The 115,343-nt window shown below is 53.4% G+C and carries 101 protein-coding genes, 4 tRNA genes and 1 rRNA gene (1 of these 106 running past the window's edge); 57 read left to right on the forward strand and 49 right to left on the reverse strand.

Translation table 11 applies throughout. The annotated features are described in order from the left end of the window. Window positions 1–94: ribosomal RNA gene (rrf, locus tag A6U95_RS07485) — 5S ribosomal RNA — on the forward strand; the annotation flags it as partial. Between the two features lie 407 nt (window positions 95–501). Here rrf and actP read toward each other — a convergent pair. The 3 genes from actP to acs all read right to left on the reverse strand — a co-directional run bounded on the left by actP (window position 502) and on the right by acs (window position 4,612). After that, the gene (gene actP / locus A6U95_RS07490; protein ID WP_065684049.1) at window positions 502–2,154 is read right to left on the reverse strand and encodes a cation/acetate symporter ActP; all 1,653 of its coding nucleotides are present in this window, start codon (window positions 2,152–2,154) and stop codon (window positions 502–504) included. Then, window positions 2,151–2,462, reverse strand: coding sequence for a DUF485 domain-containing protein (locus A6U95_RS07495; protein ID WP_021182245.1), 312 nt, complete (start codon window positions 2,460–2,462; stop codon window positions 2,151–2,153). The genes actP and A6U95_RS07495 overlap by 4 nt, the downstream gene beginning before the upstream one ends. Before the next feature lie 191 nt (window positions 2,463–2,653). Continuing rightward, complete coding sequence (acs, locus tag A6U95_RS07500) at window positions 2,654–4,612, reverse strand: acetate--CoA ligase (RefSeq protein WP_024484748.1); 1,959 nt, start codon at window positions 4,610–4,612, stop codon at window positions 2,654–2,656. Between the two features lie 889 nt (window positions 4,613–5,501). On the opposite strand from acs, the gene gltP reads away from it, so the two are divergent. Beyond that, window positions 5,502–6,818 (forward strand): glutamate/aspartate:proton symporter GltP, encoded by a 1,317-nt coding sequence (gltP, locus tag A6U95_RS07505; RefSeq protein WP_024531058.1) that lies wholly within the window; start codon window positions 5,502–5,504, stop codon window positions 6,816–6,818. A 117-nt stretch (window positions 6,819–6,935) separates the two neighbouring features. Continuing rightward, window positions 6,936–8,210 (forward strand): hypothetical protein, encoded by a 1,275-nt coding sequence (locus A6U95_RS07510; RefSeq protein ID WP_065684050.1) that lies wholly within the window; start codon window positions 6,936–6,938, stop codon window positions 8,208–8,210. 25 nt (window positions 8,211–8,235) lie between these two features. On the opposite strand, the gene A6U95_RS07515 is transcribed toward A6U95_RS07510, so the two are convergent. Both A6U95_RS07515 and A6U95_RS07520 read right to left on the reverse strand, forming a co-directional pair. Then, window positions 8,236–8,769: a metal-dependent hydrolase gene (locus A6U95_RS07515; RefSeq protein ID WP_065684051.1), complete on the reverse strand. Its 534-nt coding sequence runs from the start codon at window positions 8,767–8,769 to the stop codon at window positions 8,236–8,238. A 36-nt stretch (window positions 8,770–8,805) separates the two neighbouring features. Next, window positions 8,806–9,420 carry a TetR/AcrR family transcriptional regulator gene (locus tag A6U95_RS07520; RefSeq protein WP_065684111.1) on the reverse strand — a complete coding sequence of 205 codons (615 nt, stop codon included), beginning with the start codon at window positions 9,418–9,420 and terminating at the stop codon, window positions 8,806–8,808. Window positions 9,421–9,537: 117 nt separating this feature from the next. Here A6U95_RS07520 and A6U95_RS07525 point away from each other — a divergent pair, with 117 nt between their 5' ends. Beyond that, window positions 9,538–10,131: an NAD(P)H-dependent oxidoreductase gene (locus A6U95_RS07525; RefSeq protein WP_065684052.1), complete on the forward strand. Its 594-nt coding sequence runs from the start codon at window positions 9,538–9,540 to the stop codon at window positions 10,129–10,131. A 47-nt stretch (window positions 10,132–10,178) separates the two neighbouring features. Here A6U95_RS07525 and norR read toward each other — a convergent pair whose 3' ends face one another. Beyond that, the gene (norR, locus tag A6U95_RS07530; protein ID WP_065684053.1) at window positions 10,179–11,699 is read right to left on the reverse strand and encodes a nitric oxide reductase transcriptional regulator NorR; all 1,521 of its coding nucleotides are present in this window, start codon (window positions 11,697–11,699) and stop codon (window positions 10,179–10,181) included. A 162-nt stretch (window positions 11,700–11,861) separates the two neighbouring features. On the opposite strand from norR, the gene norV reads away from it, so the two are divergent. Next, window positions 11,862–13,322: an anaerobic nitric oxide reductase flavorubredoxin gene (gene norV / locus A6U95_RS07535; RefSeq protein WP_065684054.1), complete on the forward strand. Its 1,461-nt coding sequence runs from the start codon at window positions 11,862–11,864 to the stop codon at window positions 13,320–13,322. Then, a complete protein-coding gene (gene norW / locus A6U95_RS07540) occupies window positions 13,319–14,452 on the forward strand; it encodes an NADH:flavorubredoxin reductase NorW (RefSeq protein ID WP_065684055.1) in 1,134 nt (377 codons plus the stop codon). The genes norV and norW overlap by 4 nt, the downstream gene beginning before the upstream one ends. A gap of 199 nt (window positions 14,453–14,651) precedes the next feature. Here norW and A6U95_RS07545 read toward each other — a convergent pair whose 3' ends face one another. The 4 genes from A6U95_RS07545 to A6U95_RS07560 all read right to left on the reverse strand — a co-directional run bounded on the left by A6U95_RS07545 (window position 14,652) and on the right by A6U95_RS07560 (window position 19,801). Then, window positions 14,652–15,773 carry a fimbrial protein gene (locus A6U95_RS07545; RefSeq protein ID WP_083196330.1) on the reverse strand — a complete coding sequence of 374 codons (1,122 nt, stop codon included), beginning with the start codon at window positions 15,771–15,773 and terminating at the stop codon, window positions 14,652–14,654. A gap of 57 nt (window positions 15,774–15,830) precedes the next feature. Next, a complete protein-coding gene (locus tag A6U95_RS07550) occupies window positions 15,831–18,428 on the reverse strand; it encodes a fimbria/pilus outer membrane usher protein (protein WP_083196331.1) in 2,598 nt (865 codons plus the stop codon). A 79-nt stretch (window positions 18,429–18,507) separates the two neighbouring features. Continuing rightward, the gene (locus tag A6U95_RS07555; RefSeq protein ID WP_065684056.1) at window positions 18,508–19,209 is read right to left on the reverse strand and encodes a fimbria/pilus periplasmic chaperone; all 702 of its coding nucleotides are present in this window, start codon (window positions 19,207–19,209) and stop codon (window positions 18,508–18,510) included. A gap of 52 nt (window positions 19,210–19,261) precedes the next feature. Beyond that, window positions 19,262–19,801, reverse strand: a complete 540-nt coding sequence (locus A6U95_RS07560; protein ID WP_065684057.1) for a fimbrial protein — start codon at window positions 19,799–19,801, stop codon at window positions 19,262–19,264. A 648-nt stretch (window positions 19,802–20,449) separates the two neighbouring features. Between A6U95_RS07560 and A6U95_RS07565 the strand changes: the two genes are divergently transcribed. Next, the gene (locus tag A6U95_RS07565; protein WP_206744296.1) at window positions 20,450–21,112 is read left to right on the forward strand and encodes a LuxR C-terminal-related transcriptional regulator; all 663 of its coding nucleotides are present in this window, start codon (window positions 20,450–20,452) and stop codon (window positions 21,110–21,112) included. A 329-nt stretch (window positions 21,113–21,441) separates the two neighbouring features. Next, entirely contained in the window at window positions 21,442–22,371 is a 930-nt protein-coding gene (locus A6U95_RS07570) for a LysR substrate-binding domain-containing protein (protein WP_024531068.1), read from the forward strand. A gap of 147 nt (window positions 22,372–22,518) precedes the next feature. Here the strand turns inward: A6U95_RS07570 and A6U95_RS30620 are convergent, their stop codons facing one another. The 6 genes from A6U95_RS30620 to A6U95_RS07600 all read right to left on the reverse strand — a co-directional run bounded on the left by A6U95_RS30620 (window position 22,519) and on the right by A6U95_RS07600 (window position 28,663). After that, window positions 22,519–23,547, reverse strand: a complete 1,029-nt coding sequence (locus tag A6U95_RS30620; RefSeq protein ID WP_139102343.1) for a hypothetical protein — start codon at window positions 23,545–23,547, stop codon at window positions 22,519–22,521. Window positions 23,548–23,633: 86 nt separating this feature from the next. Continuing rightward, on the reverse strand, window positions 23,634–24,155 hold the full coding sequence (locus tag A6U95_RS07580; RefSeq protein ID WP_065684060.1) for a hypothetical protein: 522 nt from the start codon (window positions 24,153–24,155) through the stop codon (window positions 23,634–23,636). Between the two features lie 26 nt (window positions 24,156–24,181). Continuing rightward, window positions 24,182–24,853, reverse strand: coding sequence for a hypothetical protein (locus A6U95_RS07585; RefSeq protein ID WP_065684061.1), 672 nt, complete (start codon window positions 24,851–24,853; stop codon window positions 24,182–24,184). Next, window positions 24,822–25,502 carry a pilus assembly protein gene (locus A6U95_RS07590; protein WP_083196334.1) on the reverse strand — a complete coding sequence of 227 codons (681 nt, stop codon included), beginning with the start codon at window positions 25,500–25,502 and terminating at the stop codon, window positions 24,822–24,824. Before A6U95_RS07590 ends, A6U95_RS07585 begins: the two co-directional genes overlap by 32 nt. A 71-nt stretch (window positions 25,503–25,573) precedes the next feature. After that, a complete protein-coding gene (locus A6U95_RS07595) occupies window positions 25,574–27,694 on the reverse strand; it encodes a TcfC E-set like domain-containing protein (protein WP_158006202.1) in 2,121 nt (706 codons plus the stop codon). Window positions 27,695–28,165: 471 nt separating this feature from the next. Beyond that, on the reverse strand, window positions 28,166–28,663 hold the full coding sequence (locus tag A6U95_RS07600) for a CS1 type fimbrial major subunit (RefSeq protein WP_024531074.1): 498 nt from the start codon (window positions 28,661–28,663) through the stop codon (window positions 28,166–28,168). 944 nt (window positions 28,664–29,607) lie between these two features. On the opposite strand from A6U95_RS07600, the gene A6U95_RS07605 reads away from it, so the two are divergent. Both A6U95_RS07605 and A6U95_RS07610 read left to right on the forward strand, forming a co-directional pair. Continuing rightward, on the forward strand, window positions 29,608–36,138 hold the full coding sequence (locus tag A6U95_RS07605; protein ID WP_158006203.1) for an Ig-like domain-containing protein: 6,531 nt from the start codon (window positions 29,608–29,610) through the stop codon (window positions 36,136–36,138). A gap of 404 nt (window positions 36,139–36,542) precedes the next feature. Continuing rightward, entirely contained in the window at window positions 36,543–37,463 is a 921-nt protein-coding gene (locus A6U95_RS07610; protein ID WP_065684064.1) for a LysR substrate-binding domain-containing protein, read from the forward strand. Between the two features lie 85 nt (window positions 37,464–37,548). On the opposite strand, the gene A6U95_RS07615 is transcribed toward A6U95_RS07610, so the two are convergent. The 7 genes from A6U95_RS07615 to aspA all read right to left on the reverse strand — a co-directional run bounded on the left by A6U95_RS07615 (window position 37,549) and on the right by aspA (window position 45,000). Then, on the reverse strand, window positions 37,549–38,652 hold the full coding sequence (locus tag A6U95_RS07615) for a hypothetical protein (protein ID WP_065684065.1): 1,104 nt from the start codon (window positions 38,650–38,652) through the stop codon (window positions 37,549–37,551). A gap of 512 nt (window positions 38,653–39,164) precedes the next feature. Continuing rightward, window positions 39,165–39,240: transfer RNA gene (locus tag A6U95_RS07620), tRNA-Phe, on the reverse strand. A 142-nt stretch (window positions 39,241–39,382) separates the two neighbouring features. Further along, a complete protein-coding gene (locus tag A6U95_RS07625) occupies window positions 39,383–39,958 on the reverse strand; it encodes a transcriptional regulator (RefSeq protein ID WP_021807590.1) in 576 nt (191 codons plus the stop codon). A 40-nt stretch (window positions 39,959–39,998) separates the two neighbouring features. Then, on the reverse strand, window positions 39,999–41,714 hold the full coding sequence (locus A6U95_RS07630; RefSeq protein ID WP_065684066.1) for a protein-disulfide reductase DsbD: 1,716 nt from the start codon (window positions 41,712–41,714) through the stop codon (window positions 39,999–40,001). After that, a complete protein-coding gene (cutA, locus tag A6U95_RS07635; RefSeq protein ID WP_065684067.1) occupies window positions 41,690–42,013 on the reverse strand; it encodes a divalent cation tolerance protein CutA in 324 nt (107 codons plus the stop codon). Before cutA ends, A6U95_RS07630 begins: the two co-directional genes overlap by 25 nt. Window positions 42,014–42,139: 126 nt before the next feature. Next, on the reverse strand, window positions 42,140–43,441 hold the full coding sequence (locus tag A6U95_RS07640) for an anaerobic C4-dicarboxylate transporter (protein ID WP_024484767.1): 1,302 nt from the start codon (window positions 43,439–43,441) through the stop codon (window positions 42,140–42,142). Window positions 43,442–43,563: 122 nt separating this feature from the next. Then, the gene (gene aspA / locus A6U95_RS07645) at window positions 43,564–45,000 is read right to left on the reverse strand and encodes an aspartate ammonia-lyase (RefSeq protein WP_021807586.1); all 1,437 of its coding nucleotides are present in this window, start codon (window positions 44,998–45,000) and stop codon (window positions 43,564–43,566) included. A gap of 351 nt (window positions 45,001–45,351) precedes the next feature. Between aspA and A6U95_RS07650 the strand changes: the two genes are divergently transcribed. The 4 genes from A6U95_RS07650 to A6U95_RS07665 all read left to right on the forward strand — a co-directional run bounded on the left by A6U95_RS07650 (window position 45,352) and on the right by A6U95_RS07665 (window position 48,676). After that, complete coding sequence (locus A6U95_RS07650) at window positions 45,352–45,843, forward strand: FxsA family protein (RefSeq protein ID WP_024484768.1); 492 nt, start codon at window positions 45,352–45,354, stop codon at window positions 45,841–45,843. A 196-nt stretch (window positions 45,844–46,039) separates the two neighbouring features. Further along, a complete protein-coding gene (locus A6U95_RS07655; protein ID WP_004952634.1) occupies window positions 46,040–46,333 on the forward strand; it encodes a co-chaperone GroES in 294 nt (97 codons plus the stop codon). 48 nt (window positions 46,334–46,381) lie between these two features. Next, window positions 46,382–48,028, forward strand: coding sequence for a chaperonin GroEL (gene groL / locus A6U95_RS07660; protein WP_024484769.1), 1,647 nt, complete (start codon window positions 46,382–46,384; stop codon window positions 48,026–48,028). Between the two features lie 303 nt (window positions 48,029–48,331). Beyond that, complete coding sequence (locus tag A6U95_RS07665) at window positions 48,332–48,676, forward strand: DUF4156 domain-containing protein (RefSeq protein WP_024484770.1); 345 nt, start codon at window positions 48,332–48,334, stop codon at window positions 48,674–48,676. A 74-nt stretch (window positions 48,677–48,750) separates the two neighbouring features. Here the strand turns inward: A6U95_RS07665 and epmB are convergent, their stop codons facing one another. Beyond that, window positions 48,751–49,779 carry an EF-P beta-lysylation protein EpmB gene (gene epmB, locus A6U95_RS07670; protein ID WP_024530203.1) on the reverse strand — a complete coding sequence of 343 codons (1,029 nt, stop codon included), beginning with the start codon at window positions 49,777–49,779 and terminating at the stop codon, window positions 48,751–48,753. A 42-nt stretch (window positions 49,780–49,821) separates the two neighbouring features. Here epmB and efp point away from each other — a divergent pair, with 42 nt between their 5' ends. The 4 genes from efp (at window position 49,822) to sugE (ending at window position 51,329) form a co-directional block, all read left to right on the forward strand. Continuing rightward, window positions 49,822–50,388, forward strand: coding sequence for an elongation factor P (gene efp, locus A6U95_RS07675; RefSeq protein WP_024484772.1), 567 nt, complete (start codon window positions 49,822–49,824; stop codon window positions 50,386–50,388). A 69-nt stretch (window positions 50,389–50,457) separates the two neighbouring features. Continuing rightward, window positions 50,458–50,589, forward strand: a complete 132-nt coding sequence (locus tag A6U95_RS07680; protein ID WP_021182099.1) for an entericidin A/B family lipoprotein — start codon at window positions 50,458–50,460, stop codon at window positions 50,587–50,589. A gap of 120 nt (window positions 50,590–50,709) precedes the next feature. Beyond that, window positions 50,710–50,841 carry an entericidin A/B family lipoprotein gene (locus A6U95_RS07685; RefSeq protein WP_021807577.1) on the forward strand — a complete coding sequence of 44 codons (132 nt, stop codon included), beginning with the start codon at window positions 50,710–50,712 and terminating at the stop codon, window positions 50,839–50,841. A 170-nt stretch (window positions 50,842–51,011) separates the two neighbouring features. Further along, window positions 51,012–51,329, forward strand: coding sequence for a quaternary ammonium compound efflux SMR transporter SugE (gene sugE / locus A6U95_RS07690; RefSeq protein WP_021182101.1), 318 nt, complete (start codon window positions 51,012–51,014; stop codon window positions 51,327–51,329). Here the strand turns inward: sugE and blc are convergent. The 5 genes from blc to frdA form a co-directional block, all read right to left on the reverse strand. After that, window positions 51,323–51,856 (reverse strand): outer membrane lipoprotein Blc, encoded by a 534-nt coding sequence (gene blc, locus A6U95_RS07695; RefSeq protein ID WP_065684068.1) that lies wholly within the window; start codon window positions 51,854–51,856, stop codon window positions 51,323–51,325. The genes sugE and blc overlap by 7 nt on opposite strands. Before the next feature lie 94 nt (window positions 51,857–51,950). Beyond that, entirely contained in the window at window positions 51,951–52,310 is a 360-nt protein-coding gene (frdD, locus tag A6U95_RS07700) for a fumarate reductase subunit FrdD (RefSeq protein ID WP_021182103.1), read from the reverse strand. Window positions 52,311–52,322: 12 nt separating this feature from the next. Beyond that, window positions 52,323–52,715 (reverse strand): fumarate reductase subunit FrdC, encoded by a 393-nt coding sequence (frdC, locus tag A6U95_RS07705; protein ID WP_065684069.1) that lies wholly within the window; start codon window positions 52,713–52,715, stop codon window positions 52,323–52,325. 16 nt (window positions 52,716–52,731) lie between these two features. Continuing rightward, a complete protein-coding gene (locus tag A6U95_RS07710; RefSeq protein ID WP_024484774.1) occupies window positions 52,732–53,466 on the reverse strand; it encodes a succinate dehydrogenase/fumarate reductase iron-sulfur subunit in 735 nt (244 codons plus the stop codon). Next, window positions 53,459–55,261 (reverse strand): fumarate reductase (quinol) flavoprotein subunit, encoded by a 1,803-nt coding sequence (gene frdA, locus A6U95_RS07715; RefSeq protein ID WP_024484775.1) that lies wholly within the window; start codon window positions 55,259–55,261, stop codon window positions 53,459–53,461. Before frdA ends, A6U95_RS07710 begins: the two co-directional genes overlap by 8 nt. 403 nt (window positions 55,262–55,664) lie before the next feature. On the opposite strand from frdA, the gene epmA reads away from it, so the two are divergent. After that, window positions 55,665–56,642, forward strand: coding sequence for an elongation factor P--(R)-beta-lysine ligase (gene epmA / locus A6U95_RS07720; RefSeq protein ID WP_065684070.1), 978 nt, complete (start codon window positions 55,665–55,667; stop codon window positions 56,640–56,642). A 50-nt stretch (window positions 56,643–56,692) separates the two neighbouring features. Here the strand turns inward: epmA and mscM are convergent, their stop codons facing one another. The 3 genes from mscM to rsgA form a co-directional block, all read right to left on the reverse strand. Beyond that, window positions 56,693–60,046 carry a miniconductance mechanosensitive channel MscM gene (gene mscM, locus A6U95_RS07725; RefSeq protein WP_065684071.1) on the reverse strand — a complete coding sequence of 1,118 codons (3,354 nt, stop codon included), beginning with the start codon at window positions 60,044–60,046 and terminating at the stop codon, window positions 56,693–56,695. 4 nt (window positions 60,047–60,050) lie between these two features. Beyond that, entirely contained in the window at window positions 60,051–60,944 is an 894-nt protein-coding gene (asd, locus tag A6U95_RS07730; protein ID WP_065684072.1) for an archaetidylserine decarboxylase, read from the reverse strand. A 64-nt stretch (window positions 60,945–61,008) separates the two neighbouring features. After that, window positions 61,009–62,058 carry a small ribosomal subunit biogenesis GTPase RsgA gene (gene rsgA, locus A6U95_RS07735; protein ID WP_065684073.1) on the reverse strand — a complete coding sequence of 350 codons (1,050 nt, stop codon included), beginning with the start codon at window positions 62,056–62,058 and terminating at the stop codon, window positions 61,009–61,011. 162 nt (window positions 62,059–62,220) lie between these two features. On the opposite strand from rsgA, the gene orn reads away from it, so the two are divergent. Further along, on the forward strand, window positions 62,221–62,766 hold the full coding sequence (gene orn, locus A6U95_RS07740) for an oligoribonuclease (RefSeq protein ID WP_065684074.1): 546 nt from the start codon (window positions 62,221–62,223) through the stop codon (window positions 62,764–62,766). A 64-nt stretch (window positions 62,767–62,830) separates the two neighbouring features. On the opposite strand, the gene A6U95_RS07745 is transcribed toward orn, so the two are convergent. After that, window positions 62,831–63,172, reverse strand: a complete 342-nt coding sequence (locus tag A6U95_RS07745) for a hypothetical protein (RefSeq protein ID WP_065684075.1) — start codon at window positions 63,170–63,172, stop codon at window positions 62,831–62,833. 136 nt (window positions 63,173–63,308) lie between these two features. Here A6U95_RS07745 and A6U95_RS07750 point away from each other — a divergent pair. The 3 genes from A6U95_RS07750 (at window position 63,309) to A6U95_RS07760 (ending at window position 63,655) form a co-directional block, all read left to right on the forward strand. Then, window positions 63,309–63,384: transfer RNA gene (locus A6U95_RS07750), tRNA-Gly, on the forward strand. Between the two features lie 64 nt (window positions 63,385–63,448). Beyond that, a tRNA-Gly gene (locus A6U95_RS07755) sits at window positions 63,449–63,524 on the forward strand. Between the two features lie 55 nt (window positions 63,525–63,579). Continuing rightward, a tRNA-Gly gene (locus tag A6U95_RS07760) sits at window positions 63,580–63,655 on the forward strand. Between the two features lie 287 nt (window positions 63,656–63,942). On the opposite strand, the gene queG is transcribed toward A6U95_RS07760, so the two are convergent. Beyond that, on the reverse strand, window positions 63,943–65,082 hold the full coding sequence (gene queG / locus A6U95_RS07765; RefSeq protein ID WP_059199518.1) for a tRNA epoxyqueuosine(34) reductase QueG: 1,140 nt from the start codon (window positions 65,080–65,082) through the stop codon (window positions 63,943–63,945). On the opposite strand from queG, the gene nnr reads away from it, so the two are divergent. The 16 genes from nnr to A6U95_RS07845 all read left to right on the forward strand — a co-directional run bounded on the left by nnr (window position 65,081) and on the right by A6U95_RS07845 (window position 86,213). Then, the gene (gene nnr, locus A6U95_RS07770) at window positions 65,081–66,595 is read left to right on the forward strand and encodes a bifunctional ADP-dependent NAD(P)H-hydrate dehydratase/NAD(P)H-hydrate epimerase (RefSeq protein WP_065684076.1); all 1,515 of its coding nucleotides are present in this window, start codon (window positions 65,081–65,083) and stop codon (window positions 66,593–66,595) included. The two genes, queG and nnr, sit on opposite strands and share 2 nt — an antisense overlap. Before the next feature lie 10 nt (window positions 66,596–66,605). Beyond that, window positions 66,606–67,076 carry a tRNA (adenosine(37)-N6)-threonylcarbamoyltransferase complex ATPase subunit type 1 TsaE gene (gene tsaE, locus A6U95_RS07775; protein WP_065684077.1) on the forward strand — a complete coding sequence of 157 codons (471 nt, stop codon included), beginning with the start codon at window positions 66,606–66,608 and terminating at the stop codon, window positions 67,074–67,076. 7 nt (window positions 67,077–67,083) lie between these two features. Further along, the gene (gene amiB / locus A6U95_RS07780; RefSeq protein ID WP_065684078.1) at window positions 67,084–68,826 is read left to right on the forward strand and encodes an N-acetylmuramoyl-L-alanine amidase AmiB; all 1,743 of its coding nucleotides are present in this window, start codon (window positions 67,084–67,086) and stop codon (window positions 68,824–68,826) included. A gap of 28 nt (window positions 68,827–68,854) precedes the next feature. Continuing rightward, window positions 68,855–70,717 (forward strand): DNA mismatch repair endonuclease MutL, encoded by a 1,863-nt coding sequence (gene mutL / locus A6U95_RS07785; protein WP_065684079.1) that lies wholly within the window; start codon window positions 68,855–68,857, stop codon window positions 70,715–70,717. Further along, window positions 70,710–71,651, forward strand: coding sequence for a tRNA (adenosine(37)-N6)-dimethylallyltransferase MiaA (gene miaA, locus A6U95_RS07790; RefSeq protein ID WP_065684080.1), 942 nt, complete (start codon window positions 70,710–70,712; stop codon window positions 71,649–71,651). The genes mutL and miaA overlap by 8 nt, the downstream gene beginning before the upstream one ends. A gap of 113 nt (window positions 71,652–71,764) precedes the next feature. After that, window positions 71,765–72,076, forward strand: a complete 312-nt coding sequence (gene hfq, locus A6U95_RS07795; RefSeq protein WP_021179001.1) for an RNA chaperone Hfq — start codon at window positions 71,765–71,767, stop codon at window positions 72,074–72,076. A 98-nt stretch (window positions 72,077–72,174) separates the two neighbouring features. Further along, window positions 72,175–73,455 carry a ribosome rescue GTPase HflX gene (gene hflX, locus A6U95_RS07800; protein WP_024483336.1) on the forward strand — a complete coding sequence of 427 codons (1,281 nt, stop codon included), beginning with the start codon at window positions 72,175–72,177 and terminating at the stop codon, window positions 73,453–73,455. Between the two features lie 92 nt (window positions 73,456–73,547). After that, window positions 73,548–74,816 carry an FtsH protease activity modulator HflK gene (gene hflK / locus A6U95_RS07805; protein WP_065684081.1) on the forward strand — a complete coding sequence of 423 codons (1,269 nt, stop codon included), beginning with the start codon at window positions 73,548–73,550 and terminating at the stop codon, window positions 74,814–74,816. A gap of 3 nt (window positions 74,817–74,819) precedes the next feature. Further along, window positions 74,820–75,830 carry a protease modulator HflC gene (hflC, locus tag A6U95_RS07810; RefSeq protein ID WP_021807553.1) on the forward strand — a complete coding sequence of 337 codons (1,011 nt, stop codon included), beginning with the start codon at window positions 74,820–74,822 and terminating at the stop codon, window positions 75,828–75,830. A 106-nt stretch (window positions 75,831–75,936) separates the two neighbouring features. Next, a complete protein-coding gene (locus tag A6U95_RS07815) occupies window positions 75,937–76,137 on the forward strand; it encodes a DUF2065 domain-containing protein (protein ID WP_065684082.1) in 201 nt (66 codons plus the stop codon). Window positions 76,138–76,234: 97 nt separating this feature from the next. After that, complete coding sequence (locus tag A6U95_RS07820; RefSeq protein ID WP_065684083.1) at window positions 76,235–77,533, forward strand: adenylosuccinate synthase; 1,299 nt, start codon at window positions 76,235–76,237, stop codon at window positions 77,531–77,533. A gap of 219 nt (window positions 77,534–77,752) precedes the next feature. After that, complete coding sequence (gene nsrR, locus A6U95_RS07825) at window positions 77,753–78,178, forward strand: nitric oxide-sensing transcriptional repressor NsrR (protein WP_024483339.1); 426 nt, start codon at window positions 77,753–77,755, stop codon at window positions 78,176–78,178. Window positions 78,179–78,237: 59 nt separating this feature from the next. Then, a complete protein-coding gene (rnr, locus tag A6U95_RS07830; RefSeq protein ID WP_065684084.1) occupies window positions 78,238–80,757 on the forward strand; it encodes a ribonuclease R in 2,520 nt (839 codons plus the stop codon). Window positions 80,758–80,816: 59 nt separating this feature from the next. Next, window positions 80,817–81,548, forward strand: a complete 732-nt coding sequence (rlmB, locus tag A6U95_RS07835) for a 23S rRNA (guanosine(2251)-2'-O)-methyltransferase RlmB (RefSeq protein WP_021179009.1) — start codon at window positions 80,817–80,819, stop codon at window positions 81,546–81,548. Between the two features lie 123 nt (window positions 81,549–81,671). Continuing rightward, window positions 81,672–83,300 (forward strand): isovaleryl-CoA dehydrogenase, encoded by a 1,629-nt coding sequence (locus A6U95_RS07840; RefSeq protein ID WP_065684085.1) that lies wholly within the window; start codon window positions 81,672–81,674, stop codon window positions 83,298–83,300. Between the two features lie 381 nt (window positions 83,301–83,681). Continuing rightward, window positions 83,682–86,213: a filamentous hemagglutinin N-terminal domain-containing protein gene (locus A6U95_RS07845; protein ID WP_083196333.1), complete on the forward strand. Its 2,532-nt coding sequence runs from the start codon at window positions 83,682–83,684 to the stop codon at window positions 86,211–86,213. A gap of 66 nt (window positions 86,214–86,279) precedes the next feature. Here A6U95_RS07845 and bsmA read toward each other — a convergent pair whose 3' ends face one another. After that, window positions 86,280–86,588: a biofilm peroxide resistance protein BsmA gene (bsmA, locus tag A6U95_RS07850; RefSeq protein WP_065684087.1), complete on the reverse strand. Its 309-nt coding sequence runs from the start codon at window positions 86,586–86,588 to the stop codon at window positions 86,280–86,282. Window positions 86,589–86,687: 99 nt separating this feature from the next. Here bsmA and yjfP point away from each other — a divergent pair, with 99 nt between their 5' ends. Next, window positions 86,688–87,440, forward strand: a complete 753-nt coding sequence (gene yjfP, locus A6U95_RS07855) for an esterase (RefSeq protein WP_065684088.1) — start codon at window positions 86,688–86,690, stop codon at window positions 87,438–87,440. An 88-nt stretch (window positions 87,441–87,528) separates the two neighbouring features. Here yjfP and A6U95_RS07860 read toward each other — a convergent pair whose 3' ends face one another. Further along, on the reverse strand, window positions 87,529–87,795 hold the full coding sequence (locus A6U95_RS07860) for a DUF1471 domain-containing protein (protein WP_065684089.1): 267 nt from the start codon (window positions 87,793–87,795) through the stop codon (window positions 87,529–87,531). Between the two features lie 471 nt (window positions 87,796–88,266). On the opposite strand from A6U95_RS07860, the gene rpsF reads away from it, so the two are divergent. The 5 genes from rpsF (at window position 88,267) to A6U95_RS07885 (ending at window position 90,185) form a co-directional block, all read left to right on the forward strand. After that, window positions 88,267–88,665 carry a 30S ribosomal protein S6 gene (gene rpsF / locus A6U95_RS07865; RefSeq protein ID WP_004933634.1) on the forward strand — a complete coding sequence of 133 codons (399 nt, stop codon included), beginning with the start codon at window positions 88,267–88,269 and terminating at the stop codon, window positions 88,663–88,665. Window positions 88,666–88,673: 8 nt separating this feature from the next. Next, window positions 88,674–88,991 carry a primosomal replication protein N gene (gene priB / locus A6U95_RS07870; protein WP_065684090.1) on the forward strand — a complete coding sequence of 106 codons (318 nt, stop codon included), beginning with the start codon at window positions 88,674–88,676 and terminating at the stop codon, window positions 88,989–88,991. A 4-nt stretch (window positions 88,992–88,995) separates the two neighbouring features. Further along, window positions 88,996–89,223 carry a 30S ribosomal protein S18 gene (gene rpsR / locus A6U95_RS07875; RefSeq protein ID WP_000135199.1) on the forward strand — a complete coding sequence of 76 codons (228 nt, stop codon included), beginning with the start codon at window positions 88,996–88,998 and terminating at the stop codon, window positions 89,221–89,223. A gap of 39 nt (window positions 89,224–89,262) precedes the next feature. Further along, window positions 89,263–89,715, forward strand: coding sequence for a 50S ribosomal protein L9 (gene rplI / locus A6U95_RS07880; protein WP_004933629.1), 453 nt, complete (start codon window positions 89,263–89,265; stop codon window positions 89,713–89,715). A 110-nt stretch (window positions 89,716–89,825) separates the two neighbouring features. Then, window positions 89,826–90,185: a DUF488 family protein gene (locus A6U95_RS07885; RefSeq protein WP_065684091.1), complete on the forward strand. Its 360-nt coding sequence runs from the start codon at window positions 89,826–89,828 to the stop codon at window positions 90,183–90,185. On the opposite strand, the gene A6U95_RS07890 is transcribed toward A6U95_RS07885, so the two are convergent. Further along, the gene (locus A6U95_RS07890; protein ID WP_065684092.1) at window positions 90,182–90,850 is read right to left on the reverse strand and encodes a LysM-like peptidoglycan-binding domain-containing protein; all 669 of its coding nucleotides are present in this window, start codon (window positions 90,848–90,850) and stop codon (window positions 90,182–90,184) included. The two genes, A6U95_RS07885 and A6U95_RS07890, sit on opposite strands and share 4 nt — an antisense overlap. Before the next feature lie 341 nt (window positions 90,851–91,191). Between A6U95_RS07890 and A6U95_RS07895 the strand changes: the two genes are divergently transcribed. Then, the gene (locus A6U95_RS07895) at window positions 91,192–91,812 is read left to right on the forward strand and encodes a peptidylprolyl isomerase (RefSeq protein ID WP_065684093.1); all 621 of its coding nucleotides are present in this window, start codon (window positions 91,192–91,194) and stop codon (window positions 91,810–91,812) included. Between the two features lie 45 nt (window positions 91,813–91,857). On the opposite strand, the gene ytfE is transcribed toward A6U95_RS07895, so the two are convergent. Both ytfE and A6U95_RS07905 read right to left on the reverse strand, forming a co-directional pair. Continuing rightward, a complete protein-coding gene (gene ytfE, locus A6U95_RS07900; protein ID WP_065684094.1) occupies window positions 91,858–92,523 on the reverse strand; it encodes an iron-sulfur cluster repair protein YtfE in 666 nt (221 codons plus the stop codon). Between the two features lie 120 nt (window positions 92,524–92,643). Then, the gene (locus A6U95_RS07905) at window positions 92,644–94,596 is read right to left on the reverse strand and encodes a bifunctional 2',3'-cyclic-nucleotide 2'-phosphodiesterase/3'-nucleotidase (RefSeq protein ID WP_065684095.1); all 1,953 of its coding nucleotides are present in this window, start codon (window positions 94,594–94,596) and stop codon (window positions 92,644–92,646) included. A 254-nt stretch (window positions 94,597–94,850) separates the two neighbouring features. Here A6U95_RS07905 and cysQ point away from each other — a divergent pair, with 254 nt between their 5' ends. Beyond that, window positions 94,851–95,591: a 3'(2'),5'-bisphosphate nucleotidase CysQ gene (gene cysQ / locus A6U95_RS07910; protein WP_065684096.1), complete on the forward strand. Its 741-nt coding sequence runs from the start codon at window positions 94,851–94,853 to the stop codon at window positions 95,589–95,591. 41 nt (window positions 95,592–95,632) lie between these two features. Here cysQ and A6U95_RS07915 read toward each other — a convergent pair whose 3' ends face one another. Next, the gene (locus A6U95_RS07915; RefSeq protein WP_065684097.1) at window positions 95,633–96,184 is read right to left on the reverse strand and encodes a YtfJ family protein; all 552 of its coding nucleotides are present in this window, start codon (window positions 96,182–96,184) and stop codon (window positions 95,633–95,635) included. A 330-nt stretch (window positions 96,185–96,514) separates the two neighbouring features. Here A6U95_RS07915 and A6U95_RS07920 point away from each other — a divergent pair, with 330 nt between their 5' ends. Further along, window positions 96,515–96,721, forward strand: coding sequence for a DUF1107 domain-containing protein (locus A6U95_RS07920; protein ID WP_021179022.1), 207 nt, complete (start codon window positions 96,515–96,517; stop codon window positions 96,719–96,721). Between the two features lie 80 nt (window positions 96,722–96,801). Here A6U95_RS07920 and A6U95_RS07925 read toward each other — a convergent pair whose 3' ends face one another. Continuing rightward, entirely contained in the window at window positions 96,802–98,133 is a 1,332-nt protein-coding gene (locus tag A6U95_RS07925; protein WP_065684098.1) for a hemolysin family protein, read from the reverse strand. Between the two features lie 175 nt (window positions 98,134–98,308). After that, on the reverse strand, window positions 98,309–98,950 hold the full coding sequence (gene msrA, locus A6U95_RS07930) for a peptide-methionine (S)-S-oxide reductase MsrA (RefSeq protein ID WP_065684099.1): 642 nt from the start codon (window positions 98,948–98,950) through the stop codon (window positions 98,309–98,311). A gap of 281 nt (window positions 98,951–99,231) precedes the next feature. Between msrA and A6U95_RS07935 the strand changes: the two genes are divergently transcribed. Genes A6U95_RS07935 through A6U95_RS07945 form a run of 3 tightly spaced genes read left to right on the forward strand, consistent with a single transcriptional unit; the run spans window position 99,232 to window position 105,142 of the window. Continuing rightward, window positions 99,232–100,968 carry an autotransporter assembly complex family protein gene (locus A6U95_RS07935; RefSeq protein WP_065684100.1) on the forward strand — a complete coding sequence of 579 codons (1,737 nt, stop codon included), beginning with the start codon at window positions 99,232–99,234 and terminating at the stop codon, window positions 100,966–100,968. Continuing rightward, window positions 100,965–104,789 carry a translocation/assembly module TamB domain-containing protein gene (locus A6U95_RS07940; RefSeq protein ID WP_065684101.1) on the forward strand — a complete coding sequence of 1,275 codons (3,825 nt, stop codon included), beginning with the start codon at window positions 100,965–100,967 and terminating at the stop codon, window positions 104,787–104,789. The genes A6U95_RS07935 and A6U95_RS07940 overlap by 4 nt, the downstream gene beginning before the upstream one ends. 2 nt (window positions 104,790–104,791) lie before the next feature. Beyond that, window positions 104,792–105,142: a gamma-glutamylcyclotransferase gene (locus A6U95_RS07945; protein ID WP_024483355.1), complete on the forward strand. Its 351-nt coding sequence runs from the start codon at window positions 104,792–104,794 to the stop codon at window positions 105,140–105,142. 51 nt (window positions 105,143–105,193) lie between these two features. On the opposite strand, the gene ppa is transcribed toward A6U95_RS07945, so the two are convergent. Next, window positions 105,194–105,721 (reverse strand): inorganic diphosphatase, encoded by a 528-nt coding sequence (gene ppa / locus A6U95_RS07950; protein WP_021179028.1) that lies wholly within the window; start codon window positions 105,719–105,721, stop codon window positions 105,194–105,196. A gap of 258 nt (window positions 105,722–105,979) precedes the next feature. On the opposite strand from ppa, the gene A6U95_RS07955 reads away from it, so the two are divergent. Further along, window positions 105,980–107,533: a methyl-accepting chemotaxis protein gene (locus A6U95_RS07955; RefSeq protein ID WP_065684102.1), complete on the forward strand. Its 1,554-nt coding sequence runs from the start codon at window positions 105,980–105,982 to the stop codon at window positions 107,531–107,533. Between the two features lie 34 nt (window positions 107,534–107,567). Here A6U95_RS07955 and fbp read toward each other — a convergent pair whose 3' ends face one another. After that, window positions 107,568–108,572: a class 1 fructose-bisphosphatase gene (fbp, locus tag A6U95_RS07960; RefSeq protein WP_029711176.1), complete on the reverse strand. Its 1,005-nt coding sequence runs from the start codon at window positions 108,570–108,572 to the stop codon at window positions 107,568–107,570. Between the two features lie 170 nt (window positions 108,573–108,742). Between fbp and mpl the strand changes: the two genes are divergently transcribed. Then, entirely contained in the window at window positions 108,743–110,122 is a 1,380-nt protein-coding gene (gene mpl, locus A6U95_RS07965) for a UDP-N-acetylmuramate:L-alanyl-gamma-D-glutamyl-meso-diaminopimelate ligase (RefSeq protein WP_024483358.1), read from the forward strand. Window positions 110,123–110,334: 212 nt separating this feature from the next. Here mpl and yhcN (A6U95_RS07970) read toward each other — a convergent pair whose 3' ends face one another. The 3 genes from yhcN (A6U95_RS07970) to argR form a co-directional block, all read right to left on the reverse strand. Then, window positions 110,335–110,598, reverse strand: a complete 264-nt coding sequence (gene yhcN, locus A6U95_RS07970) for a peroxide/acid stress response protein YhcN (RefSeq protein ID WP_021179031.1) — start codon at window positions 110,596–110,598, stop codon at window positions 110,335–110,337. 132 nt (window positions 110,599–110,730) lie between these two features. Then, complete coding sequence (gene yhcN / locus A6U95_RS07975; RefSeq protein WP_065684103.1) at window positions 110,731–110,994, reverse strand: peroxide/acid stress response protein YhcN; 264 nt, start codon at window positions 110,992–110,994, stop codon at window positions 110,731–110,733. A gap of 403 nt (window positions 110,995–111,397) precedes the next feature. Next, window positions 111,398–111,868: a transcriptional regulator ArgR gene (gene argR / locus A6U95_RS07980; RefSeq protein ID WP_021179033.1), complete on the reverse strand. Its 471-nt coding sequence runs from the start codon at window positions 111,866–111,868 to the stop codon at window positions 111,398–111,400. Window positions 111,869–111,957: 89 nt separating this feature from the next. On the opposite strand from argR, the gene A6U95_RS31685 reads away from it, so the two are divergent. Then, a complete protein-coding gene (locus tag A6U95_RS31685; RefSeq protein ID WP_256388584.1) occupies window positions 111,958–112,083 on the forward strand; it encodes a hypothetical protein in 126 nt (41 codons plus the stop codon). A gap of 250 nt (window positions 112,084–112,333) precedes the next feature. Continuing rightward, on the forward strand, window positions 112,334–113,272 hold the full coding sequence (mdh, locus tag A6U95_RS07985) for a malate dehydrogenase (RefSeq protein ID WP_021179035.1): 939 nt from the start codon (window positions 112,334–112,336) through the stop codon (window positions 113,270–113,272). Between the two features lie 62 nt (window positions 113,273–113,334). On the opposite strand, the gene A6U95_RS29645 is transcribed toward mdh, so the two are convergent. Next, window positions 113,335–113,595, reverse strand: a complete 261-nt coding sequence (locus A6U95_RS29645; protein WP_071783710.1) for a helix-turn-helix transcriptional regulator — start codon at window positions 113,593–113,595, stop codon at window positions 113,335–113,337. A 181-nt stretch (window positions 113,596–113,776) separates the two neighbouring features. Here A6U95_RS29645 and A6U95_RS07990 point away from each other — a divergent pair, with 181 nt between their 5' ends. Together A6U95_RS07990 and A6U95_RS07995 are read left to right on the forward strand one after the other, a co-directional pair. Next, window positions 113,777–114,133 carry a DNA-binding protein gene (locus A6U95_RS07990; RefSeq protein ID WP_024529083.1) on the forward strand — a complete coding sequence of 119 codons (357 nt, stop codon included), beginning with the start codon at window positions 113,777–113,779 and terminating at the stop codon, window positions 114,131–114,133. A 265-nt stretch (window positions 114,134–114,398) separates the two neighbouring features. Next, window positions 114,399–114,773 (forward strand): DNA-binding protein, encoded by a 375-nt coding sequence (locus A6U95_RS07995; RefSeq protein WP_065684104.1) that lies wholly within the window; start codon window positions 114,399–114,401, stop codon window positions 114,771–114,773. A gap of 44 nt (window positions 114,774–114,817) precedes the next feature. On the opposite strand, the gene ispB is transcribed toward A6U95_RS07995, so the two are convergent. Further along, window positions 114,818–115,343: the 3' portion of an octaprenyl diphosphate synthase gene (gene ispB / locus A6U95_RS08000; protein WP_021807527.1), read on the reverse strand. 446 nt of this gene lie beyond the right edge of the window; 526 of the gene's 972 nt are visible here — the last part of the coding sequence; its start codon lies beyond the right edge, outside the window — the gene reads right to left on this strand; its stop codon occupies window positions 114,818–114,820.

The following is a 115,343-nucleotide window of genomic DNA, read 5'->3' on the forward strand; positions in this document are numbered from 1 at the left end:
TCCCACCTGACCCCATGCCGAACTCAGAAGTGAAACGCCGTAGCGCCGATGGTAGTGTGGGGTCTCCCCATGCGAGAGTAGGACACTGCCAGGCATCAATTAAGTAGAAAGCCTCATGCGAAAGCATGGGGCTTTTTGCTATGGGTCAAAAACAGAAAATGGCAGTGAAAGCCCCTCACCCCAACCCTCTCCCAGAGTACCAACCGAGAACATCCTGAACACTGGTGAAGGGGGAGAGGGAGCCGTCCGGCATCGTGGATGAGCCCGTACTGCTTCGGGAAGTGGGGGATTTGAATGGAGCCGTTGATGAGCCTGTACCGCTTCGGTAGTGATGGGTAAGAAGAAAGATGGGGGAATGTCAGCGGGCTCGAGCTGTTCCCTCTCCTGGGGTAGAGGGTGAGGGGAAGGGTATGACTCGCTCTGACAAATTAACCTGCCGGAAGACCCAGCAGGCTAACTCTTTGCAGAAGGGCCGAGTCAACCTCAGCCCAAATCAACACCTTAGTGTGCACTCCCCTGCGAAATCCCCAGCCCGGTTTGTGAACGTACAAACTGGGAACGGAATTTCACGCGTTCTTGCTGCCCAACCAACGAATTGTCGGTCACAGAGAAGAACCAGGTACCGATAAAGGCGACCAACATAGAGAACAGCGCCGGATATTCGTAAGGGTAAATCGGTTTGGCATGGCCGAGGATCTGCACCCAAATAGTCGGGCCCAGGATCATCAGGATCACTGCGGTTAACAGACCAAGCCACCCGCCGATCATTGCCCCGCGCGTGGTCAGGCGTGACCAGTACATGGAAAGAATGATGATTGGGAAGTTACAGCTGGCCGCAATGGAGAATGCCAGCCCCACCATAAAGGCGATGTTCTGCTTCTCAAAAAGGATCCCCAGCGCGATAGCTACCACCCCGAGCAACACCACGGTGATTTTGGAAACTTTCAGCTCATCACGCTCGGTCGCCTTGCCATTCTTGATGACGCAGGCATAGAGATCGTGAGAAACCGCAGAAGCACCCGCCAAGGTTAGCCCGGCAACTACCGCCAGGATCGTGGCAAAGGCCACCGCAGAGATAAAGCCAAGGAAGAAGTTACCCCCCACCGCGTTAGCCAAATGCACCGCCGCCATGTTGTTACCACCCAGCAATGCCCCACTGGCATCCTTGAAGGCCGGATTGGCACTGACCAGCAGGATTGCACCGAAACCGATAATAAAGGTCAGGATATAGAAGTAACCGATAAAGCCGGTGGCATAGAACACGCTCTTACGCGCTTCTTTGGCATCGCTAACGGTGAAGAAACGCATCAGGATATGTGGCAAGCCAGCGGTACCGAACATCAATGCCAGACCCAGGGATAGGGCGGATATAGGGTCGGAGACCAGTCCGCCCGGGCTCATAATGGCAAGCCCTTTCGGATGCACCTTCACGGCTTCGGCAAACAGGGTATTGAAGTCAAAGTTGACGGATTTCATGACCATCAGCGCCATAAAGCTGGCACCAGCCAACAGCAGCACGGCCTTGATGATTTGCACCCAGGTGGTAGCCAGCATGCCACCGAACAGGACATACAGCACCATCAATATACCGACCAAGATAACGGCGACGTGATAATTGAGGCCGAATAGCAGCTGGATCAATTTGCCCGCGCCCACCATCTGGGCGATCAGATACAGCGCTACCACCACTAGGGAACCACAGGCTGAAAGTGAGCGGATCGGCTTCTGTTTCAGGCGGTAAGAGGCCACGTCGGCGAAGGTATATCGGCCAAGGTTACGTAGCCGCTCGGCAATCAGAAACAATATGATTGGCCAGCCAATCAGGAAGCCGATGGAATAAATCAACCCATCATAGCCGGATGTATAGACCAGCGCGGAGATACCGAGGAACGATGCTGCAGACATAAAGTCGCCAGCGATAGCCAGGCCGTTTTGCAACCCGGTGATGCGCCCGCCAGCGGTGTAGTAATCCTGACGAGAGCGGGTACGTTTGGAAGCCCAGTAGGTGATGTAAAGGGTGGCACCTACGAACAGCAGGAACATGATGATGGCCTGGATGTTCAGTGGTTGGCGCTGCACTGCGCCACCAATGGCATCGGCATAGCTTAGGCCTGGCAGGGCCAATAGTGTGGCAGCTGAAAGTAGGCGCTTCATTGCTTCACCTCGCGCAGGATTTCAGCATTCAGGCGATCAAATTCACCGTTGGCACGGTAAACGTAGATCCCGGTTAACACGAAAGAAATCACGATCAACCCCACACCAACCGGGATCCCACGGGTAATGGTTAATCCGGGGCCGAGTGGAGTCCCCAGCCACTGAGGATCGAAGGCGATCAGTAAGATAAAGCCGACGTACAGCGCGAGTGTGATCAGTGACAGGAGCCAGGCGAAACGGCTGCGCTTTTGCACCAGCTCCTGAAAGCGCGGGTTTTCTTCAATCCTTTGATAAATATCTTCATTCATCCGAGTTTCTCCAATAGGTATTGAACAAGTACGCCACGCGATACCCTTCCAGCTGGCAAATTGGCGCTCTGCGGGCCACCTTCACCCATCCCAGCCAAATGTCTGGGATCGGCTTTACTGCAGTTGAAAGCTTTCAGGTATACAGGCCGTTCAGCTGCGCATGGCAGACGAACGGCCGGAGGCAGCGCGGATTAGGATGGAACTTTCATTGATTGTTTCTCTTCCAACAGCTTTTCGACTACTGCCGGATCCGCCAGCGTTGAGGTATCCCCCAGGTTGCTGGTATCACCGGCGGCAATTTTGCGCAGAATACGCCGCATAATTTTGCCAGACCGCGTTTTTGGCAAAGAGTCGGTCCAATGGAGAATGTCAGGCGTGGCAATCGGCCCGATTTCCTTACGCACCCAGTTACGCACTTCGGCATACAGTTCCGGCGTTGGCTCTTCCCCATGATTCAGGGTGATATAGGCATAAATCGCCTGACCCTTGATGTTATGCGGAATACCCACCACCGCGGCCTCGGCAATTTTGGGGTGAGATACCAATGCGGATTCAATTTCGGCGGTGCCCAGACGGTGGCCGGAAACGTTCAGCACGTCATCGACACGCCCCGTGATCCAGTAATAGCCATCTTCGTCACGGCGTGCGCCGTCACCGCTGAAGTACATGCCTTTAAAGGTAGAGAAGTAGGTTTGCTCGAAGCGGTCATGGTCACCGTACAGAGTTCGAGCCTGGCCCGGCCAAGAATCGGTGATCACCAGGTTGCCTTCGCAGGCGCCTTCCTGCGGTGTGCCCATATTGTCGACCAATGCCGGTTGCACGCCAAAGAATGGGCGAGTGGCGGAGCCAGCCTTCAGCTCGGTAGCACCTGGTAGCGGGGTGATCATGAAGCCACCGGTTTCGGTTTGCCACCAGGTATCAACGATCGGGCATTTTGCGTTACCAATCTTGTTGTAATACCACTCCCAGGCCTCTGGGTTGATGGGCTCACCCACGGAACCCATAATGCGCAGCGAATCGCGTTTGGTGCCTTCGATTGCTTTGTCGCCTTCGGCCATCAGGGCGCGGATTGCCGTTGGTGCGGTATACAGGATATTGACCTGATGCTTATCCACTACCTGTGACAGACGGTTTACGCCTGGGTAGTTCGGCACGCCTTCAAACATCAGCGTAATGGCACCGCAGGCCAATGGGCCATATAACAGGTAGCTATGGCCGGTAACCCAGCCCACGTCGGCGGTGCACCAATAGACATCGCCATCGTGGTAATCAAAGACGTATTTGAAGGTCAGCGCGGCGTAAACCAGATAGCCCCCGGTGGTATGTACCACGCCTTTCGGTTTGCCGGTTGATCCGGAGGTATAGAGGATAAACAGCGGATCTTCCGCGTTCATCTCTTCCGGTGGGCAGTCGGCAGATACGCCTTCGGTCAGCTCATGCCACCAGAGGTCGCGCCCTTCTTGCCAGTAGCCCGGCTTACCGGTGCGTTGGAAGACCACTACGTTGTTGACGCTTTTCACCCCTGGGTTCTTCAGCGCATCATCGACGTTCTTTTTCAGCGGTACCGCGCGACCAGCACGCAGCCCTTCATCAGCGGTGATCACCAGTTTGGAGTTGGAGTCGATAATACGGCCCGCTACGGCTTCTGGGGAAAAGCCTCCAAAGATCACCGAGTGCACGGCGCCAATGCGCGCACAGGCCAGCATGGCGACGGCGGCTTCAGGCACCATTGGCATATAGATGGCCACCACATCGCCTTTTTTCACCCCGAGCTTTTTCAGCACGTTGGCGAACTGGCAGACATCGTGGTGCAGCTGTTTGTAAGTCACTTTGGCTGATTGGGTAGGATCGTCACCTTCCCAGATGATGGCGGTTTGGTCGCCGCGTTCGGCCAAGTGGCGGTCCAGGCAGTTCGCCGCCAGGTTAAGGGTACCGTCTTCAAACCAGCGGATGCTGATATGACCAGGATCGAAAGAAGTGTTCTTCACTGAGGTATAGGGCTTGATCCAATCGAGGATCTTGCCGTGCTCGCCCCAGAATGCCGCTGGGTCTTGTACAGATTGTTGATAATACTGCTGGTATTGCTCCGGATTGATCAGGGCACGATCTGCAATTGCAGAAGGAATGGCGTGTTTGTGCAGTTGGCTCATGGTTTTTCTCCTTAGAATTGTTAATGATATGTCAACTGATGGTTAAGTATAGTTTGCCATGACGGTTTGTTTCTTTTTTGGGCGGCAGATCACGCAACGAAGATGTTGATTTGTAATAGTTACTGTCGTAATTGTGTTGTGTAACTGTTTGGTTGACGGTGAAAAGACGGTAATGGGCGTATTTCTGTTAAAAAAGTTTTTAGATAACTAAAAATATTAAGCGTGAGGCATCGGCTTGAGGGGGCAGGAAACAATAAGGCCGAGGTGATATTTTACAGCGAATGGGATCTTATTAAGGGCTGCTATAAATACTCAGCGCAATTGTTAACCCCAACCTGTCGGAGGCTTATTTTTTCTGCCTTTATTATGTTGGTTTTTTTGAAAATACAAACAAGAGGTCTGGTGAATGATTTTGTGGTTATTTATTAGTTATGTGAATCATATCGAGAGTTGTCTTGGTCTATTAAAGGGTCTCAGATGATGACTTTATTTTCTTTTATAAAACCTTTCATTAACAATAAAGAAACATTTTTTTAGACTAAATATGCAAATGAAATGACAAATCACGCACTTTTATTTGGGTTAAAAATCATCCTATCCTATCGGCTATTGTTCCGCTCAAGCTAAAATTATGTTTTTTAGAACAAGTAATTATGTTTCGATACGTTTTTTGTTTGTTGGTTTTTTGCTGGTGAAACGGACAAAACAGAGATGAAACAAGGCTTGCAGAAGCCCGCCTTCAGATGGTACAGATTCATACTGCGTTACACCAAGGGCAGTTGGCGCAGAGGTTCACAAACATAAGCCTGCAATAAATGATTAAGTATTCCTTCCGGAGCCTAGGTGCTTTTTAACACGTTGGCACGGAGTCTTTGAGGACTTTTTGGGTATGAAAAATGTAAAAATCAGCCTGGCCTGGCAAATCCTGATCGCGTTGGTATTGGGTATTATCCTGGGCGCAGTGCTGCATAATCAAACAGAATCACGTGAGTGGATGGTCAGTAATATATTGAGCCCCGCCGGTGATATCTTTATTCGTTTGATCAAGATGATCGTGGTGCCTATTGTTATTTCCACGCTGATCGTCGGTATTGCCGGTATTGGCGATACCAAAAAGCTGGGCCGCATTGGATTGAAAACCATTATCTATTTTGAAGTGATCACCACCATCGCGATCGTCGTGGGTGTGACATTGGCTAATGTTTTTCAACCCGGGCACGGCATTGACATGTCGGCGCTGACCGCGGTCGACATCTCACAGTATGAAAAAACGACGGAACAGGTGCAAAGCGGCTCACATAGCCTGGTGGCCACCATCCTTTCGTTAATTCCTTCTAACGTGTTCTCGTCGATGGTCAAAGGCGACATGTTGCCGATCATCTTCTTCTCGGTGCTATTTGGGCTGGGGCTGTCTTCCTTGCCGAAAGAGACCAAAGAGCCGTTGCTGAAGGTGTTCAAAGCGGTGGCTGAGAGCATGTTCAAAGTGACCCACATGATCATGCGTTACGCCCCAGTCGGGGTATTTGGCCTGATCTCGGTCACGGTAGCCAACTTCGGTTTTGCTTCGCTCTTGCCGTTGGCCAAGCTGGTGGTGCTGGTTTACTTCGCCATCGCCTTTTTTGGTTTGGTGGTTCTGGGGGCCGTTGCGCGACTGTGTAACCTGCGTATCTGGACGTTGATCCGCATCTTGAAAGAAGAGCTGATCCTGGCTTACTCAACGGCCAGTTCGGAAACCGTGTTGCCGCGCATTATCGAAAAGATGGAGGCCTACGGAGCGCCAAAATCCATCACCAGTTTCGTGGTGCCTACCGGCTACTCTTTCAATCTGGATGGTTCTACGTTGTACCAGAGTATTGCCGCTATCTTTATTGCACAGCTATACGGTATTGAGCTGTCGCTGGGGCAAGAGATCATTCTGGTTCTGACGCTGATGGTGACCTCAAAAGGGATTGCCGGTGTGCCGGGTGTCTCCTTTGTGGTGCTGTTGGCGACCTTGGGCAGCGTGGGTATTCCGCTGGAAGGTTTGGCGTTTATCGCCGGCGTTGACCGTATCCTCGATATGGCGCGTACGGCTCTGAACGTGGTGGGCAATGCGCTGGCGGTCTTGGTGATTGCCAAATGGGAACACCAGTTCGATCGTAAAAAGTCGCTGGCTTATGAACAAGAGTTCCTGGCCAGTAAAGTGACTCCTGCCAATCAGGCTTAAGTCGCTCTATCTCTTGCTCTCAAAACCCGCCGTCGGCGGGTTTTTTTATTGAATGATGGCTAAATTCCTTCAATACTGGCGCTCTCTGTAAGGCCTGCTCAGGATGAGATTTGCCCCATGAAAAGATATGCGCTGTTGCTGGTGCTGTTATCCCCCTATGTTCAAGGGCAGACGCTGGATGCCAACGATCCGCTACGGCGTGTCATTCTGGATCAGATGCGTGCCAATATCGGTTATCCCACCGATATCCAGTTTGTGGTTAAACAGCTGAGCGTTTCCGGCTCGCAGGCCTATTTCTGTGCCACCGCTAAAACCAATGACGGCAGCGGTAGTGCCAAAATTAACGGCAAAACGGTGGTCTACGATCGTGAATTGCAGCAGTCAGCGGAAGGCTTCTGGACGACGGTGAGCAATTTTGACTCCTATGTCGACTCACCGGCGCAGGCCCAATGCCATAGCACTATTCAAGATGAACCCGCAGCGAACGGGTGCCAAAACGTCGGCCTTTATGATGCGGAGCGTAAACCGTTGCTGGACGCGGTCCGGCGCAGTTATCAAGGGGGGATTGCCCAACCCAGATTTGTGGTTTCTCACCTGTGCTCAACCGGCAAGATGGCGTATTTCTGCGGGCGACTGGAAGGGGAAGAGAGCCAGGATCGGCAAGGGATGAATTACTACGATGCTGTTATGGCCAAAGATGCCAAGGCAGAGTGGCAGGCGCTGATGGTTGAGAGCAAGACCGTGGAGAAGTGCAACTTCAGTGGGCCAGCCTCGGCGATCACCGAACAAAAGCTGTTGGATGCAGTGAAGCAGCCACTCCTCTCGGTGGCTCCTCAGGAGATCGATGACGACCTCAAGGTTGAGATGCTCACCCAGTTCCAGCTATTCCAACAGGCGTTCAAGACGGCCGATATGGCCTATTTAAAGGCGCATATTGTCTTCCCACTTGATAACGTCGCTGACACCTTCCTGGCAGGAACGCCTGATGAACATCAACAGAGCATTACCCCTGCGTTGTTTGACCACTATGCGCAGCAAATCAGGGATGGTCTGAAGGAAATACCGCTGCTGGGGGTCAACCTCACTAAAAAGCAGGTGACTGATTTCCGTGTGAATTCATTAACCCCGCTGGAGCAGGCCAGAAAATACTTCCCAGCAGAGGAGAACGGGCAGTTCTATTACAATGATGGGGCGAAGAAAGTGCTGGTTGAAGGCACCTGCGATTCGGTCGGCTCGGGTGATTTTGAGGACGGAACGCTTGCCGTATTTATCGGCACGGGTTCCAACCTGCTGATCCCTGGGTTGTCAGAAGCCTGTGAGGGAGGTATGCGTGTAGAGTTTACTCTGCAACAAGGCACGCTGATGCTGACCAGAATTGATTTTGTCGGTTAAGCCGCTTACCAACCTAATCAATCTCTCACTTGCGCTGCATGAACTTACGCAGCGCTATCATGCCGGTCATCAAGATGGCTCCTGGCAACCAAACCCACAGTAATTCCGACATGATCACCGCATGCCCAGCAGGAGTCAGGTATTTCTCGAGGCTAAACGGCGCTACGCGGATCACCTGCCAGGGCGCAAAGAAACGCTCGTCACTCCATGGCCACAGCCAGCCGACGCCTTTGCCTCCTGTTGTCACCGAATCCAGCAAACTATGGGATAACAGCGAGATAAACAGGAACAACCAGGTCTTGACGGGGTTAGCCTTGAACCAGCGGTAGAACAGCAGTGCCAAGCTAGGCATCAGGAATGCAAACAGCAGTGAATGCGTGAAACCGCGATGACCAAACTGATTGCCGTAAGCCACGCCGAATTTAAACGCTAATACGTCGGCATCCGGCAGCATAGAAAGAACCACGCCAGCGAGCAGCAAGCGGGGCGGTATGATTTTCTGGCCCAGCCCTAAACCAAGGCATAACGGCACTGCGGCGTGGGTAAAGATCGTCGGCATAACTCTCTTCCATGATGAGGGGTAACAATTTGCTTATTATGGCATAGCCATATCCGGCCGATCGCCACTTCGCTGCACCATCGAAATAATGATGCCGAATAACTCTTCCTTAGCCTGGGCTGCCGTAATCGCACCACAGCTGGTGGCGTAGGATAGCCCTTCCGCAGAGCCGAGCATACCCCATAGCGCGGCGTCCTGAAGCTGGTTATCGCAGCAGAAGGGGGCAAAGATCTGGCGGCATTTCTCGATGAACACCACGGCGTAATCATTCCTGATTTTCTCAAGCTCGGGAGTACCGGCTAGTGCAGCCATGACGCTAGGCATCTCACGGCCTTGTAGCAACACGCACTCAATGTAGGAAGTGGCAATGACCGAGGATAAGGCTTCTAGCTCCGGCTTGGTATTCTGGATAGCTTCATCCATCCGCGCAGTTTGACGACTATCAAACTCTTGATACAGCGCGGCAAACAGGCCCGAACGGTTGGTGAAGTGATCATACACTACCGGCTTGGTGACGCCCGAGCGTTCTGCCAGGTGGCCGAGCGTCAGCGCTTCGGTACCTTCTTCATTAATGATTTCCCATGCGGTTGTCAGCAACTGCTGATAACGCTCTTCTCTCGATAGCCGAACTCGTGAATGTGGTTTGGAGATCATGGCAATATTTACCCGTTGACAGCGCTATATACTAAAGGTAACTTACCGACGGTAACTTACTGTTGGTATATAGAGTACGTTTTATACCTTGCCCTGACAATAGGAGCCGCCCCAATGCACGCGCTAATCGTTGTGTCTCATCCTCTCGATACGTCATTAACTCATGGTGTTGCAGCAGCCATTGCCGAAGGGATAACGGCAGCCGAGCCCGCCCATACGTTTGAAATTGCCGATCTTACCCAGGAAGGTTTCAATCCGGTGTACGGTGCCGCTGATATCGCCGCATTTTTAAAAACGGCCACCGTTCCAGCGGATATTCTGGCAGAACAGGCACGAATTGATGGTGCGGATGCCCTGGTTCTGGTGTTCCCAATCTACTGGTGGAGTATGCCTGCCTTGCTTAAGGGGTGGGTAGACCGCGTGTTTTCCAATGGCTGGGCTTATGAAGAGACGGCAGATGGGGCAGTGGTCAAAAAACTGGGGCATTTACCGGTTCATCTGGTTGCCCTGGGGGCGGCAAGCAAAGGCGTCTATGACCGGCATGGTTTTACCGATGCCTTTAACGCGCAGATAACACACGGTATTTTTGATTATTGTGGCGCTTCGGTTAAGACATCTGAAATGCTCCTGCTGCCAGAACTGGGGGAGCCTAAGGCTTACCTCGATGCAGCGCGTAACATTGGCAACGGCATCTTCCGGTCAGCATAAAGGAACTAGCTGGCCCTCAAACCATTGAGGGCCAAACTTGGCAGCGATCATTTAATTCCCAGCCGTTTTGCCAGGCGGTGCAGATTCCCACTATCCAGACTAAGTTTACGCGCCGTGGCCGCCCAATTTCTATCGCAGCTTTCCAGCGTTTTCTGGATCACATCGCGTTGAAATTGTTGGGTCATCGTGGCCAGATCGGCTTCTGTTACTGGCTCGTAGATGTCGTTATTAATCCTTTCCGCCATGGGTTCCACGTTTACATTAAGGTGCGTAGGCAGCAGCTCCAGATCGGCGTGGTTTTGCGTCGCGCGCGCTACTATCGCGGCTCGGTAAATAGCGTGCTCCAGTTCGCGAACGTTACCTGGCCACGGATACTGCTCCAGCGTAGATAACGCCGCCGAGGTAAGAGTTAATTGCGACAGACCCAGCTTGATACGGCAACGCTCGCAGAAGAAACCAGCAAGCAGGGCTATATCACCAGTGCGCTCACGCAAGGGAGGCACGGCGATGGGGAATACGCTCAGCCGGTGGTACAAATCTATCCTGAACACCCCGTCAACCGCCGCTTGTTTAAGATCACGGTTGGTCGCGGCCAGAATGCGCACGTTGACGCGCTTCACCCGGTCATCGCCAACGCGTTGCAGGTCGCCATATTGGATCACCCGCAGCAACTTGGCTTGCAGAGAAAGAGAGAGCTCTCCAATCTCGTCGAGGAACAAGGTTCCCTCATCGGCCAACTCAAACTTACCGATACGATGTTGGATGGCTCCGGTAAACGCGCCTTTGACGTGGCCGAATAGCTCACTTTCTGCGACGTTTTCCGGCAGTGCGGCGCAGTTGAGATACACCATTGGCTTGGCGGCTCGCGATGATTTTCGATGAATGGCTTGCGCCACCAGTTCCTTCCCCACCCCGGTTTCACCTGTAATCAACACGTTGAGATCGGAGTTGGCCACGATACCGATTTCCTGTTTCAGTTGGCGGACGAGCGGTGAAAGCCCAATCATCTCATCGCTGTGCTTGGCACTGTTGATGTGTTGTTCTGCCAACGGTGACAGCGACTGTTTTTCCAACATCTCCACCAGCAGAGCGTTATTGAGTGCACCAGCGGCCAGTGCGCCAATCAACCGGAGCTCTTCGTCACTGAAGCGATCGAACTGCTGCGGGTTCATGCTATCGAAGGTTAAGGCACCGATTAAATCCTGCCCCGCGAACAGGGGTAATCCGATGCAGGCATGCACTTTCAATTGGCCATGGCCGGGGATCAAGCCGTCGTAGGGATCGGGTAAATCGCTGTCAGACGGGAAACGTACCAGGTTGCCAGCACGAGCGATGGCTTCCAGCCTAGGATGTGCGTCAAGAGCGAAACGGCGGCCCAATACATCTGGCGCCAGGCCATCAATGGCCAAGGGGCGGAACTGTTGCCCTTCAAAGCGTAGCAAAGCGGAGGCATCGCAACGTAACAGCGTTCTTAAGCTATTGATTAAAAATTGGAAGCGATCGCGCTGTGTGAGGCCATTTTGTAAGTCTATTGCGATGGTGGCGAGCGACTGGATCGAGAGAGGCATGATTGTCATTCCGACACTGGATTGTCATAAAGACAATTTTATCCTGATGTCAATTTGACATCAATTATTAAAAAATAGATATAAAACAATAAAATAAAAACTGGCATGCCCTTTGCTCAATACCACTATCTCAACGTAATGATTAATCGCAAGGTAACGAGCATGGCAATCCAGGTAAAAAACAACATCCAGTGGGTCGGGCAACGTGATTGGGAAGTACGTGATTTTCACGGCACGGAATATAAGACCCTGAAGGGCAGCAGTTATAACAGTTATCTGATCCGTGAGGAAAAAACGGTATTGATTGATACGGTGGATCACAAGTTCAGCCGCGAGTTTGTCCAAAATCTGTCGGCCGAGATCGATCTGCAAACGCTGGACTACATCATTATCAACCATGCGGAAGAAGACCATGCCGGTGCGCTCAGCGAACTTATGGCACAGATCCCCAATACGCCGATTTACTGTACCGCAAATGGCATTGACTCAATAAATGGCCATCACCACCATCCCGAGTGGAATTTCCAGGTGGTGCATACCGGTGACAGTCTGGATATCGGCAATGGCAAGCAGCTGATCTTTGTCGAAACCCCGATGTTGCATTGGCCAGACAGCATGATGACCTATATCACCGGTGATGCGGTGCTGTTCAGCAACGACGCTTTTGGCCAGCACTATTGCGATGAGCATCTGTTTAACGACGAGGTCGATCAGAATGAACTGTTCGAACAATGCCAACGTTATTACGCCAATATCCTGACTCCCTTCAGCCGCTTGGTCACGCCAAAAATCACCGAAATTCTCGGGTTTAATTTGCCGGTGGATATGATTGCCACTTCGCATGGCGTGGTGTGGCGCGATAACCCAACGCAAATTGTGCAACGCTATCTGGAGTGGGCAGCAGACTACCAAGAAGATCGCATCACCATTTTCTACGACACCATGTCGAATAATACGCGCATGATGGCGGATGCCATTGCGCAGGGGATCAATGAAATCGATCCCCGCGTGGCGGTAAAAATCTTCAACGTGGCGCGCCATGATAAAAACGAGATCCTGACTAACGTCTTTCGCTCCAAAGGGATCCTGGTTGGCTCATCGACCATGAATAACGTGATGATGCCAAAGGTTGCCGGGCTATTGGAAGAGCTTACAGGCCTGCGCTTTCGCAACAAAAAAGCCTCGGCTTTTGGCAGCTATGGTTGGAATGGTGGGGCCGTCGATCGTATCCAGACCCGGTTAATGGACGGTGGTTTTGAAACTACGCTGGCGTTAAAGGCCAAATGGCGGCCCGATGGTAATACGTTGGAAATTTGTCGTCAGCATGGCCGCGATATCGCCCGCCAATGGGCCATTTCTCCTCTGCCAACAGGGAAAACGGTTTCCACAGATACCCCCACAGTGGCATCAACCACTCCGGCCCCCCTAAGTACTGAAAGCGCCGATTTGGGGCCATGCATGCAGTGCAGCGTCTGCCTGTGGGTTTACGATCCGCAGCAAGGTGAGCCGATGCAGGATGTTGCTCCAGGAACGGCTTGGCAAAACGTGCCAGACGATTTTCTCTGCCCGGAATGTGCGATGGGTAAAGAGGTCTTTGACACATTGAAGCCGGAGGCCAAATGAATCACGGTATCCTGATCGTTGGCTCTGGATTTGCGGCCCGCCAGTTGGTTAAAAGCCTGCGCAAGCAAGACGCTAACGTGCCGATTAGCCTGATTGCTGCGGACAGCTGCGATGAGTACAACAAACCAGAGCTGAGCCACGTCGTCAGCCAGAATCAATCCGCGGAGGCATTGACGCGGCAAACGGCGGGCAGCTTTGCGGAACAGTACCGCGTTACGCTGCATCCGAACACCCGAATCACCGCGGTGGATACCCAGCAAAAAACGGTAAGTAGCGATGAGCAGTGCTGGCCATACGATAAGTTGGTGCTGGCCATGGGGGCCTCGGCCATCGTGCCGTCAGTGCCGGGCCATCAACATATGCTGACGTTGAACAGCCAGCAGGAATACCGCCGCGGTGAAAAGGCGTTGTTACAGGCGCAACAGGTGTTGATCCTGGGCGGTGGACTTATTGGCTGTGAACTGGCCATGGATATGTGCCGGGCGGGCAAGCGGGTGACGCTAGTCGACAGGGCCTGTAGTTTGATGTCGACGCTGATGCCGGTTGAGGCCAGCAGTGGCTTACAGCAGCGTTTGCAGCAGATGGGCGTAGAACTGGTATTCAACCAACAATTAACGGCTGTTGAGCCACGAGATAATGGCATGCGGGTCACGCTGAACCCTCGGCGCGAGTTGCTGGTGGATGCGGTGATCTCTGCTATTGGGTTACAGCCGAATATTGCCTTGGCACAGCAGGCTAATTTGCAGGTTAACCGGGGCATCCTGGTTGATCGGTACTTGCAGACGTCGGCAAAAGACGTTTATGCGCTCGGTGATTGCGCTGAAATCGATGGCCAGCTAATGCCTTTCCTGCTGCCCATCCAGTTCAGCGCCATGGCTCTGGCGAAAAATCTGTTGGGGATGGCCGAGCCAGTGAAATTCCCCGCCATGTTGGTCAAGGTAAAGACGCCCGATCTGCCTCTGCATCTGGCGGGTGAAACCCAGCGCCAGGATTTGAGTTGGTCAATCACCGTCGATCCTCAGGGCATGATTGCCAAAGGGAGGGATCAACAGCAACAACTACGAGCGTTTATCGTCAGTGAAGATCATATGAAGCAGGTGTTTGGACTGTTGAAAGCCCTGAATGCCTGAGTGCGTTTGGTTCAGGTGGGTAGGGATGCCCACCTGATGCAATGCCCCGGTATCGGGGCTTTCTTTAAAGATGACGGAGGATATGCAGAATGTCATATTTCTATGTTCATAAATATAATTGTTATTTTACAGTCTGTTAAGGTTTTCTCTGCAACGTAACACAGACTGCTGCTACGCAACCCAGGATCATCCGTACTGCTTAATAGTAATTAATCATGAAGGTCACTGCCGCATCCGCTTTCCCCGGCGTTATTTGATCGCCGGTCTGTATGTATCTAGCCACCAGTGGCAACGTCTGCGTGGTCGCATCATTATTGACCATGTTAAAGCTTCTGCTACCAGCAAAATTGACCAGGGCAGGGGATGCATCATTGACACTACCATAGGCCATTTGAATACCTACCCCCGTAGCACTTTCCGCTCCAGTCTTAATCCCTAAAATCCCTTTGGCATTATCAATAATAGCGGTATTGGGGGCCAATTTAAGCTCCAGTGAATTAGAGGTGGAGCTGCTTGTTGGATTCCCCACGCTGGTATAACTTCTTACCTGAAACTTGGTACCGTGGAATCGTGGGCAATTAGTCAAACGTATTGATGCATCCTTCCAGGTAGAGGCAGAAGCAGGCCCCTTAAAGTTCTGAGCGATATTGACGGTTCCCATCGCTACATTCACATCTGGCGTTTGGCAAGTTTGTGACACTATATTGATGCTACCTGAAAAATTGATCGCGTTTAAACTCAGTGGAGAGCCCCCCGTTGGGGTCGCTTGCACAGAGATGCTAGGTAAATCACTACCCCTGATCGTACCTGGTGACACCGGCCCAATCTTAATCAATGTCAGATCAAATTCTGTACCAACCGTTGCCGTAAAGGGCACATTACTGCCAACAGGGATGGTTTGTCTGTCAGTTGGAAATGCCCTTCCCCAATAAGACACGACAGCCCCTATACCAGGTACACCTGTTTCATAAACCTGTCCTGGATAGGGTGAACCATTCCAGGCTGATAGAGGTTTTGGCGTGCTGGTAGTCACGTATCTTGCCAGTACGCTGTAACTGGTTGGTGACGAAGTACAAGTAAACGTGGGCGAAAGTGCGTTTCCTGCTGTAGCGTTGCCACCGACATAATGTGAAAGCAGTACGGTTCCATTCGGCGTATCCGGCCCAACGGTAATATTCTGAGCTTGCAGAGGTACCGTAGCTACCAACCTATTATTCCCAGCAGCAAACGAACAGGTTGCTGCACTCGCGCTATGTGTATAGATTGCCGCCATACCCAGCAGCAGTGCTATCAGACTCATTTTATTGATTAATATACTCATTTCTCTACCTTACGAACCGCTATATAAAAGGGTTTTATCGCTGCTGTTATGGGGCAATTAGCCTGATACACGTTGTGCTGAGCTGGTTTGGCACACCGAGTTAAATTGCTGAATAGCGTTCTGTGCATTGCTCTTTGCCTGTGGTATTAATCGGTAACCCAGGCTGCATTGCATTTCACGCCCCTCACCCCATTTCACTGTCAACTGCCCTTTATCCTGCGCCACACGCGCATGTACTTGCCCGCCTTGCCCCACGGAACCGACGCTGTTGCCCTTGCTATCAAATACCTCAGCGCCAAAGATCAATGGTTCACCTAGATATGTGGCATCGATCAGAATAGGGGTCCCTTTCTTGGTCTCATATTTCACTTTGACTACCGCACCCGCATGAGGAACGACTCTCTGCCGGGTGTTATCCAGCTCGACATTGGCAGAAGAGCCTTTCGGATCGATGCTGACGTCATTCAACTGATAGGCATTCAGATACGGTACTAGCGCATAACCACGGGAATCGATGGTCACGTTCTGATAAGACGACACACCAGCCCCCTCCGCCCCTTTGGCTTCAACCAGGGCATAAGTCTCCGAGGTATAGGGGGTAAAGGTCACGCCGCCGGAATGCCCGATCACTGTCCCGCTCATACCTGCCGCCATGCTGCTATAACCTTTGCCTGTGCCGTAGCTTCCGTTTACCGCAGTTGCTGAGTTGTTATAGCTACCGCTGACCGAGCCACTGCTACCCATTCCCTGGTTGGCATTCATCGCCGTTACTGCATAACCCAATTGACTCTGCTCACCTGCCGTACCGGTAATACTGACCTGCTGGCCGTAACGGCCACTGCTGTCGTGGGAAAGATCCGTGCGCAACTGAGGAGTATGCATCCTGTCTTCACGACCCAGCGGCAAGCTAAAGCTGAGCAGATAATTATTCTGGTTATTTCCCAGGCTGGAATAGCTGCGGTTGGCACTGATGCTATAGCTCAAGCGCTGGTATTGGTTGCTGTAACCCACCTGAAATTGCTTCTCGCTACCTTCTCTATTCCAATAGTTCTGCATTGAACCACTTATATTCAACTGCCCCCAGCCTTCAGCCAGCCCCTGTCCTGCCGTGACGGTGAAACGATTTTTGGCACGTGATACCGATTCAGGAGAATCCCCCCTGGTTACCGCATCACGGCTTTCCATGGCGGTCATAAAATCCAGATAACCGTCTGAGGAGAAGCGTGACGCCGCCAGCGACAGGTTACTATTGGTTTCAGCAATCACTTTGCTGTAACTGAGGTGATAACTCTGCCCCTTAAAGGTTTTACCAAGTTGCTCATCTGCCTTATTTTCTACCTGAGCACTCGCCTGTGTGACGTCAAAAGCCACGGCTCCGATGGGGGTACCAACGGCAGCACCTACCTGCAATGCGGTATAGCCCTGGCTTGCCTGTAAACCGGTGTAACCGGTGATGGTATTGGTCAACCCACGCTGATAGGTCAACTGATAGAGCTCGGGGTTACTACGCAGATTGTCGCTGCGTAATCTGCCAGCGGTAACGGCGTAGTGTGATGAGCCTGGGCGCAACAGTTGCGCCGCAGATGCATAGGGTACCCGGAAGCGTTGCTCAGTGCCGTCCGCTTCACGCACCGTCACCTCCAGGTCGCCACCATACCCGGTTGGATACAGATCGTTGATCAGAAACTCACCGGGCGTGACCGTGGTTTCATAGAGCACCTGATCGTTCTGGCGTACCGTCACTCTGGCATTGGTACGCGCAATCCCTCTGATATCTGGCGCATAGCCGCGTTGTGAGCCTGGCAGCATACGTTCATCACTGGTCAGTTGCAGGCCGGTGAAAGGCAAGGTGTCAAACAACTGCCCGTGCGTATTGGCTTGTCCAACGACTGCGCGGCCCATGATTTGCGGAATATCCCGCTGAAAATAGGTGTTGCGGTTGCTATATTGCGCAGGCCCGTTCTCCATCCAGTTGTAAGCACCGTTATGCCGCAAATACCAGGCGTCAATATTCAACCCTGCGTTCACCCCGGCATACAGTGAGTTAAAGGTTTCGCCTCGTGACTCACTGGAATATCCATTCACGTTATAACCGAACATCAGGGCAGCAATACCGCTGTCCCACAATTCCGTGCTGACGCTGCCACGTGCTGATTTCAACATATAAATCTGAGGGATCAGTAAATCCAGACGCTGTTCGCTGCTGTCAAAATTAACTTGGGCGTCAGGTAATTTACGTTGCAGATCGACACATTGCACTGCTGTATCTGTAGTGTTTAAAACTTCCGCCGGTAATTTCTCATAATCAAAGGCGATGTTTTTTATTATTTCAGTGGTCAAACATGGATAAACCGATTTGTCTTCACGTGACTTAAATTCAATTTCTTTATTATCGACTAGCACATTGTTGACATATATCGCAGTGCGGTATATCCCTGGTAGTGCAGAGGCACCGTGGGTAAAACGGCTTAGGTCAACCGACGCCTCGTCATCAATTTTCAGGAAAAAAGCATCAAACTCAACACCCTGGGTATCTTCTTGAGGCGCTATGGCAACAGTATTAGCATTTGCACTACCAACAAAAAAAGTCGAGAAAATAACAAGGGCTAAAGGTGATAATTGACTCTTCAAGCCGTGGGGTAAAGCTTTTAACATGATAACTCTCTTGAAGATGGCTTACTGAATATTGATGGATGACTAGTTAAAGAAATTACGCGTATAACTTAAATCAAGGCTATTTAATTTCGGTGTTAAATGAATTAATGGCGCCGTAGTCGTTAACAAATTCACCGCTCACTGTATTCCCCTTATTAGCAGGTATTGCCAAGGTTAGGGCAGATCTTGGTGCTACCATCTCGCCTTCAATTTTTTTGCCATTTACCGTCAGGCTGACAAAAGACACATAATAGGGTGTTGGGTTGAACGCCTGCAGGCTACTGCCTTTTACGCTCCACGTGACTGCCTGAGCGGCATCATTTGCGTTACCCGCTAATCCTGCTGGGCGATAAAACACTTTAATGCGCGAGCGGAACGCCATTTGCAGGTAGTTTTCATCAGGTTTTGCCTGTTTTTTGGCGGGCACCTCTAGTACGTTGAGCCAAAATACCGACTCTTTATCCATGGGTAACGCCCCCCCTGAGTAACTAATCCGTAACGTCTGGCCTTTTCCTCCTTCTACTCGGTTTATTGGGGGGCTCAGTATAAAGGGAACCTTAATCGCTGCCGGTTTGGCATTAATATCACCCGTATCCAACCAGCTTTGGATCAACACGGGAGAATTACCCGTATTATCAAGTCTGACGCTGACCTCTTTTTGATCAGAAGGGTAAATAACTCGTGTCCCATTAATCACAATACTTGCCAAACTATGAGTACTGAAGAGGGCCACCACGGCCAAGCCAGCTACTCGTAAAATGTTTTGAAAGGGAAAACGCATAAAGTCTCCTGAAGTAGATTATTTGGGAGGGGGGAACCCCTCCCTCAAGGCATTACTTGTACTGAATAGAGTAAACAACACTGCTGACGACGGTGCCTGGAGTAGTTGCACCCTCAGCATAATACTCGACAAGATAGGGCAAATTAGTGCTACCAGACTCGACGTTTACAAACGAGTTGCCGTTGATCTGATCCGCGTTACCTGCTTTGATCACCGCTTGAGAAGCACTGGTGCCATCACGCAATTGCAGGCTGACGTTTTGTGCCGTACCGGTGTTTTTAAGGCGGCCGGTAAGCACATCTACCGCTGCGCCAGCTTCAAAGAAAGCGGAAGCGGTTTTCAAACTACCGCTGCAGTTGGCCAGTGCCAGGGTGAAACCGGTGAGCCCGGCCGTCTGTGCTGCACTTCCTAGCTGACCAATACTAACAATCGGCAGGGTAACCGTCGGGTTGCTAGCTTGGCCGTCGACAACGACCTCGCAGGTGTTATTACTTAACTGCCCCTGAAAATTGATGGTACCGCCAGAAGCAGCCTGAGCCAGACCAGAAGAGAGCATGACGCCTGCGATAGCAGACAGAATAAATTTGTTCATTTACATTCCTTAATTACAGTTAACAAAGCGCCGTGTTTATAAAAAGACGCTGTGAATAAGTACGTTAGTTGTTGAATAAGAGGAGATATCTCTTCCAAATAGAGTTATCTTTCACAGACTTATCAGTAATAAGAAGGTTGTGTTTAACCTTTCCTATATAAAGAAAGAGATGATGTTCTCTTTTAAGTAAAGTGCCTTTCAACGAGGTGTACTATAGGGATTAAATATAATCTCTGTAAATATAGTTTTTTCTATGGGTGATAAAAATAAGTTATTTAAAGAAATAAAACCCTTATAAAACAACGATGGCGTATGTATAATTATTTTTAATACCCCTTAAGTTTATTGTTATACGGTGAGTTTATTACTTTTAATTATCACCGATAGAAAATACTTCCTTCACAACGACCAAGTAAAATCCTATACTGGCTGAAAATAAAGGCAGAGTTGAATTTATTAATATCTGAGGTACCACCTTTAACTTAAAGCCATTAGCATTACAAAATATTCTGATGGCTTTCATTACAGGGAGGGGTAATCTCACCAGTAACTATCGTAGCTGCTAGAGTAATGATAGTAGCAGTGAGTATGGTATTTTAAGAAGAAAATCTTACCAAAAGCGTCATGTCCAAAAACTATGAGGAAGTAATGAGAAGGAAAAAAGTCGTTTTGCAATCCTCCTGTAATTTTATGCGGGCAGGGTTGGAAGCATTAATTAAAGATACAGATTTGTCGGTCTCTCTTGATATTGTAGAGAGTAGCGACAGTTTTTCAGAATGTGAGGGCGCTTTAAACGCCTTGCCGGTAGTGAATTTAGTCATCCTAACAGTCTGTAACCGTGATTATAACCTGACCTCACTATTGCAACTCGTTGGAGAGCGTTTGCCGAAAATGCATCCCAACAGCAAAGTGATACTGATAGGTGATATAGCCGATGTCAACCCACTAAAATGTTACTTTAGTGGGTTGAGAAACGTCAGTATCATACTGAATAAGGCAATAACGCTTGATGAGTTAAGCAGGGAGTTGCTGAGCACTAGTGCGAATAAAGAGCCCAGTTTCGGGAAAAGTTCTTCTATGCTCACACCGCGTGAATTAGAGATTTTGCGCATGCTGCTGGATGGTGACACCGCGAGAAAGATAGCTGACGACTTGAAGCTGGATTTCAGAACAGTAAGCCATCATAAACGTGCAGCCCTGGCTAAACTGGGGGTTCGTTCATTATGCCCCTTGGTAAATTTGATAGGTAAAAGAAAATACAACAAGAGCGCTTCAGCTTGGGAGAGGGCATTGGGTCAAATTAGTCTGTAAGCGATATAGCATATCGAGTAGTAAAGTAAGATAAATTCATGGATATAAAAGGGAAGGAAAGCAGCATAATGCTGGTGGTAGTTCGTTTTCTGATGCATTAAAGGCATATACCTTAATACATTACCCACCAATCTTGTGGGAAATTGCCACGGCAGCATCAGGATAAGACATCAATACCTCGCTTTATCTGGTCATTGCCTGTTTTTAACTAAGATAAAAACGAAATAATAGCAGCGTCGTTCCCTAACTGGTTTTATCTTCAGAGGGTTTTATGTCCCTATAATGGAATATAAAAATCAATAATATAGTGAGAAACAGATATCATCGTTATGAAAAATCTGCCAAAACCTAACCAGCTTAAAGTGTTCCAGTCGATTATCGAACACGGGAGTTTTCGGGCTGCAGCCAAAGCCCTGCATCAGACTCAGCCTGCATTGACACAATCAATGAATGAACTTGAGAAAATGTTAGGCACTCCGCTTCTGATGCGTGGACCGCGTGGCGTGGTACTGACCGAAGCAGGTAAACTTTTTGAGCCCCGAGTTCAATTGGTGCTGAAAGAGTTGGAACGCGCAGTCAATGAAGCAAAGCAGCTTAGCGCCACTTCTCAGGGAACCATTGAGCTGGGGAGTTCGTCGTTACCCTTTTTTACCATGTTGCCAGCAGCAATCCAGCGTTTTAATAAACGCTTTCCGCAGGTCAACATCAATCTTACGGAGGGGCAAATTTCTGAGCTATTACCTGCCCTGCGAGGGGGAGAATTAGACTTCGTCATCGGCGCAACGTCGCCGGAAACGATCCTGGCTAGCGAATTTATCGAAGAGCCATTCTTTACCACTCCTTTTGCTGTGGTGGCACACCGAGATCATCCCTTGGCCAAGAGTACCTCGCTGAGCCAGCTCAAACAGGCCAAATGGTATTTACCCACAGCGAAAATAGGTTACTTCGGTGAACTTGATGCACTGCTGTTCCCTGAAGGGGAAGAGAACACACAGACCATTATTCGCGGGGACACGGCGGCCATCACGTTGCAGATGGTGATGAATGCTGGTTTTTTGACCGTGGCTGCTAAAGAGATGCTTCGGGTACCTTATCTAAGCCAGCAGTTGTGCATAATACCGATCGAAGAGCAATTACCCGATGCGTCCTACAGTTTTATCTATTCTCATCGTTTACCGTTGACGATGCACGCCAGGACCATGATAGATAAACTGCAAAGGGAATGTAAGATCTATCCTTGGTCCAGTGAGGTTGAATAATCAATGGCTTTACCTGTCGTCCTTCAAGTTGCCGCGGTGGCGACTTGCCGCAACTTGAAGTGACATGAGCATAAATCGTTACGCTTCCCCAGCATATTGATAAACTCCTCAACTGGGGGTAATCATTAATAAAAAGTAAATGTTTAGTTATGCTTTGGGGCTGATGACAAAATTTACGCTACCCGTATGCATCCCTTCTTTAGTCGCCGCGCTTTTAAACAGGTTGATCTTTGGCGTCCAACACATCTGGCTACGGTTAGGGGTACTACTGGCAGTCTGCGTCAATGTGATGTATTTAGCGTTTGCAGTCGGGAAACTGAAGTCGTTTGCCGGCACCCCGTCGTTGCTGGCCAACTGCAGGTTATAAAACAACTGGCTAGCAGTGCCTTGTAGGGTAAATAAACTACGTCCACCCTGCGTGCTTGAGGTGGTTGTTACACTCAACGCATAGGTCTTGTTTTTTACCCCTGCCGTTACATAGTTGATACACAGATTATTGCTGGCGATATTACTAATCGATGCCGCATAACCGTTTCCACTTGCTGAAAGATCGGGTAAATTGCTTACATCAAGGGTATTCATCTGCCACACCGCCGAACTCATGCTGAATGCTGGCTCAGGTGTATCGACATCTTCAGGCTTTGGAATATTCGCCATAGAAAGCTGGCATCCATTAGCAGCAATGTAAATAACACTGGTCTGACTTCCGCCACTCTGCCCTGCGACGCTCATGTTTTCGGTTGTGAGGCGAGCACGCAAACCCGGATATGCCCCCGCAGTGTCAGTAGTAAAATCTATGGAAATAAACGAACTGAACATAATTACGTTAGCGTACGGAACACCGTAAAAACTCAATGCACGAGTGCCGATATTGTAACCTAAGTTAGAATTGGCAACCACATTACTAAAAGTGCTAGTAGAGCTGTTTTGTGGATGAACGATTAAATTTGAACCCAATGTGGTTGGCACTTCGACATAAAAGGTACTCAGAGTCGTCGTACTGGTTCCTGCCACTGGTGTCACCACGTAGGTGAATTTTGCTTGAAACTTATTAGTTCCTAATTTGGTAACAGAGCAACCAGTGATGTTTTGACTATATTGAGTTGCCATTACGTGTGTGCTTAATACCAGCAGAGAGCAAGCTATCAAGCGGGATAAGGTTACTATTATTTTCATATCTCTCTCGCGATTAGCGCGTAAGCTTCAAATTGGTTCTTTCAACTCACGCCATTGCTGTACTCGCAAGGGCGTTTTAGTTTTTCTTAAACTTTAACTTCAAACATCATTATCAGTTTACCGACGTAATTGCCCGATATCTTCCCCAGCACACCAGTAGGCTGGCGGGCAGAGACCGAAAGCAGATAGCTGCCCGTCGAGATGCCTCCTGCCTGTGTAGGATTGCTGAAATCTACCGGCGTAGTACCCAGTGGTTTTAACGTGGTTGCGTTGCTGCCAAACCCTACTTGTTCGGTGGTAAAAGCCAGCGCGGCGTCGGTTTCATGAGTCAGTATCAGCGGATTAACCAGTGAGACCCTAAAGTCTTGCCCATTGCGGATGCTGACCTGAACCGGTACCTGAGCCTGATAGCGCGTGATGTCACTGCCCACGCTATTGCTGAGCGTTAACGTGTCGTACCAACCACCACCCGGTTTCTCAACCGTGATCTGAACCAGATTGGTGAGGGTAATGCTGATGGGCACACTGCCCAGCGCGGTGTCAGCAGCATTTACCGTGCCCCCAGTCAGCAGTAACACTGCCATTATCGCCTGCTGCCATAACTTCATGCTGTTCATCCCTTTATTGTCTGCTCTCATTTATTGCATTGAAGGCTGAAGGGCTTGCTCTGCACATTACCACTCAATGTGCTCCCAGCCATTTGCCTTGGCGTGCCGGGGTAGACATTAAAATCATCCACGGTTTGGCCATTCAGCTTCAGTTCGCTGAATTCTACCCGCACCGTGCCGGTGGCCTGCAGCTGCAACCCGTTGGCCTCGCAGCGGTGCTGCCAGGTGGCAACCTGCTTGACTGGCAACTGGCGTATCAGGCCGTTAAACCCCAGGCTGACCAACATTACATTGTCTCGGGTACCGCTAATCTTGGCTTTTTGCTGGGGAATAACCGCCAAGCGATACACTCTTTCTCTTTCTGGCGGTTTTAGCGCCGTTAACTGCACCGGTTTCTGCTGGCGTGGCCCCAGCGAGAGTTTGAATGGTGCAGCATACAGATAAGGGTCTTTGCTCATCCCCAGAGGTATCAGTTGTTCCTCATCGATAGGCATGCCGGGATTGCCTATCTCAAACAGAGTGATGCCAACAAATTCCGGCGAATCGCCAGTGTTGCTGACCTGTACTACCGCCTGTTCACCTTGCATCTCAACAATTTTCGGGCTGATATCAATCAGCGCCTGCGCCGCCCCCAAAGGGAGGAAGCACAGCACTAGTCCTGTGACCTTACGGGCAACGGATGTCAAACGGCTGGCCATCGGCGTTTCCTTTCAGGGTTTTCACCAGGAACACTAGTGGTGTACCCGGGAACACTTTTTGTTCCTTTGCCATATTGCCTGCCGGGGTCGCTTGCAACTGCTTGAACAACGAGTGCACGCTACCATTGGACGTCAGTTGCAGGCCGCCTGCTGTGCATTGATGACTCCAGGCCTTGCTCTGTCCCCCTGAAGAAGGTAAGTGATGGACCAAAACGCCATAAGCCACACCGAAGGTCAGTGGGGCGCTGATTTTTTCTTTGTTTTCATCTCCTACCACCTTGATGCTGGACACCGGGACGATATACAGCCGGTAGAGCGTCTCTCTGGCTGGCGCTTTCAATGCGACCAGATTAATATCGCGTTTCTGACCCGGCCCCAGAGTCAGTTTGGCTGGGCTGGCCATCATCTCAGGCACGGTGATATCGCCAATGGCTGTCTTGCGCTCCGGAGTTTCACCAGGGTTCTCGACACGCATCAGATCCACCTTCAGGTAAAGTGGCTTATCGCCGAGGTTGCTGACCTGTACGGTTCGGGGTTGCTGCCCCTCAACGGTGCTGCGTGCCGGCATCACCATCAGTTGGCCATCAGCATGAGCCAGGCTGCTCAGAGCCAGAAGGCTGGCTACCACCGCATACTGCAATTGTTTAATCATGGTTTTCCTTATTCATTCTCATCAACTCTTCACTGTTCCAGCAGGTGACATCCTCATAGATATCCGTTTCAACCTGCTATACAGAGATAGCGTTTATCTTTTGGTTTTGTCATGTCACAGCGGTATCGCCCCTGCTTACTGGTCACGGTGATTTCTTTAATCAACGTCGTAGACGCCAGCGAGAACAGGCCATTCGGGTAGACCGTATCGCCAGTCTCGCTTACTGTGCCGCTCACCGGCCCCCCATGGTTGTTGACCAGGAAGCCGTTATACAGCAGGTTCATTTCCACCTCGGCTTGCACCGGATACACCTGCCCAGGATGGGCGCGTACCACGTTGGCGGGCAGACGGATATTCATGTCCATATCCGCATCTACCGACTGCGCCTGGGCAAAAGTCACGTCCTGATAGCTGGCCAATGGCACCGCATAGGTACTGCCACCACCAACCGGGTTGCCTTCCACCTTGAAGCCATATTTCGCGTCACCCAGTTTTGGGGTGCGAACCAGCATGGCGGCGCCACTCGGGCTGGTGCGCCCCAAGGCAAATCCATCCTGGCTTGCGGCAAACATGCCGTTGTAGTTGAAGCTGCCGCTGGTGATATGGTCGTCGACCCCAACGCGTAAAGAAGCATCCCCACGGGTGCCGTTGCGGCGGGCATTCAAGCCAACCGCGTTGGTGCGGCCAACGTCACTGAAGTCAATACCGGCGGTTGTGGTACCGGTACTGTCCTCAAATTCACGGGCGTAACTCCCACCGGTATAGAGTTTGCCATTGTTATAGGCGGCGTTCAGGGTGCCGGTATTGCGGTCCAGCATGATGGTGGTATTCAGGTACAGCCCGTAATTGTTGCTGTTGTTGTCATAGCCACCTTTCTGCACACCCATGGCTATCACCGCCCAAACTCCGTTGCCACGCCAGTTCCAGGTACTCTGCAACTGATGTCGTTCGCTGTTGCTATAGCGGCTGTAGTTGTAGCCCAGGCGGGTCGGGCCGAACTGGCGGCTATAGCCAAATGCAGTGCTGTTGTTAGCCGGGTAGAACTCGGACACCGCGGTATTCTGGTACTGCGAAGCGGTCAGGTAACCCAGCTGCTGGTTGCCAGCGCTCAGGCTGGCGTAGCCACCAACGCGTTTTTCCCCGGCCATCACGCCCACGGTCGGCGTCACTTCCATGTCCGCGACTTGCATTGGTCGGGTGAGGTTATGCTCCATTGCCCAACGGTTGCCGGTCCCTTTTAGCAGTGCGCTGCTGGCCGCAAACCAGTTGGTCTGGAAGCTGGCCCCTGCGCTGAGGAGGCTTTTTTCTGTATCAAGCTCTTTACCCAGCGTGACATACCAGCCAGTGCTGTTGCCGTAATTGATATTGGCAATCTGTTGATTTTCAGTGCTCACCACTTGGCCGCTGCGATTGACTAATCGGACCTCGACGCTATAGAAGCCACCGGGCAACTGGTTATAGTCAATCTCGTTACGGCCGATCACCGCGGGTAGACGGCGGATAAGACGGCCATCGCGATAGAACTCGTAGTCACCGTCAGCGGTAGCGAACAGCACCATCTTGCCTGCGGACTGGTTGTCGCGTTTCAGGTTGTCCTGGCTGCCCAAGGTGACAAATTGGTCAAAGCTCGGGTTGAGTGACGTGCTGATGCTACCAGCGGCGTTATCGCGGCTGTCCTGACGGCCACTGCGCAGATAGGTAGTGGCGAAGTTCTTCTGCAAATACCAGGTACTGACGCCCTGATCGGTGGTCCGAGTATCGAAATTTTTGCTGTCGTTGTAATACCAGCTCAGGTAGCCATAGCTTTGTGAAGGCAGACCAAGGTAGCCCTGACCGAAGGCGGAGACAGCACGGTACTCGTTAGAAGCGGTGCGTACATCCAGCGATTGGTTGTGGATGAAGCCCATCATGGTTTGGGGCTGCACGTAACGCTTGCTGCCATCGGTGATAGTCAGCGACTGCTTGACCTTGTCGAGCGAGACGGTTTGCCCCTTGATGGTATAGTCACAGCCGTTAGGGCAGACCGCATAAGGTATCTGTGCCAGGACCTTGTTCAGCAGCTCGATCTGCTCGGTTGAAATCCCATTTTGGCGATAAAGCGCCTCATCAAAAGTGAGCCGATTTTGCTGGGCAGACCAACTGACCGGGCCAGGTAGAGGGGTGCTGTCGAGGGTGGCGAGAAATTGCATGGAGGAATCCTGCTCGGCCTCAGAGAAACCTGCGGGCACCTGATATTCAATTTGAGCTCCCTCAGCATAAGTGGCTGCTGACGGAGTCAATAATAATAAACCTGTTGCCCATCCTGGGATACTTCTGCCCATCTTATATTCCATATATAGAGACTCAACAACACGGCCAGTAACCTATTATTAATTTTTTTGTTTTAATAATTAACAAGCCACACCCTATCTATTCTTTTGCACTAGATATACAGAAAACTTCTGTTATAAAAACAGAAGATGGCGTTCGGCGTATGCTATTAGGGTTATCCGGAGATAACCCTAGTTTTATTACGCAATTAAGCGTCATTTAACGCTTTACGGTATCGACTCTAAAATAATTCGAGTTGCATGAAGGTGACACAGGGTACCTCCCCCAAGAATGAGCGAGTAACAACCGTCAACACAGAGGCAACTAGACGTATGAAGAGGATAACGTTATTAAGCCTTTGGCTCGAACAACATGACCAGATCGCCCTGGTATGAACCATTGGTGCTACCGGTCGCATTGGTTGGCGCTTTGGCATCGATTTTCAGCGTATAGGTGTTGTCATATCCACCTGGAGCGGTAGTGGTTTGCATCACTTTCAGCGGGGTACCCTGAACGACGGTTTTACCCGCAAAATTGACCACTACGTTAGACAACTGGGCACCATCAGCACGGTTAATGGTCAGCGGCTGAACCAGGGATACGTTGACTTCATTGTCGGTGGTGTAAACACGCACTGGCAGATCGTTAGAAGCAAACTCAGTCTGGGTATAATCTTTGGCAAACAATTCTTCTTTGTCATACCAGGTGCTGCCGTCTGGCTTAGAAACAAAAATAGCATCGTTGATGTTAGCTACGATGGTAATTTCTTTTTTCACGCCATTGGCGGCATGCGCCATACCGGCCGACAGCAGAGCTGTAGCAACAACAGACAGAAGGATCTTTTTCATGGTACTTTCCTTATTATTAAAACTAACAGACGTCCTTGTCATCAAGGATCGCTTTTAATTGCCTGTTCAAACCAAACAGGGTGAAAAAAACCCTTATTAAAGGATTGTTTGCAGTCTGCTTAGCGAAATTTACCCTGGTCCCTATTAGAATCATGAAATAAATGAAAACTTACTACATGCTGCTGAGTTTTTAGAGGTACCTATCATGTGCGTGATGAATATAGTCCCACGCAACAACGATTACAAGCCAATAGATTTTTATCAGTGATAGGAGAAGTTAATACTCAATCTATAACTGAAATCGCTACCGATTGAAATTATGTTATCACCGATAAAAATTACTTTATTTACGTTCTTTAAGATACCCAATACAATGGTGAAAATTTGGTGGCAAGATGAACAGGGAAAAGTACAGCCATGAAGTTATCATAGTCAGAAGGCCAATGATTATCCCGCAGTGAACATTTCCCATGAAAACTGAAGCTGGACATTAACTTAATCACGGAAGGGCGAGGTTTTTGCTTGCGATGATTTCACCTATCAGCATTTGCAGTTAATTCTCGAAATCATGTTTTGCCGGGAGGATCTTAATCTTTTCATTGATGGTTATTATCTCATTGATTTAATTTATTAATTTTAATGCCAGGTCATTAATTCAGATATCCATTTTATTGATATAAGAGTCACACCTTCATTATCACTCAAGTCATAACTTAATGATTAGTATTGATTTTAATTAAGCTAAACATCCTTTAAATACTTGAAAACAGGTAAGGCTGAGGTATTGGGCCCCTCCTGCAAGTATGTCTTTTCAATTTATCTATAAGGTAGTTGCAGTGAAAAAGCACGATTTACCTTCACGCCGCAAGGCTGGAGAATTTAAAAAATCTCGGATAGCCACATTGTTAGCTTGGGCTAACATTGTGACCCAAGTGGTTTTCCCGATGAGTATTGCCTATACCCCGGCAGTCATGGCGGCGAAAAATACCCATACTGAGGATGAACAGGCGGTTGCGACGGCAGCAAGCCGTTTGGCGGGTGTGTTAGCCAGCGGTGACCCAACCAAACAGGCCGAATCTATCGCTCGTGGTGCTGCGACCAGTACCGCGAATGACGCCGTTGAAAACTGGCTTAATCAATTTGGTACTGCCAAAGTACAATTGAACCTGGATGACAAACTTAATCTGAAAGGCAGCCAATTAGACGTTCTGTTACCCCTGCAAGATACCCCAAGCCTGCTTACCTTCAGCCAACTGGGTACGCGCTATATTGACGATCGCCTCACGCTCAACGCTGGCATAGGGCAACGTCATTTTATCGATCAGCAAATGTTTGGCTATAACCTCTTCCTGGATCGTGATATCCAAGGCAGTCACTCACGCATTGGTATTGGTGCTGAATATGCACGTGATTACCTGCGTATTGCTACCAACGGCTATTTTGGTGTAAGTGGCTGGAAGAACTCGCGCGATTTGGACGGTTTTGATGAAAAAGCCGCTAATGGCTTTGATATCCGTACAGAAGCCTATCTGCCATCGATGCCACAATTGGGTGGCAAGCTGGTGTATGAGCAGTATTTTGGTGATGAAGTCGGTTTATTTGGTAAAGATAAGCGCCAGTCCGATCCTGCTGCCGTCACTTTCGGTGTGAATTATTCTCCTGTGCCATTGGTCAGCTTCGGTGTAGACCACAAGCAGGGAACCAGCGGTATGGAAGATACCCGTTTCAATCTTTCCCTCAATTATTCCTTTGGCACCGAACTGTCAAAACAGCTCGATCCGGCCAATTTGGCGGCAAAACGTACGCTGGCAGGCAGCCGCTACGATCTGGTAGACCGCAATAACCAAATTGTTCTGCAATATCGTGAGCAGCAGTTACTGAGCGTGGTGATGGATCCGTTGTTACAGGGGGATTCCGGCCAAACTATTGAGTTACCGATCACCGTCACCAGTAAGCATGGTGTTGCTTCATTCGAATGGAAAGCAGACTTGTTTACCGCCGCTGGCGGGAAAATCATCCCTAATGGTCAGGGGTGGCAGGCCGTGTTGCCATCTTATAACCTGTTGGGAAATAATAACTATCCTATCAGCGTGACCGTCATCGATAAATCGGGTAACCGTTCTGAGCCTGCTCAAGGGGAAGTCGTAGTTACCGGTTTTGGTATTGCAGCAACCTCTAATCTGATGATTAAGAATGCGCGTTTGCCAGCAGATGGCCGCTCAACAACGCAAGTAGAACTGTCTCTGAAAGATGGTAGCGGTCGCCCAATCAGTGGGATCGCCGGGCAGATTACGCTGAACAGCCAATTCCAGCCGCCATCAGCGGCAAGCAAAATCAGTCCTGCCTCTGCCACAGCACAACCCATTCCTCATGCCATAGGTGAGGTAAGCGAATCTAAAGATCGCCCTGGTGTCTATCTTGCCACTTTCACTGCTGGCAGCAGCGTGGGTGCAGTGAAGATCACGGCAAACGTATCCGGGTCAGCGATAGCAGTGAAAGAGGCTACCGTAACGTTATCGGCAGACAATGCCTCGGCGAAGATCGACGAGAACGGCCTGACCGGCAAGCCGGGTAACACCGTGGCCAACGGCACCGACATCAACACCGTGCAGTTGCCGGTGAAAGACGCACAGGGTAACCCAGTGCCGGGCTTCGACGTCACCTTTACCGTGACCAACCCGGACGGTTCGACCCGTCAGCAGACCGTGACCACCGACGAAAACGGTATCGCCTCTCTGCCGGTGACCAGCGACAAGGCGGGCAGCGTCAAGGTAGAAGCGGACGTGGGCGGCGTGACCAGCAGCACCGATCTGAGCTTCGTAGCGGACAGTGGCACGGCCAAGATCGACGAGAACGGCTTGACCGGTAAACCGGGTAACACCGTGGCCAATGGCACGGATGTGAACCTCGTGCAGTTGCCGGTGAAGGACGCCAAGGGCAACCCGCTCCCAGGCTTTGATGTCACCTTTACCGTGACCGAGCCGGACGGCAGCACCCGTCAGCAGACGGTGACCACCGACGAGAACGGTATTGCCTCTCTGCCGGTGACCAGCGATAAAGCGGGCAGCGTCAAGGTGGAAGCGGACGTGGGCGGTGTGACCAGCAGCACCGACCTGACCTTCGTGGCGGACAGCAGCACGGCCAAGATCGACGAGAACGGCCTGACGGCGGAAGCGGGTAACACTGTGGCCAACGGCAGCGATGTGAACCTCGTTCAGTTGCCGGTGAAGGACGCACAGGGCAACCCAGTGCCGGGCTTTGACGTCACCTTTACCGTGACCAACCCGGACGGCAGCACGCGTCAGCAGACCGTGACCACCGACGAGAACGGTATCGCCTCTCTGCCGGTGACCAGCGACAAGGCGGGCAGCGTCAAGGTGGAAGCGGAGGTGGGCGGTGTGACCAGCAGCACCGACCTGACCTTCGTGGCCGACAGCAGCACGGCCAAGATCGACGAGAACGGCCTGACAGGCAAACCGGGTAACACCGTGGCCAACGGCACCGACGTCAATACCGTGCAGTTGCCGGTGAAGGATGCGAACGGCAACCCGCTCCCAGGCTTCGACGTCACCTTTACCGTGACCAACCCGGACGGCTCGACCCGTCAGCAGACCGTGACCACCGACGAGAACGGCATCGCCTCTCTGCCGGTGACCAGCGATCAGGCGGGCAGCGTGAAGGTGGAAGCGGAGGTGGGCGGTGTGACCAGCAGCACCGCCCTGAGCTTCGTGGCGGACAACAGCACTGCGACCATCGACGAGAACGGCCTGGCCGGCAAAGCGGGTAACACCACCGCCAACGGCACCGACGTCAACACCGTGCAGTTGCCGGTGAAAGACGCCAAGGGCAACCCAGTGCCGGGCGTGGACGTCACCTTTACCGTGACCAACCCGGACGGCAGCACCCGTCAGCAGACGGTGACCACCGACGAGAACGGTATTGCCTCCCTGCCGGTAACCAGCGACAAGGTGGGCAGCGTCAAGGTGGAAGCGGAAGTCGGCGGCGTGACCAGCAGCACCGACCTGAGCTTCGTGGCGGACAGTGGCACGGCCAAGATCGACGAGAACGGTCTGACGGCGGAAGCGGGTAACACCGTGGCCAACGGCACCGACGTCAACACCGTGCAGTTGCCGGTCAAGGATGCGCAGGGCAACCCGATCCCGGGCTTCGACGTCACCTTTACCGTGACCGAGCCGGACGGCTCGACCCGTCAGCAGACCGTGACCACCGACGAGAACGGTATCGCGACTCTGCCAGTGACCAGCGATAAAGCGGGCAGCGTCAAGGTGGAAGCGGAGGTGGGCGGCGTGACCAGCAGCACCGACCTGAGCTTCGTGGCGGACAATGCCACGGCGACCATCGACGAGAACGGGCTGACCGGCAAACCGGGTAACACCGTGGCCAACGGCACCGACGTCAACCTCGTGCACTTGCCGGTGAAGGACGCGAACGGCAACCCAGTGCCGGGCGTGGACGTCACCTTTACCGTGACCGAGCCGGACGGCAGCACCCGTCAGCAGACGGTGACCACCGACGAGAACGGCATTGCCTCTCTGCCGGTGACCAGCGATAAAGCGGGCAGCGTGAAGGTGGAAGCAGAGGTGGGCGGCGTGACCAGCAGCACCGACCTGAGCTTCGTGGCGGACAACAGCACGGCCAAGATCGACGAGAACGGCCTGACGGCGGAAGCGGGTAACACCGTGGCCAACGGCACCGACGTCAACACCGTGCAGTTGCCGGTGAAAGACGCGAAGGGCAACCCGATCCCGGGCTTCGACGTCACCTTTACCGTGACCGAGCCGGACGGCAGCACGCGTCAGCAGACGGTGACCACCGACGAGAACGGTATCGCTTCTCTGCCGGTGACCAGCGATAAAGCGGGCAGCGTCAAGGTGGAAGTGGAGGTGGGCGGCGTGACCAGCAGCACCGACCTGAGCGTCGTGGCGGACAATGCCACGGCGACCATCGACGAGAACGGGCTGACGGCGGAAGCGGGTAACACCGTGGCCAACGGCACCGACGTCAACACCGTGCAGTTGCCGGTCAAGGACGCACAGGGCAACCCGATCCCGGGCTTTGACGTCACCTTTACCGTGACCGAGCCGGACGGCAGCACGCGTCAGCAGACGGTGACCACCGACGAGAACGGTATCGCCTCTCTGCCGGTGACCAGCGATAAAGCGGGCAGCGTCAAGGTGGAAGACGAGGTGGGCGGCGTGACCAGCAGCACCGACCTGAGCTTCGTGGCGGACAATGCCACGGCGACCATCGACGAGAACGGCCTGACGGCAGAAGCGGGTAACACCGTGGCCAACGGCACCGACGTCAACACCGTGCAGTTGCCGGTGAAGGATGCGAACGGCAACCCGATCCCCGGCTTCGACGTCACCTTTACCGTGACCGAGCCGGACGGCTCCACCCGTCAGCAGACGGTGACCACCGACGAGAACGGTATCGCCTCTCTGCCGGTGACCAGCGATAAAGCGGGCAGCGTCAAGGTGGAAGCGGAAGTCGGCGGCGTGACCAGTAGCACCGACCTGAGCTTCGTGGCGGACAACAGCACGGCCAAGATCGACGAGAACGGCCTGACGGCAGAAGCGGGTAACACCGTGGCCAACGGCACCGACGTCAACACCGTGCAGTTGCCGGTCAAGGATGCGAACGGCAACCCGATCCCGGGCTTTGATGTCACCTTTACCGTGACCAACCCGGACGGTTCGACCCGTCAGCAGACGGTGACCACTGACGAGAACGGTATCGCCTCTCTGCCAGTGACCAGCGATAAAGCGGGCAGCGTCAAGGTGGAAGCGGAGGTGGGCGGCGTGACCAGCAGCACCGACCTGAGCTTCGTGGCGGACAACAGCACGGCCAAGATCGACGAGAACGGCCTGACGGCGGAAGCGGGTAACACCGTGGCCAACGGCACCGACGTCAACACCGTGCAGTTGCCGGTGAAGGATGCGAACGGCAACCCGATCCCGGGCTTCGAGGTCACCTTTACCGTGACCGAGCCGGACGGTTCGACCCGTCAGCAGACGGTGACCACTGACGAGAACGGTATCGCCTCTCTGCCGGTGACCAGCGACAAGGCGGGCAGCGTCAAGGTGGAAGCGGAGGTGGGCGGCGTGACCAGCAGCACCGACCTGAGCTTCGTGGCGGACAATGCCACGGCGACCATCGACGAGAACGGCCTGACGGCAGAAGCGGGTAACACCGTGGCCAACGGCACCGACGTCAATACCGTGCAGTTGCCGGTGAAGGATGCGAACGGCAACCCGATCCCGGGCTTCGACGTCACCTTTACCGTGACCGAGCCGGACGGCAGTACCCGTCAGCAGACGGTGACCACCGACGAGAACGGTATCGCCTCTCTGCCGGTGACCAGCGATAAAGCGGGCAGCGTCAAGGTGGAAGCGGAAGTCGGCGGCGTGACCAGTAGCACCGAACTGAGCTTTGAAGCGGATATCAGTACGGTAATGATCAATACAACCAATGGACTGGTTCTTGAAACAGCTGGAAAAACGATTGAAACACAAAAAAGCGAGGATACGCCAAGCGAGCTTTCTACTCACAATCTGATCGTAACTATGACAGATAAGAATGGAAATATTATCAAAGGTAAGGCTGGTGCCCTGGATGTCACCTTTACGACTACCGGGAGTGCAAGATTTATCGGCGATAGCACTGTCACCATTGATGAGAATGGACAGGCCAGAATTGGGATCGTTAACACGGCAGAGGAAACTGTGACGGTTAATGCTCAACTGAATGGTCAATCATCTAACAGTGTCCCTGTAAGCTTTAAAACAGTGGTGAAAAGTGTTGCGCTCAGTAAGCAAGACATCACGTTGACTAAATACTTTGGTACTAACGTGACTGCAGAAGCGGTGTATTCAGACGGTTCAAAAGTCGATATTACCAAAACCGGCTCTTGGAAGAGCAGTAATGCGAAAATTAGTGTTGATGGCTCAGGGTATGTCACTTCAGCGGATGAAAATGAATCAGGTAAGTTGTCTGTAACCTTTGAGGGGATGACTGCGGAAACTGACGTGAGCGTGATTGTGGCCAAGACGAGTGCAATTATTGGGACCAAGACAGCATACACTACGCTGATCTCGAAAGAGAAGTACCCATCCCTGACATTCAGGAGCGCGGCAGTGGTCGACGGGTTCTACTCAAATGGGAGTCTGATTGCGGGTGGCCCAGGTGGACAGGCGTCTTCCGAGGTTCTTGAACTGGACAAGGTGACATCTATCACCGGGTACAGTGCGAGGGTGGCAATTACAGGGTTACCAGATCAGTTACTGGAAATGTTGACATGGAAGGACGGTGCCGATCATAAGGTTGGTTCGTCAACGGGAACGGCCTATACCGCAACCGTATCGGATACGATCTATGGGGTTATCGTTTATTCGACAGGAACAAATGGAGGTTCAGGCGTCTTTGTTTCAGGCCTGCAGATCATCTATAACTAAAGCTAAGGTAGTTGCAGAGGCGGGGGCTTGTCCATAAAGGGTATTTAATGAGACAGGCTCCAGTATCTGCTTAGTCAAGGCCGCTATTTGAAGCGGTGTTCTTAAGCGAGGCTCCCTATAAGGGGGCCTTTTTTAATGCTACATACCCGTTGCTTGTCAAGTTCAAGGGGCTATGGCCTGCTCGACCAAGAGGTATGGCACTTTAAAGTAAGGTATTAGCCAATTACCAATGAAACCTTATCCCGCTAGCTTGGTGTAATGATATGATATTGAAAGACATTGTTGAGAGGTGAACTGATTCTGTGAGATAACAAATTGTTGCGTTTACATTTTTGGGTTCAGCATCTAGGCTTAAAGTTATTCACTCTCGAGCTGTTATTTAGTTTGAAAATAGACGGTGGCCCATGAAAGAACTTCCAAAAATCAATCAGCTCAGGGATTTTCAGGCGATTATCTATTACGGAAACATCAGAACCGCTTCACAGGCTTTGTTCAAAACCCAGCCTGCTATGACCAAAAGTATTCAGGAGTTAGAGCGGATTTTGGGGGTATCCTTATTATCCCGAGGGCCGCAGGGCATGGTTTTAACCAAGATGGGGCGTGTTTTTGAACATAGGGTTAACACGCTACTTAACGATCTGGAAAGAGCCGTAGATGAGTTGCATCAATTGAGTCAACAATCTCAGGGCAACGTAGTCTTTGGTTGCTCACACCTTCCTGCTTTAAGTATGCTCCCTTCTTTGGTTAATAAATTTCAAGAAGAACACCCATCATCAAATATTACCATCATTGAAGGGCAACTTTGTGAACTGGTGACTTCACTTCGGCTAGGGCGATTGGATTTTTTTATTGGTATCGCATCACCTGAAATATCAATGAGTGAATTTGTTGTCGAACAGCCAATCAATGCAGAGTTTTGTATTATTGCCAGAAAAGACCACCCACTCTCCCATTGCCGTTCATTAAGCGAATTGCAAGGGGCGAAATGGTACTTCCCTAGCACCAGAACAGGGTATTATAAAGAGCTGGAGAAATTTATTTTCCCAAAAGGAAAAATGAGCAAGGATGCCGTGATTTATGGTGACTCAATGACCATTGGCGAACAGCTGGTTTTAAATGAAGATTACTTTTTCATTGGCCCCAAGGCAATTTTAGATATTTCTTATGTAAAAGATCTTATCACCGTGATACCTATAAAAGAAAAGTTGCCGGATGCCCTATACGTTCTTATTCACAGACAACAACATGGGCTGACCCCGCTGGCTAAAAAACTGATGGATGAAGTCAAAGCGGCGTGTTTAAAAATTCTCTCTGAGGAGAATTGATACTACGGAAGATTGTTCCTCGGTGCTGGCAATCCAAGAAGATGCGACCTAATTTGATCGCACCTTCCTTAACCAGACAGAGTCCTTATAGTGGGAAACGTAATATGGCGTTAAGATCTGCACCGGAAGGTAAATCGTCGCTGCGTACTGCTAAAACTCTTGCACCGGTCGCCATCGCTCTTTTGGCAATCTCATCAATTAAATCGTAGGTGTCATCCTCATCGTGGTCACTGAAAGTGATTAATCCCTGCTCATCAATGGTGCCTTTCAGCTTGCAGTCGAGGTTAATCAGTAACAAATCAATGGCGCCGAATGTGGCTGCTCTTGCCGCATCTGAAAGATCCTGAGTGACCCGGCGTTCTCCTAAGCGCGTTTCAAAGCGCGAGGCTAACGCGTTCAATTGCTCCTGATAATAGTTATCCATTAACGGCCGCACCAACGTTACCAATTCAGATGTACCAAGGTGCTCTGCATTTTTGAACAGCGTTTCATCTGCCAGGTTAGCCAACGAGTTTGTTGAACGGTAGATTGAGGCCAGCGGCTCGGTACTGACAAGGAGAAGCGGAGAATCATGTCTGGCAAACAGTGGACGTAACGCCTGGTCAATTTTGCGAGTATATTGCGCGAGTCGCACTTTATGATGTGTCGCTCCATGATGGTGGTCATTCAATGCTGCATCCCCCATAGCATCCTTCATGGAGGTGGGCATCTCTGGCACTGTCATCTCTTCTGCGGGAGCATCAGCAAAAAACTCGATCAGGCGCGTCTGGTTTTCAGAGAGTGCAAGGATGTAGGCCGAATGTGGGAAGGTTAACGCACGCAGTAGTGGTTTAAGGTAGAAACGTTTGCCCACCTCTAGTCGATTGGATAGCTCATTTGCCAGCCGGTAAGTTCGGATACTGTCTGGTGTTGCAAGCACCGCCAGGCTGCGTGCATGCAGGTCCCAAAATGACTCATCTTCCAACACAGAACAAAGCTGTTCTTCCAACAAGGCAACACGGCGTTTATCCAGGCCACTGTCTGCAACCTGCAGCAGCGCCTCCTTGATGAAGTTACCAAGTTGAATTTTACTGGCCTCTAAGTGCTGACGTAGAGGCGAGGTTTCAAGATAAATCGAGATACAAGCATCCGCATGAATATCAGCTAAATAGGAATATTCTTCACGGCTAGGGATATCAACATAAAGCATGTGCACCTCGCAAAATGACAATATTATTTAGGTGGTACGGCTTCCTTGGGGGCTTTCCGCTAACATCTGTGGTGAGAGCTTTAAGCAGACAAACAGCCCGTACCTTAACAATAGTTGCTTCCTTGCTGACCGGGGGACAATCAGGTGTTTTTTTATGCTGTTGTAATGAGGTACGCGTAAAGCGGATCACTTGATGTCATTTCTGTCACAACTCAGAAAAGTAGTTGGGAGGAACGAGGAAAAGCATGTTGCCGTCGTCTGCGAGCTTACAGGGCTTGTATTACGGTTTGGCTGCACGGATTTTTTGCGTCAGTGAGATCCACTGACAGGCCTTGTGATAGTGAAAGAGGGGGAATATTAGCGAATCGGACTTTACTTTTGATTGTGATCGCATAAGGGCTTGATGCTGAGTAAACCTAGTGGAGGCTGGCTGGACGAGAGTATTAGGCAATCGAAGAGTCTGGCTGGAAAACAAAGCAAAAAACCCGCCATAGGCGGGTTCTTCTAAATGATGGTGCCCGGACTCGGAATCGAACCAAGGACACGGGGATTTTCAATCCCCTGCTCTACCGACTGAGCTATCCGGGCAACGGGGCGCATTAAACCGTATTGGCCGTGCGGCGTCAACGGATTTGTGACGAAAAACGTGAAAACAGCGCCGATTGCTGGCTTTTCAGGCAAAGGCCGCGTAATTCTGCCTCTGTTACCATCGGCTACTGCATTTCACGCTTTAGCTTAACGCACCGAACTGACGGCACTGGGCAATATGCAAGATATCTTCGGCCAGCCGTTTGGCGACAGCAACATCCTGCAACTGGCGTTTTATCAGCAGTTTACTCAGGCAGCCTTCCTGTACCAGCTCCATTTGCTGCGCTACCGAGTCGGCGTCGTCGGCATCCATCTCACGCAACAGATCGCGGGTGAAGTCCAGCGAGGTGATTTTCTGCTGCTCGGCCAGTTGATGGATCGGGTGGTCGCTCTCAGGGAAGAAGCTACAGGCGGCAATAAACAGGCAGCCAGGGTAGCGTTCATTCTGTACGTGCTCTGCCAGCACGTCATAACGCGCCAACAGCTTTTGCTGCGGGCTCAACGTCTCATCAAGCTGCAACTGGCGGCGCCAGGTATCAATCTGCTGGCCGTGGTAGCGCAGGCAGTCATACAGCAGTGCCTCACGGTCTGGCCAGAACGGTTTGAAATCGCTGTATGGCACACCCAGTTTTTCTGCCAGCATTTCCAAGGTGGTGGTCGCCAGGCCCTGTTTTTCCAACAGCTCCAAGGCTGTATTTAAAACCTGTTCACGTTGCACTAGTGCTCCCTCCAAAAAATGTTCTGAAACTCAGTGTCGTTTACCGAGTGGTTTTCTGCAAATGTGCGTCGAAGGCTTCTGCGTTCATAAAGCCCGTCACGCGAGCTGCGGGTAACTCTTTGCCATCTCGGTCAAAGAACAAAATGGTCGGCAAGCCAAGCACCTGCAAGTGCTTGAGCAAGGCTGCCTGCTCGACATTGTTGGCCGTTACGTCGGCCTGCAGCAACACCGTATCGGCCAGTTGGGCCTGCACCGCCGGATCGCTGAAGGTGTACTTCTCAAACTCTTTACAGGCGACACACCAGTCCGCATACAGATCCAGCATTACCGGCTTGCCCTGCGCCTGTTGCAGCGCCTGGTTAAGCTGCTCAACGTTACTGATACGGGTGAAGTTCAGATGTGGTTGGACCGCCTGTTCAGAGGCCGTGTTGCCGAATGCCCAGTCTTGCAATGGGCGCGCCGAAATCACCAGCGCCGCTAACAGCAGCACTTGGATGGCTCGCGTCCAGCCACGGGATGATTTCAGGCTCAGGACGAATGCCCAGCCGAAGAATGCCAGGCCGAGCAGGCTCCACAGGCGCAGCCCCCAGACGTCGCCGATCACCCGTTCAAGCAGGAATACAGGCAGCGCAAGGATCACAAAGCCAAAGGCTTCTTTGACGTACTGCATCCACGGGCCGCTGCGTGGCAGCAGGCGGTTGCCGAAGAGCGTCACGATCACCAGCGGGATACCCATCCCCAATGCATACAGATACAACGTGCCGCCACCGGCCCACATATTACCGCTTTGGGCGATGTACAACAGGATGGCGCTGAGCGGGGCGGTGGTGCATGGAGAGCAGATCAGGCCTGCCAGAGCGCCCATCACAAACACGCCCACCAGCGAGCCACCCTGCTGGGTGTTGCTCCAGTTGGCCAGCCGCGTTTGCAGTGAAGAGGGGAGCTGCAAGGAGTAGCAGCCGAACATGGACAGAGCCAGGGCGACAAACAGCACCGACAGACCGATCAGCACGTAAGGGTGTTGCAGCGCGGCCTGGAACTGCAACCCGGCGGCGGCAACCACCAGGCCGAGCAGGGTATAGGTCAGCGCCATGCCTTGCACATATACCACGGCCAGCACCAGAATGCGTCCGCTGCTGTGTGGCCGCTCACGGCCCAGAATAATACCGGAAATCAGCGGATACATCGGCAACACGCAAGGAGTAAACGCAATACCGATACCAATCAACAAGGCCCACAGAGGGGAGAAGGGCAGATTGGCTGGTGCTGTTTCTGCTGGTGCTACGGTGACCGGTACTGCGGGCTCTGCGGCAAGCGGCACTGCACTCAGTGGGATCACGCGGGTTTCCGGTGGATAGCAGAAACCGGCCTCAGCACACCCTTGATAGGTGACGCTCAGGCTGGCATTGTCACCCGCCTGCAACAGGGGAATGCTCAGGGTCAATGGCTCCTTGAATATCGCCACTTCACCAAAGAATTCATCTTTATGCTTCAGCCCGGCGGGCAGCTCGAACTGGCCTAGCGTTGCCTGCTGTGGCACCAGCTTGATTTGCTGGCGGTACAGGTAATAACCAGGGCGGATTTGCCAGCTTAGCGTCAGTTGGGGGCCCTGTTGTTTAAAATCAAAGGCAAATGCCTGATCGACGGGGACGAACTGGTTGCCCGCGTTTTGGCCGAACAGTGAAGCCTGAGCCGCAGCGGGCAGGAAGAACAGGCTGCACAGCAGCAATATCAGTTTAATGAGGCGTTGATCCATGACAGGTAATCTTTATCTCCAGCCATCACCGGCAGTACCAACAGTTCGGGTGTCTGGTACGGGTGATGTTGTTTCAGGTAGGTGAGTAGCGCTTGTTGATGCTGGCGATCGCTTTTAAACAGCATCTGCACTTCGTATTCCTGTTGCAGTTTCCCTTCCCAGTAATACAGCGATGTTGCCCCAGGCAGCAGCGTGGTGCAGGCCGCCAGTTTCTCCCCCAGGACGCGTGCCGCCAGCTCTTGCGCTGTGGCTTCATCGGGTGCGGTACAGAGTATGACGATAGCTTCGCAATCAGACATCTTCGGCCCTCTCAACCAGGTTTGGTAACAGGGCACTATACCCTGAAGCGGTGTTGGCTAGAAGGTTAGATTATCAGCAGCAGAGGAATGAGGAGCAGAAAGCGGGGCCGAAGCCCCGCTTGAGGATCACAGAATAACGCTGCCAATCAGGAAGCCGAAGATGACGGCAAACGCCACGCCCAAGGTGCCAGGGATCAGGAACGGGTGGTTAAACACGAAGCGCCCGATGCGTGTCGTTCCGGTATCGTCCATCTGTACCGCCGCCACCAGGGTAGGGTAGGTTGGCAGAATGAACAGGCCAGAAACGGCAGCAAAGGAAGCGATCGCCGTCAGCGGGGTGACGTTCAGGGCCAGCGCCATCGGCATCAACGCCTTGGCAGTGGCGGCCTGAGAGTACAGCAGCGCCGAACAGAAGAAGAAGATCACCGCCAGTAACCAAGGATGGGATTGGATCACGGTACCCGCAGTCTCTTTGATCCAGTCGAGGTTGGCCTGCACAAAGGTGTCACCCAACCAGGCCACGCCCAGGATACAGATACAGGCGCTCATCCCGGCCTTAAAGGTGCTGGAGTTCAAAATCAGGTCGGTTTCGATGCGGCACAGGATGGTGGTCAGGGTGGCCACGCTCAACATGATGATCAAGATGGCATTGGTGGTGTTCATCAGCGGCGTCGTCACCAGACCCATGCTTGGGCTGTTGATGATGGCATAAGCCACTACGCTCAGTACGCCAGCCAGGAACAGCAGCACGGAGGTTTTCGCACGTGGTTTGATCACGATTACGTTCTCACCACGCAGGGCAACCAGACCTTCTTCGAAGCGCTTTTGATACACAGGATCGTCAGACAGCTTGGAGTCAAACAACCAAGTGACCAGCAGCGACATCAGTATCACGGCCAGGAAAGTGGAAGGGATCACCACCATCAGCAAATGCAGATAACTCACACCATGGCCTTCCATAACGGAAGACATGTACACCACAGCTGCCGAGATAGGCGAAGCGGTAATGGCAATCTGCGCAGAAACTACGGCAGTAGACAGTGGACGGCAAGGTTTGATGCCTTGCTCTTTGGCCACTTCTGCAATCACCGGCAGGGCCGAGAGGGAGATATTACCGGTACCGGCGAAGATGGTCAGGAAATAGGTGACGATTGGGGCCAGAATAGTGATGTATTTTGGATTTTTGCGCAGCAGCTTCTCGGTTTGCTGCACCAGATAGTCCATCCCGCCAGCGACCTGCATGGCGGCGATAGCGGCGATAACCGCCATAATGATTGAAATAACGTCGAAGGGAATGCTGCCTGGCTTAACGCCGATCATCGCCAGCACCAATACCCCAAGACCGCCTGCAAAGCCTATTCCGATACCGCCCAGTCTGGCCCCCAAAAAGATGGCCAGTAGAACGATCACCAATTCTACTACTAGCATAGTGTTTACCCCTTAAAATGGATTTTTATGAAAACCAAAGGTTGCAACTTTGTATTGTTAGAAAGAAAAAAGGCACGCTATCCAGAGGATTAGCGTGCCTTTCAGGCTACCGGATGAGTCTATTATTGTTCATTTTCATCTGTATAGCGTTTCGCCTTATATGCCGGGTGCATCAGGTTCTCTACGGAGAAGATGTCATCCAGCTCAGCTTCGGTCAGTAAACCGCGTTCCAGCACGACTTCACGTACGCTCTTGCCGGTTTCAGCACAGATCTTGCCGACAATGTCACCGTTGTGGTGGCCAATGAACGGGTTCAGATAGGTGACGATACCGATAGAGTTAAATACGTAGTACTCGCACACTTCTTTGTTGGCGGTAATACCGTTAATGCATTTTTCCAGCAGGTTATAGCAGGCGTTGGTCAGAATGTGAATCGATTCAAACATCGCCTGGCCAATCACTGGCTCCATCACGTTCAACTGCAGCTGGCCTGCTTCGGCGGCCATGGTAACGCAAGTGTCGTTGCCGATCACCTTAAAGCAAACCTGGTTAACCACTTCTGGGATCACCGGGTTCACTTTGGCTGGCATGATTGAAGAACCGGCCTGCAGTTCAGGCAGGTTGATTTCGTTCAGGCCAGCGCGTGGGCCGGAAGACAGCAGACGCAGGTCGTTACAGATCTTGGACAGTTTGACCGCCAGGCGCTTGTGCGCACTGTGCACCATTACGTAGGCACCACAGTCGGAGGTGGCCTCGATCAGGTCTTCGGCAGGTACCACCGGCAGGCCACTGACTTCCGCCAGTTTCTTAACAGCCAGGTGTTGGTAACCTTCCGGGGTATTCAGCGCGGTACCGATCGCCGTTGCGCCAAGGTTCACTTCCAGCAGCAACTCTGCGGTACGGTGCAGGTTACGGGTTTCTTCATTCAGCAACACGCTGAAGGCATGGAATTCCTGGCCCAGGGTCATTGGCACCGCGTCCTGCAACTGGGTACGACCCATTTTCAGGATGGTTTCGAACTCTTTGGCTTTACGGTCAAACCCTTCACGCAGTTGGTTGATAGCATCGATCAGTTTCTGGTTGGAGGCGTAAACCGCGATGCGGAACCCGGTTGGGTAAGCGTCGTTGGTAGACTGACACTTGTTGAGGTGATCGTTAGGGTTCAGGTATTGGTATTCACCCTTCTGGTGGCCCATCAGCTCCAAGCCGATGTTTGCCAGTACTTCGTTGGTGTTCATGTTCAGCGAGGTGCCAGCACCGCCCTGGAACACATCCACCGGGAATTGGTCCATGCATTTGCCTTTATCCAGTACTTCATCACATGCCTGGATGATGACGTCGGCAATTTTACGTGGGATGGTTTGCAGCTCTTTGTTTGCCATGGCGGCGGCTTTTTTTACCATCACCATGCCGCGTACAAACTCAGGAACGTCGCTGATTTTACTGTTGCTGATATAGAAGTTTTCAATCGCACGCAGAGTATGAACACCGTAGTAGGCTTCTGCTGGGACTTCACGTGTTCCTAATAGGTCTTCTTCGATACGAATGTTGTTTGACATGAGAACCTTCTCTATGTTGCTGCCGAATATAATTATGTGCAGGATAACAAAATAATGTTGCCGAGCGGGTCTACTGCGGAAGTATTGACCGCAGCTATTGTCGCTACCCAGATCATATGCTGGTTGGTAATAAATGAATGAACGTAGATCACTATATGGTGCTTCAGCAAATGACAGCTTTTGGTTTCTGTGAAGGGCTTCACGTTTGCGGCAAAGAGAATAAAAAAGATCGCCCGGTTGAAATGGCGGCGGGAAGCCCCCATTGTATGAAGGTTGGCCGATTAGTGGCCCCATTTATCACGTATGCGCCATCGGGCGGGTACGCCGACTCTACCTAGAGGAGAGAACCAGGTGCGCTGGTTACCGTTACTGCTGATATTTCTACTGGCTTACATAGAGATATCCTTGTTTATCAAAGTTGCCGCCGTGTTCGGTGTGGCAATGACGCTGCTGCTGGTGGTGTTTACCTCCTGCGTCGGCGTTTCCCTGGTGCGTAATCAGGGCATGAAGACCTTTGTGCAGATGCAACAGAAGCTGGCGGCGGGCGAAAGCCCGGCAGCGGAGATGGTGAAAAGCGTTTCACTGGTACTGGCGGGGTTCCTGCTGGTGATACCGGGCTTCTTCACCGATTTCCTTGGCCTGTTGCTGTTGTTGCCGCCGGTGCAGAAATCGCTGACGCTGAAGTTGATGCCGCATCTCGCCGTTTATCGCCCAGGCGGTTGGGGTCAGAACGGCGGGGCTGCCAATGGCAATACCTTCGACGGTGAATTCCAGCGCAAGCAAGACGACCGCTACACCTTGGATCATCAACCTGACGATCGCGACAAGCGTGACGATCGCTGATAATTCCCCCAAACGCGGCCAATCGGCCGCGTTTTTGCTAGTGGCGTTCACCGTAGGCCATCAAATCGAAAATTTTTTTGCTGCTGCCCCTTGAAGGGGGATGGAACGCCCCCATTTCAAATCCCACGGAGCCGGTATCAATAATCCGGCGGACAACCCTAAATCTGATAGAAACCTTCTTACAGGAGAGCGTTCAATGAGTATTCGTCCATTGCATGACCGCGTTATCGTCAAGCGCAAAGAAGTTGAATCAAAATCTGCTGGCGGCATCGTTCTGACTGGCTCTGCAGCGGGTAAATCTACTCGTGGTGAAGTGGTAGCCGTTGGTAAAGGACGTGTTCTGGAAAGCGGCAACATCCAGCCGCTGGATGTGAAAGTAGGCGACATCGTGATTTTCAACGACGGTTACGGCGTGAAAGCAGAGAAGATCGACAATGAAGAAGTGTTGATCATGTCCGAAAGCGACATTCTGGCAATTGTTGAAGCGTAATAGCGCTTTATAAATCTTCTGAACTGAACGAGTTGAAGGGAAATACCAATGGCAGCTAAAGATGTAAAATTCGGCAATGATGCTCGCGTGAAGATGCTCCGCGGTGTGAATGTTCTCGCTGATGCAGTAAAAGTGACTCTGGGCCCGAAAGGCCGCAACGTAGTGCTGGATAAATCCTTCGGCGCTCCTACCATCACTAAAGATGGCGTATCTGTTGCTCGTGAAATCGAACTGGAAGACAAGTTCGAGAACATGGGTGCACAAATGGTGAAAGAAGTTGCCTCTAAAGCGAACGACGCTGCGGGCGACGGTACCACCACTGCAACCGTACTGGCTCAATCCATCATCACCGAAGGCCTGAAAGCTGTGGCTGCTGGCATGAACCCGATGGACCTGAAGCGCGGTATCGACAAAGCGGTTATCGCTGCGGTTGAAGAGCTTAAAAAATTATCCGTACCTTGCTCTGACTCTAAAGCTATCGCTCAGGTAGGCACCATCTCTGCAAACTCCGACGAAACCGTGGGTAAACTGATTGCAGAAGCGATGGAGAAAGTGGGCAAAGAAGGCGTGATCACCGTTGAAGAAGGCACCGGTCTGCAAGACGAGCTGGACGTGGTTGAAGGTATGCAGTTCGATCGCGGCTACCTGTCTCCGTACTTCATCAACAAGCCAGAAACCGGTTCTATCGAGCTGGAAAGCCCGTTCATCCTGCTGGCTGACAAGAAAATCTCCAACATCCGTGAAATGCTGCCAGTGCTGGAAGCCGTTGCGAAAGCGGGCAAACCACTGCTGATCATTGCTGAAGATGTTGAAGGCGAAGCGTTGGCGACCCTGGTGGTTAACACCATGCGTGGCATCGTGAAAGTGGCTGCGGTTAAAGCACCTGGCTTCGGCGACCGTCGTAAAGCCATGCTGCAAGACATCGCTACCCTGACTGCCGGTACCGTGATCTCTGAAGAGATCGGTCTGGAGCTGGAAAAAGCTACCCTGGAAGATCTGGGTCAGGCAAAACGCATCGTGATCAACAAAGACACCACCATCATCATCGATGGCGTGGGCGACGAAACCACCATTCAGGGCCGCGTTTCCCAGATCCGTCAGCAGATCGAAGAAGCGACCTCTGATTACGATCGTGAAAAACTGCAAGAGCGTGTTGCTAAACTGGCTGGCGGCGTTGCCGTTATCAAAGTTGGCGCCGCAACTGAAGTTGAAATGAAAGAGAAGAAAGCCCGCGTTGAAGATGCCCTGCACGCTACCCGTGCTGCGGTAGAAGAAGGCGTGGTTGCTGGCGGTGGCGTAGCGCTGATCCGTGTAGCAGACAAAATTTCTGGCCTGAAAGGCGATAACGAAGACCAGAACGTGGGTATCAAAGTTGCCCTGCGTGCGATGGAATCTCCACTGCGTCAGATCGTGATCAACGCCGGTGAAGAAGCTTCTGTGATTGCTAACAAGGTGAAAGCAGGCGAAGGCAGCTTCGGCTACAACGCTTACACCGAAGAATACGGCGACATGATCGCGATGGGTATCCTGGATCCAACTAAAGTGACCCGTTCTGCTCTGCAGTACGCGGCCTCTGTAGCTGGCCTGATGATCACCACCGAGTGCATGATCACTGACTTGCCGAAAGAAGACAAGTTAGACATGGGTGGCGCTGGTGGTATGGGCGGCATGGGTGGTATGGGCGGAATGATGTAATTCCCCTCACCTCTGTGAGCTAACCACAAAACCCGGCTTCGGCCGGGTTTTTTTATTCCTTTCTTCTGTGTGGGGCTGATTGTTGCGCCCGTGTTTTTCATCGTCAGCGGCTACTGATGCGTCAGTGCTGAATTTGATGATATTTTTGCAGACCGTATCTATTAAGCGTGTAAACTGATAGTTCATCAGCTGTCGCTCAAGACGTTGACCAGGCACCAGTGGCCGCTGGCAACGGATGCTTAAGAGATGGCAACGCTTTCTGATAAGCTTTTGCGTAATTCTCAACATCATATGGGGAACAAGATGCGGATTAAAGCCTTACTGGGTCTATCGGCAGCGCTGCTGCTGGCAGGGTGCAGCAGCACCAATGAACTGACCGCCGCAGGTCAACAGGTCAAATTTACCGACACCAAGCCTGCCGCAGAATGTCAGTTGGTAGGCGAAGTCACCGGCACTCAAAGCAACTGGCTGTCGGGGAGTGGTGGTGAGGGCAGTTCCATGCGTGGCGCGGCCAATGATCTGCGCAACAAGGCAGCGGCAATGGGCGGCAACGTGATTTACGGTGCTACTAGCCCAAGCCAGAACCTGCTTTCAAGTTTTGCACCACTGGACAGCAAAATGATCGGCCAGGTGTATAAGTGCCCGTAACGCTGGCATAAGCACCCGTATAAAACAAAAGAGGAATGCCAAGGCATTCCTCTTTTTGCATTCATGTCGGCCTCTCAGCTTTGCGTGAGGCGCAGATCCAACGGCGTTTTGCTGGGTTCGCCGCCGACTTCACGGGTCAGGCGTGGTACCAGATAGCCGGAAACCTTGCTCAGCAAACTTTTCACGATCGCACGGGCCTCGTCATCGCTGACCATAAAGTGGGCCGCACCCTGCACCTTATCCAACACGTGGAGGTAATAGGGCAGGATCCCCGCATCAAACAGGGCGTTACTCAGCGTTGCCAGCGTATCCGCGTTATCATTGATCCCTCGTAGCAGCACGCTTTGGTTCAGCAGCGTCACTCCGGCGCTACGCAACTGTGCCATACTGGCGCGCAGCGGTGGGTCAATCTCGTTGGCATGATTGATATGGGTAACCATTAGCACCTGCAGGCGCGATGCCGAGAAGCGCTGGCATAGCGTAGCGGTGATGCGGGCGGGGATCACCACTGGCAAGCGGGTATGAATACGCAGGCGTTTGAGATGTGGGATGGCCTCCAGTTCCCCGATCAGCCAATCCAGTTCATGGTCTTTGGCCATCAGCGGATCGCCCCCGGAGAAAATAATTTCATCCAGTTCCGGGTGTTGCCGGATATACTCCAACGCTTGAAGCCAGTTTGCCTTGTTGCCCTGGTTCTCCTGATAGGGGAAATGACGGCGGAAACAGTAGCGGCAGTTAACCGCACAGCCGCCTTTTACCAACAGCAGGGCACGGTTGCGATACTTGTGCAGCAACCCCGGCACCACGCTGCGCTGTTCATCCAGCGGATCGGTCGTGAAGCCTGGGGCATCGATGAATTCTGCGCTGGCGGTGAGTACCTGGCGCAGTAGCGGGTCATTGGCATCACCAGGTTGCATACGCGCGGCAAAGGCTCGCGGCACGCGTAGCGCAAACAGGCGGCGTGCATCGCGCCCCTGTGGCAGTTCCGGGTGCGTATTTAGTGACAGAAGCTGCAGTAATTCATCGGGGTCGGTAATAACATCGGCGAGTTGATGCAACCAATCTTCTCTATGCGCCGTGTTTTGGGTTATAATGTGTGCCATTTTTTTGGCTAAGCTACCAGTTTAAATTTTCAGAGGGCCATCATGGCGACTTATTCTAGCAACGATTTCCGTCCGGGTCTTAAAATCATGTTCGAAGGCGAACCTTACGCTGTCGAATCCAGCGAGTTCGTCAAACCAGGTAAAGGCCAGGCTTTTGCGCGTGTAAAAATGCGTCGCCTGCTGACCGGCACCCGCGTTGAGAAAACCTTTAAGTCTACCGACTCCTGCGAAGGCGCGGACGTGGTAGATACCAACATGAACTACCTGTACAACGACGGTGAGTTCTACCATTTCATGCACCCTGAGACTTTTGAACAGCATCAGGTTGAAGAGAAAACCGTTTCTGACGTGGCTAAATGGCTGCAGGACAACGCGGAATGTATCGTCACCCTGTGGGATGGCCGTCCTATCGCTGTGCTGCCACCGAACTTTATCGAAGCAGAAATCACTGATACCGATCCAGGCCTGAAAGGCGACACTGCAGGTACCGGCGGCAAGCCAGCTACCCTGAGCACTGGCGCAGTGGTTAAAGTGCCATTGTTCGTGCAGATTGGCGAAGTGATCAAGGTTGACACCCGCTCTGGCGAATACGTCTCCCGCGTTAAATAAGTTTCAGCACAGAGGAACCCCCGTGGTTCCTCTGTGTTATCCCTTCCCGTCACACGTTGGCAGAACCGCATGATGAAGAAAACGCTGTTGGCCGTGGTCTCTCTGTTGTTGCTGATGTCTCTCAGCGGCTGTAATACCTTCCGTGGTTTTGGTGAAGACGTTCAGCACCTCGGCGGCGCGATTTCCCGCAGCGCTGGCTGAAATCAATTAGCGCCATTAATCGGATAATACAGAAAAATCCGTTTATTCCGGCAACCCTCCTGATTTTTACTACGCTTAGAGAGCTACACTTTTTCACTAATAACGAATAAGGGTAATCTTATGCTGAAGAAAACTATTTTCGCCATTTTTTCCTTGTTGATCCTGTCATCGCTGGTGGGCTGTAATACTACCGAAGGTGTGGGCAAAGATGTTGAAGCTGGTGGTCAGGCGATCCAGCGTAGCGCACAGTAAATTCCTTTGGGTTCAACGGTATTCCACGGCAGCGCTTGATTTTCCCTTCCGTGGAATACCCATTTAATTCTCTTGTTTGCTATAATCCACGTCTTCAATCAGCCAAGTGGGACGACCCGCCTGCGCTTCTGTTGTCTGGGGACGACCCCATCAGTTCTGGAGCCAGTGTCATGGCATGGATCATTTTGCTTTTTGCGGGCCTGTTAGAGGTCGTCTGGGCTATTGGCCTGAAATACACCCACGGTTTTACCCGTTTGACCCCCAGTTTGATTACCGTCGCCGCGATGGTGGTGAGCATGGTGTTGCTGGCACACGCCATGAAAACGTTGCCTGCGGGCACGGCTTACGCCGTGTGGACCGGGATTGGGGCGGTGGGCGCGGCGGTAATGGGCATGGTGCTGCTCGGTGAGTCGACCAACATCATGCGTATTCTCAGCCTGTGCCTGATCGTGGCCGGGATCCTGGGGCTAAAATTCAGCAGTCAATGAGTGGGCTGCTGATTGACCCAGATTAACGCTTCGGTATCAAAGCCGTAGCCCTTGGCAATCTGCACCAGTCTGTCGCGCGTGGCGGCGTCCAACGTCGGCGTGCGCGACAATATCCACAGATAGTCGCGGTTTGGGCCACAAACCAGCGCATAACGGTATTCCGGATCGAGTTCGATGACGTTATAGCCGCCATAGAAAGGCCCGAAGAATGAGACTTTCAGCGAGGCCGTCTGCGGCGAGCCGATAAAGTACGCCTTGCCTTCGCTCTCCTGCCACTGCTGTTTTTTGCTATCGAAACCCCGGTTAATCACCTTCAGACCGCCGTCTGTGCGCGGGCTATAATTGGCTGTAACCTGCTCCAGGCCTCTTTCAAAGCGATGATCCAGACGCGCGATTTCATACCAGGTGCCCAGATAGCGTTTGCTATCGAAGTTATCTATAACCTTGACGTCTTTCGGGGGTGTCACGCTGCAGGCAACGGAAACGAGGGCAGATAATATGACGCAAAGTTTTGACCAAAAACGCATGAGTGACTCCTGTTTACCGGTATCAGATAGACAGTGTAGTCGACAGGGGGGGATTGCGGAATAGGCGGCCAACGGGAGTTGGCCGCCAGAGGTTTTACAGCGTGACGACCCCGATCAGGGTAACGACGCTCAGGATAGCTGCCAAGCCGTAGAATACCCATTTGCCAGCAGGCACGTGGATTTTCAGATCGTGCATGGCATGGTGGATACGGTGAAGCCCGCACCACAATGGCAAAATAATCATCAGCAGCAGGAACAAGCGGCCGATCCAGCTTTGGCAAAATGCCAGGACGCGCTCATAACCTAAAGCTTCGCCGGGGAACAGGCCGAGTGGCAGCAGGATGCCGACCAGCAGCACGATAGCCGGAGCAACGATCGCTCCCCACATACCGCCAGCGCCAAATAATCCCCAGAAAACCGGCTCGTCAGAGCGCTTAGGTGATTGATTTATCATGTTTCCTCCGGATTACAGTAACGCTACGGCGAGAATGATCACGGTGACGACGATCGTCACTGCCCACAGCGCCTTAACGATTGGCTCCGGCCCCATTTTCTCGCTGTTGACTACGATGTTGGCGGCTTTCGGTGCCAGATCGAACCAGGTTTTGGTATGCAGCGCTGCGGCCAGCAGGGCGATGATGTTAATCAGCAACACCAGCGGGTTTTGCAGGAAGCCGACAAACCCGGCCCAGCTTTCAGGGCCGCCCTTCAGGGCAAAGACGCCGTCGATCAGCACGATGCTGAACCACACCGCCAGCACGGAAGTGCCTTCACGCAGCATATAGAAACGGTAGAAACCCAGCTTTTGCCACCAGGTTGGCGTCATGGTACGCACATAGGGCTTACGTTGTGTTGTCATTGCTGTCTCCCCTCCCTTATTGCGGTTTCAGCATTGCGATCATGAAGTCTTTGGCACTCTCTACCTTGCCCTGCTGGATCGCAGCGGCCGGGTCGACGTGTTTTGGACAGACTTCAGAGCAGTAGCCAACAAACGTACAGGACCAGACACCGTTCTGGCCGTTAAGCAGCGGCATACGCTGTTTCTTGCCGTGGTCGCGGTTATCCAGGTTGTAACGGTGCGCCAGCGTAATCGCCGCCGGGCCGATGAACTCCTGATTCAGGCCGAACTGTGGGCAAGCGGCATAGCACAGGCCACAGTTGATGCAGCCGGAGAATTGGTGATACTTCGCCATTTGCGCCGGGGTCTGCACGTTCGGGCCATCTTCCGGTTTGCGATCGTTGCCGATGATGTACGGCTTAATCGCTTCCAGGCTCTCGATAAAGTGGGTCATATCCACCACCAGATCGCGCTCGATCGGGAAGTTGCCCAACGCCTCAACCTTCATGCCATCGGTATATTCACGCAGGAAGGTTTTACAGGCCAGCTTAGGCACGCGGTTGACCATCATGCCGCAAGAGCCACAGATGGCCATACGGCACGACCAGCGGTAGGACAGGTCTGGCGCCAGGTTATCTTTGATATAACCCAGTGCATCCAGCAGCGAAGTCTGCTCATCGTAAGGCACGCTGAAGGTCTCGAAATGCGGCTCGGCGTCGCGTTCCGGGTTATAGCGCATGACCTCGATTTTCAGGGTTTTCAGCTCAGCCATTCGCCTGCTCCTTATCCTTTCTCTCTTTGTCCTGCGCTTCGGCTGCGGCGCCATAAACACGCTTGGCCGGTGGCAGTTTGGTAATTTTCACGTCGCTGTACTCCAGGCGTGGTGCACCGTTCGGGTTATGGAACGCCAGCGTATGTTTCAGGAAGTTCACGTCGTCACGCTCGGTGCAACCTTCGTCGAGACGCTGGTGTGCGCCGCGCGATTCTTTACGGTTGAAGGCCGAGTGCGCCATACATTCGGCAACGTCCAGGCCATAGCCCAGCTCGATGGTGTACAGCAGATCGGTGTTGAACACGCTGGAGTTGTCGGTAATCTTGACGCGCTTGAAGCGCTCTTTCAGCTCCGCCAGCTTATCGATGGTTTTCTGCATCAGCTCCGGCGTACGGTAGATACCACAGCCTTCTTCCATCGACAGACCCATTTCATCGCGGATTTTCGACCAGTTCTCGCTACCTTCCTGCTTCATCAGGTTGCTGAGGCGGGTTTCCACGTCGCGGCCTTGTGCTTCCAAAGCGCTGCCGTTGGCCGGGCCACTTTCCAGCGCGCGGCGGGCTGCGTGTTCACCTGCCACACGCCCAAACACCACCAGCTCAGCCAGCGAGTTGGAACCCAGGCGGTTCGCGCCGTGCAGGCCAACCGAGGAACATTCGCCGACGGCGAACAGGCCTTTAATGCGGGTTTCACAGTTCTGGTCGGTTTCGATACCGCCCATGGTGTAGTGCGCGGTTGGGCGGACCGGGATTGGATCCTTAACGGGATCGACCCCCACGTAAGCTTTCGACAGTTCACAGATGAACGGCAGACGCTCCAGCAGCTTCTTCTCGCCCAGGTGGCGCAGATCCAGATAGACCACGTCGCCGCGCGGGGTGGCGATGGTGCGGCCAGCACGCCATTCATGCCAGAAAGCCTGCGACACTTTGTCACGCGGGCCCAGCTCCATATATTTGTTTCTTGGCTCGCCCAGCGGGGTTTCCGGGCCCATACCGTAGTCTTGCAGGTAGCGGTAGCCGTCTTTGTTAACCAGAATACCGCCTTCACCGCGGCAGCCTTCGGTCATCAGGATGCCTGAGCCTGGCAGGCCGGTTGGGTGATATTGCACAAACTCCATGTCGCGCAGTGGTACGCCGTGGTGGAACGCCATCCCCATACCGTCGCCGGTGACGATGCCGCCGTTGGTGTTATAGCGATAAACACGGCCTGCACCGCCGGTGGCCATGATGACCGCGTTGGCACGGATCTGCACGCGGGTACCTTCCATCATGTTCATGGCAACCACGCCGCGCGCCTGGCCATCATCCACCAGCACGTCCAGCACGAAGTGCTCATCGAAACGTTGGATTTGCGGGTACTTCAGCGAAGTCTGGAACAGGGTGTGCAGCATGTGGAAGCCGGTTTTATCGGCGGCAAACCAGGTACGTTCAATCTTCATGCCACCAAAGCGGCGCACGTTGACCGAACCGTCTGGCTTACGGCTCCATGGGCAACCCCATTGCTCCAACTGGGCCATTTCACGTGGGCAGCTGTGAACAAAGTGATCGACCACATCCTGCTCACACAGCCAATCGCCACCGGCTACGGTGTCCTGGAAGTGATAGTCGTAGCTGTCGTGATCCTGAGTGACTGCGGCGGAGCCCCCCTCGGCGGCTACCGTGTGGCTACGCATTGGATATACTTTAGATATCAGCGCGATTTTCAGTTGGGGATTGGCTTCCGCGGCGGCTATAGCGGCCCGTAAACCAGCTCCCCCGGCACCAATGATGGCTAGGTCGGCGTTAAAGGTTTGCACTGCACTCCTCCAATGTTCTCGTTAAAACGACAATTTAATTAATCTATGCTTAATATTTATAAAGGTGCTTCGGGTGCTAAGCTAAATTCAGTGACTTTTTAAACTAAACACTAAGGATAGATAACTGCTACCGAATATAGGGTTATCACTATACCTAAAGTTAAGTAGTAGAAATTTGATGTGATCGATTGTTTTGCCTTTTAAGCGTTACGCAAGAGGCATTCCTGCAAAAATAAGGTGTTGCCTCGCCTTTATCTTTGATTAGTAGGATTGTCGGTGGTTTATATGGCTTATATGTTTTTTATGATTTTAATGTAGACCAGCGCACACAATAGCCAAGAATTTGTTTGCATGAGAGGATGCGAGTAGACTGCACCCCCTGTTTGATTTCGGAGTAATTACCATGAGCGAAACGGCAAGCTGGCAGCCAAGTGCACCCATCGCCAATTTGTTGAAACGCGCAGCGATACTGGCTGAGATCCGGCGTTTCTTTGCCGATCGTGGCGTATTGGAGGTTGAGACCCCGGCGATGAGCCAGGCGACAGTCACCGACATCCACCTGGTCCCTTTCCAGACGCGTTTCGTCGGCCCGGGCGCGGCAGATGGCCTGACGCTGTACATGATGACCAGCCCGGAATACCACATGAAGCGCCTGCTGGCGGCAGGGAGCGGCCCGATCTATCAGATGGGGCGCAGCTTCCGTAATGAAGAAGCGGGGCGGCATCACAACCCTGAATTCACCATGCTGGAATGGTATCGCCCGCACTATGATATGTATCGCCTGATGAACGAGGTGGACGATCTGCTGCAACAGGTACTGGATTGCGACAGTGCCGAAACCCTGTCCTATCAGCAGGCGTTCCTGCGCCATCTGGATCTCGATCCGCTGTCGGCGGAGAAGGCGCAGCTGCGCGAGGCTGCGGCCAAGCTCGATCTGAGCAATATTGCCGATACGGAAGAAGACCGCGATACCTTGCTGCAACTGCTGTTTACCGTGGGTGTAGAACCCCATATTGGTCGTGATAAACCGGCATTCGTTTACCACTTCCCGGCATCACAGGCCTCGTTGGCAGAGATCAGCACCGAAGATCACCGTGTCGCAGAGCGGTTCGAGGTTTATTTCAAAGGCCTTGAGCTAGCGAATGGTTTCCGCGAGTTGACCGATGGCGATGAGCAACGCCAGCGCTTCACGCAGGACAATCGTAAACGTGTGGCGCGTGGCTTGCCGGAGCACCCGATTGATAACAACCTGCTGGATGCCTTGAAGCATGGTATGCCGGAGTGTGCTGGCGTGGCATTGGGCGTCGATCGTTTGGTGATGCTGGCGTTGGGAGCCGAAAGCCTGAGCGAAGTGATCGCGTTTCCGGTCAGCCGGGCATAACGTTTTCGCCTCCATGAAAAAGGGTTCGGCTTGCCGAACCCTTTTTGCTTTTATAGCCCGCCCGACTCGCGGCGCGTGTTGCGCGGTGGGGTTGAAGGCGGCGTGCGGCCATTACTGGTCATGCGCGACAGCGTTTCGGTGCGAACCTGGAACGGTGGGTATGGCAGCGTGATGCCGTGTTCACGGTAACCCGCCAGGATCAACTGATGGATCTCATGGCGTAACGGCATACGGTGGCCCATTTCGGCGGCGTAGATGCGCAGTTCGAAGATCTGAATACCCTGTTGCAGATCGACCAGATAGGCTTCCGGTGTTGGGTTATCCAGCACCAGTGAGCAACGTTCGGCCGAGTTGATCAGGATCTTGGTCACTTCTTCCGTATTCGCTTCTGCCGGTGCCGGGACGGTCAGTACCACACGGGTCAGCGTGTCCGATAGCGACCAGTTGATAAACTGTTCGGTGATAAAGGCCTTGTTAGGCACGATAATCTCTTTGCGATCCCAGTCTGAAATAGTAGTGGCACGGGTATTGATCTTGGTGACGGTGCCCGTCAGGTTACGGATTGTCACCGTATCGCCGATGCGGATCGGTTTTTCAAACAGAATGATCAGGCCTGAAATAAAGTTGGAGAAGATCTCCTGCATACCAAAGCCCAAGCCCACGCTGAGCGCGGTGACCACCCATTGCAGTTTCGACCACTCGATACCGATCCAGGAAAAGCTGAGGATCGCCCCGAACAGCAGTAACAGGTATTTGGTTATGGTGGTAATGGCGTAGCCGGTGCCGGGCGTCAGATCCAGGTGCTGCAACACCGCCAACTCGAGTAATGCTGGCAGGTTACGCACTAGCTGCATGGTGACGATCAGCACCAGGATGGCGATCAGCAGCGCCCCCAAGGTGATTGGCTGAGCGATATCAATGCCATTCACCGTGGAGTTGACATCCCAGAGCTTGATATTTTCCAGGAAGCCGAAGGCCGAATGGATCTCTGACCACAGGACGATCACCGAGACCAGCGCCACCATCGTCAGGATCGAACGCACCAACCTCAGCGACTGGGCGCTGATGGCATCCAGATCGATTTCCGTCTCATCCACCTCAATCGCACCTTCGATGCTGTTAGGGGTATGTGAAGATTCTTCTTCGCCTTTGGCACGCTGCGCCAGGATATCGGCACGGCGCTGTTTGGCACGGTCAAAGGCGATGCGGCGGCGTTGGATCAGCATCCAGCGGCGGATAATGTGGTAAATCACCAACAGCAGGAACCAGATGGCAACCGAGGTCTCCAGGCGTGCCAGCAGTTTCTGTGCGGTGGTCAGATAGCCGACGGTGGAAGCCAGAGCGGCAATCAGCGGTGCGGAAAGCAACAGCCCCCACAACGCGGTATTAATCAGGTTTTCGCCGGAGCCTTTGTTATCCAGATACAGTGGAATACCGGCCCGCTTCAAGCTGTTGGTGACCAGCGCCAGCGCCAGACAGAGCAGAATGAAGCACAGGCGGCCAAGGGTATTGGCGAATTCGCGATCGTTGAGATTGTCGAAGGTGATCAGCGCCATAATCAACGGCACGATCAGCCAGATCGACATCTGGTAATAACGCATGGCGCGGGAAACCTGTTTCACCGGCCAGCGGAAATGCACGATGAACAACCCTTGCGGATGGGCGAAGGCGGCGCTGATCATACAGATCCACAGCACTGGCAGCGTGGCGGTGACGCCCTCACCGATGGCGACAGCAACCGGATATGGCCAGGCATTTTGCAAGCCGAAGCCCAGCGCTGCCCACAATACCGGCAGCGGCAAGGCCACCAGGATCGACCAAAATACGGTACGCAACGTCAGCAGGAATTCATCTTGCGTGACCTTACCTACTCTGCTGCTGGCCCGTGCCAGGAACGCATGGTAATGCTTACGCGAACTGATGCTGAAAATCACCAACAGCACCGCACCAAACAGCGGGATCAAGGTTTCCCGGCTAGTGACCATCATCACGAAGGCACCGCTGAGCTGCGTCAGGGTATCCAGTGACAGTACACGGGTCAGATCCTGTGCCACATTGAGCGGGTATGACAGGGTGATAGGGCTGACGTCTGGCACCCAGAACAGATAACGGTGCGCTGCATCCTGAATTTCGTTCAGCGCATCGACCAACTGGGTGTTGGCCACCTTCAGCTTGGTCAGCTCAAGGATCTGGGTATCGCAGCCGGACAGCAGCGAGTTCAACAGATCACGCTGGGTGCGTAGCTGGGCATCGACGATACGCTGCTGGGCGCTGGTCAGGGGGCTGCCGTCATCTTGTTTAAACTCTTTGGCTCGCTGTGGCAGGCTTTCCAGTTGGTTTTCAAAATTCAGGCGTTGAACGCGCAGATCGGCCATGGCGCTGTCCAACTGCCGGGGTTTTGGCATTTCTGGCAAGATGGCGACCTGGGCGCGCAGGGTTTCCCCCAGCGCAGTAGAGGCGCTCAACCATTGGGACTGCTCAATGATGGTGCTCAACGCCTGGCGTACCTGCAGCGTTTGTGCGGCGGCCTGGCGCTGTTGGGAAGAGATCAGATCCATCTGTTGCGCCTGATCGTTCAGCGCAGCAGAAAGTTCACGGTTGATTTGCAGCTGCTTGCGCAGGCTGGCGGGTAAATCGCCATTCTGTTCGGCCAATTGCTCGGTTTTTTCCAGTGCCCGTTCCGCTTCTCGCTGGCGTTGGCTGTTGAGGTTGTTACGTAGCGCCTGTAACTGGACATCAATTTTTTCATGCCGCGTTTTGTAGACATCGGCACGCATCCGCGCCAGTTCCTGCCGGTTATTGGCCGAGAGTTGAGCCAGGTCCAGCTCATCCACTTTCGCTTTACGTGCCGCTGCCTCTGCCTGTAACAGAGCAAGCTGCGCCAGTGCCAATGGCGTGGTTTGGTTATTGCCCTGAGCCTGTAGGCGGCGCTGAACTTCCGTTAACGCTCGCCGGGCTTCGGTTTGTTGCTGTGGCAGTTGGCTGAGAGAGTCGCTGATCTCGCGTGTCCGGTCCTGCTCCTGTTGCAACAGGCGGGCCTGTTCCAGCAGTTGGCTGCTGGTTTGCAGAATTAACTGTTCCAGATCGCTGGCGGGCAGGTTTTCGCCGTTGGGCAGGATTTTGGCTTCTTCGAGGGTGAGCTGGCGGCGCAGTTCCTGCGTCATCTTCGGGAAATCGTCGATCACCCGTTGATACTGCTGGGAATTGTTCTGCGACTCTTTGCGTTCGGTGAGCCAGTTGATGGCGCTTTGCAGCGCCTCAACCGTTTCCGCCTGATTAGGCGCGTTTTTATTGCCCTCGGCCAGTTTCAGTTCTTGCCGTAACTGGGACTCGTTGGGGATCGCGGCGGCGAGAACCGGCTGGATCAGTAGCAGGCTGAGCAATAAAGCGATAATCAGGCGCACAGCATCAATTCCCTTCGAAGGTGGCGTCTGGCGCGGCTGCGGCTTCAGCAAAAGCCTGGCCCATCCGGGTTATGGTGCCGTTGTTCAGGTGCGGAGCGAACTGCACGCTGCCAGGTGTGAACAGGTTGATGACCGTGGAACCGAGTTTGAAACGGCCCATCTCTTCACCTTTAACCAGGTGGATCGCGCCTTCCATGCCTTCGGCTGGATAGGTCCAGCGGCGGATGATGCCTTCGCGGGGTGGCGTGACGGTACCGGCCCAGACGGTTTCGATGCTGCCCACAATAGTCGCACCGACCAGGATCTGCACCATCGGCCCAAAGGCGGTATCGAATACGCAGATCACACGCTCATTGCGCGCAAACAGATTCGGCACGTTGGCGGCTGTCAGCGGGTTAACCGAGAACAGATCGCCCGGTACGTAGATCATTTCGCGCAGTACGCCGTCACAAGGCATATGGACACGGTGATAGTCGCTTGGGGCCAGATAGGTGGTGGCGAACAGGCCGTTACGGAAAGGCTCCGCTAACAGATAGTTGCCAGCCAGCAGGGCTTCCAGCGTGTAATTATGGCCTTTGGCCTGGAAAATCTGATCGTCGCGGATCGCACCGAGCTGGCTGATGGCACCATCTGCCGGCAGTGCCAGCACGTGAGGCTCTGCTACGATCGGGCGTGCGCCATCACGTAATGGACGAACGAAGAATTCATTGAATGTGGCATAGGAGGCTAAATCCGGGTTCTGTGCTTCCTGCATCTGCACGCGGTAATAGCGGGCAAACGCTTTTACCACCAGCTTCGTCAGCCAGCCGGCCTTTTTATCTGCGCCCCAGCCCGCCAGGCGGGTTAACGCCAGCTTTGGCAGCCAATACTGTAATTTTATCTTGATGCTATCCAGCACATTAACCTCTTGAAAGGGGATATAAGGGCGGGGATGGCGATTAGCGCCACCCCCGCACTGTGGATCAGTTATCTGCGTCCGAGAAGTTTTTGCGGGTTTTAACCTGCGCCATGCTTTCCAGGATGCGGTGATAGTTGTCGAAACGCTCTTTGGCTATAGCGCCACTTTCCATCGCGGCGCGAATGGCGCAGCCCGGATCGGGGTCGTGGCGGCAGTCGCGGAATTTACAACCGCCTAAATAGTCGCGGAATTCGACATAGGCCTGGGTGACTTGCTCTGGCTCCAGATGCCACAGACCAAATTCACGCACGCCAGGGGAGTCGATAACATCACCGCCATGTTGGAAGTGATACAACCGTGCCGCCGTGGTGGTATGTTGCCCCAGGCCGGAGACGTCGGAAACCTGATTTACCAGAATTTGCTTTTCCGTCTGCGGCAGCAGAGCGTTCAACAGGCTGGATTTGCCCACGCCGGACTGCCCGGCAAAGATGCTGATACGGTCGACCAGTGCCTGTTCAAAGGCTTCCATCCCTTCGCGGGTCTGGCTGGACACTTCGAGAACGCGATAGCCAATATGGCGATAGATGTCCATCATTCCGTCGACCACCTTACGCGCTTCGGCGTCCAGCAGGTCGATCTTGTTGAGCACGATCAGAGGCTCGACTTGCAGCGTTTCGCAGGCGACCAGGTAGCGATCGATCATATTGAGTGAAAGTTCGGGCAAAATGGCCGACACGATGACGATCTGATCGATATTGGCGGCGATGGGTTTAACGCCGTCGTAGAAATCAGGGCGGTTCAGCACCGAGGTTCGTTCATGCACCGCTTCTACGATGCCTTTGACCCCCGCATGAGTGCCTACACCAGGGCGCCAGACCACGCGATCGCCGGTAACCAGCGAACGTAGGGTGCGGCGAATGTTGCAGCGATGCTGGACGCCGTCTGCGGCTTCCACATCTGCATGCATGCCAAAGCGGCTGATGACGATCCCGTCCTGCGGTTCGCCCAATTGGGAATCATCCAGCTCCGGCTTGTTGTCAGTACGCTTCAGGCGACGCTGATGGTTGGCCTGTACGCGGCGTTCTTGACCTTTGGACAGTTTGTTCTTACTCACTGAGCCTCACTTGAATCGGCATTTATCGCTCGGGGCGAGCAAAAAGGCTATGATACACGCTATTTTATATTAAATAACCGTTCTTGACCGCCACGCACGCTGGCATTAGCCGCGGGTTTGCCCGTGGTTTATTTATCTTTCGGCTTTTACGCAGGAAAAATCATGACAGGAAACGAAAACAACCTGATTTGGATCGATCTGGAGATGACCGGGTTGGACCCTGAACGCGATCGTATTATCGAGATCGCGACGTTGGTGACCGATGCCAATTTGAATATCCTTGCCGAAGGACCGGTGATCGCAGTGCATCAATCAGATGAGCAACTGGCGCGGATGGATGACTGGAATGTGCGCACGCATACCGGCAGTGGGCTGGTGGAGCGCGTTAAAGCCAGCCAGCATGACGATCGTGCAGCCGAGCTGGCCACTATCGCTTTCCTGCAAGCGTGGGTGCCAGCGGGTAAATCACCAATCTGTGGCAACAGCGTTGGCCAGGATCGCCGTTTCCTGTTCCGCTATATGCCGCTGCTGGAGGCCTACTTCCATTACCGTTATCTGGATGTCAGCACCCTCAAAGAGTTGGCGCGCCGCTGGAAACCGGAGATCCTGCCAGGCTTCAAGAAGCAGGGCACCCATCAGGCGTTGGATGATATCCGCGAATCCGTTGCGGAACTGGCGTACTACCGCGAGCATTTTATTCAGCTGTAGTCGGGATCAAGTACATAAAAGGGGGCGGAGGATTAATCCACGCCCCCTTTTCTATTGCGGGGTTCTAGGGTTTGGCTTTAGGGACGAAGGGCGGTTTGGCAAACCAAACCAGCACGATGGCTAGCAGAAACACGCCAGCCAACGCATATGAAATATCATTGAAGGCGATCTGTGCGGCCAGCCATGAGCCTGCCACAATCTCGTCCCGCCTGAGAGCGGATAGCAAGATAGCGTTTATCGACATGATAAACAGTGTCAGCCCCAACCCCTGTAACAGTTGAATCAGCGCGATATGCTGGAAATCAATATCAATGACAAAGTCTGAGTGCAGGTAAGGGGCCGTGGACAGCAGGATGAAAGCCCCGCAAAACAGGTTTTTGCCTATCCCGGCATGAAAATTCACCATTTAGGTGCTTAAAGCAGCAATCAAACAAAATTCGCGTTTTTTTGCTTTCAGGGGCTTGCGGCGAAAAGGATTTCTCGTATAATGCGCACCCCGTACCGATGAAGAATTTCGTTCTATTACACCATCGTTACGCCGGGCGGGAATAGCTCAGTTGGTAGAGCACGACCTTGCCAAGGTCGGGGTCGCGAGTTCGAGTCTCGTTTCCCGCTCCAACTTCAAAAATGCTGCTGATGTAGCATGATGAAGAAAAAGTAGTTAAAGTAACACCCATGCGACGCGGGAATAGCTCAGTTGGTAGAGCACGACCTTGCCAAGGTCGGGGTCGCGAGTTCGAGTCTCGTTTCCCGCTCCAAAAATTTCAAAGGCCATGCTGTTGATTGTTGGCCGGATGCTTCAAGCATATCAATGCGGGAATAGCTCAGTTGGTAGAGCACGACCTTGCCAAGGTCGGGGTCGCGAGTTCGAGTCTCGTTTCCCGCTCCAAATTTATCTCCAGTTAGATTCAATCCTACGCCGCTTCCGGTGTGACTTTCTTTCAGTTATACATACTCCGAAAATATGTTGTGAACAGAGTTATCCACAGATTCTGTACATAATACCTTCTGTGCAAAATTGCAACGCCTCACAAATGAAATTTATATCTTATTGATAATAATCAACATTTATTTCTTATAAAACGTTATCTCGATCACTTGCTCTTTTTGTGACGCTTGAAAGACAACGCATTTTTATTTTTATGCACAAATCCACAGGGAGAGTCTGAGGGTTTTCTAAGCATCCCTCGGTAATCCTTTCTCAACCGCCCGAATTAAACGTTTTTTCTGCATAGTCTGCACCTCAACCGCCAGGGCTTCACGGCGTGCAAGCTGTTGAGCCAGTGCCCAACTGATGTGCTCGTCCAGCATCGGATCCTGACCTTGCCGAGTCTGCAAGCTGATAACGATCTGATCCAGATAAGGGGCGTTGCCGAGTGCTACCGCGATATTGCGTAACCAGCGCAAATGGCCGATACGCCGGATGGCAGAGCCTTCGGTGATACGGAGAAACTTCTCCTCATTCCAGCCAAACAGCTCGATCAACTGCGGGGCATGCAGCGCAGCGCGGGGGCTGAAATCGTCTTCATCCGTCAACTGCGAGAAGCGGTTCCACGGGCAAATGAGCTGGCAATCGTCGCAGCCGTAGATTCTATTGCCCATCAGAGGGCGGAATTCTTCTGGAATAGCGCCTTCCAGCTCGATGGTCAGGTAGGAGATGCAGCGCCGGGCATCGACGGTGTAAGGCGCAACTATCGCACCGGTGGGGCAAGTGGTGATGCAGGCGACACAGCGGCCACACTGCTCTTCCTGCGGCTTATCCACCGGCAGGGGCAGATCGATTAACAACTCGCCCAGGAAAAACCAGGAGCCAGCGTCGCGGTTGAGGATCAGTGAGTGTTTACCAACCCAGCCGATGCCGGCTTTTGAGGCCAAGGCTCGCTCCATGATGGGGGCCGAATCCACAAAGGGCCGGAAATTCAGTTCACCGCAATAAGCCTGGATTTGATCGCCGAGTTTTTTTAGCCGTTGGCGTAGCAGCTTGTGATAATCACGCCCCAGCGCATAACGGCTAACGTAGCCCAACTGCGGGTTTTTTAACGTACTGGCGAACGCGGCTTTCGCGGGTAGATAGTTCATGCGCACGCTAATCACCCGCAGTGTGCCGGGCAATAATTCATGTGGCCGCGCGCGCATCATGCCGTGACGTGCCATCCACTCCATCTCGCCGTGGTATTGCTTATCCAGCCATGCCTGCAATCGGGGTTCTTCCGCGCTGAGATCGGTATCGCAGATCCCTACTTGCTGGAATCCTAGCGATTGCCCCCATTGCTTGATATGTTGGGCGAGTTGATCGAGATCGAGGGGGTGTGTCATGACGGGCCATAGTGAGAAACAATACTGTTCCAGTTTACCACACTCTGTTTGGTCTGCAGACTGGATCCGCCAGGCTGAACCTGCTGCTGCCGCAACGCTGGGCCTCTCCTTGTATTCGTTAATGGAGCGTGCCGGTGCGGCGGCTTATGAGCTGGCGTGCGACCGGTATCCGGCCAGCAGGCATTGGCTGGTGCTATGTGGGCATGGCAATAACGGTGGCGATGGTTATGTGGTTGCTTGTCTGGCCCGTGCGGCGGGCATCAAGGTGACGCTCATTGCCTGCGAAGGCGTTCGTCCATTGCCGCCAGAGGCCGCTACCGCCCAGCAAGCCTGGTTGGAAAGCGGCGGAGAAGTCCTGCCCGCGACCAGCCGTTGGCCAGAGGATGTCGATCTCATCATTGATGGATTGTTAGGCACCGGGTTGGGGGCGGTCCCCAGAGCGCCCTATGATGCCCTGATCGAAGCGGCCAACCGAGCCGATGCGCCAGTGGTTGCTCTGGATATTCCTTCTGGCCTGCTGGCTGAAAGCGGATCCGTACCGGGAGTCTCGATCCGTGCGGCCCATACGCTGACTTTTATTGCACTCAAACCAGGGTTGCTGACCGGGCAGGCTCGTGATTGGGTGGGGCAACTGCATTACAGTACGCTAGGATTGGTGGATTGGCTGGCAATACAGTCCCCGCAGATCGAGCGTATTACGGCTGGTGATTTGGGCAGATGGCTGAAGCCTCGCCGCCCTTGTTCTCATAAAGGGGAGCATGGTCGTTTACTGTTGGTGGGGGGCGATCACGGCTTTGGCGGGGCAATCCGCATGGCCGCGGAAGCGGCGCTGCGGACCGGCGCTGGGCTAGTGCGAGTGCTTACTCACAGTGAAAACATTGGGCCGCTGCTGACCGCTCGGCCTGAGTTGATGGTGCAGCGCCTGAGTGATGATATCCTGCAACAGGCGCTGGACTGGGCCGATGTGGTCGTGATTGGCCCGGGGCTTGGCCAGGGCGATTGGGGCCGCAATGCGTTGCAACAGCTGCAAGCCAGTGATAAACCAACATTATGGGACGCAGATGCGCTTAACTTACTGGCATTACACCCCGAGAAGCGTCAGAATCGTATTATTACCCCGCATCCTGGTGAAGCCGCGCGATTATTGAGCTGCCGCACCGCTGATATTGAGAGTGATCGCTTACTTGCAACCCGCAGGTTGGTCGCGCAATTCGGCGGCGTTGTGGTGCTGAAAGGCGCAGGCACCTTGATCGCCGATGAGCATGGACAGATGGCGATCGCCGACGTTGGCAATGCTGGCATGGCATCCGGTGGCATGGGAGATGTGCTGTCGGGTATCATTGGCGGTTTGTTGGCACAAAAACTGCCGCTGTATGATGCTGCCTGCGCGGGTTGCGTAGTGCACGGCGCAGCGGCGGATCATGTTGCTGCAAAACAAGGAACAAGGGGATTACTGGCCACCGATCTGCTGGCGGTGATCCCTCATTACGTTAACCCTGAGTTGGCAAAATAGACATTATCGAATGAAAGAACTCGTTTTACCGCTGCCGGATGAGGCAGCCACAGTCGCACTGGGGGCCGTCTTGGCCCTGGCGTGCGATCGTGCCAGCGTGATTTATCTTTATGGGGATTTGGGTGCCGGTAAAACCACCTTCAGCCGCGGCTTTTTGCAGGCGTTAGGCCACCAGGGCAATGTGAAAAGCCCAACCTATACGCTGGTGGAACCTTATGCGTTGCAACCACTGGCGGTCTATCACTTTGATCTTTATCGCTTGGCCGATCCGGAAGAACTCGAATTTATGGGTATCCGCGACTATTTTGCCCAGGACTCGATTTGCCTGGTGGAGTGGCCGCAGCAGGGTACCGGCGTGCTGCCCGATCCCGATCTGGAGCTGCATCTCAGTTACCAAGACGAAGGGCGTCAGGCGAAGCTCCAGGCGGTTTCCGCCTATGGCGAACAATTATTAGAAAGTATCCAGAGGCAACAAGGATGACGCAGCAATGATGTATGGGTTAAGAAGATTTGCTGTAATTGCCTTGCTTGCGTTGCTGGGGCCGTTTGGTGCCTGGGCGGCATCGTCCCTCTCGGACGTCAAAGTGACCAATGCTCAGCGTGAAGCCACGGTATCGGTGAGCTTTACCGGTCCTCCGGAGTATACCTTCGCTACGTTACATGGCCCGGATCGGGTGGTGCTGGACGTTACCCAAACGGGCAAGGTGGGCGGCCTGCCGTTGAACTTCAGCGGCCAAAACCTGGTAAAAAGAATTCGCTCCAGTCAGCCGAAAAATGCGCAAACCGTACGCTTGGTGTTTGATTTAACCCAACGAGCCAAAACCCGTGTGGCGACGCGTCAAGAGGGTAACAGTTACATTGTCGTCTTCACCATCACCTCAGAAGCCAAGACGACGACCAACACCGTCCGTAAGGCGCCGGTTCCTGTGCCTGTGCCGGTGGTGAGTGAGCCAGTACGTAAAGCGCCGGTCACGTCGAGTAGCGCCAATCCATTTACTCCGAAGTCGGCTGCGGTATCAGGCACGGCAACCAGCATTACCCCTCGTAGCAGCCGGGTGTCCGCCGGTTCTGGCGATCGGGTAGTGGTGGCGATCGACGCCGGCCATGGTGGACAAGATCCTGGCGCTATCGGGCCAAACGGCCTGAAGGAGAAAAACGTCACCATTGCTATCGCGCATCGTCTGCGTGCGCTGTTGGATGCCGATCCGATGTTCAAAGCGGTGATGACGCGTAACGGGGATTACTTTATTTCGGTGATGGGCCGTTCTGACGTGGCGCGCAAGCAGGGGGCCAACGTGTTGGTGTCTATCCACGCGGATGCCGCACCGAATCGCAGCGCCAAAGGGGCTTCGGTTTGGGTATTGTCCAATCGCCGGGCTAACAGCGAGATGGCCGGTTGGTTGGAACAGCACGAGAAACAGTCCGAGCTGCTGGGCGGCGCGGGCGATCTGTTGGCCAACAGCCAGGCCGACCCTTATCTGAGTCAGGCGGTGCTGGATCTGCAGTTTGGTCATTCGCAGCGCGTCGGTTATGACGTGGCCGTTAAGGTCTTGCAACAGTTACAGGTCGTAGGTTCATTGCACAAACGCCGTCCGGAACACGCCAGCCTGGGAGTGCTGCGTTCACCGGATATTCCATCGCTGCTGGTGGAAACCGGGTTTATCAGTAATAGCACGGAGGAGCGACTGCTGGGCAGTAGCGCATATCAGGATAAAATTGCACGGGCGATCCACAACGGCCTACGCAGTTATTTCCTGGCGCATCCGCTACAAGCCGACCCAAAGGTGGAAAACCGCCCGCTGGACGTCGCAGCGGCGGTTAACTCCACGACAGAGGATCTCAGACAGCCTGAGCCGATGACCAGCCCGGCTAGAAGCAGCGCCAGTGTAGGAAAAACGCAGATCCATGTGGTGAAGCGGGCGGAAACGCTTTCCGGCATTGCCGGTAGCTATGGCACCAGCATGGCGGCGCTACGTGAGCTGAACAAGCTGAAAAAAGACGGCGTCTGGGTTGGCCAGCGTCTGAAGGTCCCCGCTGGGAAAACGGCGGCAGCACCGGTTCAGGCCAAGGCCAAGGCAAAAAGCGCTAAACCGAGCAAACATAAGGTGACTCGCGGTGATACGCTGTCATCCATCGCTGCGCGATATGGCGTCAGCGTCAGCGAGCTTAAACGGGTTAACAAATTAAAGTCGGATGTTGCGCCGCTGGATCGGACGCTGATCATTCCGTAGGCTTGATGCCAACAACAGAGGGAGCCCCATGCCTATCCAGGTGTTACCGCCACAGCTAGCCAACCAGATTGCCGCCGGAGAAGTGGTCGAACGGCCTGCGTCGGTAGTCAAAGAGCTGGTAGAGAATAGCCTGGATGCTGGGGCAACGCGGATTGATATTGATATCGAACGCGGCGGGGCCAAACTGATCTGCATCCGTGATAACGGCTGTGGCATTGCCAAAGCCGACCTGGCCTTGGCCCTGGCGCGACATGCCACCAGTAAGATCAGTACGCTTGACGATCTGGAGGCCATAGTCAGCCTGGGCTTTCGCGGCGAAGCGTTGGCCAGTATCAGCTCGGTCTCCCGTCTGATGTTGACCTCACGCACGGCGGAACAGAGCGAAGCCTGGCAAGCCTACGCGGAAGGGCGCGATCAGGCGGTCACCGTCAAACCGGCAGCTCATCCGGTGGGCAGCACGCTCGAAGTGCTCGATCTATTTTACAACACCCCCGCACGGCGCAAGTTCATGCGCACCGAAAAAACCGAATTTGGCCATATCGACGAAGTGGTGCGGCGCATTGCGCTGGCGCGTTTCGATGTGGCGATCAACCTCAGCCATAACGGCAAGCTGATGCGTCAGTATCGCGCGGCAAAAGAAGAAAGCCAGCATGAGCGGCGTCTGGCCAGCATTTGTGGCCCTGCCTTCTTGCAGCATGCGTTGGCGATTTCCTGGCAGCATGGCGATCTCAGCATCCGCGGCTGGGTGGCGGATCCGCAAGGAGCGCGTCAGCTTGGCGAAATGCAGTATTGCTACGTCAACAGCCGGATGATGCGCGATCGGCTGATTAATCATGCCATTCGTCAGGCGTATCAGGATCAGTTGAAAGACGATCAACTGCCTGCCTATGTGCTGTATCTGGAAGTGGATCCGCATCAGGTAGATGTCAACGTTCACCCGGCCAAGCATGAGGTGCGTTTTCATCAGGCTCGGCTGGTACATGATTTTATCTATCAGGCGGTTACCACGGTGTTGCAGCAGGCGGGTAATGCCGCGCTGCCATTGGCTGAAGAGTCCGCTGCGCAGGAGGCTCCCGTCTGGCAGCCGGAGAACCGCGTTGCCGCAGGTGGCAACCATTTCTCCCAGCCTGCGCCGCAGCGTGAACGTCAACCTGCTGAACCCTCCGCTGCCCGTGAACGTGCCCCGCAGCCAGCCTATCAGGCCGGTGCGGGTTACCAAAAGCGTGAAGGCGAGCTGTATGGCAAGCTGTTGCAGGCTACGCCGCCAGCAGATACGGTAAAACAGCCGCTGTTCCCGCCGGTTAACGCCGTGCAGGAAACACCGCTCGCCGGTAGTCAGCACAGTTTTGGCCGCGTTCTGATGATTTGCCCGCCGAGCTATGCGCTGGTTGAACAGCGTCAGCAGTTGGCGTTACTGAACCTGACCATGGCCGAACGTTGGCTGCGTCAGGCGCAGCTTTGCCCGCCTGAAGAGGGATTACGGCCACAGCCGCTGCTGATCCCGATTAAGCTGACGTTGAATAAAAATGAAGCGGCCGCCTGCGTGCAACATCAGGCGCTGCTGGTCAAAATGGGGTTGGAGCTGCAATCCGATCACGGCCGTGTGACTTTGCGCGCAGTACCTTTACCATTACGCCAACAAAATTTACAAAAGTTGATACCCGAGCTGTTAGGCTATCTGGCCGAACATCAGGAGATGTCGCCAACGGTGCTATCCATCTGGATCGCCAGCCAATTAGGCAGCGAACATGAAGTGTGGAACAGCTCGCAAGCGATACAATTGTTGACAGAAGTTGAACGACTTTGCCCGCAACTGGTCAAATCCCCTCCTGCCGCTCTTTTACAACCCGTTGATTTGCAGGCTGCATTGGCAGCACTTAAGCATGACTGAAATTGAAATGACCCCTCGTCCCCCAGCCATTTTTATCATGGGGCCAACGGCCTCAGGCAAAACCGCCTTGGCGATGGCGCTGCGTGAGCGCTTGCCCGTCGAACTGATCAGTGTCGATTCCGCCCTGATTTATCGCGGTATGGATATCGGCACGGCTAAACCCTCGGCGGAAGAGTTGGCCCAGGCACCACACCGTTTGATTGATATCCGCGATCCCGCGCAAGCTTACTCGGCGGCCGATTTTCGTGCCGATGCGTTGCGGGAAATGGCTGATATTACTGCCGCCGGGCGTATTCCGCTGTTGGTGGGGGGCACAATGCTTTACTTTAAGGCGTTACTGGAAGGTTTATCGCCGTTACCCTCTGCCGATCCCGCCGTGCGCGAGCAGATTGAGCAGCAGGCGGCGGAGCAGGGTTGGGAGGCTTTACACCGCCAATTGCAGGCGATAGACCCGGTTGCAGCCTTACGTATTCATCCGAATGATCCACAGAGACTCTCCAGAGCACTGGAAGTTTTTTTGATTTCGGGTAAAACTTTAACTGAACTGACTAAAATTTCGGGTGAATCGTTGCCGTATCATGTTCACCAATTTGCGATAGCGCCAGTCAGCCGGGAGTTGTTGCATCAACGTATCGAGCTGCGGTTCAATCAGATGTTGGCGGCGGGTTTTGAGGCGGAAGCGCGTGCACTTTTTGCACGGGGTGATTTGCATACGGATTTGCCTTCCATTCGCTGTGTCGGTTATCGCCAGATGTGGTCATATTTTTCTGGCGAGATTAGTTACGATGAGATGGTTTTTCGAGGTATTTGCGCAACACGTCAGTTGGCCAAACGCCAGATGACCTGGTTACGGGGTTGGGAGTCGGTTCGGTGGTTGGACAGTGAAAAGCCGGGAGAGGCTTTAGACTCGGTAACACAGGTTGTTAGTGCATAGGTTGAGTGATTGTGTACAATTGATGAGTATTCAGCGCGCAAATTTTTTAGGTCGTTTATTTTGAGCCGACAGGTTCTTGGTTAAAAACAACAAACAAATAAGGAAAAGATAGAATGGCTAAGGGGCAATCTTTGCAAGATCCGTTCCTGAACGCATTGCGTCGTGAACGTGTTCCGGTTTCTATTTATTTGGTGAATGGTATTAAGCTGCAAGGCCAGATTGAGTCTTTTGACCAGTTTGTCATCCTGTTGAAGAACACGGTGAGCCAGATGGTTTATAAGCACGCTATCTCTACCGTTGTTCCATCGCGCCCGGTATCGCACCACAGCAACACCCCGAGCAGCGGCGGCACCAGCAATTATCACCATGGTAACAACCCGTCTGCGCCGCAACAGCCGCAGCAGGAAAGCGATGACGCTGAATAAAGCGCGTTGCGAGTCAACCATGACGGGGAGCATAAGCAGCGCAGTGCTGTTTATGTCCCCCAAACTCGCGGTTTTGTTCCGTTTGAGAGGTTGCACGCTTGTTTGACCGTTATGAAGCCGGTGAGCAGGCCGTCCTGGTTCATATCTATTTCTCGCAAGACAAAGATACAGAAGATCTCAGTGAGTTCGAATCACTGGTGTCCTCTGCGGGCGTTGAGGCTTTGCAAGTGGTTACTGGTAGCCGCAAAGCACCTCACCCAAAATACTTTGTCGGTGAAGGAAAGGCCGAAGAAATTGCAGATGCGGTGAAAGCCAGCGGCGCGTCTGTTGTCCTGTTTGATCACGCCCTTTCCGCAGCGCAGGAGAGAAATCTCGAACGTCTGTGTGAATGCCGGGTGATCGATCGCACCGGGTTGATTCTCGACATCTTTGCCCAGCGTGCCCGTACCCATGAAGGTAAGCTGCAGGTAGAGTTGGCGCAATTGCGCCATATTGCCACTCGTCTGGTTCGTGGTTGGACTCACCTTGAACGTCAGAAAGGGGGGATTGGCCTGCGCGGGCCGGGGGAGACTCAGTTAGAGACTGACCGTCGTCTGCTACGCGATCGCATCAGCCTGATCCTGCGCCGCCTTGAGCGGGTAGAGAAGCAGCGCGATCAAGGGAGACGAGCGCGTACCCGTGCCGATGTGCCAACCGTATCGCTGGTGGGTTACACCAACGCAGGCAAATCAACCCTGTTTAACCGAATTACGTCTGCCGGAGTGTATGTGGCGGACCAGCTATTTGCCACCCTGGATCCTACCCTGCGGCGTATTGACGTGGCGGACGTAGGCGATACCGTGTTGGCGGATACCGTAGGCTTTATCCGGCACTTGCCGCACGATCTTGTTGCCGCGTTCAAAGCGACACTGCAAGAGACGCGCCAGGCCTCTCTGTTGTTACATGTGATCGACGCTGCGGATACCCGGGTGGATGAAAACATTGAAGCGGTGAACTCCGTGTTGGCAGAGATTGAGTCGGATGAAATACCTACACTGTTAGTGATGAACAAAATAGATATGCTGGATGATTTTGTCCCGCGTATCGATCGCAACGAGGAAAATTTACCGATCCGAGTGTGGCTGTCCGCCGCCAGCGGTGAAGGTATCCCGTTGCTATTTCAGGCGTTGACGGAGCGCTTATCGGGGGAAATCGCGCATTATGAGCTGCGCTTACCGCCACAGGCAGGCCGTCTTCGTAGCCGTTTCTACCAGCTTCAGGCGATCGAAAAAGAGTGGAATGAAGAGGACGGCAGTATCGGCGTGGTGGTGCGTATGCCGATCGTGGAGTGGCGCCGCCTCTGCAAGCAGGAACAGGAACTGATTAACTTTATCGTATGATCATATCCTGTTACATTTGTGTGCCCGCTCAATAGAAGAGTGGGCTAAGCATTAGCCTGAAGTACCCAATCACAGAATAATGGAGCTAAAACATGGCGTGGAATCAGCCCGGTAATAACGGACAGGACCGCGACCCGTGGGGGAGCAGCAATAATAATGGCGGCAACTCTGGCGGTAACAATAAAGGCGGTCGCGATCAAGGGCCACCGGATTTAGACGACATCTTCCGCAAGCTGAGCAAGAAATTGAGCAGCCTGACCGGCGGTGGCAAAGGCTCCAACGGCAATAACAGCGGTGGAACGGGTTCAATCGGGCCTGGCTTCAGTGGCAAGATTGTCGGCATCGCTGCGGTTGCGGTGGTGGTGATCTGGGCCGCCAGCGGTTTCTATACCATCAAAGAAGCCGAACGTGGTGTGGTCACTCGCTTTGGTAAATTCAGCCATCTGGTGCAGCCAGGTCTGAACTGGAAACCGACGTTTATCGATCAGGTTCGCCCGGTTAACGTGGAGTCGGTCCGTGACCTGTCCGCGTCCGGTGTGATGCTGACCTCCGATGAGAACGTGGTGCGCGTCGAGATGAACGTGCAGTATCGCGTTTCCGATCCGGCAGCCTATCTGTTCAGCGTAACCGATGCCAACGACAGCCTGAGACAGGCGACAGACAGCGCATTGCGTGGTGTTATCGGTAAATACACCATGGACAAGATCCTGACCGAAGGCCGTACTATCGTCCGTAGCGACACTCAGCGTGTACTGGAAGATACCATCCGTCCATACAAAATGGGGATCACTCTGCTGGACGTCAACTTCCAGGCTGCACGTCCGCCGGAAGAGGTGAAAGCCGCGTTTGATGACGCGATCGCCGCACGTGAGAACGAGCAGCAATCCATTCGTGAAGCAGAAGCTTACGCCAACGAAGTTCAGCCGCGTGCCAACGGTGCTGCACAGCGCCTGCTGGAAAATGCGCGCGCCTACCAGGCCCAGACCGTTCTGGAAGCCCAGGGTGAGGTTGCTCGTTTCGCCAAGCTGTTGCCGGAGTACAAAGCCGCACCGGAAATTACCCGTGAGCGTCTGTACCTCGAAACCATGGAAAAAGTGTTGAGCCACACCCGTAAGGTGTTGGTGGCAGACAACAAAGGCAATAACAGTCTGATGGTGCTGCCACTGGATCAAATGCTGCGCGGTGCCGGTAAGCCGGTTACCGAAGGCAGCAAAGATGCCGGACAGAACCTTCTCGCCCCTGCGCCAGCCTCGACTCCTTCATCGGATGCGAGCACCAACAGTTCCAGCAGTGGTTCCATCATGGACCAACGCCGGGCGAATGCGCAGCGTAGCGACAACACACGCGTAGGGAGAGAATAATCAATGCGTAAGTCTTTCATAGTTATCCTCGCGGTGGTGTTGGTAGCCCTTTACGCCTCAATGTTTGTGGTTCAGGAAGGCGAGCGCGGCATCGTGCTGCGTTTCAGTAAAGTACTGCGCGACAGCGAAAACAAACCGCTGGTTTATGCACCGGGTCTGCACTTCAAGATCCCGTTTATTGAAACCGTGAAAATGCTGGATGCCCGTATCCAGACCATGGACAACCAGGCCGATCGCTTCGTGACCAGCGAGAAGAAAGACCTGATCGTCGACTCCTACCTGAAATGGCGTATCAGTGATTTCAGCCGCTACTACCTGGCCACCGGTGGTGGTGACGTTTCTCAGGCGGAACTGCTGCTGAAACGCAAGTTCAACGACCGTCTGCGTTCCGAGATTGGCCGTTTGGACGTGCGTGACATCGTGACCGACTCCCGTGGCCGTCTGATGGCAGACGTGCGTGATGCGCTGAACACCGGTACCGTGGGTGACGGCGAAGAAGCCGCCGCTACCGAAGCCGATGACGCTATTGCTTCTGCGGCAGCCCGTGTTGAGCGTGAAACCAATGGCAAACAGCCAGCGGTTAACCCGAACAGCATGGCAGCACTGGGTATTGAAGTGGTGGACGTCCGTATCAAGCAGATCAACCTGCCTGCGGAAGTGTCCGATGCGATCTTCCAGCGTATGCGTGCAGAGCGTGAGGCGGTAGCCCGTCGTCACCGTTCACAAGGTAAGGAAGAGGCTGAGAAGCTTAAAGCCACCGCCGACTACGAAGTGACCCGTACCATCGCGGAAGCCGAGCGTCAGGCGCGTATCACCCGCGGTGCGGGCGATGCGGAAGCAGCTAAACTGTTTGCCGATGCCTTCAGTCAGGATCCGGATTTCTACGCTTTCATCCGTAGCCTGCGTGCTTATGAAACCAGCTTCGGCCCTGGCAACCAGGACGTGTTGGTGCTGAGCCCGGACAGCGATTTCTTCCGCTACATGAAGTCGCCGGTTGCTACGCGCAACAGATAACGTCAGCATGATGGCGATCCCCGATAGCTTTCAGGCCATGGTTTGAAAGAATAGGGGTAGAACCAAGGCCCGTTTAAACGCGGGCCTTTCTTTTTTTGGGGGAAGGATGAATTCGACAATCTGGCTGGCGCTTGGGTTGGTTTTGGTGCTGGAAGGGCTGGGGCCGATGCTGTTCCCACAGGCTTGGCGTAAAATGGTTCAGACAATGTCGCAACTACCCGATGCTACGCTGCGGCGTTTTGGTGGGGGATTAGTGGTTGCAGGCTGTGTGATCTACTACATGTTGCGTACACACACGGGGGTTTAAAGTTTAGCCGAAAAAGTACGCAATCGTATGCTAAAAGTGCTGAAACTGAAGAATTAGGGTGGTAGAATCCATTTTTAAGCAACCTGGTGATTTTAAAATGGGTAAGAACGTCGTCGTACTGGGCACCCAATGGGGTGACGAAGGTAAGGGTAAGGTCGTAGACCTGCTGACTGAACGGGCTCAATATGTTGTGCGCTACCAAGGTGGCCATAACGCTGGCCACACTCTGGTTATCAACGGTGAAAAAACCGTTCTTCATTTAATTCCTTCAGGTATCCTGCGTGAAAACGTGACCAGCGTCATCGGCAACGGTGTGGTTCTGGCGCCAGACGCGTTGATGAAGGAAATGGGTGAACTCGAAGCGCGCGGCATCCCGGTACGCGAACGTCTGTTACTGTCTGAAGCCTGCCCGCTGATCCTGCCTTATCACGTCGCCCTGGATAATGCGCGTGAGAAAGCGCGTGGCGCCAAAGCCATCGGCACCACCGGCCGCGGTATCGGCCCGGCTTACGAAGACAAAGTTGCCCGTCGCGGTCTGCGCGTTGGTGACCTGTTCGATAAAGCTACCTTCGCTACCAAGCTGAAAGACATCATCGATTACCACAACTTCCAACTGGTTAACTACTACAAAGTAGAAGCCGTCGATTACCAGACCACCCTTGACTATGTGTTGTCGATTGCCGATATCCTGATCGGGATGGTAGTTGACGTCTCCGAACTGCTGGACGGCGCGCGCAAGCGTGGCGATCTGATCATGTTCGAAGGTGCACAGGGTACGTTGCTGGATATCGATCACGGTACCTATCCGTACGTGACTTCTTCCAACACCACCGCTGGTGGCGTAGCAACCGGTTCTGGCATTGGCCCGCGTTACGTGGACTACGTGCTGGGCATCGTGAAAGCCTATTCTACCCGTGTAGGTGCAGGCCCGTTCCCAACCGAACTGTTCGACGAAACCGGCGAATACCTGTGCAAACAGGGTAATGAGTTTGGTGCTACCACTGGCCGTCGCCGTCGTACCGGCTGGCTGGATGCGGTTGCCGTTCGCCGTGCCGTGCAGATCAACTCCCTGTCTGGCTTCTGCCTGACCAAGCTGGACGTGTTGGACGGCCTGAAAGAAGTGAAGATCTGTGTGGGTTATCGCATGCCGGACGGCCGCGAAATGACTACCACGCCGCTGGCTGCAGAAGGTTGGGAAGGTATTGAGCCAATCTACGAAACCATGCCGGGCTGGAGCGAAACGACGTTTGGTGTGAAAGACTACAGCAAACTGCCACAGGCAGCGCTGAACTACATCAAACGCATCGAAGAGCTGACTGATGTACCGGTAGACATTATCTCTACTGGCCCAGACCGTAGCGAAACCATGATCCTGCGCGATCCGTTCGACGCATAATCTGTTTACCTACTGTCACCAAACAAACCGGGCCAAGTCCCGGTTTGTTTGCCTCATGTATCCTCCCCGATGGCGTTTTCACCTCACAAAATCCTTTCGTTGCTCCGGTTGAGAGTCGGCTATGTACTAAATAATTAGCTGCGAACTCTCCGGCTGGTTTATCATCCAATAAGATAGTAAAGAAAATCGCCGAAAATCGGCAGATACCCAGAGGTAAACGTGCAGTTAACAAGTTTTACTGACTATGGCCTACGGGCATTGATCTATATGGCATCATTGCCTGCGGACAAAATGACCAGCATCTCTGAGGTTACGGAGGTGTACGGGGTTTCCCGTAACCATATGGTAAAAATTATCAATCAGCTGAGCCGTGAAGGCTTTGTAACCGCCGTGCGGGGTAAAAACGGCGGTATACGCTTGGGTAAACCGGCTGAGAGCATCCGTATTGGCGACGTGGTGCGGGCGCTGGAGCCGCTTTCGTTGGTTAACTGCAGCAGCGATTTTTGTCATATCACCCCAGCCTGCCGTTTGAAGCAAGTGCTCCAGCAGGCGGTAAAGAATTTCCTTGAGGAGCTGGATAGTCACACATTGGCCGACATGGTCGAAGACAATTCACCGCTCTACAAGCTTTTGCTTGTCGAATAAAGCGTTACTGAGAAGACAAGGCTCAGCGACACCCTGCTGATGACAACGGAGGAACCTCAATGTCACAAGATCCATTCCTGGAACGAGAAGCAGAAAAATATGAATCCCCAATTCCTAGCCGCGAATTTATTCTGGCCCATTTGGCGAAACGTGAAACGCCGGCCAGCCGCGAAGAGTTGGGCAATGAACTGAATTTATCCGGCGAAGAAGCGCTGGAAGCCCTGCGCCGTCGCCTGCGTGCGATGGAGCGTGATGGCCAGTTGGTCTTTACCCGCCGCCAGTGCTATGCCTTGCCGGAGCGTCTGGACCTGCTGCGTGGCACGGTGATCGGCCACCGCGATGGCTTCGGCTTCTTGCGGGTTGAAGGGCGTAAAGACGACCTTTATCTCTCCGCCGAGCAGATGAAAATGGCCATCCACGGCGATGTGGTGCTGGCTCAACCGCTGGGCGAAGATCGCAAAGGCCGCCGTGAAGCGCGTATCGTGCGCGTGCTGGTGCCCAAAACCAGCCAGATTGTTGGCCGCTACTTCACCGATGCCGGTACCGGCTTCGTGGTGCCGGATGACGGCCGCCTGAGCTTCGATATTCTGATCCCTGCCGATTCGGTCAGCGGGGCGCGGATGGGCTTTATGGTGGTGGTCGAGCTGACCCAGCGCCCAACGCGCCGCACCAAAGCCGTGGGCAAGATCGTCGAGATCCTGGGCGATAAAATGGGCACCAGCATGGCGGTGGATATCGCATTGCGTACCCATGAGATCCCGCATACCTGGCCACCTCAGGTGGAGAAGCAGGTTGCCGACCTCAGTGAGCAGGTGCCGGAAGCCGCCAAGAAAGGGCGTGTGGATCTGCGTCACCTGCCGCTGGTCACCATTGATGGCGAAGACGCCCGCGATTTCGATGATGCCGTGTACTGCGAGAAAAAACGCGGTGGCGGCTGGCGCCTGTGGGTCGCGATTGCCGATGTCAGCTACTATGTGCGCCCGCGCACGGCGCTGGATGACGAAGCCCGTAGCCGCGGCACCTCGGTCTACTTCCCGTCGGAAGTGGTGCCAATGCTACCGGAAGTGCTTTCCAACGGCCTGTGCTCGCTCAACCCGCAGGTTGACCGCCTGTGTATGGTGAGTGAGATGACCATCTCCGCATCGGGCCGTCTGTCTTCGTTTAAATTCTACGAAGCGGTAATGAGCTCCCATGCGCGCTTAACCTACACCAAGGTCTGGCATATCTTGCAGGGCGATCAGGAGCTGCGCGAGCAGTATCATCCGTTGGTCAAACACCTGCAGGAGCTGCATGCGCTGTATAAAGTGCTGGATCAGGCTCGTGCCGAACGCGGTGGTATCGCCTTCGAAACCGAAGAAGCCAAGTTTATCTTCAACGCCGAACGCCGTATTGAACGCGTAGAGCCAACGGTACGTAATGACGCGCACAAACTGATCGAAGAGTGCATGATCATGGCGAACGTTGCGGCGGCACGCTTTGTTGAGAAGCATAACGAACCTGCGCTGTTCCGTGTGCACGATCGCCCAAGCGACGATCACATTTCCGCATTACGCAGCGTGTTGAGCGAACTGGGCCTGACCCTGGGTGGCGGCCTGAAGCCGCAGCCGAAAGATTACGCCACTTTGATGGATGAAGTATCGGAACGTCCGGACCGTGAAATGCTGCAAACCATGCTGCTGCGTTCGATGAAACAGGCGATCTACGATCCGGAAAACCGTGGCCACTTCGGCCTGGCGTTGGCCTCTTATGGCCACTTTACTTCGCCGATCCGTCGCTACCCGGACCTGTCGCTGCACCGCGCCATCAAGTACGTGTTGGCGAAGGAGCAAGGTGAACAGAAAGAGCGCTGGACGCCAACCGGAGGCTGGCACAGCGATCTGGAAGAGATGCTGCAACTGGGTATGCACTGCTCGATGACCGAGCGCCGTGCCGATGAAGCTACGCGTAACGTAGCGGACTGGCTGAAGTGCGACTTTATGCAGGATCACGTCGGTGAAGTGTTTAGCGGCGTTATTGCCAGCGTCACCGGCTTTGGTTTCTTCGTCCGCCTGAGCGATCTGTTTATCGATGGTCTGGTACACGTGTCCACGCTGGATAACGATTACTATCGCTACGATAATATCGGCCAGCGTCTGATCGGCGAATCTTCCGGCATGGTCTATCGCCTGGGAGATACGGTGGAGATCCGCGTTGAGGCCGTGCATATGGACGAACGCAAGATCGACTTCGCCCTGGTTTCCAGCACCCGCAAACCGCGTGGTGAAGGCAAAACCGAGCGCGAACGTGCCAAGAATGGTGGCCAGCGTACGCTGCGCGACGGTGCTGGAGCGGGCCGCAGTCAGGCTCAACGTAAACGCCGTGGCGGCAAGACGCCTGCCAACTTTGAGCCAGACAGCGCCTTCCGTAAAAAAGATGTGGCCAAGGCCAAACCTGCAGACAAGGTGAAGCCAGACCCTAAGGCGAAAGCGAAAACCGATCCGAAGGCAAAAGCCAAAAAAGCGTCTGATAAAACCAAAAAGATAGCGGCCGCGACCAAAGCCAAGCGTGCCAGCAAGAAGAAAGGTGCCGAGCAGGGTTAACCTGCCGCACGTTATTATCCCCGGCCGGGTCATCCCGGCCGCACAGTTAAAAGAGCATCATGAGCGAAATTATCTACGGTATTCACGCTGTCAAAGCCCTGCTAGACAACGATCCACAACGTTTCCTGGAAGTGTTTATTCTCAAGGGGCGTGACGATCGCCGCTTACAGCCTTTGATTGCCGAGCTGGAAGCGACCGGTATTGTGATCCAGGTGGCTAACCGCCAATGGCTGGATGAGAAGGTCGAAGGGGCCGTCCACCAGGGCATTATTGCGCGGGTGCGTGAAGGGCGGAAATATCAGGAGAACGATTTGCCTGGGCTGCTGGAAAGCGTTGAAACGCCATTCCTGCTGGTGTTGGACGGCGTTACCGATCCCCATAACCTGGGGGCTTGCCTGCGTAGTGCCGATGCTGCCGGTGTCCATGCGGTGATCGTCCCACGCGATCGCTCTGCCCAACTGAATGCGACGGCGAAGAAAGTGGCCTGCGGTGCGGCCGAGAATGTCCCACTGATCACCGTCACCAACCTGGCTCGTACCCTGCGTTTGCTGCAAGAGATGAACATCTGGATCGTGGGCACGGCGGGTGAAGCCGACCACACGCTGTATCAAAGCAAAATGACCGGCCCGATGGCGCTGGTAATGGGTGCGGAAGGTGAAGGTATGCGTCGTTTGACCCGTGAACATTGCGACGAACTGATCAGCATTCCGATGGCCGGTACGGTTTCGTCGCTGAACGTCTCGGTAGCGACCGGTGTCTGTCTATTTGAAGCGGTGCGTCAGCGCAGCTGATGATTTAATAGGGGTGAAATCTGTCATCCCTACCTCTAATCTCCTATCTTGTGATCCCGCCAGCGGCAGAAATACAGCTAATGACCATAATTACCCCTGAAGCGTTAATCAGGGAGCAATCTCATGGTCTGGACTACGCATACCGTCTTTAACCAACCCAAGCCCTTGGGCAACAGCAACCTCTTCCTGTCCGATACGTCGTTGCGTGAAGCGTTGCAGCGCGAGTTGGCGGGTTGGGATAGCGATGTTCTAGCCTCGCTTGGGCAGCAGTTAGGCACGCAGGAGTCACTGGAGTTGGGGAGGCTGGCCAATACCAACCCACCGGAGTTGCTGCGCTATGACGCTACCGGGCAACGCCTGGACGACGTGCGCTTTCATCCAGCCTGGCACATCCTGATGCAGGGGCTGGTCGCTAACCGGGTGCATAACCTGCCGTGGCAGGAAGATGCCCGTATTGGCTCCTTGGTGGCCCGCGCCGCCCGCTTTGTGTTGCACGCTCAGGTGGAGGCCGGCACGCTCTGCCCAATCACCATGACCTTTGGCGCTATCCCACTGCTACAGCGTTCCCTGCCAAAGGAGTATCAATCCTGGCTAACCCCGTTACTTTCCGATCGTTATGACCCTCATCTGTTGCCCGGTGCACAAAAGCGCGGGCTGTTGATCGGCATGGGAATGACGGAAAAGCAGGGCGGTTCGGACGTGCTGAGCAATACCACCACCGCTGTACCGCTCGCCAGTCGTGGCAATGGGGAGGCCTATCGCCTGGTGGGCCATAAATGGTTCTTTTCGGTGCCACAGAGTGATGCCCATCTGGTGCTTGCGCAAACGGAAGGCGGGCTGTCCTGCTTCTTTCTGCCAAGGATCTTACCTGATGGCACGCGCAATGCCATCCGCCTGGAGCGGCTTAAAGACAAGCTGGGCAACCGTTCCAATGCCAGTAGCGAAGCCGAGTTTCAGGACGCAACGGCCTGGTTATTGGGCGATGAAGGGGATGGCGTCAGGCAAATCCTCAAGATGGGGGGGATGACCCGTTTCGATTGCGCTTTGGGTAGCCATGGGCTGATGCGCCGCGGCCTTTCGGTGGCGCTGTACCATGCCCTGCAACGGCAAGCGTTTGGTAAATGCCTTATTGAACAGCCATTGATGCGGCAGGTATTGGCCCGCATGGCGTTACGGCTTGAAGGGTATACCGCTTTACTGCTCCGTTTGGCGCGAGCCTGGGAAAGCCGGGGGGATGAAGGCGAAGTGGTCTACAGCCGCTTACTGACCCCGGCGGCAAAATACAGTATCTGTCATCAAGGCGCGGCATTTATCGGGGAAGCCATGGAAGTGCTGGGAGGGATCGGCTATTGCGAAGACAGCGAGTTGCCGCGTCTGTATCGAGAAGCACCGGTAAACAGCATTTGGGAAGGGTCGGGCAACATCATGTGCCTGGACGTCATGCGTAGTCTGCATAAGTTGCCTGGTGCGCTAGAGTTGCTGCAGCAGGAACTGTTGCCGGTGCGCGGGCAGAACCGGTTGTTCGATCGCGCCTGGCGGCAATGGCAACAGCGTATGCGCCAACCGCGTGAAGAAATGGGGAGTTTGTTAACCCAGCAGTTATTCGATCTGTGCTGTGCCGCCCAACTGCTGCAGCATGCCAGCCCGCCAATTGGGGAAGCCTGGTGCCACTTAACGCTGGATTATCGTGGAGATAGAGTGCTGCCCGCGGAGGTGTGCGATACGCTGCTCCAGCGGGCTATGGGGGGATAAACAGGAACTCGGGGCTGGAAATGCCATCAGATAATATGCTGATGGCATTGGATGTATAATTTCCTGTCTGATTTCAGCTCGAATGATTAATTATAGAAATATCTCGCATGATATTAATTTCGTGTGAGCGCCTAAGATGTGTTCTGCTGTTATTTTAAGGGTAATTCTCGTTAATTCGCGGGATATACCCTTTTTTGGGTTCTGCTTAACTAATTGGCTGAGTGGGTAACGGGTTGTATGTTACATTTTTAATGTAATGGAGATTAAGCACGGCTCGTGAGTGCCAATCTGTGCTAATTATTTATTTGGGAAAGTCTTTTTTATTGCGGCTTGTTCGCGGCAATCTACTGACTTTCCTATTGTGTAAAAGGAATTAACAGCATGACATATAGTAATCACTCGTCCACAACCGATTTATCGACACGTAAGGAAAAGAGCAATTCATCTCTACGGATGAATCTTTCGCCACTCTACTTTGCCGGGCTGCTAGCTTTGGGCTGCGTTTCCGTGGCTAATGCGGCAATCGTTGCCGACGCTGGGCAGGCCTCTAGCCCTGGGGTTAATGCCGGGGCGAATGGTTCGACCGTGGTGAATATTAACGCTGCGGGTAAAGGGGGTGTTTCGCATAATATCTTCAACCAGTTCAACGTTGATAAAAACGGTGTGGTGCTGAATAACAGCATCGATGGTGCGAATAGCCAACTGGCGGGGAGTCTTGCGGGTAATGTCAATTTAAGCGGTGGGGCGGCCTCGGTGATCCTTAATGAGGTCAACTCTAATCGGGCCAGCGTGTTAAATGGCATGGTGGAAGTTGCAGGTCAGCAGGCTCAGGTAATTATTGCCAACCCGGCCGGTATTACCTGTAGCGGCTGCGGATTTATTAATGCCGGCAGAGCAACGCTGACCACCGGTACTGCCCAGATTGCCGATGGTGCCATACAGGGATATAAAACGGAAAGGGGCAGCATTGTTATTAATGGCAATGGCCTGAACAGCGGCGACAGTAATTATACCGATTTGATTGCCCGCTCGGTGGCGATTAATGCCGGTGTCTGGGCCAAGGATTTGAAAGTGACCACTGGCCGTAATAACGTCAATGCGGATAATACCCAGGCGACTGCGCTGGCCTCGGCGTTGGGCAGACCCGGTGTCGGGATTGACGTTGCTGCTTTGGGGGGGATGTATGCCGGCAAGATCACCTTGGTGGGGACAGAAAGCGGAGTAGGCGTTCGTAATGCCGGTACCATCGCGGCTTCCACTTCAGATCTGGTGATGGACGTTAATGGTGTGCTGGATAACCGTTCAGGGACCCTATCCGCCGCCCACGCCAACAAACTGAACACCGCAGGTACTATTAATAATACCAGGGGGAAAATCACCGGTGGTAACGGTGGTATCACTATCAATACCCATAAAAACCGCCTTACTAATACCAACGGCAACATAGCCGCCATCGGCTCTGTGAGCATCAATAGTGGGCAATTGAACAATACCAACGGTATGGTGCAATCCAGTTCACAGATCACTATCGATACCAATGGGCAGTTGCTGACCAATACTGGCCGCAATAACGATACCGGCATTTACAGCACCTTGGGTATGGCCCTGAAAACGGGTCAGTTGAACAATAACAATGGCCTGATCACCACCAGTGGTAACTCCACTATCATCAGCGGTGCGCTGGATAACCGTAATGGGCAGATTTTTGCCTTTGGTTCTTCGTTGTCCGATCTGTCGATGACCGTTGGCGGCACGCTTGATAACCGTGGCGGCGAAATAGCGGCTCAACATCACGTAAATCTGTCTACCAGCAGTACGTTGAACAATAGCGCTAACGGCAAAATGAGTGCGGGTGATGATTTTAAGCTGACAACAAACAACGCTGCGCTCAATAACACCAACGGCTTGATTGAGTCGGCTGGGGCGTTGGATATCAACAGTGGGCTACTGACCAATAGAACCGGTAGTCTGCAAGCGACCAAGATGCTGAACGTAAACACCAACGGCAGTAACCTGCTCAACGAGGGGGGGCAGATCTCTGCAATGGGGGATATCCAGCTCGCCAATATCAACGCCATGGACAACCGGGATGGCAGTGTTAGCGGTGAGGGTAAGCTGTTACTGCGAGCAAACAGCCTGGATAACCGCACGGGTGGGTTAACCCTGGACAAGGGCAATGACGTTCGCATCCAAAATGCCCTTAATAACAACTATGGCGTGATCCGTAGTGCGCTGGGTAGCACGGAGGTGTACGCCAGCACGGTCAACAACAATGCGGGCTTGTTGGGGGGGCAGGAAGTTCATGTGCATACCGACACATTGCGCAATGACGAGGGGCTGATTTATGCCGATAAGACGGCAGAAATAAAGGCGGTAACTCTCTATAACCGTAATGGTGAGAATTTTGGTCGAGTGATGGGGGTGCATATCGATATGCCGGAAGACACCCAAGGAGGCATTATCAGTATGGGCGATCTGAGTATGGCCGGTAACCGGGTGTACAACAGTCGGGGGTTGATTGCTGCCAGCGGCGGCAACTTGAACATGCAGTATGCTGGCAACGTGGATAACAACCGCGGCACCCTTTCAAGTGTGGCTTATCTGTCGCTGCTGGCTAACCGCCTGGATAACGGCAATGGCACAATTTCTTCAACAGGTAGCAGTAGCGTAGAAGTGACTTCAGCCTTTACCAACAGCGGTTTAGTCCATGGTAGTGAAGGGCTGGGTATTCGCGTCAACGGGGCGTTGACCAACAGCGGTCAATTATGGTCCGACAAGGTCACCACGATCAACAGCCAGAATTTTACTAACCGGCGTGGTGCGGTGATTGGCGGCCTGGAAGGTGTGAAACTGAACCTGACGGGGAGATACACCAATAACGGTGATGTAAGTGGGCCGGTAATCAAAGAGTAATTGCGCAAACTCCCTCACGGGTGCTTATATCAGGCACCCGTTTTTACTTCTATCTCAGAGTTGGTGCTACCGATAAAGTATCGCCTGTGAATACCACTGGCCCGGCACGATGGTTTCACTGTTCATGATGATCATGTAATAGCGTGCCCCGCTGGCGTTAGCTTTGCGCTGGATCTCGGCTTCCACGTTCATCGGGCTGCCATGCACTAGCGCGCTGATCGTCCCCATCTTCTCCAACTCGGTGGTTTGGGCGCGGGTGATCTCTTGTGCCTGAGAGGTTGGCGGCGGTGGGGGTTTGGGCGTGGTTTTAAATACGCTGCAGCCGGATAACAAACCAAACAGCAATAGGGTGATCAACGAACGGGAAAGATTCATGCTGGCCTCATCGCTATTTAGCATAGAGTAGAACGGTTTGAACTACGGTTTCGGGCCGATATTTGCCATCATAGAGAAGATTGAGCGCAGGGGGAATACATGATCGAGATCCATGATGAGCGGGTGGGTGACGTTGCGGTGATCCATGCGGTGCCAGCCGGGCGCTATGTTCAGCCGTTACCCACGATCTTTTTCTATCACGGGTATACCTCATCGAAAGAGGTGTACGCCTATTTTGCCTATGCACTGGCCAAGGTCGGTTTCCGGGTGGTGCTGCCCGATTGTGCGATGCACGGTGAGCGGTTTGATGGTGATGAAGCCCGGCGGCTGGCGCATTTCTGGGAAATCCTCAAAAGTAACGTCGATGAGTTACCCGCACTCAAAACGCACTTTGAGCAGCGTGGGTTAATTGCCGGGGATCGCATTGGCGTGGCGGGCGCTTCGATGGGGGGCATGACCACTTTGGGTGCCTTTACCCGTTATCCTTGGGTGAAAGCGGCCGCCAGCCTGATGGGGTCGGGCTACTTTACGTCACTGGCGCAGACGCTGTATCCGCCATTGGATGCGCATGGCCAGCCGCTGGAGCAGTCCGCGCTCATGGCACGTCTTGCGCCACTGGCCGCTTATGAAGTTGAACATCATTGGGAGAGTTTTGCCGAGCGGCCACTGCTGTTATGGCATGGTGACACCGATGATGTGGTGCCTGCGGTGGAGAGTGAGCGCTTGGCCGGTGAGTTACGCCAGCGCGGCCTGGATCGGAGGTTGACCTACCTCACTGAAGCGGAAGTACGCCATCGTATTACCCCTGGTGCGTTGAACGCTACCGCAGCTTTCTTCCAGGATTCACTGTAAAAAGCCCCCGAGGGAGGGGGCAAGGCATGGCTTTTACTGATCGACTGCCTCTTGGTGCGGCAGGGTTCCCTGGTGCTGCATTTTTCGGTTAGCGATAAAGCTCGGCGCTGACGTGGATAGACGCGGTGCTGCCTGGCTCATGTAGCGCAACAATCCGGTAAGCGCTGGCGCCGCGTTGATCGGCAATCTTGTTGATTTGGGACGTCGCGTCGTCGGGTGAAACCACTTCCTGAGTCAGGCTGACGAAGCCAATGCTTTGGCGCTCTGCGGCCTGGTGTGCGGTGATCTCAGTGGCGGCCATGGCGTTGGCGGAAAGCAGCAACGCGATAGCGGTAGCGATGGTGATACGTTTCATAGACACCTCTCTTAACCCTTTGCTACAGCGGCGTGTCACTTGGCTCGCTGCCGATATACTGTTCATTAAGCAAAAAGTTATTTATCAATCTTGAATAACTGCAACCCTTTATCGCTGCGCTTTCTGCGGCGGATAATTTAACTCTAGTCCGATAGTCAGGATTAAAAAGGGGGAGATTTTGATGGCCTTGTTCAAATAAAATGATAATGATTTCCAGTGGGCCGATGATTTTGTTGAAGGATTTTTAAAACCTATGGATCGGCATACATCGCTTTTTCTGTCAGCAAATCGTGCTATTTCTCGTGGCCTTACGCATAAACCTCAATAAATCCTACTCAGTCCTTGAGTTCCCCTCCTTGCGCCGGTATGATTACGCGTCATTTTTCAGCCGCACACATACACACGTTCCTTGCTTCCATGGGCCGCGGTTGACCCTGACAGGAGGCTGAATAATCCGTAAGGAGCAATTCGATGCGTCATTACGAAATCGTTTTTATGGTCCATCCTGACCAAAGCGAACAGGTTCCGGGCATGATCGAGCGTTACAGTGCTACCATCACTAACGCGCAAGGTCAGATTCACCGTCTGGAAGACTGGGGCCGCCGTCAACTGGCTTACCCGATCAATAAACTGCACAAAGCCCACTACGTTCTGCTGAACGTTGAAGCTCCGCAGGAAGCGATCGATGAGCTGGAAACTAACTTCCGCTTCAACGACGCCGTTATCCGTAGCATGGTTATGCGCGTTAAGCACGCGGTAACTGAAGCATCTCCGATGGTTAAAGCGAAAGACGAACGTCGTGGCGATCGCCGCGAAGACTTCGCTAACGAAACCGCAGATGATGCAGATGCTGGGGATTCTGAAGAGTAATTGCTGTCGTGACGGCTAATCGTCTGGTGTTGTCTGGCACAGTGTGCAAGACGCCGGTGCGAAAAGTGAGTCCTTCCGGGATACCCCACTGCCAATTTGTGCTTGAGCACCGATCGTCGCAGATGGAAGCCGGATTCAGCAGGCAAGCATGGTGCCGAATGCCCGTGGTTGTCAGCGGACAACAGTCACAAGCTTTAACTCAAAGATTAACGGTCGGCAGTCAGGTTACCGTTCAAGGCTTCGTTAGCTGCCATCAAGGGCGCAACGGGCTGAACAAACTGGTCCTGCATGCCGAGCAGATTGAATTGATAGATTCTGGAGACTAGCCAAATGGCACGTTATTTCCGTCGTCGCAAGTTCTGCCGTTTCACCGCGGAAGGCGTTCAAGAGATTGACTATAAAGACATCGCTACGCTGAAAAACTACATCACTGAAAGTGGTAAAATTGTCCCGAGCCGTATCACCGGTACTCGTGCAAAATATCAGCGCCAGCTGGCCCGTGCTATCAAGCGCGCGCGCTACCTGTCTTTGTTGCCGTACACTGATCGTCATCAGTAATCGGCCACTGTCCATTAACGACTTTGAGAGGATAAGGTAATGCAAGTTATTCTGCTTGATAAAGTAGCAAACCTGGGCAGCCTGGGTGATCAGGTTAACGTTAAAGCGGGTTATGCCCGTAACTTCCTGGTACCACAGGGCAAAGCTGTTCCTGCTACCAAGAAAAACGTAGAGTTCTTCGAAGCACGCCGTGCTGAACTGGAAGCCAAACTGGCTGACGTTCTGGCTGCTGCTGAAGCTCGCGCAACCAAGATCAACGAACTGGGTTCAGTCACCATCGCGTCTAAATCAGGCGACGAAGGTAAACTGTTCGGCTCTATCGGCACCCGCGACATCGCTGACGCAGTTACTGCGGCAGGCGTTGAAGTTGCCAAGAGCGAAGTTCGTCTGCCGAACGGCGTTCTGCGTACCACTGGTGAGCACGAAGTGCACTTCCAGGTACACAGCGACGTGTTCGCACAGCTGAATGTAGTTGTGGTTGCTGAAGCTTAATCGGCTTTAGTACACCAAGTTAAAACGCCAGCCTAGTGCTGGCGTTTTGCTTTTCAGCGCCGGGTAAAACGCGCTACTCTGAGGCCATCTGTTGGCAAGGAGAGGCGAAAATGGCAGAAATTATCTTACAGCGAGTCTACGATTTCAGCGGCCCGGCACCGAAGCACTGTTATCTGACCGACCGGCTATGGCCGCGCGGTGTGAGTAAGGAAAGGTTGCAGGGCGTCATCTGGCTTAAGCAGGTGGCACCGGATACGGCGTTACGCCAGTGGTTTCATCAGCATACCGACCAGTGGGATGAGTTTGTTGCACTCTATCGCCAACAGCTGGTCGCCAATGAGGCCTGGCAGCCGCTGGTGGCGTTGTTAAAGCAAGGTGAGCCGTTGACCCTGCTGTATGGCAGCAAGGACACACAGCACAACCAGGGGGTTGTACTGCGTGATTTTTTGCTGGACCAGCTTAAAGATTAGCGAATGCGCAGGTAGCTGCCATCGCTCTGGCGGCGGAACAGGGCTTCCCTGTTATCCACTGTGGTGACTGAGAGCGCGGTGATCACACCGTTGGCATTGCGTTCGACACGCACTTCTTGCCCGGCCTTCAGATTGCTGAGTGGCTTATCGTTGCCTTCAACTCGCGCCATGGCAAACACCTCGTTCACCGGCAGGTTGTTGTCACGGAACAGCTGCGCCAGAGTTTGGCCAGCCTGGATCTGATAACGCTGCCAGCTATCGCTTTCGCCTGCCGTTTGCTGACCATCGTTTTGTAACTGAGCCTGCAACGGTATCTGGTTTTCCTGGCTGGTTACCGGGAACGGACGTGCGTTATCGTCGGAATACGGCCAAAGCAACGACAGTAGCAGGATAGCACCAAAAATAATCACCCAACGGCGGTGAAAATAGGGCAAAGGTTCCATCCAGTGGAGGCTGTCCGGCAGGTGCCATATTTTCAGCAACAACGCTTTAAGCCTTTGCCCCTTGCCGCTCTGCTGTGGCGGTGGTGAGTCCGGCTCATCGGTGGTTGCTGGCGTTTCCGGTGCCGGGCCAGGCTTCAGGCGTTGGCTCAAGTTCAGCCAGGCGCGCAGCAATGGCTGGTAGACACGGGTGGTTTTCCTTCTCCTGGGCGCGATTCTGCCCATGGTGACCTCTCTTCAACTGCGTAAAATTGTCACTTTACAAAAAGTGTATCGCTGACCCCAGTATACCCTATGGTTTCAAGCCGCAGTGCACTTGTGCACCTTGAGGGGCGAATAGTCTCTGTACTGCGCCACTACGGTGCCAGCCTTGAGCCGTACCGGGTCTATATCGCTAACTGTTTGAAGCGATTGGTAGCCGAGAGAATAATGACACCAAACGTTAACAGCAGGTTATTGTTTCTTTTTCTACGACAAAAGTCATCATTCTCCACACAAGATTTTACCCGGCTTTGCCGCGCTGTTATGCTGCGCTTTCGACTTTTTACAGACTAAAGGAAAACCCCATGACAACCCCTTCTTTTGATAGCGTTGAAGCGCAAGCAAGTTACGGGATTGGTTTACAGGTCGGTCAGCAACTGCAAGAGTCCGGCCTGCAAGGTTTACAACCAGAAGCTCTGCTGGCTGGCCTGCGTGACGCGCTGGAAGGGAATGCCCCGGCGGTTCCGGTAGATGTGGTCCATCGTGCGCTGCGCGAAATCCACGAACGTGCGGATGCTGTACGCCTTGAGCGCCAGCAGGAGATGGCCGTTGAAGGCCAGAAGTTCCTGGAAGATAACGCCAAGCGTGACGAAGTGACGCTGACCGAGTCTGGCCTGCAGTTCTCCGTGTTGGAGCAGGGCAATGGCCCAATCCCATCACGTCAGGATCGCGTGCGTGTGCATTACACCGGTCGCCTGATCAACGGTGATGTGTTCGACAGCTCCGTTGAACGTGGTCAACCTGCCGAGTTCCCGGTCAGCGGTGTGATCCCAGGCTGGATCGAAGCCCTGACGCTGATGCCGGTTGGCTCCAAGTGGCAGCTGTATATCCCTCACAACCTGGCCTATGGCGAGCGTGGTGCAGGCGCATCCATCCCGCCATTCAGCGCGCTGGTGTTTGACGTTGAGCTGCTCGAAATTCTGTAATCGGCTTCTAGTGTTACAGTAAGGGCGCCTCACGGCGCCCTGGTTTTATTTGCCGCTCAGTGCGCGTGGAAACAGCAGGTTGTTCTCCAGATGGATATGCTCCATCAGATCGCTGATAAACGTATTGATACCACTGTACAGCGCCTGCCAGGTATTGCATGCCCCATCAGGTGGCGTGACGTTGTTGGTGAGGAATTTCACCACCTCCAACTGCTCGCCAGCCTCATCATGTTCATGTTCCATCACCGAAATCGGCCCTGCCGCCTGTTGTCCCATGCCTTGTTTAATCAGCGGGAACAGGATCTGTTCTTCCTTCATCATGTGATTTTCCAGATCGAGCCGGATCAGGTTTAGCTGCTTGGCCAGCCCGCGTGGGCAGGTGGGCTTGTCGCCGTGAACGCGTTCAACCTTTTCCGCCATCAACACCAGTTCTGACAGCTGTTCACGGTGGCGTTGGTGGAAGCGTGGCAGGATGTAATCGATGATCTCAGCCAGCGGAGCCTGGCGCCAATCGCGGGTATCCACCGGGTCTGCAGCCAGAGCGGCCAACTCACTTTCCAACTTATCCAGATCCAGTTCTTTGCGGCTGGCAGCGCGCTCAAGGGTTTGTTTACCCCCGCAGCAGAAGTCCAGATCGTAGTCGCGGAACAGCTTGCTGGCACGTGGGATTGCGATGGCGAGTGCGCCTAGGGATTGGTTACGGTAATCCATGATGATGCCCCTTTAAAGGAAGAAAACTATAACATGCATTTTAAATGCAATTTAAAGGGTGCGCCATGGTTAAAAAGGGGTAGAGGCTAAAAGGCGCGCCGTAACGCGCCTAACGCTCAATTATTTGGCTTGTAGGTCGATCTTATACAGCTCAAAGCCGATGCTGTCGTTACCCGCCGATTTCATAGGATACTGGGCGTTATCCTTAATAAATGCAGCAGCCTTCTCGCTAGGGGAGGTCTCAAAGCGGATATCCAGCGGCTGTGGGCTGTGGAAGCTGGCCAAACGCCAGTTATTGTCCGCCTGTGGATGCACCGCGCCGTGCTTCTGGGTTTCTTCGCTGATATAGGCCGCCAATACCGCGCGGTTCTCATCCGGTGAAGCAAAGGCAATATGCTTATCGCCCGTTCCGGCAAACTTGCCGCCGTAGGCGCGGTAGTTGTTGGTCGCAACCAGGAACTGGGCGTCAGGATCGATCGGCTTGCCCTTGAAGGTCAGCTGCTTGATACGCTCCGCCTGGTCATTGATCAGCGTACATTCTCCGTCGTAACGTGCCGGTTGGCTGACGTCGATCTGATAATTGACGCCGTCGATCACGTCGAAATTATAGGTGCGGAAACCGTCCCAATTGATCAGCCCCTGCGGTTTTCTGCTGTTAACGTCAATTTGGTTGAACTGCCCGGCGGAGCACTCTAGCCACTCTTTCACTTCCTTACCGCTGGCTTTCACCACCACCAAGGTATTGGGGTAGAGATAGAGATCGGCGGCATTGCGGAAGGTGAGCTGGCCTTTTTCCACCTCGACAAAGCTGGCGGGATCGTTCTTGCGGCCACCCACTTTGAACGGCGCAGCTGCGGCCAATACCGGCAGATCGGCCAGATCCGGATCGCCTTGAATATAGTGCTCAACGTAGGCTCTTTGCGCATTGTTGACGATCTGCACGGTAGGATCGTCCTGGATCAGGGCCAGATAACTGTACATATTGCCGTCGGACTTGCCGATAGGCTTGCTGACGAACTCACGCGTTCCGTTATGATCTTCTTCTAACACTTTGACTAGTGTGGGATCTCCCGCTGCCAACGAGCGCTTGTTCTCTTTGTCATAAACCGGTCTGGCCTGTGCCTTCGCTGCGGTAACCTTCCAATTTCCCTCATCGTTGTTCAATTGCAGATCCACGATGCCGAGATGATCGCCCCATTGGCCGGGCATCACCGCAGGCACGCCGTTCAGCAGGCCTTTATCGATATCCACGCCTTTGATATTGGCGAAATCCTTGCTGGGGAATACCGCATGCGCATGGCCGAACATGATGGCGTCGATGCCTGGAACCTGGCTGAGGTAGTACACCGAGTTTTCCGCCATGGCCTTATAGGGGTCGCTGGAAAGTCCAGAGTGGGGGATCGCGACGACCAGATCGGCCCCTTGTTTGCGCATTTCCGGTACGTAGCGTTTGGCCGTTTCGGTGATGTCGTTTACGGTCACTTTCCCCTGAAGGTTGGCTTTATCCCATACCAGGATCTGCGGCGGCACAAAGCCGATATAGCCGATACGTAAAGTATGAGCTTTGCCATCACGGTCTTTTACCGGGGTATCGACAATAATGTAGGGAGTGAACAACGGTTTTTGCGTGGTGGTATCAATAACGTTGGCGTTGACGTAGGGGAATTTGGCGCCAGCCAGGGCATTCTTCAGATAGTCGAGCCCGTAGTTGAACTCGTGATTACCGATATTGCCTACCACATAATCCAGGGTATTCATCGCCTTGTAGACCGGGTGCATGTCGCCAGGTTTCAAGCCCTTGGCGGCCATATAGTCAGCCATTGGGCTACCCTGGATGATGTCACCGTTATCGACCAGTACGCTGTTGGTCACCTGCTGGCGAGCGTGTTGGATCAGGCTGGCGGTACGCACCAGGCCAAATTTGTCGGTGGGCTTATCCTTGTAATAGTCGAAGTCCATCATATTGCCGTGTAGGTCGCTGGTTTCCAGCACGCGCAGGTCAACCGTGGCTGCCTGCGTTGAGGCGCAGACCAGCAGGGCCAGGACAGACAGTCCCAAAGGGCGCTTGATCATGGTTATCTCCATTGGATTATTCTTCGAGGGGCATCTCAAAGGGGTATGTAATTACCACTACCTCTCTCAGGAAACTGTGAAGTCTGGCATAAACTGGCCGAATGTAACGGACAGATATGCAAAGTTGTGACGGAGAAGACTTGAATAAATACCGCAGCTTAGCGAGTTGAGATGGATATTCCGCCCAAAAAAAACTAGGCTGCAAGCTATAGAAAGGGGAAATGTCCCACGGAACTTAATGTCTGAGGTGCACTATGTTGGAGCAGATTTGCCAGCTGTCCCGCGAGGCGGGTACGGCGATCATGGCGGTATATCATGGTGAACAACCGCTTGATGTGGCACAGAAAAAAGATGATTCACCGGTGACCGCCGCGGATTTGGCCGCGCACCATATTATCAAACAGGGTCTGGCGGCACTGACGCCGGAGATCCCACTGCTGTCAGAGGAAGACCCTCCCGCCTGGGAAGTCCGCCGCAACTGGACGCGTTACTGGCTAGTCGATCCGCTGGACGGTACCAAAGAGTTTTTAAACCGTAACGGTGAGTTCACGGTCAATATCGCGCTGATCGAAGAGGGTGAGGCGGTAATGGGAGTGGTCTATGCCCCGGCGATGGACGTGCTGTATCTGGCCGAACGAGGCAAGGCCTGGAAGGAAGAAGGTGGCCGACGTCGTGAGATTAGCGTCAGTAATGCCGAGCTACCGTTGGTGGTGGTCAGCCGCTCTCATAGCGATGAGGAATTACAGGATTACCTGCAACAGTTGGGCGAACACCAAACCATTTCGGTAGGCTCATCGCTGAAGTTCTGCCTGGTGGCGGAAGGGCGGGCGCAGCTTTACCCACGGTTTGGGCCAACCAACATCTGGGATACGGCGGCAGGGCACGCGGTAGCGGTAGCAGCCGGGGCTCAGATCCACGATTGGCAGGGCAAGCCGCTGTTATATACCCCGCGTGAGTCTTTCCTGAACCCTGGCTTTAGGGTTTCTCTGTTTTAGGCCGCGTCCCGCTCATCGCCGTGCGGGACGCCGTTTAAGCGCTATTTCAGCAACTGGTGCAGCATCTCCATCACCTGCTGCACCTCTTGCGGCGTCAGTGCGCCATTTTTGGCAAACTGGATCTTGCCTTCTTTATCGAGCACCACAATTGCCGAGCCTTTTGGTTGCAGGTCCCAAGCTTTTTTGACGTTGCCATTACTGTCGACAATGAACTGCGACCAGGGGAACTCTTTCTTGCTGTCTTCAATACTGTTACGCACAAAGATGGCGGTGCCGATGATGGCGTCGTCGGTATTGACGATGGTCGTCGTTTGGTAACGATCGTGCGGTAGCTTAGCGGCTTTGATAGCTTCAATCAGCGGATCGTTGAGCTCTTTGGCCGAAGTGCGGCCAGCAATATGCTGCACTACTCGCACTTTTCCACCAAGCTGCGCGCTATTCCAACCTTTGTAGCTAAACTTATTATCAACATAGTCCAACTCGCCTTTATCGCTGACGCCGATCGGTGCCACGCGCTGGTGGAGTTGAAGGTTGTGAGCAGAGGCCAACATCGGGGCCAACAGCAGCGATATTATCAGCATGCTATTTTTCATGCGTTCTCCTGCAGAGGGAAATAAGTCTCAATATGACTCAAGGTGATTAAAGCATAGGTGCTCATCCGAGGTCTGTCCTGTTAACCGGATCGCAGTTTTTCCTTCTGGGGGTAATCACGCGGTTTTTGAATGGATATACTGCAAAGGTTATAAATAGGTATACACAATTCTGTCAGTAAGTGTAAATCCAGGATAGAAATCCAGGCGGAGTTGAACAAAATGGTCTTTACTCAGTCTACTAGAAAGCAATCAAGTTGCGTTCCGAATGTCGAGGTGGCCACTTTGGCCGCTCGCTGAGCGCATGGATCCAACGGGAGGAGAGTAACAACTATGAGAATCTTCCAGCGTTATAACCCACTGAAAGTGGCTACGTATGTAAAAACCCTGTTCCGGGGGCGGCTGTACATTAAGGATGTGGGGGCGTTCGAATTCGACAAGGGGAAAATCCTGTTGCCGAAGGTTCGTGACAAACGCCACTTCAACGTGATGTCAGAAGTTAACCGGCAGGTGTTGTTACTGCAGGCCGAAATGGGCTAAAGCGCAATCTATGGAGTACCCTGCAAAGAAAAGTAACTGCGGCCCCGAAGGGGCCGCTAATGTTTCTACCGTAGGGGGATTTAGGCCTGAGGTGTTTCGTCGGGGGCTTTTGGTAGCACCGTGATCGGTTTGTCGACCAGCCTGGTGACCAATAGCTGATCAATTTTGTAGCTGTCGATATCGACCACTTCAAACTTGTACCCGGCATATTTTACAAAGTCGGTGCGTTTCGGGATTTTGCGCAGCATGTACATCATAAAGCCGCCGATGGTTTCGTAGTTGCCAGCCTGTGGGAACTCATCGATATGCAGTACACGCATCACGTCTTCGATTGGCGTCCCACCTTCAATCAGCCACGAGTTCTCATCACGCGTCACGATCTGCTCTTCCTGACCTTGGCCTACCAGGTCACCCATCAGCGTGGTCATCACATCGTTCAGCGTAATAATCCCGACCACCAAGGCATATTCATTGAGGATCACCGCAAAGTCCTCACCCGCGGTTTTAAAGCTTTCCAGCGCTTCTGACAGGGTCAACGTATCCGGCACGATCAGCGCCGAGCGGATCTGCACGCCGCTGCTCAGTACCAGGCTCTGGTTGCCCAAAACGCGGTTCAGCAGGTCTTTGGAGTCAACATAGCCAACGACCTGATCGATATGGCCGTCGCACACCAGGAACTTGGAATGCGGATGAGTGGAGATCTTTTCTTTAATACTGTCTTCGCTTTCGCGCAGGTCGAAGTAAATCACGCTTTCGCGGGACGTCATCGAAGAGGGCACGGTGCGCGACTCCAACTCGAAGACGTTTTCAATCAGCTCATGTTCCTGTTTGCGCAGTACCCCGGCCAGCGCGCCGGCTTCCACCACCGCGTAAATATCTTCGGAGGTGATGTCGTCTTTACGCATCATCGGCAGCTTGAACATGCGGAAAATCAGGTTGGCCATGCCGTTGAAGAACCAGACCAGCGGGCGGAACAGCATGATCGAGAAACGCATCGGGTTGATGATCCGGACGGCAACCGTCTCTGGTGCAATCATACCGATGCGCTTCGGGGTTAAATCCGCGAACAGGATGAACATGCTGGTCACCATCACGAACGAGCACATAAAGCTTACCTGCTCAGAAATCTCAGGTGACAGGAAGCGGTCGAAAATCAATTTGAAACTAGGGGAGAAGGCGGCATCGCCGACGATCCCGCCGAGGATGGCTACGGCGTTGAGGCCGATTTGCACCACGGTAAAGAAGAGGCCTGGGGTTTCCTGCAGCTTAAGGACTCTGGCGGCATTGATGTTGCCTTCGTCAGCCATCAGTTTGAGTTTGATCTTGCGTGACGCAGCCAAGGAGATTTCTGAAAGCGAGAAAAACGCACTCACTGCGATCAGAAAAAGAATCAGTAAAATACTGTTTAACATAGTCTATCCATTCGTACCGACGGGATGTCGGCGATCTTTCGGAGGGGTAATACCGTTTAAAAAGGTGGATCCAAGGGCCGTTATATCACGCGCCCACAAAAGCGGGCCGCAAACGCGGCCCAACACAGTATAGCAGTTGCCCCGTGAGGGCCGCCAGTGGTTAAGAATTAACAGCTTAACCCTGTGGAGGCAGACACACCCCGATGCCGCCCAGGCCACAATAGCCGCCCGGATTCTTATGCAGGTATTGCTGGTGGTCATCTTCTGCATAGTAGAAAGGCAGTGCCGGTGCGATTTCGGTGGTGATGGTGCGCTGATCGCCCGCTTTATCCATCGCCTGCTGGAAAGCTTGCAGGCTTTGCTCCGCTTCGGCCTGTTGTTCTGCATCCAGGTAGTAAATAGCAGAACGGTATTGGGTACCGATATCTCCGCCCTGGCGCATGCCCTGCGCAGGATCGTGGTTTTCCCAGAATACCTGTAACAGCTGGCGGTAGCTGATGACCTGCGGGTCAAAGACTACACGTACCACTTCGGCATGCCCAGTCTGGCCGCTGCATACTTCGCGATAGGTTGGATTTGGCGTATAGCCACCGCTGTAACCTGCGGCAGTGCTATAAATCCCCGGCTGCTGCCAAAACAGGCGTTCAACGCCCCAAAAGCAACCCATGCCGAAGATGGCTGTGGCCATCCCCTCGGGCACGAAGGTCATGGAATGGCCGGTCACCTCGTTAAGCGTAGCGACGGGCATCGGCGTAGTACGGCCAGGAAGCGCACTTGCCTTATCGATGTTGTGAGACTTATCAAGAGATTGCACCATGTTTGACTCCCATTGCCATAATAAGAATTAGCCTAATAGGAACGCGTGTCAGTTGTAACTGGCCGCTTCTTTGCCCACAATAAGCCCTATCTAAGGTTTATGTATCAGCTTAACGCAGTATTTTGAGCGCCAAAAGCTAAGAATGCGTCTTGTTTTCGGTAACGGCCGATGCCGTATGGGCAACGGCTGGGATCTAAAGGTAAGGGGGGCAGTCTGATAGCACCGCCCCAGCACCAGAGCAAAGGTACTGACAGGACAGAAAAATCAATTAAGGAGCACCTGTGCCACGATATCGTGTCCTTTGCATGTTATGTGCGCTATTCGTTACGCCGTCGGTGTTAGCAGCGAATGTGCGGCTGCAGGTTGACGGCCTGAGTGGGGATTTGGAGCGCAACGTTCGTGTGCGCCTTTCGGCGATCACGCCGGAAGAGGTTAATGCCGAGGGGCGTTTTCGCGCTCGGGTGGATGCTGCCATCCGCCTGGGGTTGCGGCCGTTGGGCTATTATCAGCCTACGATTGAATTCACCTTTGATGATAACCCGAAGCTTTCGCGCCCGGTATTGATCGCCAAGGTCGATCCGGGTGAACCGGTGCGTATTGCAGGTGTGGATATCCAGCTGCAAGGCGGGGCCAGAACCGACGAAGATTACCTGAATCTGGTCAGAACCGATCGGCCAACGATTGGCGAGATCCTCAACCATGGCCAGTTCGACAGTTTTAAAAGTTCGCTGACCAACCTGGCGCTGCGTAAAGGCTATTTTGATGCTCAAATGCTCAAGAGCCAACTTGGCGTGGCGGAAGAGTTGCATAAGGCGTTCTGGGACATAGATTTCAACAGCGGTGAGCGCTATCACTTCGGCAAAGTGATTTTCAAGGGCTCGCAAATCCGTGAGGACTACCTGCAAAACCTGCTTCCCTTCCATCAGGGGGATTATTACAGTTCGAACGATCTTGCCGAGCTGAACCGCCGTTTATCCGCCACCAACTGGTTCAACTCGGTGGTGGTCTCTCCAGACTTTACCGACTCTAAAGAGAGCAAGATCCTGCCGCTAGATGCGGTGGTGACGCCGCGTAGCAGCAATATCGTGGAGCTAGGTGGTGGTTTTTCTACCGATATTGGTCCACGGGTGCTAGGAACCTGGAGAAAGCCCTGGCTGAACGATCGTGGCCACAGCCTGGTAACCGCCGCCAGTATCTCTCAGCCGGAGCAGCAGCTGGATCTGACCTATAAAATCCCATTGCTACGCAACCCGCTGGAACAGTATTACCTGTTACAGGGCGGTTTCAAGCGTACCGATCTGAATGACACTCAATCTGACAGTACCAAGGTCGTGGCTTCGCGTAACTGGGATCTCTCCAGCGGCTGGCAGCATGCGGTGAACCTCAGTTGGCGTCTGGACCACTTTACCCAGGGGTCCGTCACCAATACCACTATGCTGCTTTACCCTGGGGTGACCGTGAATCGTACGCGTTCACGGGGAGGCCTGATGCCCTTGTGGGGCGATAGCCAACGCTATTCCATTGACGTGTCGGATACTACCTGGGGCTCTGGAGTGGACTTTGCGCTGTTGCAGGCACAAAACGTCTGGATCCGTAGCTTGGGCGAGAAAAACCGCTTTGTGGTCCGTGGTCAGGTCGGCTGGATCGAAACCAACGATTTTGACAAAGTGCCGCCGGATTTGCGCTTCTTCGCCGGTGGCGATCGCAGTATCCGTGGTTATAAATTCCAGGGCATTTCCCCGCGTGGAGATGACGGCAAGCTGACCGGTGCCTCTAAAATGGTGACGGGGTCGTTGGAGTATCAATATAACGTCACTGGCCGTTGGTGGGGGGCGATGTTTGTCGATTCTGGGCAGGCAGTTAACAACTTCAAAGACAGCAATTTCAAGACCGGTGCGGGCGTTGGCGTGCGCTGGCAGTCGCCGGTAGGGCCGGTGAAACTGGATATTGCCGCGCCGGTTGGGGATCAAGATACCCACGGCCTACAGTTTTATATCGGTTTGGGGCCTGAACTATGAGCCTGATAAAAAAGATTTGTCTGGGATTTTTGATCCTGCTGTTGCTGCTGATCGGCACGTTGGCGTTTCTGCTTGGCACCACTTCTGGCCTGCATATGTTGATCAACGGCGCTGCCCGTTGGGTACCTGGGCTGGAAATTGCGGCGGTCAGCGGTGGCTGGCGCGATCTGACCCTGAAAGGCGTGAAGTATCAGATGCCGGGTGTGGCGGTTAACGCCGGGCAGTTCCATCTCTCGCTCGATCTCTCCTGTTTTAAACGCAGTTCATTGTGCGTCAATGCGCTGACCGCTCAGGATGTAGATGTAGTGGTGAAAACCGCCGAAATGGCGCCTTCTGCGCCGGTTGAGGAAAGCAACGAGCCGATCGGCGATCTCAGCACACCTTATCCCATTACCCTGCGTAAACTGGCGTTGAACAACGTCAAGGTTACCGTGGACGATACGGCGATCTCGCTGGGGGAATTCAGCACTGGCGCACAGTGGCAGGAACGAGCGTTGACGTTGATGCCAACTACGGTTCGCGCTTTGCTGATCGCGTTGCCAAAAACGCCGGTGAACCCTTTGCCGGAAGCGCTGCAGCCCGCAGCGGAGAAAGTGGCGGACAAGGTCGCTGAGAAAACGACGGTTGCGCCAGCATTGGTGCCACCGCCAGTGGAAGAGAAACCGTTGGGCGAAACCCTGAAAGCGCTGTTTGCCAAACCACTGCTGCCGGACCTGCCAGAAATTCGCCTGCCGTTGGATATTACCGTTGAGGAAATCAACGGCGAGCAGCTACATCTGACCGGGGATACCGAGGTGTCGATCACCCGCTTGCAGTTGCAGGCCAGCACCAAAGATCAGCATATTCAGTTGGATCGCTTTGACGTGAGATCGCCGCAGGGCATGCTTTCCGCCAAAGGACAGGCAACGCTGACCGGCAGTTGGCCGGTGGAAATGGTGGCCAACAGCACGCTGAATATCGATCCGCTGAAAGGCGAGAAGGTGAAGCTGAATGTGTCTGGTGGGCTGCGTGAAGAGCTGAAAGTAGTGCTTAACCTGTCTGGCCCCGTTGGTGCGCAGTTGGATGTGCAAACCCAGTTGGCAGAGGCGGGTTTACCCTTGGCGCTGACGCTGCAAAGCAAACAGCTGAAATGGCCGCTGACCGGCGAGGCACAGTATCAGGTTAATGATTTCCGCCTGCGTTTTAATGGCAAGGCCGCAGATTATGCGTTGTCTACCCGCGCCAATTTCAAAGGTCAGGATCTGCCACCGGCAGTGCTACAGCTGGATGGTAAAGGTAATCTTGAACAGTTCAGACTTGAGCGCCTGCGGTTGGTTGCGCTGGAGGGGAACACCGATCTGACGGCGCTGGTGGACTGGAGTAAAGCGATCAGCTGGACGTCACAACTGACGCTGTCGGGCATTAATACCGCCAAGCAATGGCCGGAATGGCCAGCCCGGTTGGAAGGGAAAATCACCACCCGTGGCAGCCTGCACGGCGGCAGTTGGCAATTACAGGTACCGGTGCTGCAGCTCGACGGCAATGTGAAACAAAACAAGGTATCGGCGCGGGGCTCTTTGCGTGGCAATGCGGCCGGGCAGTGGACGATCCCGGGTATCGATCTGGCGTTAGGGCGCAATACGCTCAGCGTTAAAGGCCAGTTGGATGAGAAAAGCTGGGTGCTGGATGCCAATGTTGATGCAGCGCATCTCGACGGCGCCTTGCCGGGCCTTGCTGGGAATGTCCGCGGGCAGTTGAAGCTGCGCGGGAATTTGCAGGCACCGCAACTGTTGGCAGACCTTACCGCGACGGGCTTGCAATGGCAGGCGCTACACATCAATCGGGTGAAGGTCAACGGTGATGTCCGTTCCAGCGATCAGATCCAGGGGCAATTGGCGGTGCGGGTTGAACAGCTCAAACAGGATGAGTTGCAGGTCAATCTGTTGACGTTGGATGCCAGAGGCAGCGAGCGCCAACATCGGCTGCAAGTGAATATCGACGGCAAGCCTGTTTCCGGGCAATTGGCCTTGGAGGGCAGCTTTGATCGTCAGCAACAGCGCTGGCGAGGCAACCTGAACAACACTCGCTTTGATACACCGGTGGGTGAATGGCGTCTTAGCCGTGCCATCGCGTTGGATTACCTGAATACGCAACAGAAGATCAGCGTAGGGCCACATTGCTGGGTGAACCCGAATGCCGAGCTGTGCGTACCTAGAACCATCGAGGCGGGGGCCAGCGGCCAGGCTAGCGTAGTACTCAACCGCTTCGACCTGGCAATGATCAAACCGTTCCTGGGGCCGGATACCGCCATGAACGGGGTCTTTACTGGCCGAGCTGACGTAAGTTGGCAACCAGGGGGCGCATTGCCACAGGCGAAGGTTTCACTGGTGGGCAAAGGGGTGAAAGTGGTGCAGCAGGTGCAGGGTGCCGCATTGCCGATCGCCTTTGACACGCTAAACCTCAATGCTGGCCTGAACAATGGCCGGGCCCAGGCAGACTGGCTGATCAAGCTGACCAATAACGGGCAGTTTAACGGTAACGTTCAGATCGCCGATCCGCAGGTACGTCGTACCATCAGCGGCAATGTAAATATCACCAATGTCTCGCTGGCGCTGCTTAACCCGATACTGACGCAGGGCGAGAAAGCCGCGGGGATGCTGAATGCCAATCTGCAATTAGGCGGCAATGCGCAGAACCCGCTGGTGTTTGGCCGTCTGGCGCTGGATAAGGTGGCGATCGTTGGCCACTGGATGCCGTTCGATATGACCGAAGGCCGCCTGGCGCTGAACTTCAACGGTATGACCTCGACCCTGGAAGGATTGCTGGCGACCACGCATGGGCAGCTCAATCTGTCTGGGGATGCCGACTGGCGGGATATCAATGCCTGGCGTGCACGTATTGCAGCCAAGGGCGATCGGTTGCGGGTGACCTTGCCACCAATGGTCCGTATTGATGTTTCACCGGATGTGGTGTTCGAAGCCACACCGCAGCTGTTCTCACTCAATGGTAGCGTAGCTATCCCTTGGGCTCGCATCACGGTGCAGGAACTGCCAGAAAGCGCAGTCGGGGTTTCTCCTGATGAAGTGATGCTGGATAACCAGCTCAAGCCGATCCAACCGGCGACAGCAGGGATCCCAATCAACAGCAATCTGACGATCCGCGTGGGTAACGACGTGCGTCTGGATGCATTTGGCCTGAAAGCCAGACTGCGTGGCGATCTGCGTGTGGCACAGGATCAGAATGGTCTGGGGGTGCATGGTCAGATTAATATTCCGTCGGGGCGTTTCCATGCTTATGGCCAGGATCTGATCGTGCGTAAAGGGCAACTGCTCTTCTCTGGGCCACCGGATCAACCGCTGCTGAATATTGAGGCGATCCGTAATCCGGATGCTACGGAGAATGACGTGACCGCCGGTGTCCGCGTGACCGGCATGGCCGATGCGCCAAGGCTGGAAGTGTTCTCCGATCCAGCCATGTCTCAGCAAGAAGCGCTGTCTTACCTGCTGCGCGGCCAGGGATTAGGGGCTGGCGGTGCCGATGGCAATGCCATGACCTCAATGTTAATTGGTATGGGGGTTGCACAAAGTGGTCAACTTGTGGGTAAAATCGGCGAGGCGTTTGGCGTAAGTAATCTGGCCCTTGATACCGAGGGAGTTGGCGACAGCTCTCAGGTAGTGGTGAGCGGCTATGTCCTCCCTGGCTTACAAGTAAAATATGGGGTGGGGATCTTCGACTCATTGGCCACGCTGACGTTGCGATACCGCCTGATGCCTAGGTTGTATCTGGAAGCGGTGTCTGGTCTCGACCAGGCACTGGATGTGCTCTATCAGTTTGAGTTTTAGCTATGCGAATAATTGTCTACGGCAGTTTACGACGCAAACAGGGAAACAGCCATTGGATGACCAACGCCCAATGGTTGGGTGAACATGAGTTAGAAGGCTACCAGCTTTATAATCTGGGGCACTACCCGGCGGCGATCCCTGGAGAGGGCACGGTACACTGCGAAGTGTATCGTATTAACTCATCGATTCTGGCCGAGCTGGACGAGTTGAAAAGTAATACCAAAGACTACAAGCGCGAGCTGATCCGCACGCCTTATGGCAGTGCGTGGATCTACCTGTATAGACACAGCGTGGACGGTTTCCCGCGGATTGAAAGCGGTGACTGGCTGAAGCGTCTTGACGAAAAGCAGTAAAAAAAAACACCGCTCATCTGGGCGGTGTTTTTTTATCAGTTCGGGCGAGAATTACTTCTTGGCGCGCTCGAAAGAGGCGACGATCTCAGCTTTGGCGGCGGCAGCGTCTGCCCAACCTTCCACTTTCACCCATTTGCCTTTTTCCAGATCTTTGTAGTGTTCAAAGAAGTGGCTGATCTGCGCTTTCAGCAGTTCTGGCAGGTCGTTCACATCTTTAATGTGATCGTACTCTTTGGTCAGTTTGCTGTGCGGTACGGCAATCAGTTTTGCATCTTCACCGGCTTCGTCGGTCATTTTCAGCACGCCAACTGGGCGGCAGCGGATCACAGAGCCTGGTTGCAGTGGGTATGGGGTTGGCACCAACACGTCTACCGGATCACCATCCAGTGACAGGGTATGGTTGATGTAACCGTAGTTGCACGGGTAGAACATCGCCGTGGACATGAAACGGTCAACGAACAGCGAGCCGGTTTCCTTGTCGATTTCGTATTTGATTGGATCGGCGTTAGCCGGGATTTCGATAACTACGTAGATGTCTTCTGGCAGGTCTTTGCCAGCAGGGACCAGGTTCAAGCTCATGTCGGTTTCCTTTAATCAAACCAGAAATGGAGTGGCGGCTATTATAGCGGAGTCTTTTGCGATTTCCCGCCCTTTTCATCAATGAGCTGCTGCCTGGTCGATAACAGCAACTTTTCCAGATTAATCCCTCAATGATTGAAGTTTACTCCCCGGCTGCCGATAACTTCCTCAAATAATAACGGTCCAGCAGCTAGCTGACCCTGCCTTCTTGCCTCCTCTACATCTGAAGCTACTTTTTTCTAAAGCCGGGAAACACTCATGTTAAAGAAGATCACCGTTAAGGCCGGGCTGATAGCCCTGTTGAGCCTGATGACGTTGCTGTTGATTGTTGTCAGCATCATCGGGGTTAAAGCCATTAACGACGGAACACGTTCGCTACAGACTTTGAACCAGATCCTGGGGGAAGAACTGGGTTCGTTGGCCAACAGCTCCAACCTGGCGCTGCGGGCCAGAACGGCGGCCTCGCTTGCAGTACGCCAACGCGAGATTGGTCAGATAGAGGTTGCTGACGCCTCGGTGGGGCGTATTTATGGCTACCTGGAACAGTCGAAGAAGGAAATGGCGCGCTTTGTCGACGTGGGAACGGTGACCGAACGGGGTCGCCAATTTTCAATGCGGATGCAGGAGAGCTATCGCGCCTATCTGGAGCAAGGCATTGCGCCCATGGCGGCAGCGATAAAGGCGGGGAAGTTGGATGACTATTACGCCATTCAAGAAAATCATATCTCTAAGCTGAGCATTGCTTTTGAAGCCGATCTTAGTGAGTTCCGCGCGTTTGCCATGGATATTGGCCAGCAGCATGCGCATGAGGCAGAAAGTAATGCCAGCACCAAGATTATCCTGATCGTTGCGGCTGGGCTGCTCAGCGTGTTACTGGCGGCGCTGGCCTGGTTTGCTATGCGTGTGATCTTGCTGCGCCCGTTAGATGAGTCGATCGTCCAATTGGAGCATATCGCCGCCGGGGATCTGACCCACGAAATTAGCGGTGAGGGAGATACCGAAATGGGGCGCCTGGTACGCGCTATGCAACGTATGCAACAATCGCTGGTGATGTCGGTCAGTAAAGTCCGCGATGCCAGCAGCCAGATCGATACCGGCTCCCGCGAGTTGGCTGCGGGTAACGTTCATCTGGCGCAGCGTACGGAGGAATCGGCCGCTTCGCTGGAGCAAACCGCCGCCAGTATGGAGCAGTTGACCTCTACGGTGAAAATGAATGCTGAAAACTGCGAACAGGCCAACCAGTTGGCACTGAGCGTTTCCGATATTGCCGAGCAGGGCAGTGACGTGGTCAGCCAGGTGATGAGCAAGATGCAGGCCATTACCGACAGCTCCCGACGCATCGCCGACATCATCAGCGTGATGGACGGTATCTCCTTCCAGACCAATATCCTGGCGCTCAACGCGGCGGTAGAGGCGGCACGTGCCGGTGAGCAAGGCCGTGGTTTTGCCGTGGTGGCCGGTGAGGTACGCAGCCTGGCCCAACGCAGTGCGCAATCGGCCAAAGAGATCAAAGGGCTGATCGAAGTTTCACAACACCGCGTACGGGAAGGTGAACAGATGGCGGCGACGGCGGCGAAGACCATGAACGGAATTACCGGCGAAGTCGGACGCGTCACGGCGCTGATGCGTGAAATCTCGGCGGCCACTCGCGAACAAAGCAGTGGTATCGAGCAGGTTAACCTGGCGGTAGTGCAAATGGATCAGGTGGCACAGCAGAATGCGGCGCTGGTGGAAGAGTCTGCGGCGGCAACGCGCTCTTTGGAAGAGCAGGCGCAGCTATTGGCACAGAGTATGGCTGTGTTCAAACTGTGATGTGAAGGGGCGGCATGCCGCCCCTTTTATAGCGTTACTGGTCCGGGAAATCAGCAATAAAGCGTTCGGCGTCTTCTACCATCGATTTGGTTCCGACGAAGAATGGCGCACGCTGGTGCAGCTGTTGCGGCACGATATCCAGAATGCGGTTTTTGCCATCGCTGGCTTTACCCCCGGCCTGTTCAGCCAGGAACGCCATCGGGTTGCATTCATACAGCAGACGCAGCTTGCCCTGTGGGTGGCTGGCGGTGCTTGGGTAGATATAGATGCCGCCTTTGAGCAGGTTACGGTGGAAGTCGGCAACCAGTGAACCGATATAGCGTGAGGTATAAGGGCGCTGGGTGGCTTCATCCTGCTCTTGGCAGTATTTGATGTATTTCTTCACCCCGAGCGGGAACTTGATGTAGTTACCTTCGTTGATGGAATACATATTGGCTTTTTCCGGGAAGCGCACTTTCTCGTGGGAGAGGCAGAACACCCCCAGAGACGGATCGTAGGTGAAGGCATGTACGCCATAACCGGTGGTGTATACCAGCATGGTGGAGGAGCCATAAACCACATATCCGGCCGCTACCTGTGCATGGCCAGGCTGCAGGAAATCTTCTTCGGTGACTGGCGTGCCAATCGGGGTGATGCGGCGATAGATAGAGAAGATCGTCCCGACCGAGACGTTCACATCAATGTTGGACGAACCGTCCAACGGATCCATTAGCACCACATACTTGCCATTCTCAGCTCGCTCGCCGTCGAAAATCACGATCTCGTCTTCTTCTTCCGAAGCGATGCCCGCAACTTCACCACGAGCCTTCAACGCTGCTTTCAGCTTTTCGTTCGCGAACAGGTCCAGCTTCATCTGAACTTCGCCCTGAACGTTGGAAATGCCGTTAGTCCCCAAGATATCAACTAAACCTGCCTTGTTGATATCACGGTGAATGATTTTGGCACCCAGTTTGATGGCAGAAAGTAATGAGGTCAGCTCACCGGTGGCGTGAGAGAAGTCGTGTTGTTTCTCGACGATAAATTCGCCTAACGTTTTCATGACACAATCCCTGAATCTACGGATGGATAGCGGCTTGTTAACATACCGCCAACGTTTTCGTCAGCAGTGTAGCCCAAAGCAACTTGCGATTCATAGGCAAATCCATTTCTTCTGAGCGATTCTGAGCGCTAGAATAGGCAGTAAATCGATGCACTAAAATGAGAAACCTAATGCGCATACATATTCTTGGGATCTGCGGCACCTTTATGGGTGGGCTAGCCATGTTGGCTCGTTCACTGGGGCACGAGGTGACCGGTTCAGATGCCAACGTCTATCCTCCGATGAGCACCTTGCTGGAAAAGCAGGGGATCGATCTGATCCAGGGTTACGATCCTGCCCAGTTGGATCCGGCTCCGGATCTGGTGATTATCGGCAATGCCATGAGCCGTGGTAATCCTTGCGTAGAAGCGGTGCTGGAACAGAGCATTCCTTACATGTCTGGCCCTCAGTGGCTGCATGATTATGTCCTGCGCGATCGCTGGGTGCTGGCGGTAGCGGGAACACACGGTAAAACCACCACCGCCGGGATGGCGACCTGGATCCTGGAAGCCTGCGGCTATCAGCCGGGCTTTGTGATCGGTGGCGTACCGGGCAATTTTGATGTTTCGGCCCGTCTTGGCGGTAGCCCGTTCTTCGTCATCGAAGCCGATGAGTATGACTGTGCCTTCTTCGACAAACGCTCCAAGTTTGTTCATTACTGCCCGCGCACGTTGATCATGAACAACCTCGAGTTTGATCATGCCGATATTTTTGACGATCTGAAAGCCATCCAGAAACAGTTCCACCACCTGGTGCGCCTGGTGCCGGGGCAAGGCAAGATTATCCTGCCGGAAAATGACACCCATCTGAAACAGGTGATGGCGATGGGATGCTGGAGCGAACAGGAATGGGTCGGGGAAGGGGGCGCGTGGCGTGCACACAAACTGACGACGGATGCCAGCCATTACGAAGTGTTCCTCAACGGCGAGAAGGTGGGTGAGGTTAACTGGGCGCTGGTGGGCGAACACAACATGCATAACGGCCTGATGGCGATCGCCGCCACCCGCCATGTTGGCGTACAGCCAGCCGATGCCTGCCGAGCGCTGGGTGACTTTATCAATGCCCGCCGCCGTCTGGAATTGCGCGGTGAAGCCAATGGCGTCACGGTGTATGACGACTTTGCCCATCATCCGACCGCCATTCTGGCTACCTTGGCGGCGCTGCGTGGCAAAGTGGGCGGCACCGCACGCATCCTGGCCGTGCTGGAGCCTCGCTCAAACACCATGAAAATGGGGATCAGCAAAAACGATCTGGCACCCTCGCTTGGCCGTGCCGATGAAGTGTTCCTTTTCCAGCCTCACCACATCCCTTGGCAGGTAGCGGAAGTTGCCGAAGCTTGCGTCCAGCCCGCGCACTGGAGTGCCGATCTGGATACGCTGGTGGAGATGATTGTGAAAACCGCGCAGCCGGGTGACCATATTCTGGTGATGAGCAACGGCGGGTTTGGCGGCATTCATGACAAACTGCTGGCAGGGCTGGCTAACAAGGCCGAACCGAAAGAAACCTACTGACGTTTAGCTAAACGGGCGCCGCATGCGGCGACCCTACCAATATGAGGCCGCTGATGCGGCCTTTTTTACGCCCATAAAAAAGCCCTCGCGAGCGAGGGCAATGGGGTTCGTCGGATAGGACGACGATAATTTCCAAGATACTAGCGTTTACCTGAGAACTCGGCAGTGGCAGTGACGAGGGTAGTCAGTTCAGTAAACGCGGCCTCGGTTTTTTACTTGTAGATTTCAGCTGTTGCGTGCCAGTTGCCATTTTCATAGGCTTCGATCACACGGTAGGCTTTGGCCCCTTGCTGGTCCGCTTTATCAGACAGAGCCTGACGGATATCAGAAGGTGCGCCACCCACGCCGCTAGCGGTAATGGTGCCGACGGACTGCAGATTGCTGGCTTGGGCATCAGTGACCAGGTTAGCCGCAGAAGCACCGAAAGAAACGGCAGACAGCAGGCTAAGTGCAACGAGAGTAGTTTTCATGTTCATGATACTTCGATCCTTAATCGTTCAGAGATAACGGCCTGGAAGGGCTTTACAGCGTTTTTTATACTTGAAGGCGGTTATCTGCTTGTTTTTTACCAGAGAGTTGTCGTGCAATGCTCACATCACATCTTGTACTTATTTGTAAATCTCGGCGGTAGCGTGGTAGTTGCCTTCGTTACGAGCTTCGATCACGCGGTAAGCGGTAGCGCCTTGAGCATCGGCTTTGGCAGACAGCGCCTGACGGATATCAGAAGGTGCTGCACCGACGCCGCTCACGGTGATGGTACCGGCAGACTGCAGTTTTTCAGCCTGTGAAGCATCAATGGATTGTGCTGCAAATGCACCGAAAGACAGCATGGATAGCAGGCTCATTGTTGCTACGGTAGTTTTAATTTTCATGATTTATCCTCTTCGTATTCTTTTATCAGTTCCAATGAACTGTGATTTACGTCACGAAAATGAGTATACATCTAGTAACGGCAAAAATTAATAGCTGACTAACAGTTTCTAGTGAAACTTTATTGGGGTGGCCGTGACTTTTAATAACCTAATGGAATAAAAAACGGCGATAAAATACACTTTTGATGTTAAATTTTTGTAATTTCAATGAGCTAAGTGCTTTTGACTAAAAGTGCGGAAGCTTCCAGTCACTATCACCAGTCACCCAGAAATGTCACTGAAATGTGCTGCAAGTCGGCTTATTGGCAGTTTTAAACGTGGTAGGCAGTGCGGAAGAAGTAAATGAAGGGTTAATAAAGGATGAGCGGCCCGCGACGGAGAGCCGCAGGCTGCGCTGAATGCATCAAAGTTCCTGTTCGAACAAGGAGAGAATGGCTTCAAACAGTTGGCGTGCGGTAAATGAACTGGCCGGAGTGACAAAAATGGTGTCGTCACCGGCAATGGTACCCAGGATCCCTTCGGATTTGCCCAGTGAGTCCAACAGGCGGGCAATCAGCTGCGCCGCACCTGGGCTGGTATGGATCACCACCACCGCGTCGTTATGGTCCACATCCAGCACCAGATTCTTGAGCGGGCTGGTGGTGGTTGGGACTCCGAGTTCGGCCGGGAGGCAGTACACCATCTCCATTTTTGCATTACGCGTGCGTACCGCCCCGAACTTGGTCAGCATGCGTGATACCTTGGACTGGTTAATGTTCTCGAAGCCTTCTTCTTGCAGCGCCAAAACGATCTCGCCTTGAGAACTGAATTTTTCTTCTTTCAATAACGCCTTAAACGCCTTGATCAGATCTTCCTGCTTTGCGGGATTACGCATTTTGCACCGTGGAATGTTGGTAATAGAGCTGATTATTATGCATATAAATGCATTTTTATGCAATATGGGGGCCGTCTGGAAAATCAAAAATGCCCAGACAGAAAGGCAAGAGCGCGATTTTAACAAAATCCGTTGCTCATGAATATGCCCTTTCGGTGCGGGAAGCGAGTCAGCTCTCCGGTAAAGAAAATGTTATTAAAATGATGTTGTTCTGATGTTACGTAAGGGTGTAATGTAACCGCCGGTTAACGCGATCGTGAAAAGCTTGGCACTATTTTCGATTAGTGTGCGCTATGCCCTTAATGCATAAGCTATTTACTTTAAAATGCTCGCAACATCGGCCATTTTATTGCGCCAGATCTAAAACCGACTGTTAAGAGGTTGTTTTTAAAGGCGTGATAAATTAAGGTCCGTGACCAAAGAATTCACGGCGCTTTTATATTTAAGACAATAAAGGAGTATAGGATGAAAGTTGCAGTTCTCGGTGCTGCTGGCGGTATTGGCCAGGCCCTCGCCCTTCTACTCAAGACCCAGCTTCCTTCAGGTTCTGAACTCTCCCTCTACGACATTGCCCCTGTTACCCCAGGCGTTGCCGTTGACTTAAGCCACATCCCAACCGCAGTTAAAATCAAAGGCTTCAGTGGCGAAGATGCAACCCCTGCGCTGCACGGTGCGGACGTGGTGCTGATTTCTGCTGGCGTTGCGCGTAAACCAGGGATGGATCGTTCCGATCTGTTCAACGTTAACGCTGGCATCGTACGCAACCTGATTGAGCAAGTGGCTAAAACCTGCCCGAAAGCCTGCATCGGTATCATCACCAACCCGGTGAATACCACGGTGGCCATTGCGGCAGAAGTGTTGAAGAAAGCGGGTGTGTACGACAAAAACAAACTGTTTGGCATCACATCGCTGGATATTATCCGTTCAAACACCTTCGTTGCTGAACTGAAAGGCAAACAACCGGAAGAACTGAACGTACCGGTGATTGGCGGCCACTCAGGCGTGACCATCTTGCCTCTACTATCGCAGATCCCAGGCGTAAGCTTTAGCGATCAGGAAGTGGCTGATTTGACCAAACGTATCCAGAACGCGGGTACCGAAGTGGTTGAAGCCAAAGCCGGTGGCGGCTCTGCAACCTTATCTATGGGCCAGGCTGCTGCACGTTTTGGCCTGTCTCTGGTGCGTGCGTTGAGCGGTGAGAAAGGCGTAGTGGAATGTGCCTATGTTGAAGGGGATGGCAAATATGCCCGCTTCTTTGCACAGCCACTGCTGCTGGGCAAAAACGGTATCGAAGAGCGTAAAGACATCGGTACCCTGAGCGCCTTCGAGCAAAAAGCGCTGAGCGAAATGCTGGACGTACTGCACAAAGATATCGAACTGGGCGAGAAGTTTATCAACAACTGATCCCTCAGTATGTGATGTTTTGATAAGCCGCCGGGCCGAATCCGGCGGCTTTCTTATGTTTATCATGATTTGATTCGACTTTTCCGATCTCGCAGATGATGGGTAAGCGGATCAAAATACCTGCTCGGCCAGATCTCTGCCGGATGTACGTTCAGTGCATCAGCAATCAACCACTCTCCCTTGGGCCAAGGACGTGACAGTGCGTTGGCCAACGTCGATGAACTTAACCCTGCCCCCCGTGAAACCGCTGCCAGAGTGGTACCTCTCTTCTTCAAAGCCGCGATGACGTCTGCTGGATGCCAATCTGGGTCCCGTGAATTCATATTTTCATTCCTTTTTTGATTAGAGAAAGTTCTGTTAGTGGTATAACTAACAGGTCAGTATTAATCGTTTGAACAACGTGAAGCGTTTATTCAGAAACTAGGATACCACCAAGTTTCCCAAAAATACCTTATGGTTTCTGAAAAATTTGTCTTGCCACACTATTGTCCCGAGATCATGGCTATGAAAAACGAGTGGTTTGCTGCCAAGGAACTGATAGGCATCGCAGGATTACCGTCCTCTACACAGGGAATCAATCTGATGGCCCGGCGCGAAAATTGGCTCAGCCGTCGCCGCAAAGGCGTGCAAGGCAAGGCGCTGGAATATCATATCGACAGCTTGCCAACCGGCGTCAAAAATCTGCTGGTATTGCGCGAAGAGCCTGCGATCTACGAGGCCGGGCGTCAGGATCCACTTGCAGTGTGGGTTGAATACTATTACCAACTTTCAGACAGTGAGCGTGGCAAAGTGATGGCGTTTTTGATGCGCGAAGGTATGGATAGCCTGCTGACCTGGATTGCTGAAAAAAATAAGCAGTGAGTCATTCCTCAACTGACCTGCGCTACATAGGGGCGCTGCATGCTGCGTCCGATTAGCCATATGTTGCTCCCGCCAAGCTCCTTTCTGCATAGCTTCCGTGTTTTTTGCTCCTTATTTGATAAATGTTTCTTGAGTGTTTCGCCCGGTTTTTGGTTTTTGGCAACGGCCTGGTTAATGTTATAACTAACTTATTGGCATTAGTTGTTCATGCAACTGAAAAGCCTGATAAGTCAGTTAGGGGCAACGCCGAGATCAAGGAGGGGGAATGAACAAGGAGTGGTTTACCGCCAACGAACTGAAAGAGAAGGGCGAATTGGGCTGCTCCCCACAAGGGATCAATCAGCGAGCACGTGAGCAAAACTGGCGATGGCAGCGGCGTTTTGGCAAGCAGGGGGTGACTAAGGAGTATCATATCAGCAGCCTACCCCTCTCGACTCAAAACGAGTTGAATCCCCAGCGATATCCCCTTGCCGCAGAGAAACCGGCGGCTTATACCGTCTCCTGTGATGGCGTTCCTTGGGCACGTTTGCAGAGCTATCTGGCAGGTATGAAATCTGATGAATACGCGGTTTTATTGAGTTTTCTGGCGGAGAATGGGGCTGCGGGGCTGCTGGATCTCATTAGCAAGGCAAATAAATAGGCCTGCAAAACAGGCCTATTTGAATATTAAGAAACTTAAATTTCTTAAAAGTCTCGTTGAACCGCCAGATGCGCTAATCCTTCCAGTGCGGTTCGATAAGGAGAGTCGGGCAAAATCTGCAATGCGGCGATCGCCTTGTCCGCTTCTTCTTCCGCGCGCTGACGTGTATAGGTGAGTGAACCACACTCCTGCATGGTAGCCAGAACCGGCTCCAGCAGATGGCGGCCATTCCCCTGTTCAATCGCGCCACGGATCATCGCAGACTGCTCGGCATTGCCATTATGCATCGCATGCAACAACGGCAGCGTCGGCTTGCCCTCGTTCAAGTCATCGCCGGTATTTTTACCCAGGGTCACGCCGTCTGCACTGTAGTCCAGCAGATCGTCGATCAGTTGGAATGCCGTGCCAAGATAGCGGCCATAGTCTTGCAGCGCCTGCTCTTCGGCCGGGTTAGCCTCGGAGAGGATGGCTGATGACTGGGCTGCTGCCTCAAACAGACGAGCGGTTTTGCTGTAGATGACCCGCATATAGTTTTCTTCACTGATATTCGGATCGTTGACGTTCATCAAC

It is taken from the genome of Serratia sp. 14-2641 (assembly GCF_001692375.1).
Lineage (GTDB): Bacteria > Pseudomonadota > Gammaproteobacteria > Enterobacterales > Enterobacteriaceae > Chania > Chania fonticola_C.

Coding starts and splice junctions, on each gene's coding strand:
- A6U95_RS07610 (WP_065684064.1), top strand. CDS start 36,543: ATGAAAGAACTTCCAAAAATCAATCAGCTCAGGGATTTTCAGGCGATT.
- A6U95_RS07745 (WP_065684075.1), bottom strand. CDS start 63,172: ATGGTGAATTTTCATGCCGGGATAGGCAAAAACCTGTTTTGCGGGGCT.
- A6U95_RS07680 (WP_021182099.1), top strand. CDS start 50,458: ATGATGAAGAAAACGCTGTTGGCCGTGGTCTCTCTGTTGTTGCTGATG.
- epmA (WP_065684070.1), top strand. CDS start 55,665: ATGAGCGAAACGGCAAGCTGGCAGCCAAGTGCACCCATCGCCAATTTG.
- epmB (WP_024530203.1), bottom strand. CDS start 49,779: ATGGCACACATTATAACCCAAAACACGGCGCATAGAGAAGATTGGTTG.
- hflC (WP_021807553.1), top strand. CDS start 74,820: ATGCGTAAGTCTTTCATAGTTATCCTCGCGGTGGTGTTGGTAGCCCTT.
- cutA (WP_065684067.1), bottom strand. CDS start 42,013: ATGTCTGATTGCGAAGCTATCGTCATACTCTGTACCGCACCCGATGAA.
- frdD (WP_021182103.1), bottom strand. CDS start 52,310: ATGATAAATCAATCACCTAAGCGCTCTGACGAGCCGGTTTTCTGGGGA.
- groL (WP_024484769.1), top strand. CDS start 46,382: ATGGCAGCTAAAGATGTAAAATTCGGCAATGATGCTCGCGTGAAGATG.
- acs (WP_024484748.1), bottom strand. CDS start 4,612: ATGAGCCAACTGCACAAACACGCCATTCCTTCTGCAATTGCAGATCGT.
- rplI (WP_004933629.1), top strand. CDS start 89,263: ATGCAAGTTATTCTGCTTGATAAAGTAGCAAACCTGGGCAGCCTGGGT.
- A6U95_RS07820 (WP_065684083.1), top strand. CDS start 76,235: ATGGGTAAGAACGTCGTCGTACTGGGCACCCAATGGGGTGACGAAGGT.
- A6U95_RS07995 (WP_065684104.1), top strand. CDS start 114,399: ATGAACAAGGAGTGGTTTACCGCCAACGAACTGAAAGAGAAGGGCGAA.
- efp (WP_024484772.1), top strand. CDS start 49,822: ATGGCGACTTATTCTAGCAACGATTTCCGTCCGGGTCTTAAAATCATG.
- actP (WP_065684049.1), bottom strand. CDS start 2,154: ATGAAGCGCCTACTTTCAGCTGCCACACTATTGGCCCTGCCAGGCCTA.
- A6U95_RS07920 (WP_021179022.1), top strand. CDS start 96,515: ATGAGAATCTTCCAGCGTTATAACCCACTGAAAGTGGCTACGTATGTA.
- A6U95_RS07890 (WP_065684092.1), bottom strand. CDS start 90,850: ATGGGCAGAATCGCGCCCAGGAGAAGGAAAACCACCCGTGTCTACCAG.
- A6U95_RS07860 (WP_065684089.1), bottom strand. CDS start 87,795: ATGAAACGTATCACCATCGCTACCGCTATCGCGTTGCTGCTTTCCGCC.
- A6U95_RS29645 (WP_071783710.1), bottom strand. CDS start 113,595: ATGAATTCACGGGACCCAGATTGGCATCCAGCAGACGTCATCGCGGCT.
- msrA (WP_065684099.1), bottom strand. CDS start 98,950: ATGGTGCAATCTCTTGATAAGTCTCACAACATCGATAAGGCAAGTGCG.
- argR (WP_021179033.1), bottom strand. CDS start 111,868: ATGCGTAATCCCGCAAAGCAGGAAGATCTGATCAAGGCGTTTAAGGCG.
- A6U95_RS07570 (WP_024531068.1), top strand. CDS start 21,442: ATGAAAAATCTGCCAAAACCTAACCAGCTTAAAGTGTTCCAGTCGATT.
- blc (WP_065684068.1), bottom strand. CDS start 51,856: ATGCGTTTTTGGTCAAAACTTTGCGTCATATTATCTGCCCTCGTTTCC.
- yhcN (WP_065684103.1), bottom strand. CDS start 110,994: ATGAAAATTAAAACTACCGTAGCAACAATGAGCCTGCTATCCATGCTG.
- A6U95_RS31685 (WP_256388584.1), top strand. CDS start 111,958: ATGCCCAGACAGAAAGGCAAGAGCGCGATTTTAACAAAATCCGTTGCT.
- tsaE (WP_065684077.1), top strand. CDS start 66,606: ATGAAAGAACTCGTTTTACCGCTGCCGGATGAGGCAGCCACAGTCGCA.
- hflK (WP_065684081.1), top strand. CDS start 73,548: ATGGCGTGGAATCAGCCCGGTAATAACGGACAGGACCGCGACCCGTGG.
- A6U95_RS07640 (WP_024484767.1), bottom strand. CDS start 43,441: ATGCTAGTAGTAGAATTGGTGATCGTTCTACTGGCCATCTTTTTGGGG.
- A6U95_RS07945 (WP_024483355.1), top strand. CDS start 104,792: ATGCGAATAATTGTCTACGGCAGTTTACGACGCAAACAGGGAAACAGC.
- rpsR (WP_000135199.1), top strand. CDS start 88,996: ATGGCACGTTATTTCCGTCGTCGCAAGTTCTGCCGTTTCACCGCGGAA.
- A6U95_RS07595 (WP_158006202.1), bottom strand. CDS start 27,694: ATGCAATTTCTCGCCACCCTCGACAGCACCCCTCTACCTGGCCCGGTC.
- A6U95_RS07630 (WP_065684066.1), bottom strand. CDS start 41,714: ATGGATCAACGCCTCATTAAACTGATATTGCTGCTGTGCAGCCTGTTC.
- A6U95_RS07580 (WP_065684060.1), bottom strand. CDS start 24,155: ATGAAGTTATGGCAGCAGGCGATAATGGCAGTGTTACTGCTGACTGGG.
- mdh (WP_021179035.1), top strand. CDS start 112,334: ATGAAAGTTGCAGTTCTCGGTGCTGCTGGCGGTATTGGCCAGGCCCTC.
- mpl (WP_024483358.1), top strand. CDS start 108,743: ATGCGCATACATATTCTTGGGATCTGCGGCACCTTTATGGGTGGGCTA.
- sugE (WP_021182101.1), top strand. CDS start 51,012: ATGGCATGGATCATTTTGCTTTTTGCGGGCCTGTTAGAGGTCGTCTGG.
- ppa (WP_021179028.1), bottom strand. CDS start 105,721: ATGAGCTTGAACCTGGTCCCTGCTGGCAAAGACCTGCCAGAAGACATC.
- A6U95_RS07560 (WP_065684057.1), bottom strand. CDS start 19,801: ATGAACAAATTTATTCTGTCTGCTATCGCAGGCGTCATGCTCTCTTCT.
- A6U95_RS07990 (WP_024529083.1), top strand. CDS start 113,777: ATGAAAAACGAGTGGTTTGCTGCCAAGGAACTGATAGGCATCGCAGGA.
- A6U95_RS07495 (WP_021182245.1), bottom strand. CDS start 2,462: ATGAATGAAGATATTTATCAAAGGATTGAAGAAAACCCGCGCTTTCAG.
- A6U95_RS07845 (WP_083196333.1), top strand. CDS start 83,682: ATGACATATAGTAATCACTCGTCCACAACCGATTTATCGACACGTAAG.
- A6U95_RS07605 (WP_158006203.1), top strand. CDS start 29,608: ATGAGTATTGCCTATACCCCGGCAGTCATGGCGGCGAAAAATACCCAT.
- A6U95_RS07555 (WP_065684056.1), bottom strand. CDS start 19,209: ATGCGTTTTCCCTTTCAAAACATTTTACGAGTAGCTGGCTTGGCCGTG.
- orn (WP_065684074.1), top strand. CDS start 62,221: ATGACAGGAAACGAAAACAACCTGATTTGGATCGATCTGGAGATGACC.
- mutL (WP_065684079.1), top strand. CDS start 68,855: ATGCCTATCCAGGTGTTACCGCCACAGCTAGCCAACCAGATTGCCGCC.
- norW (WP_065684055.1), top strand. CDS start 13,319: ATGAATCACGGTATCCTGATCGTTGGCTCTGGATTTGCGGCCCGCCAG.
- queG (WP_059199518.1), bottom strand. CDS start 65,082: ATGACACACCCCCTCGATCTCGATCAACTCGCCCAACATATCAAGCAA.
- amiB (WP_065684078.1), top strand. CDS start 67,084: ATGATGTATGGGTTAAGAAGATTTGCTGTAATTGCCTTGCTTGCGTTG.
- A6U95_RS07895 (WP_065684093.1), top strand. CDS start 91,192: ATGACAACCCCTTCTTTTGATAGCGTTGAAGCGCAAGCAAGTTACGGG.
- yhcN (WP_021179031.1), bottom strand. CDS start 110,598: ATGAACATGAAAACTACTCTCGTTGCACTTAGCCTGCTGTCTGCCGTT.
- A6U95_RS07655 (WP_004952634.1), top strand. CDS start 46,040: ATGAGTATTCGTCCATTGCATGACCGCGTTATCGTCAAGCGCAAAGAA.
- rpsF (WP_004933634.1), top strand. CDS start 88,267: ATGCGTCATTACGAAATCGTTTTTATGGTCCATCCTGACCAAAGCGAA.
- A6U95_RS07550 (WP_083196331.1), bottom strand. CDS start 18,428: ATGTTAAAAGCTTTACCCCACGGCTTGAAGAGTCAATTATCACCTTTA.
- frdC (WP_065684069.1), bottom strand. CDS start 52,715: ATGACAACACAACGTAAGCCCTATGTGCGTACCATGACGCCAACCTGG.
- A6U95_RS07525 (WP_065684052.1), top strand. CDS start 9,538: ATGCACGCGCTAATCGTTGTGTCTCATCCTCTCGATACGTCATTAACT.
- A6U95_RS07565 (WP_206744296.1), top strand. CDS start 20,450: ATGAGAAGGAAAAAAGTCGTTTTGCAATCCTCCTGTAATTTTATGCGG.
- A6U95_RS07615 (WP_065684065.1), bottom strand. CDS start 38,652: ATGCTTTATGTTGATATCCCTAGCCGTGAAGAATATTCCTATTTAGCT.
- nnr (WP_065684076.1), top strand. CDS start 65,081: ATGACGGGCCATAGTGAGAAACAATACTGTTCCAGTTTACCACACTCT.
- A6U95_RS07510 (WP_065684050.1), top strand. CDS start 6,936: ATGAAAAGATATGCGCTGTTGCTGGTGCTGTTATCCCCCTATGTTCAA.
- cysQ (WP_065684096.1), top strand. CDS start 94,851: ATGTTGGAGCAGATTTGCCAGCTGTCCCGCGAGGCGGGTACGGCGATC.
- A6U95_RS07685 (WP_021807577.1), top strand. CDS start 50,710: ATGCTGAAGAAAACTATTTTCGCCATTTTTTCCTTGTTGATCCTGTCA.
- A6U95_RS07515 (WP_065684051.1), bottom strand. CDS start 8,769: ATGCCGACGATCTTTACCCACGCCGCAGTGCCGTTATGCCTTGGTTTA.
- A6U95_RS07600 (WP_024531074.1), bottom strand. CDS start 28,663: ATGAAAAAGATCCTTCTGTCTGTTGTTGCTACAGCTCTGCTGTCGGCC.
- A6U95_RS07915 (WP_065684097.1), bottom strand. CDS start 96,184: ATGAAAAATAGCATGCTGATAATATCGCTGCTGTTGGCCCCGATGTTG.
- A6U95_RS07545 (WP_083196330.1), bottom strand. CDS start 15,773: ATGAGTATATTAATCAATAAAATGAGTCTGATAGCACTGCTGCTGGGT.
- fbp (WP_029711176.1), bottom strand. CDS start 108,572: ATGAAAACGTTAGGCGAATTTATCGTCGAGAAACAACACGACTTCTCT.
- aspA (WP_021807586.1), bottom strand. CDS start 45,000: ATGTCAAACAACATTCGTATCGAAGAAGACCTATTAGGAACACGTGAA.
- A6U95_RS07815 (WP_065684082.1), top strand. CDS start 75,937: ATGAATTCGACAATCTGGCTGGCGCTTGGGTTGGTTTTGGTGCTGGAA.
- A6U95_RS07665 (WP_024484770.1), top strand. CDS start 48,332: ATGCGGATTAAAGCCTTACTGGGTCTATCGGCAGCGCTGCTGCTGGCA.
- bsmA (WP_065684087.1), bottom strand. CDS start 86,588: ATGAATCTTTCCCGTTCGTTGATCACCCTATTGCTGTTTGGTTTGTTA.
- norV (WP_065684054.1), top strand. CDS start 11,862: ATGGCAATCCAGGTAAAAAACAACATCCAGTGGGTCGGGCAACGTGAT.
- miaA (WP_065684080.1), top strand. CDS start 70,710: ATGACTGAAATTGAAATGACCCCTCGTCCCCCAGCCATTTTTATCATG.
- rlmB (WP_021179009.1), top strand. CDS start 80,817: ATGAGCGAAATTATCTACGGTATTCACGCTGTCAAAGCCCTGCTAGAC.
- A6U95_RS07840 (WP_065684085.1), top strand. CDS start 81,672: ATGGTCTGGACTACGCATACCGTCTTTAACCAACCCAAGCCCTTGGGC.
- rnr (WP_065684084.1), top strand. CDS start 78,238: ATGTCACAAGATCCATTCCTGGAACGAGAAGCAGAAAAATATGAATCC.
- A6U95_RS07925 (WP_065684098.1), bottom strand. CDS start 98,133: ATGTTAAACAGTATTTTACTGATTCTTTTTCTGATCGCAGTGAGTGCG.
- yjfP (WP_065684088.1), top strand. CDS start 86,688: ATGATCGAGATCCATGATGAGCGGGTGGGTGACGTTGCGGTGATCCAT.
- A6U95_RS30620 (WP_139102343.1), bottom strand. CDS start 23,547: ATGAAAATAATAGTAACCTTATCCCGCTTGATAGCTTGCTCTCTGCTG.
- gltP (WP_024531058.1), top strand. CDS start 5,502: ATGAAAAATGTAAAAATCAGCCTGGCCTGGCAAATCCTGATCGCGTTG.
- A6U95_RS07905 (WP_065684095.1), bottom strand. CDS start 94,596: ATGATCAAGCGCCCTTTGGGACTGTCTGTCCTGGCCCTGCTGGTCTGC.
- A6U95_RS07940 (WP_065684101.1), top strand. CDS start 100,965: ATGAGCCTGATAAAAAAGATTTGTCTGGGATTTTTGATCCTGCTGTTG.
- A6U95_RS07585 (WP_065684061.1), bottom strand. CDS start 24,853: ATGGCCAGCCGTTTGACATCCGTTGCCCGTAAGGTCACAGGACTAGTG.
- ytfE (WP_065684094.1), bottom strand. CDS start 92,523: ATGGATTACCGTAACCAATCCCTAGGCGCACTCGCCATCGCAATCCCA.
- A6U95_RS07710 (WP_024484774.1), bottom strand. CDS start 53,466: ATGGCTGAGCTGAAAACCCTGAAAATCGAGGTCATGCGCTATAACCCG.
- A6U95_RS07955 (WP_065684102.1), top strand. CDS start 105,980: ATGTTAAAGAAGATCACCGTTAAGGCCGGGCTGATAGCCCTGTTGAGC.
- hfq (WP_021179001.1), top strand. CDS start 71,765: ATGGCTAAGGGGCAATCTTTGCAAGATCCGTTCCTGAACGCATTGCGT.
- norR (WP_065684053.1), bottom strand. CDS start 11,699: ATGCCTCTCTCGATCCAGTCGCTCGCCACCATCGCAATAGACTTACAA.
- A6U95_RS07885 (WP_065684091.1), top strand. CDS start 89,826: ATGGCAGAAATTATCTTACAGCGAGTCTACGATTTCAGCGGCCCGGCA.